This is a genomic window from Isoptericola sp. NPDC057653 (assembly GCF_042799955.1).
Lineage (GTDB): Bacteria > Actinomycetota > Actinomycetes > Actinomycetales > Cellulomonadaceae > Isoptericola.
On the sequence record NZ_JBHVHP010000001.1, the window covers coordinates 316,825 to 428,312 of the forward strand.

The 111,488-nt window shown below is 74.3% G+C and carries 107 protein-coding genes (2 of these 107 only partly in view); 45 read left to right on the top strand and 62 right to left on the bottom strand.

Annotation, left to right across the window (positions count from 1 at the left end):
- On the bottom strand, positions 1-698 hold the 5' portion of the coding sequence (locus ACFU9A_RS01395) for a S66 peptidase family protein (RefSeq protein WP_430573472.1). Its footprint begins 343 nt before the window's first position; only the first 698 of its 1,041 coding nucleotides appear in the window; its start codon is at positions 696-698; the stop codon falls past the left edge of the window.
- Positions 699-813: 115 nt separating this feature from the next.
- Here ACFU9A_RS01395 and ACFU9A_RS01400 point away from each other — a divergent pair, with 115 nt between their 5' ends.
- A complete protein-coding gene (locus tag ACFU9A_RS01400; RefSeq protein WP_430573473.1) occupies positions 814-1,245 on the top strand; it encodes a hypothetical protein in 432 nt (143 codons plus the stop codon).
- Positions 1,246-1,283: 38 nt separating this feature from the next.
- Here ACFU9A_RS01400 and ACFU9A_RS01405 read toward each other — a convergent pair whose 3' ends face one another.
- The 12 genes from ACFU9A_RS01405 to ACFU9A_RS01460 form a co-directional block, all read right to left on the bottom strand.
- Complete coding sequence (locus ACFU9A_RS01405) at positions 1,284-2,537, bottom strand: arginine deiminase (protein ID WP_430573474.1); 1,254 nt, start codon at positions 2,535-2,537, stop codon at positions 1,284-1,286.
- A 34-nt stretch (positions 2,538-2,571) separates the two neighbouring features.
- Positions 2,572-4,032: a basic amino acid/polyamine antiporter gene (locus ACFU9A_RS01410; protein WP_430573475.1), complete on the bottom strand. Its 1,461-nt coding sequence runs from the start codon at positions 4,030-4,032 to the stop codon at positions 2,572-2,574.
- A gap of 79 nt (positions 4,033-4,111) precedes the next feature.
- Complete coding sequence (locus ACFU9A_RS01415; protein ID WP_430573476.1) at positions 4,112-4,651, bottom strand: hypothetical protein; 540 nt, start codon at positions 4,649-4,651, stop codon at positions 4,112-4,114.
- A complete protein-coding gene (locus ACFU9A_RS01420; RefSeq protein WP_430573477.1) occupies positions 4,648-5,103 on the bottom strand; it encodes a DUF2255 family protein in 456 nt (151 codons plus the stop codon). Before ACFU9A_RS01420 ends, ACFU9A_RS01415 begins: the two co-directional genes overlap by 4 nt.
- A 71-nt stretch (positions 5,104-5,174) precedes the next feature.
- Positions 5,175-7,976 (bottom strand): HAD-IC family P-type ATPase, encoded by a 2,802-nt coding sequence (locus ACFU9A_RS01425; RefSeq protein ID WP_430573478.1) that lies wholly within the window; start codon positions 7,974-7,976, stop codon positions 5,175-5,177.
- Positions 7,977-8,027: 51 nt separating this feature from the next.
- Complete coding sequence (locus ACFU9A_RS01430) at positions 8,028-8,540, bottom strand: flavin reductase family protein (protein WP_430573479.1); 513 nt, start codon at positions 8,538-8,540, stop codon at positions 8,028-8,030.
- Complete coding sequence (locus tag ACFU9A_RS01435; RefSeq protein WP_430573480.1) at positions 8,537-9,964, bottom strand: LLM class flavin-dependent oxidoreductase; 1,428 nt, start codon at positions 9,962-9,964, stop codon at positions 8,537-8,539. The genes ACFU9A_RS01430 and ACFU9A_RS01435 overlap by 4 nt, the downstream gene beginning before the upstream one ends.
- Positions 9,965-10,018: 54 nt before the next feature.
- Entirely contained in the window at positions 10,019-10,900 is an 882-nt protein-coding gene (locus ACFU9A_RS01440; RefSeq protein ID WP_430573481.1) for an ABC transporter permease, read from the bottom strand.
- Positions 10,897-11,685, bottom strand: coding sequence for an ABC transporter ATP-binding protein (locus ACFU9A_RS01445; RefSeq protein WP_430575321.1), 789 nt, complete (start codon positions 11,683-11,685; stop codon positions 10,897-10,899). The genes ACFU9A_RS01440 and ACFU9A_RS01445 overlap by 4 nt, the downstream gene beginning before the upstream one ends.
- 95 nt (positions 11,686-11,780) lie before the next feature.
- Entirely contained in the window at positions 11,781-12,914 is a 1,134-nt protein-coding gene (locus tag ACFU9A_RS01450; protein WP_430573482.1) for an ABC transporter substrate-binding protein, read from the bottom strand.
- A 215-nt stretch (positions 12,915-13,129) separates the two neighbouring features.
- Positions 13,130-13,588: a nitroreductase family deazaflavin-dependent oxidoreductase gene (locus ACFU9A_RS01455; protein ID WP_430573483.1), complete on the bottom strand. Its 459-nt coding sequence runs from the start codon at positions 13,586-13,588 to the stop codon at positions 13,130-13,132.
- Positions 13,585-15,297, bottom strand: a complete 1,713-nt coding sequence (locus tag ACFU9A_RS01460) for an FAD-dependent oxidoreductase (RefSeq protein ID WP_430573484.1) — start codon at positions 15,295-15,297, stop codon at positions 13,585-13,587. The genes ACFU9A_RS01455 and ACFU9A_RS01460 overlap by 4 nt, the downstream gene beginning before the upstream one ends.
- A gap of 156 nt (positions 15,298-15,453) precedes the next feature.
- Between ACFU9A_RS01460 and ACFU9A_RS01465 the strand changes: the two genes are divergently transcribed.
- Complete coding sequence (locus ACFU9A_RS01465; protein WP_430573485.1) at positions 15,454-15,843, top strand: hypothetical protein; 390 nt, start codon at positions 15,454-15,456, stop codon at positions 15,841-15,843.
- Here ACFU9A_RS01465 and ACFU9A_RS01470 read toward each other — a convergent pair.
- Positions 15,819-16,628, bottom strand: a complete 810-nt coding sequence (locus ACFU9A_RS01470) for a response regulator (protein ID WP_430573486.1) — start codon at positions 16,626-16,628, stop codon at positions 15,819-15,821. The genes ACFU9A_RS01465 and ACFU9A_RS01470 overlap by 25 nt on opposite strands.
- Before the next feature lie 137 nt (positions 16,629-16,765).
- Between ACFU9A_RS01470 and ACFU9A_RS01475 the strand changes: the two genes are divergently transcribed.
- Complete coding sequence (locus tag ACFU9A_RS01475; protein WP_430573487.1) at positions 16,766-17,050, top strand: UBP-type zinc finger domain-containing protein; 285 nt, start codon at positions 16,766-16,768, stop codon at positions 17,048-17,050.
- A gap of 169 nt (positions 17,051-17,219) precedes the next feature.
- Positions 17,220-20,573, top strand: a complete 3,354-nt coding sequence (locus ACFU9A_RS01480; RefSeq protein WP_430573488.1) for a family 16 glycoside hydrolase — start codon at positions 17,220-17,222, stop codon at positions 20,571-20,573.
- Positions 20,574-20,675: 102 nt separating this feature from the next.
- Here ACFU9A_RS01480 and ACFU9A_RS01485 read toward each other — a convergent pair whose 3' ends face one another.
- Positions 20,676-22,406, bottom strand: coding sequence for a CotH kinase family protein (locus tag ACFU9A_RS01485; RefSeq protein WP_430573489.1), 1,731 nt, complete (start codon positions 22,404-22,406; stop codon positions 20,676-20,678).
- Positions 22,407-22,523: 117 nt separating this feature from the next.
- Positions 22,524-25,082 carry a family 78 glycoside hydrolase catalytic domain gene (locus ACFU9A_RS01490; protein WP_430573490.1) on the bottom strand — a complete coding sequence of 853 codons (2,559 nt, stop codon included), beginning with the start codon at positions 25,080-25,082 and terminating at the stop codon, positions 22,524-22,526.
- Between the two features lie 133 nt (positions 25,083-25,215).
- Between ACFU9A_RS01490 and ACFU9A_RS01495 the strand changes: the two genes are divergently transcribed.
- The gene (locus ACFU9A_RS01495; protein WP_430573491.1) at positions 25,216-26,334 is read left to right on the top strand and encodes a GntR family transcriptional regulator; all 1,119 of its coding nucleotides are present in this window, start codon (positions 25,216-25,218) and stop codon (positions 26,332-26,334) included.
- Between the two features lie 4 nt (positions 26,335-26,338).
- Here ACFU9A_RS01495 and ACFU9A_RS01500 read toward each other — a convergent pair whose 3' ends face one another.
- The 7 genes from ACFU9A_RS01500 to rpmG form a co-directional block, all read right to left on the bottom strand.
- Positions 26,339-27,490 carry a glycoside hydrolase family 76 protein gene (locus tag ACFU9A_RS01500; RefSeq protein WP_430573492.1) on the bottom strand — a complete coding sequence of 384 codons (1,152 nt, stop codon included), beginning with the start codon at positions 27,488-27,490 and terminating at the stop codon, positions 26,339-26,341.
- A complete protein-coding gene (locus ACFU9A_RS01505; RefSeq protein ID WP_430573493.1) occupies positions 27,487-28,752 on the bottom strand; it encodes an ABC transporter substrate-binding protein in 1,266 nt (421 codons plus the stop codon). The genes ACFU9A_RS01500 and ACFU9A_RS01505 overlap by 4 nt, the downstream gene beginning before the upstream one ends.
- Entirely contained in the window at positions 28,736-29,638 is a 903-nt protein-coding gene (locus ACFU9A_RS01510; protein ID WP_430573494.1) for a carbohydrate ABC transporter permease, read from the bottom strand. Before ACFU9A_RS01510 ends, ACFU9A_RS01505 begins: the two co-directional genes overlap by 17 nt.
- Positions 29,635-30,585 carry a carbohydrate ABC transporter permease gene (locus tag ACFU9A_RS01515; RefSeq protein ID WP_430573495.1) on the bottom strand — a complete coding sequence of 317 codons (951 nt, stop codon included), beginning with the start codon at positions 30,583-30,585 and terminating at the stop codon, positions 29,635-29,637. Before ACFU9A_RS01515 ends, ACFU9A_RS01510 begins: the two co-directional genes overlap by 4 nt.
- 37 nt (positions 30,586-30,622) lie before the next feature.
- Complete coding sequence (locus ACFU9A_RS01520) at positions 30,623-31,951, bottom strand: glycoside hydrolase family 125 protein (RefSeq protein WP_430573496.1); 1,329 nt, start codon at positions 31,949-31,951, stop codon at positions 30,623-30,625.
- Between the two features lie 130 nt (positions 31,952-32,081).
- On the bottom strand, positions 32,082-32,354 hold the full coding sequence (locus tag ACFU9A_RS01525; RefSeq protein ID WP_430573497.1) for a type B 50S ribosomal protein L31: 273 nt from the start codon (positions 32,352-32,354) through the stop codon (positions 32,082-32,084).
- The gene (gene rpmG / locus ACFU9A_RS01530) at positions 32,354-32,521 is read right to left on the bottom strand and encodes a 50S ribosomal protein L33 (RefSeq protein WP_430573498.1); all 168 of its coding nucleotides are present in this window, start codon (positions 32,519-32,521) and stop codon (positions 32,354-32,356) included. Before rpmG ends, ACFU9A_RS01525 begins: the two co-directional genes overlap by 1 nt.
- Before the next feature lie 218 nt (positions 32,522-32,739).
- On the opposite strand from rpmG, the gene nhaA reads away from it, so the two are divergent.
- The gene (gene nhaA, locus ACFU9A_RS01535) at positions 32,740-34,563 is read left to right on the top strand and encodes a Na+/H+ antiporter NhaA (protein WP_430573499.1); all 1,824 of its coding nucleotides are present in this window, start codon (positions 32,740-32,742) and stop codon (positions 34,561-34,563) included.
- Positions 34,564-34,583: 20 nt separating this feature from the next.
- Here the strand turns inward: nhaA and ACFU9A_RS01540 are convergent, their stop codons facing one another.
- On the bottom strand, positions 34,584-35,093 hold the full coding sequence (locus tag ACFU9A_RS01540) for a GNAT family N-acetyltransferase (RefSeq protein WP_430573500.1): 510 nt from the start codon (positions 35,091-35,093) through the stop codon (positions 34,584-34,586).
- 76 nt (positions 35,094-35,169) lie between these two features.
- On the opposite strand from ACFU9A_RS01540, the gene ACFU9A_RS01545 reads away from it, so the two are divergent.
- The 4 genes from ACFU9A_RS01545 (at position 35,170) to ACFU9A_RS01560 (ending at position 37,704) form a co-directional block, all read left to right on the top strand.
- Complete coding sequence (locus ACFU9A_RS01545; protein WP_430573501.1) at positions 35,170-35,769, top strand: TetR/AcrR family transcriptional regulator; 600 nt, start codon at positions 35,170-35,172, stop codon at positions 35,767-35,769.
- Positions 35,770-35,806: 37 nt separating this feature from the next.
- Positions 35,807-36,316 carry a nucleoside deaminase gene (locus ACFU9A_RS01550; RefSeq protein WP_430573502.1) on the top strand — a complete coding sequence of 170 codons (510 nt, stop codon included), beginning with the start codon at positions 35,807-35,809 and terminating at the stop codon, positions 36,314-36,316.
- A 19-nt stretch (positions 36,317-36,335) separates the two neighbouring features.
- Positions 36,336-37,199 (top strand): hypothetical protein, encoded by an 864-nt coding sequence (locus ACFU9A_RS01555; protein WP_430573503.1) that lies wholly within the window; start codon positions 36,336-36,338, stop codon positions 37,197-37,199.
- 70 nt (positions 37,200-37,269) lie between these two features.
- Complete coding sequence (locus tag ACFU9A_RS01560) at positions 37,270-37,704, top strand: arsenate reductase ArsC (protein WP_430573504.1); 435 nt, start codon at positions 37,270-37,272, stop codon at positions 37,702-37,704.
- Positions 37,705-37,718: 14 nt separating this feature from the next.
- On the opposite strand, the gene ACFU9A_RS01565 is transcribed toward ACFU9A_RS01560, so the two are convergent.
- Entirely contained in the window at positions 37,719-39,134 is a 1,416-nt protein-coding gene (locus ACFU9A_RS01565; protein WP_430573505.1) for an FAD-dependent oxidoreductase, read from the bottom strand.
- 100 nt (positions 39,135-39,234) lie between these two features.
- Between ACFU9A_RS01565 and ACFU9A_RS01570 the strand changes: the two genes are divergently transcribed.
- On the top strand, positions 39,235-39,624 hold the full coding sequence (locus tag ACFU9A_RS01570) for an ArsR/SmtB family transcription factor (RefSeq protein ID WP_430573506.1): 390 nt from the start codon (positions 39,235-39,237) through the stop codon (positions 39,622-39,624).
- On the opposite strand, the gene ACFU9A_RS01575 is transcribed toward ACFU9A_RS01570, so the two are convergent.
- Entirely contained in the window at positions 39,599-40,903 is a 1,305-nt protein-coding gene (locus ACFU9A_RS01575; RefSeq protein WP_430573507.1) for an MFS transporter, read from the bottom strand. The two genes, ACFU9A_RS01570 and ACFU9A_RS01575, sit on opposite strands and share 26 nt — an antisense overlap.
- A 116-nt stretch (positions 40,904-41,019) precedes the next feature.
- On the opposite strand from ACFU9A_RS01575, the gene ACFU9A_RS01580 reads away from it, so the two are divergent.
- Together ACFU9A_RS01580 and ACFU9A_RS01585 are read left to right on the top strand one after the other, a co-directional pair.
- Complete coding sequence (locus tag ACFU9A_RS01580; protein WP_430573508.1) at positions 41,020-42,090, top strand: hypothetical protein; 1,071 nt, start codon at positions 41,020-41,022, stop codon at positions 42,088-42,090.
- A gap of 124 nt (positions 42,091-42,214) precedes the next feature.
- On the top strand, positions 42,215-44,938 hold the full coding sequence (locus ACFU9A_RS01585) for a M4 family metallopeptidase (protein ID WP_430573509.1): 2,724 nt from the start codon (positions 42,215-42,217) through the stop codon (positions 44,936-44,938).
- 76 nt (positions 44,939-45,014) lie between these two features.
- On the opposite strand, the gene ACFU9A_RS01590 is transcribed toward ACFU9A_RS01585, so the two are convergent.
- Entirely contained in the window at positions 45,015-45,860 is an 846-nt protein-coding gene (locus ACFU9A_RS01590; protein ID WP_430573510.1) for a LysR family transcriptional regulator, read from the bottom strand.
- A gap of 89 nt (positions 45,861-45,949) precedes the next feature.
- Here ACFU9A_RS01590 and ACFU9A_RS01595 point away from each other — a divergent pair, with 89 nt between their 5' ends.
- Positions 45,950-47,224 carry an MFS transporter gene (locus ACFU9A_RS01595; RefSeq protein WP_430573511.1) on the top strand — a complete coding sequence of 425 codons (1,275 nt, stop codon included), beginning with the start codon at positions 45,950-45,952 and terminating at the stop codon, positions 47,222-47,224.
- Here the strand turns inward: ACFU9A_RS01595 and ACFU9A_RS01600 are convergent.
- Positions 47,197-48,684 carry an SH3 domain-containing protein gene (locus ACFU9A_RS01600; protein WP_430573512.1) on the bottom strand — a complete coding sequence of 496 codons (1,488 nt, stop codon included), beginning with the start codon at positions 48,682-48,684 and terminating at the stop codon, positions 47,197-47,199. The genes ACFU9A_RS01595 and ACFU9A_RS01600 overlap by 28 nt on opposite strands.
- Positions 48,685-48,809: 125 nt before the next feature.
- Between ACFU9A_RS01600 and ACFU9A_RS01605 the strand changes: the two genes are divergently transcribed.
- The 3 genes from ACFU9A_RS01605 to ACFU9A_RS01615 all read left to right on the top strand — a co-directional run bounded on the left by ACFU9A_RS01605 (position 48,810) and on the right by ACFU9A_RS01615 (position 50,871).
- The gene (locus ACFU9A_RS01605; RefSeq protein WP_430573513.1) at positions 48,810-49,595 is read left to right on the top strand and encodes an alpha/beta fold hydrolase; all 786 of its coding nucleotides are present in this window, start codon (positions 48,810-48,812) and stop codon (positions 49,593-49,595) included.
- A 125-nt stretch (positions 49,596-49,720) separates the two neighbouring features.
- A complete protein-coding gene (locus ACFU9A_RS01610; protein ID WP_430573514.1) occupies positions 49,721-50,305 on the top strand; it encodes a hypothetical protein in 585 nt (194 codons plus the stop codon).
- Between the two features lie 149 nt (positions 50,306-50,454).
- A complete protein-coding gene (locus ACFU9A_RS01615) occupies positions 50,455-50,871 on the top strand; it encodes a VOC family protein (RefSeq protein ID WP_430573515.1) in 417 nt (138 codons plus the stop codon).
- A gap of 24 nt (positions 50,872-50,895) precedes the next feature.
- On the opposite strand, the gene glmS is transcribed toward ACFU9A_RS01615, so the two are convergent.
- The 4 genes from glmS to ACFU9A_RS01635 all read right to left on the bottom strand — a co-directional run bounded on the left by glmS (position 50,896) and on the right by ACFU9A_RS01635 (position 53,929).
- Positions 50,896-52,734, bottom strand: a complete 1,839-nt coding sequence (gene glmS / locus ACFU9A_RS01620; protein ID WP_430573516.1) for a glutamine--fructose-6-phosphate transaminase (isomerizing) — start codon at positions 52,732-52,734, stop codon at positions 50,896-50,898.
- Positions 52,735-52,761: 27 nt separating this feature from the next.
- Positions 52,762-53,022 carry a hypothetical protein gene (locus ACFU9A_RS01625; RefSeq protein ID WP_430573517.1) on the bottom strand — a complete coding sequence of 87 codons (261 nt, stop codon included), beginning with the start codon at positions 53,020-53,022 and terminating at the stop codon, positions 52,762-52,764.
- A gap of 87 nt (positions 53,023-53,109) precedes the next feature.
- The gene (locus ACFU9A_RS01630) at positions 53,110-53,355 is read right to left on the bottom strand and encodes a DUF2180 family protein (RefSeq protein WP_430573518.1); all 246 of its coding nucleotides are present in this window, start codon (positions 53,353-53,355) and stop codon (positions 53,110-53,112) included.
- A 118-nt stretch (positions 53,356-53,473) separates the two neighbouring features.
- Positions 53,474-53,929, bottom strand: a complete 456-nt coding sequence (locus ACFU9A_RS01635; RefSeq protein ID WP_430573519.1) for a MarR family winged helix-turn-helix transcriptional regulator — start codon at positions 53,927-53,929, stop codon at positions 53,474-53,476.
- 150 nt (positions 53,930-54,079) lie between these two features.
- Here ACFU9A_RS01635 and ACFU9A_RS01640 point away from each other — a divergent pair, with 150 nt between their 5' ends.
- Positions 54,080-55,573 (top strand): MFS transporter, encoded by a 1,494-nt coding sequence (locus tag ACFU9A_RS01640; RefSeq protein ID WP_430573520.1) that lies wholly within the window; start codon positions 54,080-54,082, stop codon positions 55,571-55,573.
- Between the two features lie 25 nt (positions 55,574-55,598).
- On the opposite strand, the gene ACFU9A_RS01645 is transcribed toward ACFU9A_RS01640, so the two are convergent.
- Positions 55,599-56,651 carry a YdcF family protein gene (locus tag ACFU9A_RS01645; RefSeq protein WP_430573521.1) on the bottom strand — a complete coding sequence of 351 codons (1,053 nt, stop codon included), beginning with the start codon at positions 56,649-56,651 and terminating at the stop codon, positions 55,599-55,601.
- Positions 56,652-56,756: 105 nt separating this feature from the next.
- On the opposite strand from ACFU9A_RS01645, the gene ACFU9A_RS01650 reads away from it, so the two are divergent.
- Positions 56,757-57,176, top strand: coding sequence for a VOC family protein (locus ACFU9A_RS01650; protein ID WP_430573522.1), 420 nt, complete (start codon positions 56,757-56,759; stop codon positions 57,174-57,176).
- Between the two features lie 29 nt (positions 57,177-57,205).
- On the opposite strand, the gene ACFU9A_RS01655 is transcribed toward ACFU9A_RS01650, so the two are convergent.
- Positions 57,206-57,766: a TetR/AcrR family transcriptional regulator gene (locus ACFU9A_RS01655; protein ID WP_430573523.1), complete on the bottom strand. Its 561-nt coding sequence runs from the start codon at positions 57,764-57,766 to the stop codon at positions 57,206-57,208.
- Positions 57,759-58,367, bottom strand: a complete 609-nt coding sequence (locus ACFU9A_RS01660) for a sugar O-acetyltransferase (protein WP_430573524.1) — start codon at positions 58,365-58,367, stop codon at positions 57,759-57,761. The genes ACFU9A_RS01655 and ACFU9A_RS01660 overlap by 8 nt, the downstream gene beginning before the upstream one ends.
- A 156-nt stretch (positions 58,368-58,523) precedes the next feature.
- Between ACFU9A_RS01660 and ACFU9A_RS01665 the strand changes: the two genes are divergently transcribed.
- Together ACFU9A_RS01665 and ACFU9A_RS01670 are read left to right on the top strand one after the other, a co-directional pair.
- Complete coding sequence (locus tag ACFU9A_RS01665) at positions 58,524-59,384, top strand: CPBP family intramembrane glutamic endopeptidase (protein WP_430573525.1); 861 nt, start codon at positions 58,524-58,526, stop codon at positions 59,382-59,384.
- A 29-nt stretch (positions 59,385-59,413) separates the two neighbouring features.
- Complete coding sequence (locus ACFU9A_RS01670; RefSeq protein WP_430573526.1) at positions 59,414-60,262, top strand: alpha/beta hydrolase; 849 nt, start codon at positions 59,414-59,416, stop codon at positions 60,260-60,262.
- Here the strand turns inward: ACFU9A_RS01670 and ACFU9A_RS01675 are convergent.
- Positions 60,201-61,430, bottom strand: a complete 1,230-nt coding sequence (locus ACFU9A_RS01675) for a low temperature requirement protein A (protein WP_430573527.1) — start codon at positions 61,428-61,430, stop codon at positions 60,201-60,203. The genes ACFU9A_RS01670 and ACFU9A_RS01675 overlap by 62 nt on opposite strands.
- A 57-nt stretch (positions 61,431-61,487) precedes the next feature.
- Here ACFU9A_RS01675 and ACFU9A_RS01680 point away from each other — a divergent pair, with 57 nt between their 5' ends.
- The 5 genes from ACFU9A_RS01680 (at position 61,488) to ACFU9A_RS01700 (ending at position 64,799) form a co-directional block, all read left to right on the top strand.
- A complete protein-coding gene (locus ACFU9A_RS01680) occupies positions 61,488-62,153 on the top strand; it encodes a hypothetical protein (protein WP_430573528.1) in 666 nt (221 codons plus the stop codon).
- A gap of 84 nt (positions 62,154-62,237) precedes the next feature.
- The gene (locus ACFU9A_RS01685; protein WP_430573529.1) at positions 62,238-62,717 is read left to right on the top strand and encodes a DUF2975 domain-containing protein; all 480 of its coding nucleotides are present in this window, start codon (positions 62,238-62,240) and stop codon (positions 62,715-62,717) included.
- On the top strand, positions 62,717-62,980 hold the full coding sequence (locus ACFU9A_RS01690; RefSeq protein ID WP_430573530.1) for a helix-turn-helix domain-containing protein: 264 nt from the start codon (positions 62,717-62,719) through the stop codon (positions 62,978-62,980). The genes ACFU9A_RS01685 and ACFU9A_RS01690 overlap by 1 nt, the downstream gene beginning before the upstream one ends.
- A complete protein-coding gene (locus ACFU9A_RS01695) occupies positions 62,973-64,148 on the top strand; it encodes an NAD(P)/FAD-dependent oxidoreductase (RefSeq protein WP_430573531.1) in 1,176 nt (391 codons plus the stop codon). Before ACFU9A_RS01690 ends, ACFU9A_RS01695 begins: the two co-directional genes overlap by 8 nt.
- Before the next feature lie 9 nt (positions 64,149-64,157).
- Positions 64,158-64,799: a LysE family translocator gene (locus tag ACFU9A_RS01700; RefSeq protein ID WP_430573532.1), complete on the top strand. Its 642-nt coding sequence runs from the start codon at positions 64,158-64,160 to the stop codon at positions 64,797-64,799.
- Positions 64,800-64,801: 2 nt separating this feature from the next.
- On the opposite strand, the gene ACFU9A_RS01705 is transcribed toward ACFU9A_RS01700, so the two are convergent.
- Both ACFU9A_RS01705 and ACFU9A_RS01710 read right to left on the bottom strand, forming a co-directional pair.
- Positions 64,802-65,821 (bottom strand): zinc-dependent alcohol dehydrogenase family protein, encoded by a 1,020-nt coding sequence (locus ACFU9A_RS01705; RefSeq protein WP_430573533.1) that lies wholly within the window; start codon positions 65,819-65,821, stop codon positions 64,802-64,804.
- Positions 65,822-65,847: 26 nt separating this feature from the next.
- A complete protein-coding gene (locus ACFU9A_RS01710; RefSeq protein ID WP_430573534.1) occupies positions 65,848-67,110 on the bottom strand; it encodes a multidrug effflux MFS transporter in 1,263 nt (420 codons plus the stop codon).
- Positions 67,111-67,222: 112 nt separating this feature from the next.
- Here ACFU9A_RS01710 and ACFU9A_RS01715 point away from each other — a divergent pair, with 112 nt between their 5' ends.
- From ACFU9A_RS01715 to ACFU9A_RS01730, 4 genes are all read left to right on the top strand, one after another.
- On the top strand, positions 67,223-68,101 hold the full coding sequence (locus ACFU9A_RS01715; protein WP_430573535.1) for a helix-turn-helix transcriptional regulator: 879 nt from the start codon (positions 67,223-67,225) through the stop codon (positions 68,099-68,101).
- Positions 68,098-69,309 (top strand): winged helix DNA-binding domain-containing protein, encoded by a 1,212-nt coding sequence (locus ACFU9A_RS01720; protein WP_430573536.1) that lies wholly within the window; start codon positions 68,098-68,100, stop codon positions 69,307-69,309. The genes ACFU9A_RS01715 and ACFU9A_RS01720 overlap by 4 nt, the downstream gene beginning before the upstream one ends.
- A gap of 60 nt (positions 69,310-69,369) precedes the next feature.
- A complete protein-coding gene (locus tag ACFU9A_RS01725; protein WP_430573537.1) occupies positions 69,370-70,074 on the top strand; it encodes a hypothetical protein in 705 nt (234 codons plus the stop codon).
- A 62-nt stretch (positions 70,075-70,136) separates the two neighbouring features.
- Positions 70,137-70,913: a thioesterase family protein gene (locus ACFU9A_RS01730; protein WP_430573538.1), complete on the top strand. Its 777-nt coding sequence runs from the start codon at positions 70,137-70,139 to the stop codon at positions 70,911-70,913.
- A 216-nt stretch (positions 70,914-71,129) separates the two neighbouring features.
- On the opposite strand, the gene ACFU9A_RS01735 is transcribed toward ACFU9A_RS01730, so the two are convergent.
- The 9 genes from ACFU9A_RS01735 to ACFU9A_RS01775 form a co-directional block, all read right to left on the bottom strand.
- Complete coding sequence (locus tag ACFU9A_RS01735) at positions 71,130-71,498, bottom strand: DUF5808 domain-containing protein (protein ID WP_430573539.1); 369 nt, start codon at positions 71,496-71,498, stop codon at positions 71,130-71,132.
- Between the two features lie 92 nt (positions 71,499-71,590).
- Positions 71,591-72,787 (bottom strand): MFS transporter, encoded by a 1,197-nt coding sequence (locus ACFU9A_RS01740; RefSeq protein WP_430573540.1) that lies wholly within the window; start codon positions 72,785-72,787, stop codon positions 71,591-71,593.
- A gap of 26 nt (positions 72,788-72,813) precedes the next feature.
- Positions 72,814-73,806, bottom strand: a complete 993-nt coding sequence (locus ACFU9A_RS01745; RefSeq protein WP_430573541.1) for a DUF5937 family protein — start codon at positions 73,804-73,806, stop codon at positions 72,814-72,816.
- 15 nt (positions 73,807-73,821) lie between these two features.
- Complete coding sequence (locus ACFU9A_RS01750; protein WP_430573542.1) at positions 73,822-75,168, bottom strand: ABC transporter substrate-binding protein; 1,347 nt, start codon at positions 75,166-75,168, stop codon at positions 73,822-73,824.
- A gap of 11 nt (positions 75,169-75,179) precedes the next feature.
- Positions 75,180-76,139, bottom strand: coding sequence for a carbohydrate ABC transporter permease (locus tag ACFU9A_RS01755; protein WP_430573543.1), 960 nt, complete (start codon positions 76,137-76,139; stop codon positions 75,180-75,182).
- Between the two features lie 13 nt (positions 76,140-76,152).
- Complete coding sequence (locus tag ACFU9A_RS01760) at positions 76,153-77,067, bottom strand: carbohydrate ABC transporter permease (RefSeq protein ID WP_430573544.1); 915 nt, start codon at positions 77,065-77,067, stop codon at positions 76,153-76,155.
- Between the two features lie 82 nt (positions 77,068-77,149).
- Positions 77,150-78,397 carry a Gfo/Idh/MocA family protein gene (locus tag ACFU9A_RS01765; protein ID WP_430573545.1) on the bottom strand — a complete coding sequence of 416 codons (1,248 nt, stop codon included), beginning with the start codon at positions 78,395-78,397 and terminating at the stop codon, positions 77,150-77,152.
- Positions 78,398-78,420: 23 nt separating this feature from the next.
- Positions 78,421-79,599: an ROK family protein gene (locus ACFU9A_RS01770; protein WP_430573546.1), complete on the bottom strand. Its 1,179-nt coding sequence runs from the start codon at positions 79,597-79,599 to the stop codon at positions 78,421-78,423.
- A gap of 85 nt (positions 79,600-79,684) precedes the next feature.
- The gene (locus ACFU9A_RS01775; RefSeq protein WP_430573547.1) at positions 79,685-80,530 is read right to left on the bottom strand and encodes an alpha/beta fold hydrolase; all 846 of its coding nucleotides are present in this window, start codon (positions 80,528-80,530) and stop codon (positions 79,685-79,687) included.
- Between the two features lie 62 nt (positions 80,531-80,592).
- Here ACFU9A_RS01775 and ACFU9A_RS01780 point away from each other — a divergent pair, with 62 nt between their 5' ends.
- From ACFU9A_RS01780 to ACFU9A_RS01790, 3 genes are all read left to right on the top strand, one after another.
- Complete coding sequence (locus ACFU9A_RS01780; protein ID WP_430573548.1) at positions 80,593-81,237, top strand: TetR/AcrR family transcriptional regulator; 645 nt, start codon at positions 80,593-80,595, stop codon at positions 81,235-81,237.
- Positions 81,238-81,359: 122 nt separating this feature from the next.
- A complete protein-coding gene (locus ACFU9A_RS01785) occupies positions 81,360-81,731 on the top strand; it encodes a cupin domain-containing protein (protein ID WP_430573549.1) in 372 nt (123 codons plus the stop codon).
- The gene (locus ACFU9A_RS01790) at positions 81,731-82,024 is read left to right on the top strand and encodes a DUF4287 domain-containing protein (protein WP_430573550.1); all 294 of its coding nucleotides are present in this window, start codon (positions 81,731-81,733) and stop codon (positions 82,022-82,024) included. Before ACFU9A_RS01785 ends, ACFU9A_RS01790 begins: the two co-directional genes overlap by 1 nt.
- Positions 82,025-82,039: 15 nt before the next feature.
- Here the strand turns inward: ACFU9A_RS01790 and ACFU9A_RS01795 are convergent, their stop codons facing one another.
- Positions 82,040-82,357 (bottom strand): DUF4235 domain-containing protein, encoded by a 318-nt coding sequence (locus ACFU9A_RS01795; protein ID WP_430573551.1) that lies wholly within the window; start codon positions 82,355-82,357, stop codon positions 82,040-82,042.
- Between the two features lie 128 nt (positions 82,358-82,485).
- Between ACFU9A_RS01795 and ACFU9A_RS01800 the strand changes: the two genes are divergently transcribed.
- From ACFU9A_RS01800 to ACFU9A_RS01810, 3 genes are all read left to right on the top strand, one after another.
- Positions 82,486-82,944, top strand: coding sequence for a hypothetical protein (locus ACFU9A_RS01800; RefSeq protein WP_430573552.1), 459 nt, complete (start codon positions 82,486-82,488; stop codon positions 82,942-82,944).
- 89 nt (positions 82,945-83,033) lie between these two features.
- A complete protein-coding gene (locus ACFU9A_RS01805) occupies positions 83,034-83,669 on the top strand; it encodes a DUF305 domain-containing protein (RefSeq protein ID WP_430573553.1) in 636 nt (211 codons plus the stop codon).
- 222 nt (positions 83,670-83,891) lie between these two features.
- Positions 83,892-85,142, top strand: a complete 1,251-nt coding sequence (locus ACFU9A_RS01810; RefSeq protein ID WP_430573554.1) for a D-alanyl-D-alanine carboxypeptidase family protein — start codon at positions 83,892-83,894, stop codon at positions 85,140-85,142.
- Positions 85,143-85,236: 94 nt separating this feature from the next.
- Here the strand turns inward: ACFU9A_RS01810 and ACFU9A_RS01815 are convergent, their stop codons facing one another.
- Positions 85,237-86,019, bottom strand: coding sequence for a hypothetical protein (locus tag ACFU9A_RS01815; RefSeq protein ID WP_430573555.1), 783 nt, complete (start codon positions 86,017-86,019; stop codon positions 85,237-85,239).
- Positions 86,020-86,481: 462 nt separating this feature from the next.
- Here ACFU9A_RS01815 and ACFU9A_RS01820 point away from each other — a divergent pair, with 462 nt between their 5' ends.
- Together ACFU9A_RS01820 and ACFU9A_RS01825 are read left to right on the top strand one after the other, a co-directional pair.
- On the top strand, positions 86,482-87,480 hold the full coding sequence (locus ACFU9A_RS01820; RefSeq protein ID WP_430573556.1) for a phosphotransferase family protein: 999 nt from the start codon (positions 86,482-86,484) through the stop codon (positions 87,478-87,480).
- Complete coding sequence (locus ACFU9A_RS01825) at positions 87,477-88,856, top strand: MATE family efflux transporter (RefSeq protein WP_430573557.1); 1,380 nt, start codon at positions 87,477-87,479, stop codon at positions 88,854-88,856. Before ACFU9A_RS01820 ends, ACFU9A_RS01825 begins: the two co-directional genes overlap by 4 nt.
- A 33-nt stretch (positions 88,857-88,889) precedes the next feature.
- Here ACFU9A_RS01825 and ACFU9A_RS01830 read toward each other — a convergent pair whose 3' ends face one another.
- Positions 88,890-90,056, bottom strand: a complete 1,167-nt coding sequence (locus ACFU9A_RS01830; RefSeq protein WP_430573558.1) for a trans-sulfuration enzyme family protein — start codon at positions 90,054-90,056, stop codon at positions 88,890-88,892.
- Positions 90,053-91,918, bottom strand: coding sequence for a glycoside hydrolase family 2 protein (locus tag ACFU9A_RS01835; RefSeq protein WP_430573559.1), 1,866 nt, complete (start codon positions 91,916-91,918; stop codon positions 90,053-90,055). Before ACFU9A_RS01835 ends, ACFU9A_RS01830 begins: the two co-directional genes overlap by 4 nt.
- 54 nt (positions 91,919-91,972) lie before the next feature.
- Here ACFU9A_RS01835 and ACFU9A_RS01840 point away from each other — a divergent pair, with 54 nt between their 5' ends.
- Positions 91,973-93,004, top strand: coding sequence for a LacI family DNA-binding transcriptional regulator (locus ACFU9A_RS01840; RefSeq protein WP_430573560.1), 1,032 nt, complete (start codon positions 91,973-91,975; stop codon positions 93,002-93,004).
- Positions 93,005-93,038: 34 nt separating this feature from the next.
- Here the strand turns inward: ACFU9A_RS01840 and ACFU9A_RS01845 are convergent, their stop codons facing one another.
- Genes ACFU9A_RS01845 through ACFU9A_RS01860 form a run of 4 tightly spaced genes read right to left on the bottom strand, consistent with a single transcriptional unit; the run spans position 93,039 to position 98,677 of the window.
- A complete protein-coding gene (locus ACFU9A_RS01845) occupies positions 93,039-95,456 on the bottom strand; it encodes a TIM-barrel domain-containing protein (RefSeq protein WP_430573561.1) in 2,418 nt (805 codons plus the stop codon).
- Between the two features lie 44 nt (positions 95,457-95,500).
- Entirely contained in the window at positions 95,501-96,406 is a 906-nt protein-coding gene (locus ACFU9A_RS01850; protein ID WP_430573562.1) for a carbohydrate ABC transporter permease, read from the bottom strand.
- The gene (locus ACFU9A_RS01855) at positions 96,403-97,338 is read right to left on the bottom strand and encodes a carbohydrate ABC transporter permease (RefSeq protein WP_430573563.1); all 936 of its coding nucleotides are present in this window, start codon (positions 97,336-97,338) and stop codon (positions 96,403-96,405) included. Before ACFU9A_RS01855 ends, ACFU9A_RS01850 begins: the two co-directional genes overlap by 4 nt.
- A gap of 37 nt (positions 97,339-97,375) precedes the next feature.
- Positions 97,376-98,677 carry an extracellular solute-binding protein gene (locus ACFU9A_RS01860; protein WP_430573564.1) on the bottom strand — a complete coding sequence of 434 codons (1,302 nt, stop codon included), beginning with the start codon at positions 98,675-98,677 and terminating at the stop codon, positions 97,376-97,378.
- 222 nt (positions 98,678-98,899) lie between these two features.
- Between ACFU9A_RS01860 and ACFU9A_RS01865 the strand changes: the two genes are divergently transcribed.
- The 3 genes from ACFU9A_RS01865 (at position 98,900) to ACFU9A_RS01875 (ending at position 100,904) form a co-directional block, all read left to right on the top strand.
- On the top strand, positions 98,900-99,292 hold the full coding sequence (locus tag ACFU9A_RS01865) for an ArsR/SmtB family transcription factor (protein WP_430573565.1): 393 nt from the start codon (positions 98,900-98,902) through the stop codon (positions 99,290-99,292).
- The gene (locus ACFU9A_RS01870) at positions 99,292-100,230 is read left to right on the top strand and encodes a cation diffusion facilitator family transporter (RefSeq protein ID WP_430573566.1); all 939 of its coding nucleotides are present in this window, start codon (positions 99,292-99,294) and stop codon (positions 100,228-100,230) included. The genes ACFU9A_RS01865 and ACFU9A_RS01870 overlap by 1 nt, the downstream gene beginning before the upstream one ends.
- Positions 100,231-100,436: 206 nt before the next feature.
- Positions 100,437-100,904: a hypothetical protein gene (locus ACFU9A_RS01875; RefSeq protein WP_430573567.1), complete on the top strand. Its 468-nt coding sequence runs from the start codon at positions 100,437-100,439 to the stop codon at positions 100,902-100,904.
- Here the strand turns inward: ACFU9A_RS01875 and ACFU9A_RS01880 are convergent.
- Positions 100,901-101,647 (bottom strand): sulfite exporter TauE/SafE family protein, encoded by a 747-nt coding sequence (locus ACFU9A_RS01880; protein WP_430573568.1) that lies wholly within the window; start codon positions 101,645-101,647, stop codon positions 100,901-100,903. The genes ACFU9A_RS01875 and ACFU9A_RS01880 overlap by 4 nt on opposite strands.
- 37 nt (positions 101,648-101,684) lie before the next feature.
- Entirely contained in the window at positions 101,685-102,014 is a 330-nt protein-coding gene (locus tag ACFU9A_RS01885; protein ID WP_430573569.1) for a hypothetical protein, read from the bottom strand.
- A gap of 171 nt (positions 102,015-102,185) precedes the next feature.
- Here ACFU9A_RS01885 and ACFU9A_RS01890 point away from each other — a divergent pair, with 171 nt between their 5' ends.
- Positions 102,186-102,854, top strand: coding sequence for a Type 1 glutamine amidotransferase-like domain-containing protein (locus tag ACFU9A_RS01890; RefSeq protein WP_430573570.1), 669 nt, complete (start codon positions 102,186-102,188; stop codon positions 102,852-102,854).
- 24 nt (positions 102,855-102,878) lie between these two features.
- On the opposite strand, the gene ACFU9A_RS01895 is transcribed toward ACFU9A_RS01890, so the two are convergent.
- The gene (locus ACFU9A_RS01895; RefSeq protein WP_430573571.1) at positions 102,879-104,183 is read right to left on the bottom strand and encodes a threonine/serine exporter family protein; all 1,305 of its coding nucleotides are present in this window, start codon (positions 104,181-104,183) and stop codon (positions 102,879-102,881) included.
- A 180-nt stretch (positions 104,184-104,363) separates the two neighbouring features.
- On the opposite strand from ACFU9A_RS01895, the gene ACFU9A_RS01900 reads away from it, so the two are divergent.
- Positions 104,364-105,029: a TetR/AcrR family transcriptional regulator gene (locus ACFU9A_RS01900; RefSeq protein ID WP_430573572.1), complete on the top strand. Its 666-nt coding sequence runs from the start codon at positions 104,364-104,366 to the stop codon at positions 105,027-105,029.
- A 64-nt stretch (positions 105,030-105,093) separates the two neighbouring features.
- On the opposite strand, the gene ACFU9A_RS01905 is transcribed toward ACFU9A_RS01900, so the two are convergent.
- The 4 genes from ACFU9A_RS01905 to dnaB all read right to left on the bottom strand — a co-directional run bounded on the left by ACFU9A_RS01905 (position 105,094) and on the right by dnaB (position 110,189).
- The gene (locus ACFU9A_RS01905) at positions 105,094-107,439 is read right to left on the bottom strand and encodes a carboxypeptidase regulatory-like domain-containing protein (protein WP_430573573.1); all 2,346 of its coding nucleotides are present in this window, start codon (positions 107,437-107,439) and stop codon (positions 105,094-105,096) included.
- A 153-nt stretch (positions 107,440-107,592) separates the two neighbouring features.
- Entirely contained in the window at positions 107,593-108,339 is a 747-nt protein-coding gene (locus ACFU9A_RS01910) for a phosphotransferase family protein (protein ID WP_430573574.1), read from the bottom strand.
- A gap of 94 nt (positions 108,340-108,433) precedes the next feature.
- Positions 108,434-108,748, bottom strand: coding sequence for a hypothetical protein (locus ACFU9A_RS01915; RefSeq protein ID WP_430573575.1), 315 nt, complete (start codon positions 108,746-108,748; stop codon positions 108,434-108,436).
- A 70-nt stretch (positions 108,749-108,818) separates the two neighbouring features.
- Positions 108,819-110,189, bottom strand: coding sequence for a replicative DNA helicase (gene dnaB, locus ACFU9A_RS01920; RefSeq protein WP_430573576.1), 1,371 nt, complete (start codon positions 110,187-110,189; stop codon positions 108,819-108,821).
- 434 nt (positions 110,190-110,623) lie between these two features.
- Between dnaB and ACFU9A_RS01925 the strand changes: the two genes are divergently transcribed.
- Positions 110,624-111,488: the 5' portion of an MATE family efflux transporter gene (locus ACFU9A_RS01925; protein WP_430575322.1), read on the top strand. It continues 440 nt past the right edge of the window; the window shows 865 of its 1,305 coding nt (coding positions 1-865); its start codon is at positions 110,624-110,626; its stop codon lies off the right edge, out of view.

The following is a 111,488-nucleotide window of genomic DNA, read 5'->3' on the forward strand; positions in this document are numbered from 1 at the left end:
ACGTCGCCGTACGGGGTACCCGCGAGGAACGACACCGTCTCCATGCAGCCGCCGATCAGCCGTCCCGAGACGTCGACGGGCGCGGCCGGGTCCGCGGCGTCGAGCCGCAGCCACGGGCCCGCCGCGTCGAGCGTCCACGTCGAGACCTCGGGCTCCTTCTCGTAGTCGTCCCAGCCGCCGGAGCGGTGCCGGCGCGGCGAGCGCTGGAGCAGCTCCCCGCCGTCCTGCGCCGACGCGGCGACGTCCCACCAGCCGAGGATGCCGCCCGGGACGTCGTACGGGGTGTCCATGAGGTTCTGCCCGTGCAGCGTCGCGACCCCGGTGCGCAGCGTGAGCGGCAGCAGCAGCGTCGAGACGTCGGAGTACCCCACCAGCCACGTCGGGTCCGCGCCGAGGGCGTCCCAGTCGAGGCGGCCCAGCAGGTCGACGGCCAGCTCCCCGCCCCACGGCGGCACGACGGCGCGCACCCGAGGGTCCGTGAGCATCCCCGTCAGCTCCGCCGCCCGGACGTCCGCCGGAGCGCTGACCATCCCCTGGCCCGACGGCGTGGCGCCGACCCGCACGTCGAAACCCTTGGCCCGCACGACCTCGACGGCGTGGTCCAGCCGCCCGAGCAGCGGGGTGGGCACGCCCGACGACGGCGCGGTCACGCCGATCGTGTCGCCAGGGCGCAGGGGGCGGGGGTAGCGGATCGTCATGGCCGGACTCTGCCCGAGCCGCACGTCCCGATCAACGGGAATCCCGCTGACACCGCGCCCGCAGGCGCGGCACACTGGGCCCGTCGCACGCGCGACGCCACCACCAGGAGGAACGATGCGGTTCCCGCGCACGACGTCCGCGCTCGCCCTGCCCGCCGTCCTGACCGTCGCCCTGCTCGCCGCCGGGTGCGCCCCGACCGGCACGTCGGCGGGTGCGTCGTGCGCCGCTCCCGCCGTCGACGTCGAGGACGGTGCCCTCACCGCGGGCGGCGCCGTCCGGCTCTCCGGCACCGCCTTCGTCGAGGGCTGCGCGGACTTCCAGGGCGTCTCCGACGGAGAACCCCTCCCCGCCGAGTCGACCGCGCCGATGAGCGACCTGGCCGTGCGGTGGGTGCAGGGCACCCACGACGTCGAGCTGGCCACCGTCGACGCCGACGCGCACGGCGAGTGGTCCGCCGTCGTCGTGGTGCCGGACGACGCCGCGCCCGGCGACGCGGTGATCCGCGTCGCGCCCGCCGCCGACGTCGCGGTGACCGTCGCGCGCTGATACTCCTGCCGCCCTGTTGACCCGGCGGCTGCCCGGCGTCAGTCCACCGGGTCGCGGGAGATGGGGCAGGTCATGCAGTGCCCCCCGCCGCGGCCGCGGCCGAGCTCGGCGCCGACGATGGTGATGACCTCCACCCCGGCGCGGCGCAGGGCGGCGTTGGTGAGGGTGTTGCGGTCGTAGGTGAAGACGACTCCGGGCTCGAGGGCGACGGCGTTGTTGCCGGAGTCCCACTGCTGCCGCTCGGAGGCGTACGCGTCGCCCGCGGTCTCGACGACACGCAGCTTCGGCAGGCCGAGCGAGCGCGCCACGACGTCGACGAACGGGGTGTCGCCCTCGTCGGTGACCTCGACGCCGGGCGCCTTGTCGGACGGGCGCAGGGTGAAGGCGTGGATGCCGTCGACGATCGTCGGGTGCACGGTGACGAGGTCGCGGTCCGCGAACGTGAACACCGTGTCCAGGTGCATGGCCGCGCGCAGGCGCGGCATCCCGGCCACCACGACCTGCTGCACGTCCCCGCCGTCGAACAGCGCCTTCGCGAACTGCGTGATGCCCTGCCGCGACGTGCGCTCGCTCATCCCGACGAGCACGGTGCCGTTCCCGACGGGCATCACGTCGCCGCCCTCGATGGTGGCCTGCGCCCAGTCCTGCTCCGGGTCGCCCCACCAGACGGTCGAGTCCCGGTACTCCGGGTGGAAGGAGTAGATCGCCTTCATCAGGAGCGTCTCGTCCTTGCGCGCCGGCCAGTACAGCGGGTTGAGGGTGAGGCCGCCGTAGATCCAGCAGGTCGTGTCGCGCGTGTACAGCGTGTTGGGCAGCGGCGGCAGCAGGTACTCCGGCGTCCCCGTGGACTCGCGGGCGAGGTTCACGTAGTCGCTGCGGAAGTCCGCGGGCAGGTCGTGGGTGGACAGGCCGCCGACGAGGAACCGCGACAGCTCGCGGTCGGTCAGGGAGTCCAGGTACGCCCGGGTCCCCTCGACGAGGCCCAGCCCCACCTGGTTCGGCACCACCTTGCGGTCCAGCAGCCACGACCGCGCCTCGCCGATCGCCATCGTCTGCGCCAGCAGGTCGTGCAGCTCCACGACCTCCACGCCCCGGTTGGTCAGCTTGTTGACGAAGTCGAGGTGGTCCCGCTGCGCGGACTCCACCCACATGACGTCGTCGAACAGCAGGTCGTCCGAGTTGGTGGGGGTGAGCCGCTCGTGGGCGAGCCCGGGCGAGCAGACCAGCACCTTGCGCAGCCGGCCGACCTCCGAGTGGACGCCGTGGGCCGGGGCGGAGGGAGCGGAGGTCATGGGGAGAACCTTTCGGTCGGACGACGGACGTGCGTTAGATCGAGATCCAGCCCGCGACGAGGCCCACGACCGCGAGCACGGCGATCGCGACCACCGCGACGAACAGGGCGAGCTCGGGCGGGCTGAACACCCGGCGCCCCTGCTCGCGCCGCGTCATGACGAACAGGATCGTCGCGGGCGCGTAGAAGAGGAACGAGACCAGCACGAGGCTCAGGCCGGCGGCGAAGACGAGGAAGGCCGTGTAGACCGTCGCCAGGGCCGCGACCACCAGGTCCCCGCGCAGGGTGGACGGCGGCGCGCCGTCGTAGGTCTCGCGGGTGGCCCGCAGCTTCACCGCGTACAGCGCGGCGAGCAGGAACGGGATGAGCGTCATGACGGCGGTCATGTCGAGGGCGAAGTCGAACGCGTCCTCGGAGAAGTAGGTGAGGACCAGCACGACCGTCGACAGGGAGGTGCTGAGCAGCAGCGCGTTGACCGGCACGTCCCGGTCGGTCTGCCGCGAGAGGAAGCGCGGCATGTCGCGGTCCTTGGCGGCGACGAAGAGCACCTCGGCGGCCATGAGGGTCCACGCCAGGTAGGCGCCGAGCACGGAGATGATGAGGCCGACGCCGACGAAGACGCTGCCCCACTCCCCGACGGCCGCCTCGAGCACCCCCGCCATCGACGGCTGGCGCAGCTCGGCGATCTCGCCCATCGGCATGATCCCGTAGGACACGATCGTCACCGACGCGAAGATGGCGAAGACGCTCAGGAAGCCGAGGATCGTGGCCCGGCCGACGTCCTCGCGACGCTTCGCGTGCCGGGAGTAGACGCTGGCCCCCTCGACGCCGAGGAACACGAAGACCGTCACCAGCATGGTGCCGCGCACCTGCTCGAACAGGCTCCCCGCGTAGTCGGCGCCGCCCCAGTTCGCGGCGAACGCGCTCGGGTCGAACACGAACAGCGCCAGCAGGACGAAGACGATGATCGGGATGATCTTGGCGACGGTGACGATGCGGTTGATCGCCGTCGCCTCCTTGATGCCCCGCCGCACCAGCAGGAAGAACAGCCACAGGCCGACGGCGGAGAGCGCGAGCGCGAGCACCGTGTCCCCCGCGCCCAGGGCGGGGACCCACTGGCCCAGCGTCGACATGATGAGCACCCAGTAGGTGACGTTCCCGACGCATGCGCTGGCCCAGTAGCCCGCGGCGGCGAAGAAGCCCGTGTACTCGCCGAAGCCCGCCTTCGCGTAGGCGTAGACGCCCGCGTCGAGGTCGGGCTTGCGCATCGCGAGCCGCTGGAAGACGAACGCGAGCATCAGCATGCCCGCGCCCGCGACCACCCAGGCGATGAGGGCGCCCATGACGCCCGTCTCCTGCGCGAAGCGGCGCGGGAGCGAGAACACGCCGGCGCCGACCATCGACCCGACGACCATCGCGGTGAGGGTCAGCAGCGAGACCTTCGTGGTGGCGGAGGCGGTGCTCCCCGTGGTCGCCGTCGTGCCCTCGTGCGCCATCCTCGGTGTCCCCTCCTGGGTCGGGTGCCGCGACCGATCGTCGCACCGTCGTGGCAGGTCCGCGCGCCGAGGAGGCGGCTCAGCCGTGCGCCAGCACCTCGAGCCCGACGACGGCCAGGCCGAGCGCGACCTCGGTGAGCAGCAGCAGCCACTTCTGCCACCAGGGCAGGGCGACGACGCGCACGGCCACGTACCCGACGAGCCCCAGGCTGACGATCAGGGCGACCGTCGACGCGGTGAGCGCGCCGGCCACCGTCCACGCCCCGCGGCCGGCCAGCCAGAGGAACACCAGCGGCAGCACGACCACGCCCCCGGCGCTCGACACCACGCCGAGCATGTGGCGCCGCTCGGCCCGGGTGGGCAGGGCGCCGTGCACGACGACGTGCGACACGAAGTCGGCGAGGAAGACGGCGAGCAGCGTGCCCCCGACGGTGATGACCAGCGTGAGCGCCGCCCGGCCGGCCTCGAGCCCCTCGACGTGGCCGCGCAGGGCGAGCACCACGGCGAGCGCCGCGAAGGTGACGTAGACGCGCTCCTTGAGCCGGTCGGCGCGCTGGTCCGGGGTGAGCTGCTCGCGGCGGCGCCGACGACGCTCCCGGGCTTCGGACGCGCGGCTCATGGGGTGACGGTACGCGCCCCTTCGACGACGCGGCGCCGGGCGCGCACGGCGGACGCGACGGAGTACACCCGCTCGCCCCAGGACGCACGGCGGGCGCGGAGGCGGAACGTGGTCGCGGCGGCGGCGTCGGACACGACCTCGGCGACCCGGTCGGGGGCGCAGGCGCCGTACTTGGCGCGGTAGGCGTCGTCGAGCAGACCGTGCAGCTCGGGCTCCACCTCGGCGAGGACGACGGCGCGCTCGGCGCCGTCGACGCGCACCCGGCCGCGGCCGGCGGCGAGGCCGGCGGGCCAGCGGGCGCCGGGGGCGGAGCGGACGAAGAGGTCGCCGCCCACCTGCACGACCCAGGTCGGCAGGGCGGCCGCCCCGTCGACGACGAGCTTGACGGAGCGGGCGGCGGCGAGGGGCACGAGGTCCGGCAGGGCGGTGGCGGGGTGCGCGGCTGAGTTCACGGCGGGGGCTCCTCTCGGACCGGCGGGCCGGAGCAGCACGCCGCCGTGCACAACCGTGACCTGGGCCACGTCTATTCCCGCGGGCCGGCCGCCGCCCGGCGGCGCGACCGGGCCCGGCCGACGGCCTTGACGACCTCGACCAGGAGGAAGACGACGACGGCGAGCCCCACCGTCTTCGCCCACTGCAGCCCGCTGATCGGCGCGGAGTCGAACCAGGAGTGCATGAACGGCGCGTAGACGAACACGCACTGCAGGGCCACCAGCGCGACGGCCGAGATCCACACCACCCGGTTGCCGCGCAGCACGTCGACCGTGAGGCTCGAGCGGTCCAGGAAGCGGCAGTTGAAGAGGTAGGCGAGCTGCCCGAGGGCCAGCATCGTCACCGCCGCCGTCTGGGCCTCCGCGATCGGCGCGCCCTGCGCGCGCTCGGCGTAGAACACGAGCAGCGTGGCGCCGCCGATGAGCAGCGAGACGATGAGGATGCGGCGCACGAAGACGGCGTCGAGGATCGACGCCCTCGGGTCGCGCGGCGGCCGCGCCATGACGTCGGGCTCCGCCTTCTCGTAGGCGAGGCCCAGCGACAGGGTGACCGCCGTGATCATGTTGATCCACAGCACCTGCACGGGCGCGAGCGGCAGCGTGAGGCCGAACAGGACCGCGACGAGGATGACCAGCGACTGCGCGCCGTTGGTGGGCAGCAGGAAGAGCACGGACTTGCGGATGTTGTCGTAGATCCGCCGCCCCTCCTCCACCGCGCGCTCGATGGTGGCGAAGTTGTCGTCGGCGAGCACCACCTCGGCGGCCTCCTTGGTCGCCTCGGTGCCCTTGATGCCCATCGCGACGCCGACGTCCGCCTGCGTGAGCGCGGGGGCGTCGTTGACGCCGTCGCCCGTCATCGCGACCACCTCGCCGTGCGACTGCAGGGCCGACACGATGCGGATCTTGTGCTCCGGGCTGGTGCGGGCGTACACGGACACGTCGCGCACGACGGCGCGCAGCTGGTCGGTGCTCATCGCCTCCAGCTCGGCGCCGGTGAGCACCGGGGCCGCCTCACCGTCGCCGGCGGGCCGGTCGACGATCCCCATCTCCCGGCCGATCGCGACGGCCGTCCCGGCGTGGTCGCCGGTGATCATGGTGACCCGTACGCCCGCGGCGCGGCACTGGGCGATGGCGTCGATCGCCTCCGGTCGGGGCGGGTCGACGATGCCGACCAGCCCGCACAGCTCCAGCCCCTGGTCGACGTCGGCCGCCGCCAGGGTGGTGGTGCCCGCGACCCGCCGGGCCCGCGCGGCGGCGAGGACGCGCAGCCCGCGCCCGCCGATCTCGTCGATCTGCGCCTCCCAGAACGCGCGGTCGAGCGGCTGGGCGGACCCGTCCGCGGCCGTCTGCGTGGCGCAGCGGTCGAGCACCCGGTCCGGCGCGCCCTTCACGTGCACCAGCAGCGCGCCGTCCGGGGCCTGGTCGAGCGTCGCCATGTACTTGGTCTCCGACTCGAACGGCACGACGGCCAGCCGCCGCCAGCCCGCGGTGTCGAAGCCGGCCTTCATGCCCAGGCTCCGCAGCGCGCCCTCCGTGGGCTCGCCCACGAGCCGCCAGCCCTCGCCGTCGCCACCGTCGTCGCCCTCGCCGCCGGGCACCACGCGGGCGTCGTTGCACAGCATCATGGCGGCGACCACGCCGCCGAGGTCCTGGTCCGACGCGAGGTCCGCGTGCCGGGCGGCCGGGCCGCCCGCGCCGCCCGCGCCGTCGCCCGAGCCCAGCGTGACCTCGCCGTGCGGCGCGTACCCCGCGCCCGCGACGTCGTACGCGCGGTCGGCGGTGCGCACCAGGCGCGCCGTCATCTCGTTCTTGGTGAGCGTGCCCGTCTTGTCCGAGCAGATCGTCGTGACGGAGCCGAGCGTCTCGACGGCGGGCAGCTTGCGGGTGATCGCGCGACGCCGGGCCATCTGCTGCACGCCGAGCGCCAGCGTGATCGTCACCAGCGCCGGCAGCCCCTCCGGCACGGCCGCGACCGCGAAGCCGATCGACGCGGACACCAGGTCCGGGACGGAGAAGTCGTGCACCACCCGGCCGATGACGACCATCACCACGGCCATCGCGAGGATGAGCCCGGCGAGCAGCTTGCCGAACCGGTCGAGCTGCTTGGTCAGGGGCGTCTCCAGGCTCGCGACCTCGGAGATCATCGTCTGGATGCGCCCGATCTCCGTGCGCTCGCCGGTGGCCGTGACCACCCCGACGCCCTGGCCGGCGGCCACGAGGGTGCCGGAGAACAGCATGCTGGTGCGGTCCCCCACCCCGGCGTCCGGGTCCACCGCGTCGACCCGCTTGCTCGCCGCGACCGACTCCCCCGTGAGCGCCGACTCCTCGACGCGCAGGTTGACGGCCTCCAGCAGGCGCACGTCGGCGGGGACGCGGTCGCCGGAGCGCACGCGCACCACGTCGCCGGGCACGACGTCGTCGGCGTCGACCTTAGCCCAGGCCCCGTCGCGCCGGACCTCGGCGTGCACCGACAGCATCTTGCGGATGCCGTCGAGCGCGCTCTCCGCGCGGCCCTCCTGGACGAAGCCGATCGCCGCGTTCACCACCGCGACCAGCAGGATGACGGTGAAGTCCACCCAGTCGCCGAGGATCGCCTTGAGCACGGCCGCGACCAGCAGGATGTAGATGAGCACGTCGTCGAAGTGCACGAGGACCCGCTTCCACAGCGGGTCCCGCTGCGGCGGGGGGAGCCGGTTGGGGCCGACCTCCGCGAGGCGGGTCACCGCGTCGGCGGTGGTCAGGCCGCCGTCGTCGGCCCGCAGCCCGGCGAGCACCTCCTGCGGGGGCGAGGCCCACGGCGTCGGCGAGGCAATGACGTCCCGGACCTGATCCATGGCCCCCATTTCACCCGCGTTGCCCCGCCCCCGCGCGCCAGGCGCCGAGGGTCACACCCGGCTGCCGTCCCCCAGCCGGTGGTAGCCGCGGTCGTGGAACACCAGCGGGCTCGCGCCCTCGCGCACGTGGCGCTGCACCGCCTGCAGCGTCACGAGCCGGCTCGACCCGACGGCCGTGCGCTGCACCACCAGCGCGCGCACCCACGCGGCGGCGCCGTCCAGCACCGGCTCGCCCGAGTCGAGGGCGTGCCAGCCGCCGCCGGCGAACCGGTCGATCCCGCTGGTCGCGAAGCGGGCGGACAGGTCCGCCTGGTCGTGCGCGAGGAAGCTCACCGCCACCGTGGCCGCCCGCGACACCGCCGGCCAGGAGGAGGACGCCGTCGCGAGCGAGAACGCCAGCAGCGGCGGGTCCGCGGACACGGAGATCACCGACGTGGCGGTGAAGCCGACCGGCCGGCCGCCGTCGAGCAGCGCCACGACGGCGACGCCCGCCGGGTGGCCGCGGAACACGGACCGGAACTCGTCGGGGCTGATCGCGAGGGCCCCGCGCGCCACGGCGGTCACCGCGCGGCCTCCGCCACGCGCTCCACCTCGTCGACCCGGGGGCGGTCGGCGACGGGGGCGACGACCGGGCTGTCGGACGTGCGGGCGGTGGCCCGGGCCGCCGTGTACCGGTTGGCCGGGACGTCGAGGCCCAGGTGGTCGCGCAGCGTGCTGCCCGCGTACTCGGTGCGGAACAGGCCGCGCTGCTGCAGGATCGGCACGACCTGCTCGGTGAACGCCCCGAGCCCCGACGGGAGGGCGGGCGGCATGACGTTGAACCCGTCGGCGGCGCCCTGGGTGAACCACTCGGTGATGGTGTCGGCCACCTGCTCGGGCGTGCCGGCCACGACGCGGTGCCCGCGGGCGCCGGCGAGCCGGTGCAGCAGCTGCCGCAGGGTGGGGCGCTCGCGCTGCACGATCCCCGCGACCACCTGGAACCGCGACTGGGCGTTGTTCGTGACGTCGCCGGCGTCGGCGAAGATCTCGAGCGGCACGGGTTCGTCGAGCTCCAGGTCCGACAGGTCGACGCCCGCCTGGCCGCCCAGCTGCCGCAGGCCGTACTCGGGCACCGTGAGCTCGTTGAACTCGCGCTCCAGGGCGCGCGCCTCGGCCTCGGTGGAGCCGATGAACGGGCTGATCCCGGGGAGGACCTTCACCTGGCCGGGGTCGCGGCCGTACCGGCGCGCCCCGTCCTTGACGTCCGCGTAGAACGCCTGCGCGTCCTCGAGGCGCTGGTGGGCGGTGAAGATCGCCTCCGCCCAGCGGGCCGCGAAGTCGCGGCCGGCGTTGGACGCGCCCGCCTGCACCAGCACCGGCCGCCCCTGGGGCGAGCGCGCGAGGTTCAGCGGGCCCGCGACCCGCAGGTGCTCCCCCTCGAACGCGGCCGGGTGGATGCGCGTCGGGTCGGCGTACCGGCCCGCCTCGCGGTCGACCAGGACGGCGTCCGCCTCCCAGGAGTCCCAGAGCCGCGTGATCGCCTGGAGGAACTCCTCGGCCCGCGCGTACCGCACCGCGGGGTCCGGGTGGGCGTCGAGGCCGAAGTTCGCCGACGCCTGCGCGGACGACGTGGTCACGATGTTCCACCCGGCGCGGCCGCCGCTGACGTGGTCGAGCGTGCCGAACAGGCGCGCCAGGTTGTACGGCTCGTAGTAGGTGGTGGACGCCGTCGCGATCAGGCCGATCCGCTCGGTGCGGGCGGCGATGGTCGCGAGGGCCAGGATCGGCTCGAGGGTCCCGACCGCGTTGTGCTCGACGCCGCCGTGCAGCACCGGCCCGTCCGCGAAGAACACGGCGTCGAGCTTGGCGGCCTCGGCCTGCTGCGCCAGGCGCACGTAGTAGTCGGGCGTGAAGAGCCGGTCGGGCTGCGTGGACGGGTGCCGCCAGGCGGCCTCGTGGTGGCCCACGTGGTGCAGGAAGAGGTTCAGGGTCAGGGTGCGTGCGGGCATGGCTCCGCCTTTCGAGGGGCGTACGGGAGAGGAAGAAGGGGGGCGCGGGGCGCGTCAGGCGGCGCGCCAGCGCATGAGACGGCGCTCGAGCAGCACGAGGCCCGCGTTCACGGCCACCCCGACGAGCGCGATCGTCACGATCCCCGCGTACATCTCGGGGATCTGGAAGTTGAACTGGGTGTAGGTGATGAAGTAGCCGAGCCCGGCCTTCGCCCCGACCATCTCCGCGGCGATGAGGACGAGGATCGACGACGTGGCCGCCATCCGGACCCCGGTGAACACGGTCGGCACCGCGGACGGCAGCACCACCTTGACGAACAGCGCGGGGCTGCCGAGGCCCAGCGACCGGGCCGAGCGCACCAGCAGCGGGTCGACGGTGCGCACCCCCGTGATGGTGCTGAGCAGCAGGGGGAAGAAGCAGGCGTAGACCACGATGGCGACCTTCGACGTCTCCCCGATCCCCAGGACCAGGATGAACACCGGGAGCAACGCCAGGGCCGCGGTGTTGCGGAACAGCTCGAAGAACGGGCTGAGGTACTGCGCGGCGCGGGCGTACCAGCCCACGACGAGCCCCAGCGGGATCGCCACGAGCACCGCGATCGCGAACCCGGCGCCGGCGCGGGCGAGGCTCGTGCCCACCTGCGTGCCGATCGTGCCGTCGGCGACCAGCCCGAGGAAGGTCGCCGCCACGGTGCTGAACGGCGGCAGGAACACCGGGTCGGCCAGGCCGGCCCGCGGCGCGACCTCCCAGATCGCGAGGAAGGCCAGCAGGGCGACGGACGAGCGCAGCACCACGGCGGCCGCGCGCCCGGTGCGGGCCGCGGCCCGGCCCCGCTGCCGCGACGCCACCGCGACGGCGTTCCGCCGCCCGAGGGTCGGCGGGTCGGAGAACGCGGCCGCCTCGCGGGCGGGGCGCCTGACGTCGGTGGCGGTCATCGCGCGACCTCCCCGTCGGCGTGCCCGGGCGCGTGGTGCAGCGCGTCCCACACCCGGTGGCGCAGGGCGACGAACTCCGGGTCCGCGCGCACGTCCCGGCCGGGCTCGCCGCGACCCGGCAGGTCGACGTCGAGCACCTGGCGCACCCGCCCCGGCCGGGGCGTGAGGACCACGACCCGCTGCCCCAGGTAGACGGCCTCCTCGATCCCGTGCGTGATGAAGACGATCGTCTTGCCGGTGGCCCGCCAGATGCGCAGGAGCTCGTCCTGCAGCGTCTCGCGGGTCTGCGCGTCGAGGGCCGCGAACGGCTCGTCCATGAGGAGCACCTCGGGGTCGAACGCGAGGCTCCGGGCGATCGCCACCCGCTGCTTCATGCCCCCGGACAGCTCGTGCGGGTAGCGGTCCTCGAACCCGGACAGGCCCACCAGCTCCAGGTGCTCCCGCGCGATCCGGCGCCGCTCGGCCCTCGGCAGCCGCCGTGCCTCCAGCCCCAGCTCCACGTTGGCCTGCGCGGTGCGCCACGGCAGCAGCGCGTACTGCTGGAAGACGATCCCGCGGTCCAGGCCCGGGCCCGTGACGGGCCGGCCGTCCAGGAGGATCCGCCCCGACGTCGGCTCGGACAGCCCGGTCACGAGGTCCAGCAGCGTCGACTTCCCGCACCCGGACGGGCCCACGAGCGTCACCAGCTCCCCCGCGGCGACGTCGAGGGTGAGGTCCTCCAGCGCCACGAGCGTGCCGCCCGAGCCGCGCACGGCGAACTCCTTGCGCACCCCGTCGAAGCGCAGCCGCGGCGTGGCGCCGTCGGCCCCGGCGCCCGTGCCCGCGGCCCGCGCGGTGGGCACGGTGGGCACGGTGGGCACGGTCGGCACGGTGAGCGCGGTCACGACGCCGCCTCCTCGCCGTCGGGCCCGGCGTCCGGGGCGAAGGTGCCGTCGGCGTACGGGTTGAACTCGTTGGTGAACAGGTCGTCCACCTGCAGCGCGCCCTGGTCGAGCTGGCCGTCCTTCTCGAGCCAGTCGACCCAGACGGAGATCTCGTCGTCCTGGATCACGCCGCCCGGGGTCGGGACCGACGACGACTTCCAGTACGGCACCAGGTCCGTGGTCTCGCCCGTGCGGTGACGCTCCTCGATGATCGCCGTGAAGCGGTCGCGCACCTCGTCGACGGGCGTGGTCTGCGCCCAGCGGATCGCGCGCGCCGTGCCCTGCACGAAGTCCTGGACGGCGTCGCGGTGCCGGGCGATGAAGTCGTCGCGCAGGATGTACGTCCCGTAGGCGAACTCGCCGTAGAGCTCGTTCTCCCCCACCAGCAGCGTGAGGCCGCCGCGGTCGAGCGCCTTCTCCTTGATGACCCCGCCGAGCGACGCCACGTCGATCTGCCCCTCGCGCAGGGTCTGCTCCGCGTTCACGGGAGGGACGACGACGAGCTCGACCTTGTCGGCCTCCTCGGGGGTGAGGCCCTCGCGGGACAGCCACTCCCGCAGGAGCGTCTCGGACTGCGCGCCGAGGGTGTTGACGCCGACCTTCTTGCCGACGAGGTCGCGGGCCGAGGTGATCGGGCTGCCCTCGACGGTGTAGAAGCCGCCGAAGGTCTGCTCGTCCGCGCCGTAGTACGAGATCACGGACGTGACGGGGGCGCCGGTGGACTGCAGCTTGGCGATCGCGCCGTTGAACGCGCCCCCGAACTCCGTCTCGCCGGTGACGGCGGCCTGGATCGACGCCGGGCCGCCGGTGACGTCGCCGATCCAGTCGAGCTCGATGTCCTCGAAGTAGCCGAGGTCCTCCGCCAGCTCGGGGTAGGAGACGGTGCCGGTGCCGCCCTGGTAGCGGAAGACGGTCTTGCCGGACGCGGACTCCTGCGCGGCGGTGGCGCCGGCGCAGGCGGACAGGGTCAGCCCCAGGAGGGCCGCGGAGAGCGCGGCGGCCCCGCGGCGGGCGCCTCGGGCGCGGCGGGTGCGGGGTTCAGGGTCGCTCGGGCGTGGGTCGGTCAGGCGGGGGTAGGCGATGGTGCTCACGATGCTCCTCGGTGTGTCGGCTCGGGCGGGTGAGGGCGCCCGGGCGACACGGCTCGCCCGCGGGTCGCGGGGTGAGCCTGAGGAGTGCCGTCGTGGTCATGCCGGGGACAGTAGCGCATTCCCGACCACTCCGGTCGGATTTATCTCGAATACTGGGACCAGCATATGGACACAGCGGGGCGGAGGTCGTGCCCGGGGGTGCCGAGCACGAGGCCTCAGCGCTGCGCGTCGTACGGGACGAGCTCGAACACCGGGTGCCGGTCCGCCTCGGCGACGAAGTCCGCCACCGGGGAGTCGGGCGTCGCGGTGAAGTACGGCCGGGTGGGCCGCGACAGGCGCACGTACCGCTGCAGCACCGGCCCCGCCTCCTCGGCCGACGCCGCCCGCACGACGCACACCTGCCGCGCGAGCCCACGGCGCAGCAGCACCCGCGGGTCGGCGCCCACGTTGTGCACCCAGGAGACGACGCCGTACGGGGCCACCAGCCAGCGTCGCCCGTCGTGCTCGACGAGCGTCGCGGGGTTCGTGCGGGGCAGCCCGCTGCGGCGGCCCCGGGTGGTCAGCAGCCACGTCGAGGGCACCAGCCCGAGCCGGACGAACCGGCTGGTCACCGCGTCGCCGACGGCGCGGGCGCGGCTGCGCCGGAACGTGCGGGGCGTGGTCGGGCCGGTCATGACGGGTCCCCTCCGCCGAACTCCTGGGCGCGCACCCAGGCGAGGTGCGCGTGCACGAGCGGCAGCACGGACGCCCCCTCGCCGCTCGCGGACGCGACCCGTTTCATCGATCCCGCGCGCACGTCGCCGACGGCGAACACGCCGCGCAGGGTGGTCTCCAGGCTCGCGGGCGGGCGGCCGCCCAGCCAGTCCTCCTGCGGCACGTCGCGGCCGGTGAGCACGAAGCCGTGGTCGTCGCGGGCGAGGCCGTCGGGCAGCCAGCCGCAGTCCGGCTCGGCCCCGAGCAGGCAGAACAGGCCGTCGGCGTGCGTCTTCGACCGCTCGCCGGTGTCGAGGTCCTCGGTGATCAGCCACTGCAGGCGGCCGTCGCCGCCGCCGTCGGTCACGACCGTGCGCGGCCGCACCGCGATGGTCGGCGTCGCGGCGATCTCCCGCACCAGGTAGTCCGACATCGTCTCGGCGATGCTGCCGCGGCGCACGAGGATCGTCACCGACCCGGCGAACTTCGCGAGGTGCACGGCCGCCTGCCCCGCGGAGTTCCCGCCGCCGACCACGCACACGTCCCGGTCCGCCATCTCCCTTGCCATCGAGCTCGCCGCGCCGTAGTAGACGCCCGCGCCGACGAGGTCGTCGAGCCCCGGCACCCCCAGCCGGCGGTACGAGACGCCCGTCGCGAGGACCACCGTGCGCGCGCAGAGCTGCGCGCCGTCGACGTGCACGTGGTGGTGCTCGGGCTCGTCGGCCGGACCGGGCTCGATCCGCACGGCGGCGCGCCCGGTGTAGAACCGGGCGCCGAACCGGCCGGCCTGGATCCGCGACCGCTGCGCCAGCCGCATCCCGGAGATCCCGCGCGGGAAGCCGAGGTAGTTGCGGATCATCGAGCTCGACCCCGCCTGGCCGCCGATCGCGTCCCGCTCCAGCACCACCGTCGCGAGCCCCTCGGACGCCGCGTACACCGCCGCGGCCAGGCCGGCGGGACCGGCGCCGACGACCGCGACGTCGGCGATCTCGCCGGGCGGGATCGAGTCGTAGCCGCCGTACATCGCCTCCGCGACGGCGGCCGGCGTCGCGCCCGCCAGCACCCGCCCGGCGAAGGTGCGCACCACGGGCAGCGCGGCGTCCGGGTCGGCCTCCCCGAGGATGGCGCGCGCGTCCGGGTCGTCGGGCGCCAGCACGCGGTTCGGGACGCCGAGGCGCTCCAGCAGGTCCCGGACGGCCGCGGCGTCACGGTCGCCCGCCTCCGCGACAATCTCCGTGGACGTCACCGTGGGCCGCGCCACCGACCAGCCCCACTCCGAGAGCAGCTCCACCAGCGCGGTGTGGAACTCCTCGTCGCGCGCGCCGCGCGGGATCCCGACGAACGTGTCCATGTCCCGGCGCAGCAGCGCCGCCCGCATCTCGTCGAGGGCGTCCGCGTACTCGTCGCCCGAGATCAGGGCCACCCGCCGCGCGGTCGACACCACGGCCGGCACCTGGTGCAGCAGCTCGAGGCCCGTCGCGTCCGGCAGGCGGCGCTCCGCCGCGATCATCGCCACCGGCTCCCGCGCCGCGACCAGCGCGCGCAGCCGCTCGAGGGCCGCGTCGGCGGTCCGCACCAGCTCGATCCGGTAGTCGCGGTCGTAGCGCGCGCGGAACTCGTCCTCGACCTGCGGCGCGTGCTCGTCGGCGACGAGCAGGACGACGGGACGGTCCGCGGGGGTGTCGGGCATGCGGCCAGGGTAGGGGCGCCCGTGCGTCGGGGCACGGGGGCGCCCGACAGTAGGCCCGGGACATCTTGATCCGATCCTGAGGCGAACTGCAGGGCAGCCGGAGGCCTGACCCGCAGGATCGTGGCGTCGGTACCGAACCACCTCGGAGAGCGCACCATGACCGTCCCGCCGGACGAGCCCCCACGCCTGGGGCCCGAGGCCGCCTGGGAGCAGCTCGCCGCCGACCTGCACGGCGACCGTGCCGCCCTGGTCGGGTTCGCGACGTCATGGATCCGCCTCGTCCCGCGCCGCACCGAGGGTCTGGCGGCCGCGCTGCGCGAGGGGGACGCCGACGCCGCCCGCGGCCTGCTGCTCACGTTGCGCAGCACGGCGACGATGCTCGGCGTGGGCGACCTCGTGGACGCGGCCACCCACGCCCTCGCGGCCCTCGGCGCGGGCGGCACGGACGGCGCCTGGGACCACCTGGAGGCCGTCGCGTCGGCGGCGGACACGGGCGCGATCGTGATCGCGGGGATGATCGCTCAGGAAGGGTGGTCGAACCGGTAGCCGACGCCGCGCACCGTGCGGATCCACCGGGGCTCGGACGGGTCGTCGCCGAGCTTGCGGCGCAGGTTGGCCATGTGCACCTCGACGCTGCGCCGGTCCGGGTCGGCCACCCTCGTGCCGGTGTCGTACTCGTCGCCCCACAGGACCCGCACCAGGGCGTCCTTCGACAGCACGCGGCCCGGCGTGCCGCCCAGCGCGGCCAGGAGGTCGAACTCGCTGCGCGTGAGGTGCACGGCCCGGCCCTCCACGACCACCGTGCGCCCCGCGACGTCGACGACGAGACCGTCCGAGACGATGGTGTCCGACAGCGCCGCGGCCGCCAGGCCGACGACCGGGGCCGGCGCCGGCGCCGGCAGCGGGGCCGCGGGCAGGACGGGCCGCCGCGGCCGGCGCAGCATCGCCTCGATGCGCGCCCGCAGCTCCCGCGGCCGGAACGGCTTGGTCTGGTAGTCGTCGGCGCCCGCGTCGAGGCCCATCAGCGCGTCGATCTCGTCCGTGCGCGCGGTGAGCATCACGACGTACGTGTCCGACACCGTGCGGATGCGACGGCACACCTCGAACCCGTCGATGTCGGGAAGGCTCACGTCGAGCGTCGTCACCAGCGGGTCGGTACGGCGCACCAGCTCCACGCCCTCGAGCCCGGACCCGGCGGTCGCCGTCGCGAAGCCGGCCTGGGTGAGGACCACGTCGAGAAGGTCCCGGACGTCCGGATCGTCCTCCACGATCACCGCGGTGCGTTCGACGGTGACCCTCACGTCGCTCGGCTGCGCGGATCCAGCGGACATGGCGACACCGTAGTCGCGAGGCGCGAGGGCCGCAGCGTGCCTCGCCGTGCTGCCTCTTGCCCCGGGCGCCCGCCCGGCGCACCCTGGTCGGTGCCCGGGAGCCCCCGGGCCCACCGGCCGAGGGCGAGGACCGCGACATGACCAGCACCTGCGAGCACCTGGACCAGATCGTCCCCGTGGCTCCCGAGACCGCCGGCGAGTGCCCCGAGTGCGTGGCCGCGGGCGGCACGTGGGTGCACCTGCGCACCTGCCTGCAGTGCGGGCACGTGGGGTGCTGCGACTCGTCGCCCGCCCGCCACGCGACGGCCCACTTCCACGCGACCGAGCACCCCGTGATGCGGTCCATCGAGCCCGGGGAGCACTGGGGCTACTGCTTCGTGGAGGAGCTGCTCATCCCCGGGCGCGAGATGCCGGCGAGCTAGCCGGCCCGTCGGAGCCATGCGCTCCGACCCGCTCGCGCGGCTTATGCCAAACACGCGACAGAAGTTGTAGACAGAGCGTCAGAAGGCTCGGTACCGTCAAGTCTTCTCATCGGCGGGGACGTCAAGGGGAGCTTCGCCGACCCGATGAACGGCTGACGAAGGAGCAACGATGCTCGAACGCACCAGCCTGCCGGCGGCCCGCCGGTCCAGGTACCGACGCGGCGCGGCCGCGCTCACCCTCGGCGCGCTCGTCGCCGCGGGCTGGGCCGCACCCGCCGCGGCCGACCTCCCCGAGCAGGAGCCGGGCCTCACGCTGCGGACCTTCCAGCTCGCCCAGAAGCCGGACGGGATCTGCACCCTGAAGTCGGGCCAGACGCCGAACGTCGACAAGCTCATGCCCACGATCGACTGGTCGACCGCCGAGCAGTTCGGGGCGGAGGACAACTTCATCTCGCAGGCGACCGCGAACCTCACCGTGCCGACCGACGGCGAGTACACGTTCCGGCTCACGAGCGACGACGGCTCCAGGCTCTCCCTCGACGACGAGCTGGTCGTCGACCACGACGGGCTGCACGAGGCGACGCCCAAGGAGGGGACCACGACGCTCACCGGCGGGGTCCACTCCCTGCTGGTGGAGTTCGTCGAGGCGGGCGGCGGCCAGGAGCTGCACCTCGAGTGGAAGACGCCGGGCAGCTCGGCCTTCGAGCTGGTCCCGACGTCGGCGCTCAGCACCGAGGCCGGCGTCGTGCGCGTGACCGCCCCCGGCTACAAGTACTGCGAGGGCGCGACCGACACGGCCGGCGACGGCCTGCGGCTGGACGCCGTCAACCCGAACTACGAGCTGGTCGACCTGCGCCCGGAGGGCTTCGAGCCCAAGGTCTCGGGCCTCGCCTTCACGCCCGACGAGCAGCTCGCGGTCGTGACCACCGGCGAGGTCAGCTCCGGGGGCTGGGAGCCCGACCCGGTGTCCGGCGAGGTGTACTTCCTCGACGGCGTCGTCGACGCGGAGGGCCCGGAGGACGTCACGACGACGCGGGTCGCGGACGAGCTGCTCAACCCGATGGGCATCGAGGTCGTCGACGACTCGATCTTCGTCTCCGAGCGCTACCAGCTCACCCAGCTCACCGACCCCGACGGCGACGGCTTCTACGACAAGCACACGAAGATCGCGGAGTGGCCCGACGGCGGGAACTTCCACGAGTTCGCGTTCGGCCTGATCCACGACGAGGACTACTTCTACGTCAACCTCTCGGTCGCCATCGACAACGGCGGCGCCACCACCAACCCCCAGCCCGGGAAGAACCGCGGCACGTCGCTCAAGATCGACCGCGAGACGGGCGAGGTCACGTACGTGGCGGGCGGGCTGCGCACGCCGAACGGCATCGGCTTCGGCCCCGAGGGCGCGATCTTCGCGACCGACAACCAGGGCGCCTGGCTCCCGGCGAACAAGCTCATCCACGTCCAGAAGGACCACTTCTACAACCACTACACGAACCCGGCCGGCCCGTTCGACTCGCAGCCGGTGTCCCCGCCCGCCGTGTGGCTCCCGCAGAACGAGATCTCCAACTCCCCCGGCAACCCGATCCTCGTCAAGGACGGCGAGTTCGCGGGGCAGATGCTCGTCGGCGACGTCACGTACGGCGGCATCCAGCGCGCGTTCCTCGAGAAGGTCGACGGCGAGTTCCAGGGTGCGGTCTTCCGCCACACCGCGGGCCTCGAGGTCGGCGTGAACCGCGTCGTCTACGGCCCCGACGGCGCGCTGTACGCCGGTGGTACCGGCGAGGGAGGCAACTGGGGCGAGCCCGGCAAGCTCCGGTACGGCCTCCAGAAGCTCGTCCCCGTGAACGAGGACTCCTTCGACATGAAGGAGATGCGCGTCGTCGAGGGCGGCTTCGAGATCGAGTACACCGACCCCGTCTCCGACGACGTCGTCGCGAAGCTGGCCGACGCCTACAAGATCCGGCAGTGGCGCTACGTCCCGACGCAGCAGTACGGCGGCCCGAACGTCGACGAGGAGCCCCTCTTCGTCGACAGGGCGACCGTCTCCGCGGACCGCAAGACCGTCACGCTGAAGATCGACGGCCTCCTGCCCGGTCACGTCGTGCACGTCCGCTCGCCGCGCCCGTTCGCCTCGGCGAGCGGCGCCGAGCTGCTCAGCACGGAGGCCTGGTACACGCTGAACTCGCTGCCCGGCTACGTCGCCCCGGGTGACCGCGGCTGGTACGAGGCGGAGCTGGCGCAGCCGCTCGGCGGGTCGAGCATCGCGACCGACCACAGCAACTGGTCCGGCTCCGGCTTCGCGGCCGGCATGTCGTCCGTCGGCTCGGGCCGCACGTTCTCCGTGACCGTCCCCGAGGCGGGCGCCTACCCGGTCAACGTGCGCTACGCCAACGGCACGAACCCGTACCCCGACCTGCGCTCCAAGCGGGTCTCGCTCCACGTCAACGGCGAGGACCTGGGCCAGTGGACGTTCCCGACCACGGGGAGCTGGAAGGACTGGGGGGTGCAGACGCGCGACCTCGACCTCCGGGCCGGCGCCAACACCATCAAGCTCGTGTACGAGGACGGCGACGAGGGCAACATCAACATGGACGTGCTGTCCGTCGGCAAGGACAACCTGGACATATGCACGCCCGGCAAGGTCGAGGCCGGGTACACGGCGATCTACGACGGCACCCTCAAGAGCCTGCAGGACGGCTGGCGCATGGCCGGCCCGGGCGGCTTCGGCCGGCAGGACGACTGCTCGATCAAGGCCTCCGGCGGGATGGGCCTGCTCTGGTACCAGAAGGAGCTCGGGGACAGCTACAGCCTCCGGCTCGACTGGAAGCTCTCGAAGGACGAGAACGGCGGCGTGTTCGTCGGCTTCCCGAACCCGGGCGACGACCCGTGGGTGGCCGTCAACAAGGGCCAGGAGATCCAGATCGACGCCACCGACGCCCCGGACCGCACCACCGGCGCGGTCTACACCTTCCAGGGCGCCGACCCGGAGGCCGTCAAGGAGTCGCTCCAGCCGGTCGGGAAGTGGAACGCCTACGACCTCCGCGTCGAGGGCGACCGCATCCGCGTGTACCTCAACGGCAGGCTCGTCAACGACTACACCGACGTGGACCCCGAGCGGCTCGTCAACAGCTTCGTCGGGATCCAGAACCACGGCAGCGCCGACGCGGTCAAGTACCGCAACATCCGCTTCATGAAGCTGTCGCCCGACGGCGACGTGCCCAGCGCCGTGCAGGTGCAGGTGCGCCCGGCGTCCGTCGTGGCGGGCACCGACGCCCGGGTCGACGTGCGGGTCGGGGCCAAGGACGACCGCGGTTCTTCGCCGAAGGCGACCGGTGCGGTGACGGTGAAGGTCGGCGGGCGGGAGATCGTGGCGCCCCTCGTCGACGGCGCCGCCACGGTGGCCATGCCGACGACGGGTGTCGACCCCGGCGTGCAGAAGGTCGTCGTGAAGTTCGACGGCGACGCCCGGTACACGCCGAGCGAGAAGACGGCGACCCTGAACGTCCGGGCCGCCCAGCAGTAGGTCGACCAGCAGGAGGAGGTCCGCCCCGGGCGCCACGGCGCCCGGGGTGGGTCCCCGCCCACGACGGCGACGTCGGACCCGACGGCCGGGGCGGGCAGCGGACTAGCTGCTCGCACCGGCCGTCGTGCCGTCCGTGGCACCGTCCGTGGCACTGTCGTCGGCGTCGTCCTTCGACGCACCGCCGGCGGCGCCGAGGCCGCCCTGGCCCTGGCCGCTCTGCACGGCGTCCGCGGTGAGCATGTCGGAGACCGCCTTCGACTCGCTCGTGAGGGTGTCGGCGTCCAGCAGGTCGGACGCGTCGTCGGACAGCGTCGACACCAGCGAGTCCAGGTAGTCCTGCGCGTCGCCGCTCTCGTAGACCGACGCCGTGAGGTCCTCGACGGCGGAGTCGTACGCCGCCTTGAAGTCGTCGTCCGCCAGGAACCGCGTCACCAGGGCGTTCTCCTTGCCGCCGAAGCCGTCGCCCCCGCCGCCCCCGCCGGGGCCGCCCTGCGCGCCGTCAGGGAGGTCCGCGCCGTCAGGAAGGTCCGCGCCGTCGGGCGGCGTCGCGCCGTCGGGGAGGTCCGCGCCGTCCGGGGGCTCCATGCCCTCCGGCGCGCCGTCCGGCCTTTGCCCGCCCTGACCGTCCTGACCGTCCTGCCCGCCCTGACCCCCGCCCATGCCGCCGCCGAGGCCGCCGTACGACAGGTTCTGGTCCCACGCGACGACCTCGAAGAGGCCCGTCTCCGGGTCGTAGTGCAGGTAGGCGTTGTTCCCGGGGCCGTCGATGTCGTCGGAGTTCGCCACCAGGTCCTGCACCGCGAGGTACCGGGCGAACGAGTCGACGTCGAGGTAGTCGCCCAGGTTCGCCGCGAAGTCCGCGTCCGACGAGTCGTTCACGAACTCGAGGAACGTCGCCAGCGGCTGGTACGCCGCGTCGTCGTCCGTCGAGCCCTCGCTGTCGTACTTGGCCTCGAACGCGTCGGCGTAGTCCGCGAGCTTGTCGCGCACCGACCAGTCGCCGTCCGCGTCCGCCTTGTACGTGATGCCGCCGTCCGGGTAGGTCTCCTCGTTCCACAGGTCGTCGTCCGGCAGGTCGATGATCAGGCGGAGCGCCTCGTCGCTGCCGTTGACGCTGAACCGCGTGTACGTCGCCTGCTCCGCCGGCACGTCCGCCAGCTCCAGCACCTTCAGCGCCACCGCCTCGTTGAGCGACGACTCCGTGTTGTTGCCGCGCACCACGAAGTCCGCGCGGCCGTCGTGCTCCTGGCCGTCCACGTACTTGTCCAGGCGGATCAGCCACGGCAGGCCCGCCGGGTCGTCCGCCGACGCCGTGCCGTCGCCCTCGCCGAACCCGCCCGGCACCTGTCCGCCGTCCTGCTGGTCGCCGGTGGCCGTGTCGTCGGCCGTGTCGTCGGCCGTGTCGTCGGCCGTGTCGTCGGCCGTGTCGTCGGCCGTGTCGTCGGTGGTCGTGTCGTTCGTCGTGTCGTCGGCCTTGCCGCCGCCCTGGCCACCGAGGCCGCGGAGGCTGGAGTTGCCCTTGAGCCGCAGCCCGACGTCGTCGTACTCCTGGCCGTCGATGGTGACGGAGGCCTTGATCCAGTCCTTGTCGCCGGAGTCGGCGAAGGTGTCGAGCATCTCCTGGTAGTCGTCCTCGTCGTACTCCACGGAGACGGTGTGCACGGTGCTCGTGTCGAAGAAGTCGCCCGCCTCGTCGGCCGAGGCGGACGTGTCGCACGCGGCGAGCGTGCCGGCGAGCGCCACGACGCCGGCACCGGCGGCGAGCGGGCGGGTGATGAGGGGGAAGCGGCCGGAGGCCCGGCCGTACGGGGAGGTGAGGTGTCGACGCATCATGCCGCTCACGTCATCATCCCGGCCTGGGAGGGTGCTCGGCGGGCGGTGGGAGGTCCATGACGTCGCGGTTCGTCGTCGTCCTGCGCGCGGACGACGACGAACCGCGACGTCGACCGGTCAGGACCGCGGCACCCAGTCGCCGGCCACGTGGTGCGTGCCGGGCCCGACGGTACGGACGGGGCCGTCGAGCGGCAGGTCGAGGTGGGCGACCGTCCCGGGCGGCACGTCGAGGTCCAGCTCGAACCGGCCGCCGTCCAGCCGCCACGCGACCCGGACCGGCCCGTACGGGCTGTCCAGCCGGGCCGACGCACTGGTGAGGTGGCCGGTCACCAGCGGCCGCACCCGGATCTCCCGGTAGCCGGGCGCGGCGGGGGCGATGCCGGCGACGCTGCGGTGCAGCCAGTCCGCCACCGCGCCGTACGCGTAGTGGTTGAACGACGTCATGGTGCTGGGGTTGATGGTCCCGTCGGGCAGCATCGAGTCCCAGCGCTCCCAGATCGTCGTGGCGCCCATGGTGACGGGGTACAGCCACGAGGGCACGGTGCGCGTGAGGAGCATCTCGTGCGCGAGGTCGGGGTGGCCGGCCACGCACAGCGCGTCGAGGACCACCGGCGTGCCGAGGAACCCGGTGCTCACGTGGAAGCCGGCCTCCCGGACCAGGGTCGCCAGCCGCTCGCCGGCGCCGCGCCGCCGCGCGTCGGTGTCGAGCAGGTCCCAGGCGAGCGCGAGGGCGTACACGGTCTGGCAGTCGCTGCGGACCGTGCCGTCGGCGTCCACGTACGCCGCGCGGAAGGCCCGCCCGACGTCGTCGGACAGCCGCGCGTACCGCTCCGCGTCGGCCTCGCGGCCGAGCACCTCCGCCGCGCGCGCCAGGAGGTGGGAGCTGCGCGCGAGGTACGCCGTGGCGACGACGGCGGGGTCGGCCTTCACCGCGGCCGAGTCGTCCGGCGGGGCGTCCGGGTCCAGCCAGTCGCCGAACTGGAACCCCGTGTCCCACAGCAGGGACTCGCCCGCGAGCGCGCGCTCCTTCTCCACCCACGCCCGCATGGAGTCGTACTGGCGCTCCAGCACGCCCACGTCGCCGTAGCGCTCGTACAGCGTCCACGGCACGTGCACGGCGGCGTCCGCCCAGCCGGCGGCCGGCGTCTGCACGCCGCCGTCCGGGCCGGGTCCGCGCAGCTCGCCCACGACGTCCGGCACGACGTAGGGCACGCCGCCGTCGGGGCGCTGCTCCGCCGCGAGGTCCTGCAACCAGGAGCCGAGGAACCCGCCCACGTCGAACAAGAAGGACGCGGTCGGGGCGAAGACCTGGATGTCGCCGGTCCAGCCGAGGCGCTCGTCGCGCTGCGGGCAGTCCGTGGGCACGTCGAGGAAGTTGCCGCGCATGCCCCGGACGACGTTCTCGTGCAGCCGGTTGACGTCCGGCTCGGAGCACTCGAACCAGCCGGTGCGGCGCAGGTCGGAGCTCACGACCACCGCGTCCGCGTCCGCCGGTGTCACCTCGGCGCCGGTGACCTCGGCGTACCGGAAGCCGTGGAACGTGTACCGCGGCTCGAGCACCTGCTCCCCGCCGGCGAGCACGTAGGTGTCCGTGGCCGTCGCCGCACGCAGCGGGCGCACGCCCAGCTCGCCGCGCTCCAGCACCTCGGCGTGCCGCACGGTGACGACGTCGCCGCGCGCTCCGTCCACGCGCAGGCGCGTCCACCCGACCACGTTCTGTCCGAAGTCGACGAGCTGGGCGCCGCTCGGCGAGGCGAGCACCGCGCGCGCGGGGACGGTCTCGACCTCGCGCACCGGCGGGCCGGTGGGCGCGACCAGCCGGCCGGGGTCCGTGTCGAGCACGTCCACCGGGCCGTCGGCCGCGGCGTCGGGCACGAGGGGCAGCCGCAGGTCGGTGGACTGGCCCGCGTACAGGTCGTCGGCGAGGACGCCGGTGGTCCCGGCGCGCCAGGACCCGTCGGTGGCGACGGTCGCCCGGCGGCCGTCGGCGTAGGTGATCTCGAGCTGGGCGAGCAGCGCGAGCCGGTCGCCGTACGAGTCGCGCTGCAGCGTCCACGTGAGCTGCCCGCGGTACCAGCCGTTGCCCAGCCCCACCGCGAGCCGGGTCGAGCGGCGCCCCCGCAGGTGCTCGGTGACGTCGAAGGTCTGGTAGCGCAGCCGCGCGTCGTAGGCCGTCCACCCCGGGTCGAGGTGGTGGTCGCCGACGCGACGGCCGCCGACCCACGCGTCGTACACGCCGTGCGCGGTGACGTACAGGCGGGCGTCGACGACGTCGCCGTCGAGCTCGAGGTCGCGCGCCAGCACGACCGCCCCGCCGTCGAGCCCACCGACGTCGCGCGGGCTGACGAGGCGTGCCACGACGTCGTCGGGCGCGAGCAGGCCCGCCTCGACCGCGAGGGGGTCGCTCCAGGGGGACCAGGCGCCGCCCGCCTCGACGCGCACCTGGACCTGCACGCGCTCCCGCGAGCGCAGCGGCCGGAACGGCCACGCCACGAGCACCTGCTCGGGGCCGCCCAGGCGGGCCGTCCCGGTGGCGCCGTCGGAGGTCCGGAGCCGCAGCTCGACGGCGGTCTGCTCCCCCGCGCCGCCCGAGCGCGTCCAGGACAGCCGCGGGGTGGCCGTGCCGATCCCCGCCTCGGGAGCGCCGTACTCGGTCACGAACCGTTCGATGCGCATCGTCGCGCCTCCTCGCGGGGCCGACCCGCCGTCGGGAAGTTCGGGTTCCTGCGTCCTGCGGTGCCCCACAATGGACCAGGATCAGAGATCATATTCATTCTGCTGTTCGACCGGTCCGATGACGGGAGCTGGCTTGACCGAGGCGCTGTATGCCCAGGTGCACGACGCGCTGCGCGCCCGCATCCTCGACGGCGAGCTCGGCGTGGGCGACCGCCTCCCGACGCAGGCCGAGCTCGTCGAGCAGTTCTCGGTCAGCGCGATCACCATCAAGCGCGCGCTCGACATCCTCCGGGACGAGGGCTTCGTGACCCGACGCCCGCGCATCGGCACGATCGTCGTCTCGACGACCCCGACGGGCGGGCCGGCCCACGCCGCCGCCGACCACCTGCCGCTGGTCGGCTACATCGTGCCGGGGTTCGACGACGCCTTCGGCTCGCACCTGCTCGGCGGGCTCCTCGACGCGTCGAGCGAGCGCGCGCACGTCGTGGTGGCGATGTCGCGCGGGGACTCCGACCTGGAGGAGCGCCTCATCCAGGAGCAGCTGGACCGCGGCATCGACGGGCTCGTCCTGCTGCCGACGTCGTCCCAGGCCATCCCGCAGAGCGTCGCGACGCTCGTCGGCCGCGGCTTCCCCATCGTCATCGTCGACCGCACCCTCACCGGTGTGCCGGTGAGCACGGTGACCTCCGACAACGTCGCCGGCGGGCGGCTGGCGGCGGAGTACCTGTTCGGGCTCGGCCACACCCGGATCGCCCTCGTCCAGTCCCCCAACGCGGTGTCGACCCTCGACGAACGACGGCGCGGGGTGGTGGCCGCGCACGCCGCGCACCAGGTGCGGCTGGAGGAGTCCCAGGTGTACTCCGGCGTCCGGTCGGTGGTGCCGGGCTCCGCCGTCACGCCCGAGGACGACGTCGCCGGTCTGGTCGCGTTCCTCGGGGCGCGGCCCGACCTCACCGGGTGCGTCGTGACCGAGTACCACTCGGCGCGCCTGGTCCTGCAGGCCGCCGAGCGCCTCGGCAGGGCCGTGCCGGACGACCTCTCCGTGATCTGCTTCGACGCCCCGCCGGAGTACGTGGACGCCGCGGTCCCGCTCACGCACGTGGAGCAGGACCAGGCCGCGATCGGCGCGCGCGCCTTCGAGCTGGTCGGGCGGCAGCTCGCCGAGCGGGGCGACGTCTCGCAGGACACGGTGCCCGTGCGGATCCTGCCGGGCGGGTCGACCGCCGACGCCCCCCGCCCGGCGGGCTCGTAGCCGGTCAGGCACGCCGGGCGCGCATCTCCAGCGCCATGACGGCGCTCAGCAGGGTCGAGTAGCCGACCTGGGACGGCGCCGGGCGCGCCCAGTCGTCGCCGGGCCGGAGCACGACGCCCGCTCCCCGCAGGGCCTCGACGGCGGCCGGCGGGGCCCCGTCGGCCGCCCGGACGTCGTCGACGGGCACCGTGCCGTGCGCCCACAGCGCCTGGGCGCTCGACGCGAGCAGGTCGTCGACCGCGGGGACGGCGCGCTCCTCGAGCAGCGCCGCCGCGTAGCGGTACCAGACCCCCTTGAAGAGGCCGACGTCGCCGCCCGCCGTGTCCCGCACGTCGTCGTCGACCAGCTCCCCCTCCCGGCGGAACACCCCGCCCGTGGCGAGCTCGCGCACCGACGTCAGCGCCGTCCGCTCCGCCTTGTCGAGCCACGCCGCGTCCCCCGTGGACCTGTACAGCTCGGTGCAGGCACCGATGTACAAGCCCTGGTTGTAGGTGAAGCGCCAGTGCGTGTCGACGTCCGTGCCGCCCTCGCGCCCGAGCCCGTCCTCGACGAAGCCGTCCGGCCCGACCAGGTGCTCCTCGAGCCACGCGACCGTCGCCAGGGCGCGGTCCAGGTAGCGCCCGTCGCCCGTGCGCCGCGCCAGCCTCGCGCCGAGGATCGCCAACGGCCCGTTGGCGGGGGTGTTCTTGTAGTCCGGCTGCTGCTTGCGCCACGACAGCGACGGGCCGTGCGTGTCGTTCCACCCGAGCTCCACGACGTGCTCCCACAGCGCCAGCACGTCCGACTCGACGGCGGCCTGCTCGGCCTCGTCGGAGGTCGCCTCGACCAGCCGCAGCAGGGCCAGCGCGTACCAGAGCATGTCGTCGAAGTAGTCGTTGAACAGGCTGCCGCCGTTGCGCTCACGGATGTTGGCCGCCGTCGCGCGCGCGGCGTCCAGCCAGGCGTCGTCGCCCGTGCGGGCGAAGGCGTCCAGCCGGCAGTCGACCACGTGCGCGAGCCACCAGTAGTTGAACGTGTCGTCGGTGGGCTCGGGGTGCGCGTTGTGCAGCAGCTGCGGCGACGGCGCCCCGTAGAGCAGGTCGACGCTGTGCTGGGCGACGTCGGCGCGCCGCGCCCAGGTGCGCACCGCCGTGTCGCCGGTGGTCGTGGTCGTCATCGGTTGGCCTCCAGGATGCGGTCGCCCTGGGCGGCGGCGTCGGCGAGGGCGGCGCTGCCGCCCAGGTCGCCGGACATCACCTGCTGCAGGGCGGGGATGAGGGCGAGCGTCTCGACGTCCGAGTAGCCGGGGACCGGCGGACGGACCTTCGCGACCTCGATGGTCTTCACCATCGGGCGGAACCGGTCGTCCACCGCGTCCACCGCGCGCCTCGACGCCTCGACGTTCGCGGGGATGTTCTTGCTGATCTTCGAGAACGCGAGGCTGTTCTCCTGGTCCACGGCCCACCACTTCATGAGCTCCCACGCCCCCTCGGGGCAGGGCGCGTCGGTGGGGACGACGAGCCCGAAGCCGCCCATGGACGCGCCGGTGTCGCCCTGGGGCCCGACGACGGCGGGCACGACGCCGTACTCGAGCCCGTCGACGGCGTCCCACGTCGGGAAGTTCCACGGGCCGTCGTACTTCATCGACACGGCGCCCTGCGCGAAGGCGTCGATGCCGTCGGAGAAGCCGAGCTCGTAGACGCGGCGCTCGTGCAGCAGGTCGTCCCAGAAGTCCAGGACCTCGAGCCCCTGCGGGGAGTCGAACGCGGTGTAGCGCTCCGTGGGGTCGAGCAGCCGCCCGCCGGCCTGGCCCAGCCACATCGAGAACAGGCCCACGTCCTGGATCTCGAACCCGGCGCGCTCGAGCCGCCCGCCCTTGCGGACCGTCAGGGCCTCCGCGGCGTCGGCCAGCTCGGCCCAGGTCGTCGGCGGCGCGATGCCGGCCTCGTCCAGGTGCGCCTTGTTGTAGAAGATCGCGCGGGTGTCGACGATCAGGGGCAGGCCGAAGGCCTGCTCCCCCACGCTCATCTCGCGCACCGCCTCGGCGTAGAAGTCACCGAGGTCCACGCCGTCGCGCGCGGCCCACGCGTCGATCTGCTGCAGCGCCCCGCGGCGCCCGTACTTGGCGGTCTGCCACCGGTCCCACAGCACGAGGTCGGGCACGTTCCCCGACGCGATGCCCGTGAGCATCTTCTCCTCGAGCGCGCCCTGCGGCACGTAGTGGAAGGCGAAGTCCTGCTGGGCGGCGTTGAACGCGTCGAGCTGGGTCTGGATCTGCGTGGCCTGGTCGCCGGACCAGCTGCCCCACATGGTGAGGCGGCGCGCCCCGTCCGCCGTGTACCGCGGCCGGTTCGGCGCGGCGCAGGAGGCCAGGGCGGCGGCGCCGGCACCCAGGCCGAGCGCCCGCAGCACGGCGCGGCGGCTAACGAGCGTTGACATGGGAGACCCCCTCGATGATGTAGCGCTGGGCGAAGACGAACAGGAGCAGCACCGGCAGGCTCGTGATCACGGTGCCGGCCATGAGCGGGCCGTAGTCGGTCGCGTAGTCCGTGACGAACGACGCGAGCCCCACCTGGACCGTCCACATCTCCTGGACGTTGAGCACGATGAGCGGCCACATGAAGGCGTTCCAGCCGGCCTGGAAGGTGAGGATGGCCAGGACGGCGGCGCCCGCCTTCGCCAGCGGGAGGTACACCTGGGCGAAGATCCGGAACTCCGACGCGCCGTCGATCCGTGCGGCCTCGCCGAGCTCGTCGGGGATCGACGAGAAGAACTGCCGCATGAAGAACACCGCGAACGCGCCCGCGGCGCCCGGCAGGATGATCGCCCAGTACGTGTTGAGGAGGCCGACGCCGCCCTGGCCGAGGACGTTGTTCCCGCCGGCGAACGGGATGGCCCGCAGCACCAGGAACGAGGGCACCATCGTCACGATGCCGGGCACCATGAGGGACCCCAGCAGCGTGACGAACAGCGCCCGGCGCCCACGGAACTTCAGCTTGGCGAACGCGTACCCGGCGAGGGAGCCGAAGAACAGGTTGAGCACCACGCCGCCGACGGCGAGGACCATCGAGTTGAGGAAGTACCGCCCGAACGGCACCTCCGTGACCACCCGCTGGTAGTTCTCGAGGGTCACGGTCCGCGGGATCAGGTCCAGCGCCCCGGAGAGGATGTCCCCGGCGGGCTTGAGCGACGTGACGAGCGTCCACAGGAGCGGGAAGACCGTGAGGATCGCGACGACCACCACGGCCACCCACCACAGGGCGACGGACACGTGCTGGGCGGGGGTGCGGCGGCTGTGCTGGAGGGGGACGGCCTGGGCGCTCACGTGTTGTCCTTCCCCGTGACGCGGGCGTTGATCACCGCGAAGACGGCGATGATCAGGAACAGCACGAAGGAGATGGCGGACGCGTAGCCCATCTCGAGGTTCCCGAAGCCCTGCGTATAGATGTAGTAGACGAGCGTGATCGTCGAGTTGCCGGGGCCGCCCTTGGTGAGCACGTAGGCCTGGTCGAAGACCTGGAACGCCCCGATGACCAGCAGCGTCGAGACCAGGAACGTGGTGCGGGACAGGCTCGGCATCACGACGTACCGCAGCTGCTGCCACCACCCGGCGCCGTCGATGCGCGCCGCCTCGTAGAGCTGCGGGGGGATGCCCTGGAGCCCGCCGAGATAGATCATCATGTTGGTGCCGAAGCCGGCCCAGACGCTCATCATGACGATCGCCGGCATGGCCCACGCCGAGTCGTACAGCCAGGCGGGCCCGTCGATGCCGAACCAGCCGAGGGCCACGTTGATCATCCCGAACTGCGGGTTGAGCATCCAGTACCAGATCGTCGCCGTCGCGACCGTCGAGGAGACGACCGGCACGTAGAAGAACGTGCGGAACAGGGACGCGACCCGCACGTTCCGGTTGAGCAGCAGCGCGGTGGCGAGCGCGACGACGATGCCGAGCGGCACGAACAGCAGGGTGTAGTAGGCCGTGTTCCGCAGCGCGATGGCGAAGTACGGGTCGAGGAGGAGCCGCCGGTAGTTGTCGAGCCCGAGCCACTGCGAGTCACCGATGACCGAGTAGCTCGTGAAGCTCATGACGAGCGCCATGCCCGCCGGGACGAGCACGAAGACGGCGAACAGGAGCATGGGCAGGGCGACGAACAGCCACCCCCACCGCTCCTGGATCCGCCATTGCCGCGAGGGTCCTCGCGATGCCTGGGGCGGGGGCGCGGACGCCTCCCGGTTCCCCGGCGGCGCCGTTGCCGCCGTCGTCACCGTCATGGTTCAGATCGCCTCCTTCGCCGATCCGCACGTCCGCCTATGCGGCGTGCCTGAACACTTCCGCCCCGGGTGCCCCGGGGACGTGGTACCCGATGACGTCGAGCACGAGCTCGCAGAACATCGAGTCCGCCCAGCTGAACCACTCCCGGGTGAACTGCTCGGGACGGTCCACGTGGTACGACTCGCACATCCGCCCGCGCTCCGCGTTCACGGCGAGCAGGTCCGCGACGACGGCGCGCTTCCGGGCGGGGTCCGTCGAGGTGAGCCCGCGGACGGCGGCCGCGAGGGGCCACACGTAGCGGTCGGGGGTGTGCGGGCTGGCCAGACCGTCGCCGGTCGTGCCGCGGGTGTAGGTCGGGTTGTCCTCGCTGAGGACGAAGCGCCGCGTCGCGACGTAGAGCGGGTCGTCGAGGGCGATCCCGCCGGTGAGCGGCAGCGAGAGCAGGCTCGGCATGTTGGCGTCGTCCATCAGCAGGTGGTGCCCGAGGCCGTCCACCTCGTAGGCGAGCACCGGCCCGTGCCGGGGGTGGTCCACGACCCCGTGCCGCCGGGTCGCGTCGTCGAGCTCGGCCGCGAGGGCGTCGGCGTCGGCCGCGAGGTCCGGGTCCGGGAGGGGGCCGCGGGCGAGCTCGGCGAGGTCGCGCAGCGACGCGGCGGCGAAGAGGTTCCCGGGCACGTTGTAGTGGTGGACGCACGCGTCGTCGCTGGGCCGGAACGCGCTCCACGTCATCCCGGTGACGCCGACCGGCGACCCGTGGCCGCCGTGCGTGAGCGTGTCCGTGGGAGCGCCGTCGAACCGTTGGAACCGGTACGACGAGCGGGCGGCGTGGTCCTGCTCGGTCCGCAGGGTCGCGACGACCAGCGCGGCGGCGTCGCGGAACGCGCCGTCGAGGTGGTCGGTGCGCCCGGTGGCCTGCCACAGCTGGTGCGCGAGCTGCAGCGGGTAGGCCAGCGAGTCGACCTCGTACTTGCGCTCCCAGACCTCCGGCGCCATGTCGGTGTCGTCGCTCTGGTGGCCGGCGCCGTCGGGGCCGCGGTTGAACGCGTTGGCGTACGGGTCCTGGAGGATCTGGTGGCTCTGCCGTCGCACCAGGGCCGCGACGACGTCCCCCAGCCGGGGGTCCAGGCCGAGCAGCGCCAGGTAGGGGCGCATCTGGGCCGCGGAGTCTCGGAGCCACATCGCCGGGATGTCCCCGGTGAGCACGAACCCGGTGCCGTCGGGCTCGAGGAGCACCGCGTCGTCGAGCGTCCGTCGCATCGCGTCGGCGAAGACGACGCCCGTGCGGTGGTCGAACGCCGCGGCGACGCGGGCGGTCACCTCCTCCAGGACGCCGTCGTCCAGCATCGGTGGGCCTGCGTGGTCCATGCACTCCCGCTTCCTCGTTTATATATATCTAATAGATGGAACATATCAGCGACGCGGTGCGGTGACCAGACCCGCGCACACGACAGGGCCCGCGGCACGTGTCGTGCCGCGGGCCCTGCAGGTCGTGCGGTCAGCGCTGCCCGTAGCGGCGGCGGAACTTCTCCACGCGGCCGGCGGTGTCGACCACGCGCGCGGCGCCCGTCCAGAACGGGTGGCTGGCGCTCGAGATCTCGACGTCGACCACGGGGTAGGTGCGGCCGTCCTCCCACTCGATCGTGCGGGCGGGGCGGCCGGGGCCGGAGGCGGCGTCGCCCGCCAGCGTCGAGCGCGTGAGGAACGCGGTGCCGGCGCTGGTGTCGCGGAAGACGACGGGTCCGTAGGTGGGGTGGATGGTGCTCTTCATCAGCGTGCCTCCCTGAAGTCGACGTGGCGGCGGGCCACGGGGTCGTACTTGCGCAGCACGACACGGTCGGGGTCGTTGCGCCGGTTCTTGCGGGTCACGTACGTGAAGCCCGTCCCCGCCGTCGAGCGGAGGGTGATGATCGGGCGCAGGTCCGTGCGGGATGCCATCCGGCTGCTCCTCGTGCCTGGTCGGGATGAGAACGATTCTCAACTTCCGTGGTCCACAACCCGGGCGGGGGGTCGAACATTCCCGGTTCCCCTCCGCGCACTCGCGCCTCGCCCCCGGGAACACCCGCGGCCCGCACGGATGTTCCCCCAGCGGCCGGCGGGCCGGGAGCGTCGTACGCTCCTCGCGGACCCGCACCCACCACGGACGGGAGACACGCATGGCGGTACGCGCGCTGGCCGAACGGCTGCGCACCGAGTCGGGCGCCGCCCTGCTGCTGGTGGGCGTCACGCTGCTCGCCCTGGTGTGGGCGAACTCGCCGCTGTCGGGCGCGTACGAGCAGCTCTGGGCGCTGCCGATCCACGTCGACATCGGCGACCTGCGCTTCGACATGGACCTGCACCACTGGGTCAACGACGGCCTCATGGTGCTGTTCTTCTTCGTCGTCGGCCTCGAGGTGCGCCAGGAGCTCGCGATCGGCTCCTTGCGGCAGCGCAGCCAGCGCCTCGTGCCGCTCGTCGCGGGCACCCTCGGCGTGATCGTGCCGGCGCTGATCTTCCTCGCCGTCGCCGGCAACGCCGACCCGCACGGCTGGGGGGTCGTGGTCGGCACCGACACCGCGTTCCTGCTGGGGGCGCTCGCGCTCGTCGGGCCGGCGATGTCGAGCCAGCTGCGCGTCTTCCTGCTCACCCTGTCCGTGGTGGACGACTTCCTCGCCGTCGGCATCATCGGCGTCGTCTACTCCGAGGACGTGCGCGTCGCCCCGCTCGTCGTCGCGGCGCTCAGCCTGGGAGCCCTGTGGCTGCTGGGCCGGATGCGCGAGTGGCGCAGCTCGCCCTACGTGCTGGTCGTCGTCGTGCTGTGGGGCGCCACCGTCCAGGCCGGCGTCCACCCCTCGATCGCGGGCATGCTCGCGGGCCTCCTCGTGCCCGCCGTCGCGACGCGGCGCGACGACGTGCTCCAGGCCAAGAGCCTGTTCCGCGACTACTGGCAGTCGCCCAGCGCCGCCGTCGCCCGCAACGCCCGCGCGGGCCTCGCCCGGTCCATCTCGGTCAACCACCGCCTGCACGACGTGCTGCGCGGCCCCGTGTCCCTCGTCGTCGTGCCGCTGTTCGCCCTCGCCAACGCGGGCATCGACCTGCGCGGCGGCGCCCTGGGCGCCGCGCTCGGCTCGGTGATCACGTGGGGTGTGGTGGCCGGCCTCGTCGTGGGCAAGCTGGTGGGCATCGGCATCGGCACCTGGGGCGCGATCCGCGCCGGCCTCGGCCGGCTGCCCGACGGCGTCGGCCCGGGCAGCGTGCTGGGCGGCGCGGCCCTGTCCGGCATCGGCTTCACCGTGTCGCTGCTGGTCGTGGACCTCGCGTTCGACGGCACGCCCGCCGGGCAGGCCGCGACCGTCGGCATCCTCATCGCGATGGTGCTGTCCACCCTGCTCGGGTGGGCGATCTTCACCGTCGCGCGCGTCCGGTACGGCGAGGCGAGCGCGGACCTGCCCGTCGCCCTCACCCCCGTCGTCGACCCCGAGCGCGACCACGCGAAGGGCGACGCCGACGCCGCGCACACCGTCGTCGAATACCTCGACTTCGAGTGCCCGTTCTGCGCCCGCGCCACCGGCATGGGCGCCGAGCTGCGCGCGCACTTCGGCGACCGGGTGCGGTACGTCGTGCGGCACCTGCCGCTGGAGGACGTGCACCCGCACGCCTACCTCGCCGCCGTCGCGGCCGAGGCCGCCGAGCGGCAGGGGCGGTTCTGGGAGATGCACGACCAGCTGTTCACGCACCAGTCGCGCCTGGAGCCCGGCGACCTGCGCGAGCACGCGGCGGAGCTCGGCCTCGACCTCGAGCGGTTCGACGCCGACATGATCGACGAGACCCTGCACGCCCGCGTCCGGGCGGACGAGGCGAGCGCGATCGCGTCCGGCGCGCGCGGCACCCCGACGTTCTACCTGGACGGCGTCCGGCACCGCGGACCGCACGACGCGCGCACCCTGATCGCCGCGCTCGAGGCGCACGAGGACGACCCCGCGCTCCGTCGGCGGTCGTGACCCGGCCCAGGCCGGTCGGCTCAGGTCAGAGGGAGCGACCAGGTCTGGCCGACGAGGTCATGGCCGAAGCTGTGGTGCGGCTGCTCGTCCACCAGCGCGAACCCGGCAGCCGCGTAGATGCGGCGCGCGGAGGCAAGCACGTCGTTGGTCCACAGGTCCACGCGCTCGTAGCCGGCGTCGCGCGCGAAGCGCAGGCACTCGGCCACGAGCCGGGTGCCCACGCCGAGGCCCCGTGCCTCCGGGGTGACCAGCAGGATGCGCAGCCGCGCCACCCGGGGTTCGGGATCGGCGACGAGGAAGACGCAGCCCACCCGCTCGCCGTCGGCCTCCGCGATCCACCCGGCCTCGCGGCGCGGGTCGTGCGACCCCGCGAAGTCGGCCACGATCCGCGCGACGAGCGCCTCGAACCCGGTGTCCCAGCCGAGCTGGCGGTGGTACACCTCGCCGTGCGTCTGCACCACCCACCCAAGGTCGCCCGGCCGGTCCGCGCTCCGCACGACCACGTCTCTCGCGATGGCTGCCCCGGTCATGCGCCCCTCCGTCCACCGTGTCGGCAGGCTGCCGCCGACTGAAACGACTGTTTCACTGCCGACTAGGATAGCCCGCATGACCCGCCAGGCACCACCCCCCTCCCCCCGCCGGGCCGAGCTGCTCGAGGCCTCCTACCGCTACACCCTGGAGCACGGCCTGGCCGACATCTCGCTGCGCCCGCTCGCGGCCGCCGTGGGGTCCAGCCCTCGGGTGCTGATCCTGCTGTTCGGCTCCAAGGACGGGCTGGTGCGCGCGCTGCTCGCCCGCGCCCGCGAGGACGAGATGGGGATCCTGGGGCGGCTCGGCGCGGCGGGCGACGGTGCGGACGCCCGCGGACTGACCGACGCGGCGGGGCACGTGTGGGACTGGCTGGCGGACCCGGCGCACCGGCCGCTGCTGCGGCTCTGGGCGGAGTCGTACGCCCGGTCCCTGGTCGCCACGGAGGGGGCGGACGGGCCCTGGCACGGTTTCGCGCGAGCCACGGTCGAGGACTGGCTCGGCGTCCTCGCCGGCCACCAGCCGCCGGCCGAGCGCGGCTCGGCCGGCGGGCTGGCCCGGCGCACCGCCGTCCTCGCGTTGCTGAGGGGCGCGCTGCTCGACCTGCTCGCCACGGGTGACGACGCTCGGGTCACCGCCGCCGTCCGGAGCCAGCTGGCGGCATCGCCCGCCGCCTGACCTCCCGGACGGGCGGGCCGTGGGCGATGATGGCCACATGGGATACCAGAGCTCTCCGGCACCGACCGCCGACGACCTGCCGCACCTGCGCCGGTGCGTGGACCTCGCCCGCGAGGCGCTGGAGGACGGGGACGAGCCGTTCGGCTCGCTCCTCGTCGACGCGAGCGGCGTCGTGCGGTTCGAGGACCGCAACCGCGTCAAGGACGGCGACCAGACCCGCCACCCGGAGTTCGAGATCGCCCGCTGGGCGGCCGAGCACCTGACGCCGCAGGAGCGGCGCGAGGCCACCGTGTACACGTCCGGCGAGCACTGCCCCATGTGCAGCGCGGCGCACGCGTGGGTAGGGCTCGGCCCGATCGTCTACGCCACCGGCACCGCACAGCTCGGCGCATGGCTGCAGGAGTGGGGCGTCCCCGCCGGCCCGGTCGCCCCGCTGCCCGTGGGCGAGGTCGCGCCCGGGGTGCCGACCCGCGGCCCCGCCCCGGAGCTCGCGGACGAGGTCCGCGCCCTGCACGCACGCCTCCACGGGGTGCACGACCCCGCCTGACGGTGATTGCCTGGGGAACATGAGCACCTCCCCCGAGCCCACCTCCCCCGCCCGCAGCCCGTGGACCTGGCGGGTGGTCGTCGTCGTGGCGGTCGTGGCGGTCGCCGTCGTCGCATGGCTGGTCGTGCGCGGCAGCGGCGGCGGGGCGCCCGCCGCCGCGCCGAGCCCCACGGCCACGACGTCCGCCGACGACCCGGCCACCGGCGCCACGGACCCCACGCCCGACGGGACGGGCACCCCGGACGCCTCGACCGACCCCACGGGCGCGGCGGGCTGTCCCGCCACCGACGACGGCACGCCGTCCGGCGCGGACACCCACGAGGTGGTGGACGTCGACGGTGACGGCGAGGCGGACACCGCCTGGCTCACCGGCGGCCCGGACCGCCGGTTCGGCATCACCACGGCGTCCGGCGCCACGTTCTCCGTCGCCGTCGACTCCGCGAGCCCGCAGCGCGCGTCCGCCGTGGTGAACGTGGTCGCGGCGGGCGACGGCACGGCGCCGGTCGCCCTGGTCGACACCGGCCGCGAGGTCCAGCTGTACTCCGCGGCGGACTGCGACCTCGCCGCCACGCAGAACCTCGCCGGCGACGCCTACACGTTCGACAAGGGCTTCACGGGCCACGGCACCGGCGTCGGCTGCACAGAGGTCGACGGCGCTCTGCGCCTCGCAGGCCTGAACGCCACGACCGGCAAGGGCGAGACGTTCACCGTGACGCGCACGTTCGTGGACCTGGACGACGACGCGCTCGCGGCCACGAACGGCGAGGAGTCCACCGTGGCGCGCGGCGCCGGCCCCGACGAGCCGGTGGTCGTCACGGCGCAGGAGACCAGCTGCGGCGAGCTGGTGGCCGGTGAGGACGGGCCGGTCGAGCCGCAGTCCTGACCGGCACCCCCGGACCCGCGCGTCCGCGCAGGCCTTGCGCCCGCAGATCGACATCGATCAATATGAGGGCATGCCCGACCGTCCCGACGCCGCCGACCGGCCGTCCGCCCTGTTCGTCTGCGTGCACAACGCCGGCCGCTCCCAGATGGCTGCGGGCTTCCTGCGCAGCCTGTCCGGCGGGGCCGTGGAGGTCCGCTCCGCGGGCTCGATGCCCGCCGACCGCATCAACCCCGTCGCCGTCGAGGCGATGACCGAGGCCGGCATCGACATCACCGCCGAGCAGCCCAAGATCCTCACCACCGACGCCGTCCAGGCCTCCGACGTCGTCATCACCATGGGCTGCGGCGACGCCTGCCCGATCTTCCCCGGCAAGCGGTACGAGGACTGGGAGCTCGACGACCCCGCCGGGCAGGGCATCGAGGCCGTGCGCCCCATCCGCGACGAGATCAGGCGCCGGGTGCTCGAGCTGCTCGCGTCGCTCGGCGTCGACCCGGTCGCCCACTGACCCCGTCGCCGCCTTCAGGCGTCCTCGCCGTCGCCCGCACGGCCGTGCGCGACGCCCGAGGCGAAGCCGACCCCGGCGGGGGCGCCCACGCCGAGCGTGACGAGCTGCGGCTCGCTCGGGGCGGTGCCGCAGCACGAGCCGCCGGCCTCGTCGTCGGCCGTCAGGGCAAGGTCGGAGGAGCACACCCCGGTGGCGGGGAGGTCCAGCTCGACGGCGTCGGCGGCCGCCCGGTCCCCGGCGAGCGCCGCGGCGACGGAGCGCACCTGCTCGTACCCGGTGGCCAGCAGGAACGTCGGCGCGCGGCCGTAGGACTTCATGCCCACGAGGTAGAAGCCGTCGTCCGGGTGGGACAGCACCGCCTCGCCGTGCGGCGGCACGGTGCCGCAGGAGTGCTGGTTGGGGTCGATGAGCGGCGCCAGCGCGCTCGGGGCCTCGACGACGGGGTCGAGGCCGAGGCGCACCTCGCGCAGCATGCCCAGGTCGGGGCGGAAGCCGGTGGCGTTGACGATCGCGTGGACGTCCAGGGCCAGGGGCTCCTGCTTGGCCGTCCCGAGCACCTGCACCGACTCGGGGCCGGGGACCAGCCGCTCGATCGACACCCGGGTCAGCAGGCGCAGCCGCCCGGCGTCGACGGCCTCGCGCAGGCGGGTGCCGAGGAGCCCGCGGGCGGGCAGCTCGTCGTCGACCCCGCCCCCGAACAGACGGCGCGCCGAGCCGCCGCGTATCGCCCACGTGATCGTGGTGCCCGGCGCGGCCTCCGACAGCTCGACCAGGCTCAGCAGGGTGTTCGCCGCGGAGTGCCCCATCCCCACGACCAGCGTGTGCCGCCCGGCGAACCGCTCACGGTCCGCGCCGAGGACGTCGGGCAGCGGGCCCGTGACGAACGGCGCGGCCTCGCCCTCGCCCGCGGCGGGCAGGCCGCTCACCCCGAGCGGGTTCGACGTCGAGAACGTCCCCGAGGCGTCGACGACGGCGCGCGCGAGCACGTCGGCCACGCGGCCGTCGGCGCCCACCGTGCGCACCCGGTAGCCGCGCCGCTCGCGGCCGAGCGAGCGCGTCTTGTCCGCGCCTTCCCGCGCCACGGCGAGCACCCGCACGCCGGTACGGATCCGCGGCGCGAGCTGCGGCGTCGCGGCCAGCGGCGCGAGGTAGGCGTCCACGAGCTCGCGGCCCGTCGGGAGCGCGTCGGGGTCCGGCGCGTCCCAGCCCGTCGGCTCGAGCAGGCGCCGCGCCGCGGCGTCGACGTCGTACCGCCACGGCGAGAAGAGCCGCACATGGCCCCAGGACGCGATCGCTGCGCCCGCCCGCTCCCCCGCCTCCAGCACCAGCGGTTCCAGCCCGCGCTCCAGGAGGTGCGCCGCCGCCGCCAGGCCCACCGGGCCCGCACCGATCACGACCACCGGCAGCTCGTTCCGCACGATCTCGCTCATCACCGCTCCTGACATCTCCGTCGGCATGCATCGACGTCCGTCGATGGGTCGATGGTGATGCACCTATCGACGGTTGTCAATATGTGCGAGGATGGCGGGCATGACGACGATCGAGCTCCCTCTGGCGGACCGGCCGGACCCCGGCGCCGTGGCAGGCTGCTGCGCCCCGTCCGTGGGAGACGTCATCGACCCCGGGACCGCCCGGGACCTGGCCCGGCAGCTCAAGGCCCTGGCCGACCCCACCCGAGTGCAGCTCGTCTCGATCGTGGCGGCGCACGACGGGCACGAGGCGTGCGTCTGCGACCTCACCGAGCCCGTGGGCCTCTCGCAGCCGACCGTCAGCCACCACCTCAAGATCCTCGTCGAGGCGGGCCTGCTCGAGCGCGAGCAGCGCGGCCGCTGGGCGTACTACCGCGCGGTGCCCGGCGCTGTCGACGGCCTCGTCCGGTCCCTGTCCGCGGCGCTCACGCCCGCGCCGTCCCGCGGGTGAGGAACAGCACCGGGATCAGCAGCAGCGACAGGATGCCGCCGCCGAGGGCCAGGGTGGCGTAGCTCGACCCGGCCATGACGACGCCGGACATCGCGCCGCCGCCCGCGCCCGCGAGGGCGATGAGCACGTCGACGGTGCCCTGCGTGCGGGCGCGCGTCGCGGGGGTGGTCGCGTCCACGATGAGCGCGGTGCCCGAGATGAGGCCGAAGTTCCAGCCGAGGCCGAGCAGCGCGAGCGACAGGATCAGGAGGCCCATCGAGTCGCCCGGCGCCACGGCGCCCGTGACGCCCGCGAGCAGCAGCGTCACGCCGGCGGCCACGGCCATCGGCACCCGCCCCACCCGGTCCACGAGGGCGCCCGTGACGAGCGAGGGCAGGAACATCGCGGCCACGTGGATGCCGATGACGAGGCCGACGTCGCTCAGGTCGTGGCCGTGGCCGCGCATGTGCACGGGGGTCATCGTCATGATCGCGACCATCGCGACCTGCGTCAGCACCATCACGGTCGCGCCGACGACGACGCCCGCGGGCACCCTCCGACCGCGCCCGTCACCGTCGGGCACCGCGGCGACGGGCGCGCCGTCGGACCGCGCGAGCTCCTGGGCGACGAGGAACGGGTCGGGCCGCAGGAACGCGAACAGGGTGGCCCCGGCGGCGAGGAACGCGACCGCCGCGAGCAGGAACGGCCCGGCCAGGGCGGGGAGGCCCAGCGACGTCGCGAGGCCGCCCAGCGGCTCCACGAGGTTGGGGCCGGCGACCGCGCCGAGCGTCGTCGAGACCATGGCGACGCTCGCCGCCGTCGCCCGCCGGTCGGGCGCCGCGAGGTCGGTGCCCGCGTACCGGGCCTGCAGGTTGGTCGACGTGCCCGCGCCATAGACGAACAGCGACACCAGCAGCAGCGGCACGACGTCGAGCGCCGCCGCGGTGACCACGCCGACGGCGCCCAGGCCGCCCGCCGCGAAGCCCAGCCCGAGGCCGACCCGTCGCCCGGCGCGCTGCGTGATCCGCCCGACGAGGAAGGCCGCGAGCGCCGACCCGAGGGTGAACAGGGCCGTCGGCAGCCCGGCGAGGCCCTCCCCGCCCAGCATCTCCTGCGCGAGCAGCGCGCCCACGGTGACGCCCGCCGCGAGCCCCGCGCCGCCCAGCACCTGGCTCGCGACGACGACGGTGAGCGTGCGGCGCTGGAGCCGGCGGCGGAGGTCGTCGTCGGTCGCGACGCGCGCGGCGGCCTCCACGACCCCGGCTCGGCCGGGGCGCGGGACGGGCTGGGGGGACGCCATCGCAGGCCTCTCGTTCGTGGTCGCCGGGCTGCGGTCGCCGAGCTGCGGTTGCCGGGCTCGGGCAGCGTAGCCCGCCCGACACGCCGCCGTGACGTGCACGCGGTACGTTCTGGCCGATGCTGACAGAGCGTGACGCCCCCGACGACGCGGGCGCGGTCCCGGGCCCGCCGATCGCGGCCCTGACCGGCTTCGACGCGGGTCAGGACGCCGTCTACCGACAGCTCGTGGACCAGCCGGGCAGCACGGTCGCCGACCTGCTCCCGCCGGGCGCCGGGCCGGCGCTGCCGGCGGCCGTCACCGCGATGCTGGAGCGACTCGTCGCGCTGGGGCTCGCCGTCGCCGAGCGGGACGACGTCGTCGTCCGCTACCGGGCGACGTCCCCGACCCTGGCGCTCGCTCCCCTGCTGGACGCCCGCCGCGCCGCGCTGCGGGAGGTGGAGGAGGCCGTCGCGGAGCTCACCGACCGGCACCGGGCCGCGCAGTCGCGCACCGGGGGCGGGCCGGTCGAGGTGGTCGTGGGGCAGGCGGCGATCCGCCGCCGGCTGCTGACGATGCAGCACGAGGCGCGCCACCAGGTCCGCACGATGATGCCGACCCCGAGCCGCACCGTGGTCATCACGTTCGCGGACAACTTCGACGAGGCCGAGCGCGGCGCGATGGAGCGCGGGGTCGCGATCCGCACCGTGATGGACGTCCGCTGGCTCGACGAGCCGGCCTCGCTGCGCGCCCTCGGCGGCTTCGTCGAGCTGGGCCAGCACATCCGGGTGTCGGAGGACGTGCCGATCAAGCTCGTGCTCGCCGACGACGACGTGGCACTCCTCCCCCTCGACCCGGTGCGCGACCAGACGGAGGAGCCGGTGTCGCTGGTGGTGCACCGCAGCGGCCTGCTCACCGCCCTGAGCACCCTGTTCGAGCAGTCGTTCCGCGGGGGCTGGCCGCTCGGGCTGCCCCGCGACGACGGCGAGGACGAGGGGGACGCCCGCCCCGACGTGGTGGACCGACGCATCCTCGCGCTGCTGCGTGTCGGGCTGACGGACGCCTCGATCGCGCACCGGCTGGGCATGGGGCACCGCACGGTGCAGCGCCGCCTGCAGACCCTCATGTCGGCGGTGGGAGCGGCGACCCGGTTCCAGCTCGGCTGGCGGGCCGCGGACGCGGGCTGGCTGGACGACCTCCCGCAGCCGTGACGGCGGCTTTGCGCCGTGGCGCCTTTGCGCCCGGCGCAGGTCCTTGCCCGGGGCTCCGGCCCCGGAGAGCCTTCTCGGCATCGAGCGCGAGGGCACGCCTCGCGCACGGGACGGGAGGGTACTGGTGACGACACGACGAGCACGACGCATCCTCGCTGCGGGCCTCGCCACGGCGACGACCGGCGCCGTGGTGCTGGCCGCGCCCGCGTGGGGCGACGAGACCCCGGCACCGACGACGGCGGCGCCCGCCGGGGTGGCGGTGGCCCCGGCGACGACGCAGGGGCTGGACGACGCACCGCGCGCGGGGACGCCGCGGCAGGCGGCACTGGCCTACATGGCCGACCACGAGGACCTGTACGACGTCCCCGCGGCGGACCTGCAGGTCGTCCGCACCACCACCGACGGCGCGCAGACCGCGGTGCGCCTCCAGCAGCGGCACGACGGCGTGCCGGTGTTCGGCGCGCAGTACGCGGTGCAGACGGAGCGGTCCGCGACGGCGCGGTCCGCGGCGCCCGCCCAGGAGGTCACCTCCGCCACGGGCACCCTGTACACCGACCTCACGGTGGCGACGACGCCGACCGTGAGCGAGGCGACCGCCCAGGGTCGCCTCACGACCCTCGACCCCACGCTGCGCCGCGTCGTCGGCGCGGAGGTGGGGCGCGGCGGGCTCGTCGTGCTGCCCGACGCGGCCGGCGGCTCCCTGACCTGGCACTTCACGGTCCGCGGCGCGCTGCCCGACGGCAGCCCGGTGCGCCAGGAGGTGTACGTCGACGCGCACGTGGGCGGCATCGTCCTGTCGTACAACAACGTGGACGCCGTCGACGCCGACCCGGTCGAGGCGACCGGCACCCGCATGGACGGCAGCGCGGTGACCCTGCAGGCGAACCGCGAGGCCGACGGCTCGTTCACCCTCGTCGACTCGTCGCGGTCGATGTTCGACGCCACCGGCGGCCAGCTGCGCACGTACGACGCGGAGCGCGCCCCGTACCTCGACCTCGTCGGCGGGCCGGTGCCGGAGCAGGTGCCGCTCGTGTCGTCCGCCACGGACGTCTTCGACGGCGCGAGCACGACGTCCGGCGCCGTCGACGCGCACGTCAACGCGGGCAAGGTGTACGAGTTCCTCGCCGACGAGCTCGGGCGCGACGGCGTGGACGGCGAGGGCGGCACGATGTACTCCGTCGTCAACGTGTCGAGCAACGGCAAGGACTACGCCAACGCGTTCTGGGACGGCTCCAAGATGGTCTACGGCCACATGGACGGTGTGCCCTTGTCGGTGGGCCTGGACGTCGTCGGGCACGAGATGACGCACGGCGTCACCGAGCACTCGGCCGGCCTCGTCTACCTCAACCAGTCGGGCGCGCTCAACGAGGCGATCTCGGACTACTTCGGCAACGCGATGGAGACCGCCGACAAGGGCATCGCCATGGACGACCCGACGTCCGGCTACGTGGGCGAGTACCTGTGCAACGGCGAGGGCACGCTCGAGGACTGCGCCCTGCGCGACCTGAACGACGGGCGCACCACCCAGGACGACTACGAGATGATCACCCTCGACATCGACAACGGCGGCGTGCACTACAACTCGACCATCGTGGGCGGGGCCCTGTGGGACCTGCGCAAGGAGATCGACCCGCGGCTCGCCGACCAGATCGTCTACCGGGCGGCCCAGAACTACCTCACGCCGCTGTCGGGGTACACCGCGATGCGCGACGCCGTGACGCTGGCGGCACAGTCGCTCGACGTCTCCGACGACGTGCTCGACGCCGTCGACGCCGCGTTCGACGCGCACGGCATCTCCGAGGGCTGGGAGCAGCGCGCCGGCACCCAGGACGGCACCGTCCTGGCGACGCAGGTGATCCCCGCCTACGAGCTGTACGGCGGCGTCGACCAGGAGGCCGCGCAGGTCTCCGGCGACACGTACGTCATCAGCCACGGCGACGCGATCGCCTGGGACCAGGGCGCGAACAGGTTCGGGCTTACGGTGGGACGGTTCAGCAAGCCGCACGGCAGCAGCGGGCACGAGGTCGCCGAGGAGGGCGCCTTCCTGCTCGACCCGTCCGTCGACTCGCGGCGCGTGGTCTTCACCCGGGTCACGGCGGACGGCGTCGGCATCTACGGCGTCGGCGACAAGGGCCAGGGCGCGATCAAGCGGGTCGTGGACGAGCCCGGCGTGGACGAGACCGAGCCCGTGACCGCGAACGGCACGCTCGCGTGGCTGCGCACCACGCCCGACGGCGAGACCGACGTGATGGTCCGCACCGACGACGGCACCACGACCAACCTCACCCCCGAGGCGGGCACCGTCGCGAGCACGCTGACCATGCGGCAGGGCACGGTCGCCTGGGCGGGCGACGACGGCACCTGGGTCTACGTGCACGACCTCGCGTCGGGCGAGACGCAGAAGAAGCGCATCAGCGGCTTCCTCTTCGGGCTGGTCTCGGACATCCAGCTCACGTCCGACCGCGTCTTCTACAGCGACGACCAGCACTTCCTCCTGCCGTCCACGTCGCTCTCGTCGGCGCCGCTGGCCGACCTGTCGCAGGCGGCCAAGGTCAGGACCGCGGCGTCGCTCTACCTGGCGCAGTTCTCCGTGACGGACTCGTACCTCGCGTACTCGACGTACGACATCTGGGGCGCGCTCGGGTCGTGGCAGGGACCGCCGAAGGTGAAGGTCGCGCCGACGGCCGACGTCGTCGCCGGCTCCGCCGTGTGGGGCGCCGTGACCTGCTCGACCGGCGCGCAGCTGGCGCCGGCCCTCGGCGACGGGCAGCGAGCCGTGTGGCTCGACACGTCCGCCGCGGACACGGACGTCGTCACGCGCGCGACCTTCGCGGGCACCTGCGCCTGACGAGGGGCCGACGACGGCGCGACGCCGGGGTGGGACCGTCCGGGGGGCGGGCCGCCCCGGCGTCGTGTCGCGAGGATCAGGAGAGCAGCCCGACCACCGCGGGCTGGCGCGCCCGGTCGGGCCAGGCCACGCCGAGCCGGCGGGTGGTGCGGGGGCGCAGGGGCACGTAGACGGGGTCGGCGGCGTCGGGCCGCTCGGGGCGGGGCAGCACGGCGACGCCGAGGCCGGCGGCGACCAGCCCGCGGATGGTGTCGACCTCGCTGGACTCGAAGGCGATCTCCACCTCCACGTCGTGCGCGCCGAGCATCCCCTCGACGACTCCGCGCAGCTCGGTGGTGCGGGAGAACGCGACGAACCGCTCCCCCTGCAGGTCGCCCACGCCGACCCCGGCCCGGCCCGCGAGCCGGTGCCCGGGCGGGACGGCGACGCACAGCACCTGCTCGTGCAGCAGCCGCCAGCCCGTGGGGCGGGTCGTCGGCGGCGGGGTGACGAGGGCGAGGTCGAGGACGTCGTCGTCGAGCCAGCCGAACAGGTCCTGGGCGAAGCCCTGGCGCAGCTCGAAGCGTCGCGCCGGGTCGTCGCGGCGCAGGTCGGCCACGACGCGCGGCACCAGCCAGCGCGCGACGGACTGCAGGAAGCCGAGCCGCACCGTCCGCGCGCCGAGGGCCTCCTGCCGCACGTGCCGGCGGGCCACCTCGATCTCGTCGAGGACGCGCGCGGCGTCCGCCCGGAACCCGAGGCCCGCGCGGTTGAGGGCGATGCGGCGGCCGTGCCGGCGGAACAGCTCGACGCCGAGCCCCGCCTCCAGCCGCGCCAGCGTGCGCGACACGGTCGACTGGTCCACCCGCAGCAGCGCCGCCGTGTCGCGGGTGCTCTCCGTCTCGCACAGCGACAGGAACACCCGCAGCGTCTGCTCGTCCATCCGGCCTCCTCGACTCAGATGCGATTCTGGCATCAGGCGACGCGTCCGGATCATTTTGCGCATCGACGCGCCGGGGGCACCGTGGACCGGTGACCGCCGCCCCCGAGCTCTCCGGCTCCCCGCGCTCCGCCGTCGCGCCCCTGGAGGGCCACCGCCCCGGGTCGCGGGCGTACCGCCGCACGCTGCTGGGCCTGATGGCCGGCGGGCTCGCGAACTTCTCCCTGCTCTACTACGTGCAGCCGCTGCTGCCGCAGGTCGCGGCGCACTACGACGTGTCGGCGGGCGCGTCCGCGCAGGTCCTGTCGGTGACGACGGCGGCGATGGCGGTCGCGCTGCTCGCCGTGGGCCCGGTCGCGGACCGGTTCGGCCGGGTCGAGGTCATGCGCTGGTCGCTGCTGGCGTCCGGCGTGCTGGGACTCGCGAGCGCCTTCGCCCCGACGTGGGGCAGCCTCCTCGTGCTGCGCGGCCTGGCCGGCGTCGCGCTGGCCGGCCTGCCCGCCGTCGCGCTCGCCTACCTGCGCGAGGAGATGCACCCCGGCGCCCACGCGCGCGCGAACGCCGCGTACATCGCGGGGACGGCGGTGGGCGGCGCCGTCGGCCGCCTCGTGCCCGGCCCGCTCGCGGCGATCGGCGGCTGGCCGCTGGCCACCGAGGTGCTCGGCGTCACGACGCTGCTGGCCGCCGGCGCCCTGTGGGTGCTGGTGCCGAGGCCGGCCCGGTTCACGCCGCGACCGCTGCGCCTCGCGAGCGTGGTCACGGGCACGGCGTCGGCCCTGCGCGACCCCGTCGTCGCGCTCCTGTGCGCGGTGGGCTTCGCCAGCATGGGCACGTTCGTCGGGGTGTACAACGCCGTCGCGTTCCGGCTCGAGGCCCCGCCGTTCTCCCTCGGCAGCGCCGTCACCCTCGTGTACCTGGCGTACCCGGTGGGGATCGTCACCCCGTCCGTCGCGCAGCTGCTGGCGCGACGGCGCGGGCGCGGCACCGCCGTGGTCGTCGGGCTGCTGCTCCTCGCCGCGGGCGTGGCCCTCACGGCGCCGCCGTCCGTGACGACCGTCGTCCTGGGCCTCGGCGTCCTCACCGTCGGGTTCTTCTGCGCGCACTCGCTGGTCAGCGGCTGGGCGGTGGACCGCGCGCACCGGCAGGGCCGCGGCACCGCGCAGGCGTCCAGCGCCTACCTCTTCGCCTACTACGTCGGCAGCGCCGTCATGGGTGCCGTCACGACGCACGTCTGGGAGGGCGCCGGGTGGGGCGGCGTGGTCGCCGTGTCGACGGCCACCACCGCCGGCGCCGTCGCCGCGGCGGCCGGCGCGGCCCGCCTGGACCGGAGGCCCGCGGCTCAGCGCGGCTTGGTCGCCGACAGGTAGGCGGTCGAGACGAAGCCGGTGCGCTTGCCGACGGTCACCTTCTGCCACCCCTTCGACGCCGCGCCGACGTGCGTCACCTTGGTGCCCTTCGCCAGCCGGGCGAGCACGGACGACGACGTCGACGCCTTGGCCCGCAGGTTGAGCGACGCGACGGTCACGTAGGAGACCTTGGCGGCGGGCGTCGTCGTGCCGGGCTTGGTCGCCGGCGCCTTGGTGGTCAGGTAGGACGTCGCGACGTACCCGGTGCGGGTGCCGGCCTTGACCTTGACCCAGCCCTTGGACGGCGCGGCCACCTGCGTCACCTTGGTGCCCTTCGCCAGGCGGGCCACGACGGCCGACGCCGTCGACGGCTTCGCGCGCAGGTTCAGCGACGCCGCGTTCACGTACGCCACGGTCGCCGTCGGCGCGGTGGGCGTGGTGGGCGTGGTCGGCTTCGCCGGGGCCGTGGAGGTCAGGTACGCCGCCCACACGTAGCCGGTGCGCCCGCCCGTCGTGATCTTCACCCAGCCCTTCGACGGCGCGGCCACCCGCGTCACCTTCGTGCCCTTCGCCAGGTGCGCCACCACCCCGGACGACGTCGAGGCGCCCGTGCGCAGGTTGAGCGACGCGACGTTCACGTACGCCGTCTTCGCCGTCGGCGCGGCCGGCGCGGTGGTCGTCGGCGGGGCGGTCGCGGGCCGGCGCGGGGTCACGTAGGAGGCGGAGACCCAGCCGGTGCGCGCGCCGTACGTCACCTGCCGCCAGGTGCCCGACGCGGCGCCCGGCTTCGCGGTGAGCGTCGCGGCCCGCGGCACGACGGCGAGCACGGGCGACGTGGTCGACGGCCCGGAGCGCAGGTTGACCTGGCTGCTCGCGTAGTACGTGCACGACGTGGGCGTGCTGCGCACGGCGACCCGCGTCGCGGTGGCGCGCAGGTCGACCCCGCGGCCGCGGAGGTAGGTGAGCGGGTCGGTGTGCGTCGCGCCCGCGCCGTAGACGCCGTTCCACACCTCGAGGTGCAGGTGCGGGCCGGTGGAGTTGCCGCTGGAGCCGACGTCGGCGATGCGCTGCCCCGCGGAGACCTTCTGGCCCGCGCGCACGTACCGGTCGCCGTCGACCACGTGCCCGTACACGGACGAGACGGTGCGCCCGCCGATGGTGTGCCGCACCACCACGACCTGGCCGAAGCCGGGGGTCGCGCCCGCCTTCAGCACGACGCCGTCGGCGATGGCGCCCACGCGGACGCCGCGCGCGGCGCCCATGTCCTGCCCGAGGTGCCACGTCGACGCGCCCGCGACGGGCATGCAGCGGGGCCCGTAGTACGACGAGAGGGAGTACGTCTTCGCAGGCAGCGGCGCCACGACGCCGGAGGACGCGCCGGCCGGCGGGGCGACGAGCACGGAGGCCACCCCGACGCCGAGGGCGAGGGCGGCGGCCCCCAGGACCGCGCCGAGGCGCTGCTGAACCGACGATGTCTTCACTGCGCCCCCTGGCACCAGTCCGGTCACGATCGACGTGTCGGGTTGACACCGTCAGCAGGACGGTAGGTCGAAACGCTTCGTTGCGCGCGGCGAACGTCGACCCGGGCCCCTCTAGGGTGGTCCCCGTGCCGTTCGCGATCGCCGAGGACTCCGCCACGATCGCCTACCAGGTGCACGGCGAGGGCCCGCCGCTCGTGCTGCTCGCCGGCCAGGCCAACTCGCACCGCTGGTGGGACCCGGTCCGCGCCGGCCTGGGCGACGGCCGCCGCACGATCACGCTCGACTGGCGCGGCACCGGCGCCTCCGGCCCCACGGACCGGGAGCTCACCACCCGCCGGCTCGCGGGCGACGTGGCCGCCGTCCTCGACGACCTGCGGCTGGAGCGCGCGGACGTCTACGGCACCTCGATGGGCGGGCGCGTGGCGCAGTGGTTCGCCGTCGACCACCCGCACCGGCTCGACCGGCTGGTGCTGGGCTGCACGACGCCGGGGGGCGCGCACGCCGTCGAGCGCACGCGGGAGGTGCGGCGCGCGATGGTGCAGCCCGGCCGGCGCGCGGCGCGGCGCGCGCTGCTCGACCTCATGTACACGCCCGCCTGGCTCGAGGCCCACCCGGGCCCGACGACGGTCGAGGGCGACCCGTCGATGACGCCGGAGGCCCGGCGCGCCCACCTGCGCGCCAGCGACGGGCACGACGCCTGGGAGCACCTGCCGCGGGTGCTGGCGCCCACGCTGGTGCTGCACGGCGCGGACGACGTCCTCGCCCCCGCGGTCAACGCGACGCTGCTCGGCGACCGGGTGCCCGGCGCCCGCGTCGAGGTGCTGCCGGGGCTGCGGCACGCCTACTTCCACGAGGGCGCGGCGGTGGCGACGCCGCTGGTGCGGGGGTTCCTGGCGCCCGCCGCGCGGTGACCCCTCGGGGTGACCCCCTGAGCCGCCCCTGAGCCCGGCGTCCTCCCCCGGTCGTACGCGCGGCCCCGCAGGTTCCGCTCCCGGGCCGACGACGGCGCCCCCTGCCCGTTCGTAGCGTCGTGGACATGACGCACCACGAGCCCCGCCACGGCGCCCCGACCGACCTCTCCACCGTCACGACCTCCGCCTCCCGGCGCTACCGCGGCGTCGGCGTGCTGGCCCTCGCCTCCGTCGTCGCCGTCACGACCACCGCCTGCGGCGCGATCACCGAGGCGCTGCAGGACCGGAGCTCGGGCCACACCCGGGCGTTCTCGTACGACAGCGGCGCGAGCGGCAAGGCCGCCGACGTCCTGCCGTCGTGGGTGCCCGACGGCGCCGCCGACGTCCGCGGCGTCTTCCGCACCACGGGCGACGAGGTCATCCTCACGATGGACGCCGCCCTGGCCGACCTCCCCGCGGAGTGCGCGGCCGTCGACGCCGACCACCCGCTGGTCGCGAAGCCGGCCCGCGACGGCCTCACCGTCGACGACTACCGCGTGGACGCCACGCTCAAGGCGGCCTGGTGGCCGTCCGGCCAGGAGCTGGACTCCACCCGCGTCTGCGGCGGCTGGTGGGTGGGCGCCCAGGACGGCGCGCTGTTCGCGTTCACGCCCGAGCTCAAGGCCGTGAAGGTCGAGGAGCAGCCCGACCCGTCGGACGCCCCGGCCTGACGCGCCCGCGGCGAGGGCGACGTTTTCACCCGGCGCTCCCCCGGCGGGAGCGGCGTGCGCGCCCAGCCGGACGGATCCTAGAGGGGTCCGGCACCCTCGTGGCGGCTCCCCACGCGCGGGGACCGGCGGCACGAAGGAGTGGAACGGCGATGGTCACGACTCGGCGCGGGTTCTCCAGCTTCTCGGTGGACGACCTCGACGCGGCACGCAGCTTCTACACGGACACCCTCGGGCTCCGCGTCACCACCCTCGACGAGGGCATGGGCCTGGTGCTCCACCTCGGCGCGGGCGCCCCGGTGTTCGTCTACCCGAAGGAGGACCACACCCCCGCGGCGTTCACCGTCTTCCACCTGGCGGTCGACGACGTCGACCCGGTGGTGGACGACCTGGTCGCCAAGGGCCTCACCCTGGAGCGGTACGACGGCTTCGACCAGGACGAGAAGGGTGTCGCGCGCGGCTTCATGGAGGGCGGCGACGGCGCCTGGTTCACCGACCCGGCCGGCAACGTCATCGGCCTGATGGACGGCGAGGGGGTGCGGCAGCTCCTCGACGAGATCGGCGGCTGAGCCGCACCACCCCCGCCGCCGCCGTCACTCGACGGTGACGGACTTGGCCAGGTTGCGCGGCCGGTCCACGTCCTCCCCGAGGGCGACCGCCGCGTGGTAGCCGAGCAGCTGGGTGGGGATCGTCAGCAGGATCGGGTCGAGCTCCACCTCGTTGCGCGGCACCTCGATGCGGCGCGTGGCCGCGTCCCCGAGCTCGACGCCCGGGTGGGTGATCGCGACGACGGCGCCCCCGCGGGCGCGGATCTCCTGCGCCGCGGTGATGTTGCGCTCCAGCAGGTCGTCCGCCGGCATGATCGCGACCGTCGGCAGCTCGGGGCTGATGAGCGCGAGCGGGCCGTGCTTGAGCTCGCTGGTGGGGTACGCCTCCGCGTGGCGGTAGGTGATCTCCTTGAACTTCTGCGCGCCCTCGCGCGCCACCGGGTAGCCCCGGACGCGCCCGATGAAGAACAGGCTGGGCGCCTCGGACAGCTCCTTCGCGGCCCCGGCGAGGTCCTCCTCGCCGCCCAGGATCTCGGCGATCTGGCCGGGGACCGCCCGCAGGCCCGCGATGATCCGCTTGCCGTCCGCGAAGGACAGGTCGCGCACACGGCCCAGCGCGAGCGCGAGCAGCGCGAACCCGACGCCCATGTGCGTGAGCGCCTTCGTCGACGCGACGGCCACCTCCGGGCCGGCGTGCAGGTAGATGCCGCCGTCCACCTCGCGGGCGATCGACGACCCGACGGCGTTGACGAGCCCGACGACGGTGCCACCCTTGCGCTGCACCTCGCGGACGGCGAACAGGGTGTCCGCGGTCTCGCCGGACTGGCTGACCACCACGTACAGGGTGCTCGGCTCGATGATCGGGTTGCGGTAGCGGAACTCGCTGGCGGGCTCGGCGTCGGCGGGGATGCGCGCCAGGTCCTCGATCATCGACGCCCCGAGCTGGCCCACGTAGTACGCGGAGCCGCAGCCGAGGATCTTCACGCGCGCGAAGCGGCGCAGCTGGCGCGGGTCCAGGTTGAGGCCGTCCAGCTTGGCGGTGCCGAAGCGGTCGTCGAGGCGGCCGGAGAGCATCCGCTCCACGGACTCGGGCTGCTCGTGGATCTCCTTGTGCATGAAGTGGGCGTGGCCGCCCAGCTCCAGCTCCTCGACGGTGAGGTCGATCGTCACGGCGTCGCGGGCCGTGTGCTCCTCGTCGGCCGTGAACGTGCGGAACCCGTCGGCGGAGACGGAGGCGAAGTCGCCGTCGTCGAGCAGCACCACCTGGCTGGTGTGGCGCACGATCGCGGCGGCGTCGGAGGCCACGAACATCTCGCCGTCGCCGACGCCGAGCAGCAGCGGCGAGCCGTTGCGCGCCACGACCACGCGGTCGGGGGCCTGCACGTCCACCACCGCGAGGGCGTAGGTGCCGTCGATCTGCGCGACCGCCGCCCGCACGGCGTCCTCGAAGCCGAGGCCGGCCGCGAGCTCGCGGGCCACGAGGTGCGCCACGACCTCCGTGTCGGTGTCCGAGGTGAGCTCGACGCCGTCGGCCGCGAGCCGCGAGCGCAGCACGTGGAAGTTGTCGATGATGCCGTTGTGCACCACGTGCACGCGGCCGTCGTACGAGGTGTGCGGGTGCGCGTTGCGCTCGCTGGGCTCGCCGTGGGTGGCCCAGCGCGTGTGCCCGATCCCGACGGTGCCGGTGAGGCGCGCCGGGAGCGCGGCCTCGAGGTCGCGCACACGGCCCTTGGCGCGCACCACGCGCGACGGGTGCGCCGTCGAGCGCGGGTTGAGCACGGCGATGCCCGCCGAGTCGTAGCCGCGGTACTCCAGGCGCGTGAGGCCCTCGACGAGGACGGGTGCTGCCTGCTGGGGGCCGACGTAGCCGACGATTCCGCACATGGGACGGTTGCTCCTAGCCGTAGGTGTCTAGCCGTAGATGGCGCGCCGGACCTGGCGCTCCGTGAGCTCCGGCGCCGCCACGAGGCGGTCGCGGAGCTCGGCGGCGATCTGCGTGTAGATCTCCTCGTTGCGGCGCCCGTAGGTGCGCAACGTCGCGTGCCGCCGGCGCACGTAGTCCTCGACCGGTTCGCGGTACCAGGCGAGGACGTCCTCGACGACGCGCGCTGCCTCGGACGGGGAGAGCCCCGTGGAGGTCGCGATGCGGGCGACGAGATCGGCGTCGGTCACCGGGACATCATGCGCGCGTCGCCCGCGACATGCCAGATCCTGCCCGAAATCGGGCAGGATCCGGATCGAGCTGCGGCGACGCGGCCGTCAGACGCTCGGCTTCTCGCCGGCGGCGACCTCCTGCCAGGTCACCGATCCCGGCGGGGCGCACGTCACGTCGTACAACCGTCGCCCCGGCAGCCGGTACAGGGTGGGGTTGCCCGGCGTGTGCTCGTGCACGACGGCCGCCCCGACCCGCACGTGCTCCAGGCAGGCCCCGGCGCCGCACGTGGAGCAGGTCGCCACCGCCGGCGTCACGCGGTCGAACCCGGTGGCGCACTCGTAACAGTTCATCGCTCGCTCCTTCCGACGGGCCGTCGGCGGCCCCGCGGTCGATCTGTCGATGCCTTTCACGGTACGACCGGACACCGGCGCTCGCCGGTGGTCGACCGGGCCCGCCGGGGAGCCTCGGCTAGGCGTCGCGGACGGCCTCGCCGTAGGCCTGCGTGAACCGTTCGAGGAGGTCGAGGAACGCTCCCGCCTCGTCGCCGAGGACGGCCAGCCCGTCGGCGTAGGCGCCGAGCGCGCGGGTCGTGGCCCGCTCGAAGGCGGTGAGCCCCTCGGCCGTGGGCTCGATCAGTCGGGCGGGCCGGCCGGCCTCGGTGAAGCGGCGCAGGAACCCCGCGGCGAGCGCCGCGTTGACCTGGCGGTTCACCGTCGACTGCTCGAGCCGCAGGGCGTCGGCGATCTCCCGCAGCGTGCGGGGGCGACCGCCGGAGAGGAGCCACAGCAGCCGCCCGTCGGCCGTGCCGAGCTCGCTGTGGTGCTCCGCGATCCGGCGGTTGACGTCGAGGCGCACGAGGAGCGACGCCACGCGGCGGTCGGCGGGCAGGTCGGGGCCCGTGCCGAACGGCGCGGACGCGGTCACGGGACGGGTCGCGGCGGGGCCGCGGGCTGATGTCGACGACGCGGACGACGGTGTCTCGGACGGCATCGGGATCCCTCCAGGGTTGACGCGGGGAGATATGTAGGTAGCATACACATGGTCTTATGTAACTTACACATCCCGAGGTGTGCCGTGAGCTCGTCCCCCTCCCCCGACGCCCCGCCGGCGTCACGGTCGTCCGCCCGCGCGGTCGCCGTCATCGTCGTCCTCGCGTTCAGCAGCCTGTGCGCGGCCCTCATGCAGTCCCTGGTGATCCCGATCCAGAGCGAGCTGCCCGACCTGCTCGGCACCACCGCCAGCAACACGTCGTGGGTCGTCACGGCCACGCTCCTCGGCGGCGGCGTCGCCATGCCGGTCACCGGCCGCCTCGCCGACCTGTACGGCAAGAAGCCGGTCCTCGTCGTGTCGGCCGCGATCCTCGTGGTCGGCTCCGTCGTCTGCGCCCTGTCCGACTCCGTGGGCCCGATGATCGTGGGCCGCGTGCTGCAGGGCGTCGCCATGGGCTACATCCCCGTCGCGATCAGCATGGTCCGCGAGACCGCCCCCGCGCACCTGCGCAACACCGCCGTCGCCGGCATCAGCGCCACGCTCGGCGTCGGCGGCGCGCTCGGCCTCCCCCTGGCCGCGTGGATCGCCCAGGACTTCGACTGGCACGTCCTGTTCTGGGTCTCGGCCGGCCTCGCCGCCGTCATGACGGTGGCCACCCTCGTCGTCGTGCCGCACGTGCGCGACGCCCACCCCGGCCGGCTCGACGTCGTCGGCGCCATCGGCCTGGCGATCGGCCTCGTCGGCGTGCTGGTCGGCGTGTCCAAGGGCAACGACTGGGGCTGGGACCAGGCCAGCACGCTCGGCATGATCGTGGGAGGCGTCCTCGTGCTGCTCCTGTGGGGCTGGTACGAGCTGCGCCACCACGACCCGCTGGTCGACCTGCGCACCACGGCCCGCCGGCCGGTGCTGCTCACCAACATCGCCGCCGTGCTCATCGGCTTCGGCATGATGGCGCAGTCCATCGTCGTGCCGCAGCTCCTGCAGATGCCGGAGGCCACGGGCTACGGCCTGGGCCAGACGATCCTCGAGGCCGGGCTGTGGATGGCCCCGGCCGGGCTGATGATGATGGCGTTCACGCCGGTCTCGTCCCACCTCCTGACCCGCCTCGGCGGGCGCAGCACGATGGCGATCGGCGCGACCGTCCTGGCCCTCGGCTACGTGGTGGCCGTGTTCCTCATGGACGCGCCCTGGCAGCTCATGCTCGCGTCCTGCGTGGCGTCGGCCGGCGTCGGCATCGGGTACGCCGCGATGCCCACGCTGATCCTCACCAACGTGCCGGCCACGGAGTCCGCCGCGAGCGTCGGCCTCAACAGCCTCATGCGCTCCATCGGCACCACGGTGGCCGGCGCTGTCATGGCGATCGTCCTGACCAGCCAGACCACCGTCCTGGCCCCGGGCACCCCCGCCATCCCGACGGGCGGGGCGTTCCAGCTCTGCTTCGTCATCGGCGCCGTCGCAGCGGCCGTCGGCGCGGTGATCGTGCTGTTCATCCCGCGGCCGCGCGGCAGCCGGCCCGACGAGGGCCGGCACCTCCAGGCCGTGCCCGACGCCGAGGGCGACGCCGTCCTGGTCGGCTGAGGCCCCTTCCTCGCCGTCCCCGGGCCTACCGTCCGGTGACGGCGAGGAACGTCACCAGCGCCGTGACGAGGACGACGCCGACGGCCGCCACGACGTGAACCGTCGGGCGGCGCCGCAGCACCGCGACGAACTCGCGCAGGTACGCGCTGGGGAAGAAGTAGCCCGCCGTCGGTGCGCCCACCGCGTGCACGTCGAGGCCCAGGTCCATCGCCTCGAGCGCGGCGCGGGGGGCGTGGAAGTTGTTCGTCGCGACGAGGTACGGCCCCGGGGCGCCGTGCTCGCGCAGCAGCGCGACGCCGAGCGTGAGGTTCTCCCGGGTGGTGCGCGCGCGGTCCTCGACGAGCACACGGTCGGCGGGCACGCCGTGGTCGGTGAGCCACTCCCCCATGGCGACGCCCTCGGGCCGGTCCTCGTCCGCGCCCTGCCCGCCCGACGGCACGATCGGCACGGGCCCGCCGTCGGCCCCCAGCCGCTCGGCCGCCTCGACGCCGGCCCGGAGCCGCGCCGCCAGCAGCGGCGGCACCCGGCCGCCGACCACCTTGGAGCCCAGCACGATCACGCCGTGCGCGGGCACCCGCGCCGCGAAGCGCCGGTAGAGCAGCGTCTGCGCCACGAAGCCCAGGAAGACGAACCCGAGCCAGGCCGTGCCCAGCATCAGCCCGACCACCAGCCCGAGGGTCCAGGGGACGTCGAGCACGAACGGCGCGACGACGACGAACGGCGCCGCCAGCATCGCCAGCCCCAGCAGCAGCGACATCAGGTTGCCCAGGCTGCGGCGCTCCCTGCGCACCATCGTCAGCCCGTTGACCACGAGGAACACCGGCAGCACCAGGACGCCCAGCGCGAGGAGGCCGAGCACCAGGAACGAGGCCACCCCCATGACGGTCTCGCCGCCCGGTGCCAGGGCCACCAGCTGCCCGACCAGCGCCGTCGCCGTGTACCCGACGGCGAGCGCGAGGAAGCCGTTGCGCAGCCGGCGCGGGTCGACGCGCACGGAGTGCGCGAGCCACACCGCCCAGAACGCGCAGGCCGCCACCGACAGGGCGACCGACCAGAGGGTGGCTTCGACGTCGGCCATGCCGGAGGACTCCAGGGGTGAGGTGCGGGGACTGAACGCAGGATAGGGGGACGCGCGGCGATATGGCCTGGGGAGCCGGGGCGATGACGTGCTCTGATACCCCGCATGACCTCACGCATCTCGCACACGACCTTCGACGCCCGCGACGCCTACGCCCAGTCCCAGTGGTGGAACCAGGTGCTCGGCTACACGGACGTGCCGGGCGACCCCAACCTGCCCGGCCACGAGGAGTGCATGATCGTGCCGCCCGCCGACCACGACGCCCCGGCGGAGAGCCACGGCCACGTCCTCTTCATCGAGGTCCCGGAGCCCAAGGAGATCAAGAACCGCCTGCACCTCGACCTGCGCGCCACCGACCGCACGCGCGACGAGGAGCTGGAGCGCCTGCTCTCCCTCGGCGCGACGGTCGTCGCCGACCGCCGCACGCCCGACGGCGGCGGCTGGGTGGTGCTGGCCGACCCCGAGGGCAACGAGTTCTGCATCCTGCGCAGCGCCGCCGAGCTGCAGGCCGCCGGCCTGGCCTGACGCCCCGGGGGGTCCCGGTCCGGCCCGGCTCAGGCCCGGGTGATCCGCGCGACGGCGTCGGCGAGGAGGGCCGCGTCGTACGGGCCCTGGCCCTCCGGCCGGTCGAGCGTCCGGTGCACGGCCAGGCCCTCGATCAGCGCGTCGAGCATGCGCGCCGTCGCCGGGTCGAAGTGCCGCTCCAGCGCGCGGCGTGAGCGCGCCATCCACGCGGTGGTGAGGTCGCGGAACGCGGGCTCCCGCGCGGCCAGCGTGTAGAGCTCGTGCGTGAGGACGAGGTCGCGCCGGGTGCCGGCCACGTCGGACACGAGGCCGACGACGGCCGCGCGGGCGTCGTCGGCGTCGGCCGCGGCGCCGAGGCGGCGCTCGAACTCGTCGCTCACGGTGCGAGCGAACCGCCCGAACGCCTCGCGCAGCAGCTCGTCCATGCCGGCGAAGTGGTAGGTCATCGACCCGAGCGGCACGTCCGCCGCCTCGGCGACGCGGCGGTGCGACGTGCCGGCGACGCCGTGCGCGACGACGACGTCGAGGCACGCGTCGACGATGCGGTCGCGCCGCCCCGGGTCGGTACGGCGAGGGCGGCGGTCAGGCACCGGCGCCGCCGTCGTCCTCCGCGATGCCGCGCACGACGCGCGCGGGGTTGCCCACCGCGACGACGTTCGCCGGGACGTCGCGCGTGACGACCGCGCCGGCCCCGATCACCGAGTTGTCCCCGATGGTCACGCCGGGGCACACGATCACGCCGCCGCCGAGCCACACGTTGTCGCCGAGGGTGATGGGCCGCGCCGCCTCGAGCTTGTCCCGGCGCGGGGTGGGCTCCACGGGGTGCGTCGGGGTGAGCAGCTGCACGTTCGGGCCGATCTGGCAGTCCTCGCCGATGACGATCGGCGCGACGTCGAGCGCGGTGAGGTGGTAGTTGACGAAGGTCCGCGCGCCCACGTGGAGGTTCTCGCCGTAGTCGACGTACAGCGGCGGCCGCACCACGGCGTCCTCCCCCAGCGTGCCGAGCAGCTCGGCGAGCACCGGGCGGGCGCCGTCGGGGTCGGCGGGGGCGGTCCGCGCGTACTCGTCCTGGAGGCGGGCGGCGCGCCGGGCGCGGCGCTCGATCTCCGGGTCGTCCGCGACGTAGAGGTCGCCGGCGAGCATGCGGTCGTGGTTGCTGCGGGGGTCGCCGGCGAAGTGGTCGGTCGTCATGCGCGGCAGCCTACCCGCGATATGTACGACCGTACATATCGTGGACGGGGGTCGGCGGGGCGGGCACCGCGCCCTCCGGGCGCGGCGGGGCCGCGCCGCGTCTACCGTGCCCGCAGGGGCGACCGCCCCGGTCGGCGCGAGCGGCACGGAGGCGGCATGGTCGACGGGACGGGAGACACCTCGCCGTGGCAGGGCTTCTGGGAGCGCGGCGGGCTGTGGCGCGCCCTCCTCGCCGCCGCCGCGTACCTCGCGCTCTACCTCGGCGCGGGCCGCGTGATCGGCGTGTGGTTCGCCCACTCGGTGGACCCCGACGACCTCTTCGCGACCCCCACGGGCGTCTTCGTCGCCCTCGCCCTCCCGCTGCTCGTCGGGGCCGTGGTGCTCGTCCTCTTCGTCGCGTCGCTGCGCTGGTTCCCCGTGCTGTTCGGGCCCCAGCCCGCGGGCCGCGGCTGGATGTGGGTGGCGCCCGCCATCGCGCTCGTGCCCGTGCTGCTGCGCGCGGCCGGCGTGGACTACGGCTCGTACGCGGCCGGTGTCGTCGTGACCACGCTGTTCGCCGGGCTGCTCGTCGGGTTCGTCGAGGAGGTGCTGTGCCGCGGCGTCGTCGTGACGCTGCTGCGCCGCGGCGGCTCCACGGAGTGGGTCGTCATGGTGGTGTCGTCGCTCGTGTTCGCGCTGCTGCACTCGGCGAACGCCCTGTCCGGGATGGCGCCCGCCACCGTCGCGCTCACGGTGGTCTACACGTTCGGCTTCGGCGTCGCCATGTACCTGACGCTGCGCGTCACCGGGAACCTCGTCTGGCCGATCCTGCTGCACGGCGCCTTCGACCCGATGCTGTTCCTCGCCACCGGCGGTATCGACGAGACGACGACCCTCGCGCCCGTCAGCCCCCTGCTCGCCCTCGCCACCCCCACGAACTTCCTGTTCATCGCGCTCGGCCTGGTCTCGCTGTTCCTCGCGCGCGCCGTGAACGGTCGCGCCAAGGGGCACGACACGCCCCGCCCGGCCGCGGCCTGACGCCCCTCGCCTCCGCTAGGTTCGCCGGCATGTCCCCCACGTTCGTGCTGGTCCACGGCGCTTTCGCCAACTCGTTCTCGTTCGCGCCGCTGCAGGCCGAGCTGGCCCTGCGCGGCCTCCGCTCGCTCGCCGTCGACCTGCCCGGGCACGGCTTCGAGGCCACCTTCCCGGCCGCCTACCAGGCGCCGCAGGACCCGGCCGCGCTCGCGACGGCGCCCGGCGCGATCCAGGGCGTCACCCTCGCGGACAACGCCGCCCACGTCGTCGGCGTCCTGGAGCGGGTGCGAGAGCACGGGCCCGTGGTCCTCGTCGGGCACAGCCGCGGCGGCGCCACCGTGACCGCGGTCGCGAACGCGCGACCCGACCTCGTCGACCGCCTCGTGTACGTCTCCGCGTGGGCGCCCGTGGACCTCGACGCCGCCGCGTACAACGCCGAGCCGGAGATGGCGACGGTGGACGCCGCGGCGCTCGCGGGCGCGCTCGCCGCTCACCCGGCCGACGTCGGGCTGCTGCGCTGCAACTTCCGCACCGCCGACCCGGACGTGCTCTCCGGCCTCAAGGCCCTCTTCCTCGCCGACGGCACCGACGACGAGTTCCGCACCTTCCTCACCACGTTCCAGCCCGACGAGAACCTCGACGTCGGCACCTCCGACGACCGCGCCCAGGCCGCGACGTGGGGCACCGTGCCGCGCACCTTCGTGCGCCTCAGCGAGGACGCCAGCATGCCGCTCGCGATGCAGGACCGGCTGATCCGCGAGGCCGACGCGCTCACCCCGGACAACCCCTACGACGTGCGGACGCTGCGCGCCAGCCACCTCAGCTGGCTGGTGCACCCCGCTCCGGCCGCCGACCTGCTCGCGGAGCTCGCGGCTCGCTGAGCGGGGGGTGCAGCACCAGCACCACGACGATCAGCACCATGATCACGGCGGTGAGGGTGACGGGCACCGGGATCACCGGGTCCAGCAGCACCAGGACGGCGCCCACCGGCACCACCGCGTTGACGACGCGGTCGGCGTTGTCGCGGATCGCGATCCACCAGATGCCCAGCACGAACACGGCGATGGGGATCGTCACCGTGAACGACGCGGCCACGTCGGACAGCGCGGTGTGCCCGGTGAGCGCGTCGATCTCCACCTCGATGCCCGCGGAGAACGCGCCGGCCGCGGCGAACACGAAGTAGTGCACGTAGCCGTAGCGCAGCGACCGCGACAGCCGGGCCTCGCCGAGGGCGCGGTGGTGCGGCGGCCAGAAGTAGATCCACCACAGCGCGGCGGTGACCACCACCGTCAGCACGGCGATCGAGACCAGCGAGGCCAGGTCCTGCTCGTCGTGCAGCGCCTCGATGATGGCGTTCGACGACGCCAGCAGGCTCTCGCCGAGCAGGATGAGCGTGAACAGGCCGTACCGCTCGGTGATGTGGTGCGGGTGCCACGGCGTCCGGCCGCGGGTCTCCGCGACCACCGGCACCGCGACCTCCGCGACGATCAGGAGGAGCACCACGGGCGTCTGCGCCGCCTCCGGCAGCAGGAGCATGCCGAGCCAGCAGACCTGCACCACCGCGATGCCCAGGGCGTACGCCCGCGTCGCCCCGCGGGTGGGTCCCGCCGTCCGCGACGCCCGCAGCCACTGCGCGATCATCGCCGCGCGCATGACCACGTAGGCGAGCACGACGACGGTGAGGTCGCCGTCGACGAAGACCGGCTCGATCCCCGCGGCGAGCACCAGCACGCCCGACATCTGCACGATCGTGAGCACGCGGTAGAGCCAGTCGTCCGTGTCGAACGACGTCGCGAACCACGTGAAGTTCATCCACGCCCACCAGATGCCGAAGAAGACGATGCCGTAGGACGCCAGGCCGCCCGCGACGTCGCCGTCCGTGAGCGCGTGGTGCAGCTGTACCGACGCCACGCTCACCGCGACCACGAACACGAGGTCGAAGAAGAGCTCGAGCGTGCTCGCGGTGCGGCCCGGCTCGTGCGGGTCGCGTGCGCCCATCCGCACCAGGCGGGAGCGGGCGGGGGTCTCTGGCGTGCTCACGCGAGACATCGTGCACCCGGCGGGGGCGACGGGCCACGCGCCCGGCCCGCGGTTACGCTGCCGGGGATGTTCTCGGACCGCAGGCGCCGGCGCGCAGCCCGGCGGGTGAAGCCCGGCGACGGGCACGCCCTGCAGCGGTTCCGCTGGTGGCAGCCGCTGTCCCGCGCGCTGTTCCACCTGCGCGTCGCGGGCCCCGAGGGTCGGCCCGAGACCTGGTCGGTGGACGTGCGGCTCTGGGGCGACTCCGACGACGGCGAGGTGCGGTCCCGGCTCTACCTCGACGGCGCGCACCAGGCGACGTCGAAGCTCCCCGCCGAGTTCCCGGTCACCGGCGGCACCGTGCAGGTCGAGACGAGCGGCTACGGGCTGCGCCGCTGCCACTACGTGACGCCCGACGGGCGCGAGCGGCAGCTGGTGCCCGACCCCGCCTCCGCCGAGGGCCGCCGGGCCCGCCTCGACCGCGAGCGCCCGGGCCTGAGCCGCGGCATCGGGGCCCTCACGTGGGTCGTCCTCGCGGTCGCCCTCGTGCTCGGCGTCCCGCAGCTCGTCGAGGAGATCTCGCAGATCCCGCCCGTCGCCGAGCGGTTCGGCACGTTCACCTCGCCGGTCCGGCTCCCCGGGAGCCTCAACGTCGCGCTCCTGGTCGCCACCCTCCTGGCCAGCACCGAGCGCGCGCTGCGCCTGCGCTATCACTGGCTGCTGGACGGCGGGCTGTTCGACGGCGACGGCTAGCCGTCGGAGGAGATGCTGCGAAGAACCTGCAAAGCGATCGATATCTATTGACTTTCGATAGGTATGGACGCCAGGCTCGGCCGCATGTCACGCACCCAGCGCCTCGTCGGGCCCCTGCGCGCCCTGCTCGTCGCGGTCTTCGCCGCCCTCCTCGCCGCCCAGGTCGCCGTGCTGCCCGCGGCCTTCGCGCGGATGGCCGTCGAGTCACCCGACCTGGCCCCCCTGCGCTGGCCGCTGCTGGTGCTCGCCGTCGTGGGCCTCGCGTGCGTGCAGGCCGTCATCGTGTGCACGTGGCGGCTGCTGACGATGGTCCGCGACGACCGGATCTTCTCCGACCACGCCCTCGTCTGGGTGAACGGCATCGTCACGGCGGCGGCTTTCGCGTGGGTGCTGGTGCTGGCCGCGTTCGCCCTCCTCGTGGCCGCCGAGGGGCTGGCCGGTCTCGCCGCCCTGCTCCTGCTGGTGCTCCTCGTGGGCGCCGCCGTCGGGCTGCTCATGGTGGTGCTGCGGGCGCTGCTGCGGCAGGCCACGGAGCTGCGCACCGACCTCGACGGGGTGATCTGATGGCGATCGTCGTCCGCCTCGACGTGGAGCTCGCGCGCCGCAAGATGAGCGTCGGCGAGTTCGCCGAGCGCGTCGGCCTCACGCCCGCCAACGTCGCCGTCCTCAAGAACGGGCGGGCCAAGGCGGTGCGGTTCGCGACGCTCGACGCCATGTGCCGGGTGCTCGGCTGCCAGCCGGGCGACCTCCTGGAGCGGGTCGACGACGACGAGACCATCGACGAGACCGTCGACGGGACCGTCGACGAGGGCGGCGACGATGCCTGACGTCCTCGTGGTCGGCGCCGGCCTGGCGGGGCTGTGGACGGCCACCGAGCTCGCCCGGCGGGGGCACGACGTCGTCCTCGCCGACCGGCGCACCAGGCTCGACGCCTCCGTGCGCACCACCGGCATCTTCGTGCGCCGCACGCTGGAGGACTTCGACCTCCCGCCGGAGCACCTCGGCCCGGCGGTGCGGCGCATGGTGCTCTACCCGCCGTCGCACCGGCGGCCCGTCACCCTCGACAGCGCCCACGACGAGTTCCGCGTGGGCGACATGGCCGCCCTCTACCTGACGCTCGCGGAGCGGGCGGTCGCGGCGGGCGTGCGGCTCGAGCTCGGCACCCGGTACCTCGGGCGGCGCGGGGACGCCCACCTGCTGCACGGCCCGCGCGGCCCGCAGGAGGTGTCCGCGACGTTCGTCGTGGGGGCCGACGGGGCGCGCTCCGCCGTCGCGCGGGAGCTCGGCCTCGACCGCAACCGCGAGCTGCTGGTCGGCGCGGAGGAGGTGTACGCCCTGCCGCCCCGCGACGCCCGGCCCGGCGTCGTGCCCGCCTTCCACTGCGTGCTCGACCCGCGCCTCGCTCCCGGGTACCTCGCGTGGGTGCTGGACGACGGCCGGCACGCGCACGTGGGCGTCGCCGGGTACGCCGACCGGTACCCGCACGGGCTGCGCGACGCGCTGCGGCGCTTCGCCGCGAGCGCGCCGGGCCTCGCGGGCACGGGCCGGCCGGAGGCGGTCGAGCGGCGGGCCGGGCCGATCCCCGTCGGAGGGTTGCTGCGCCGTATCGCCGGGCCGCACGGGCTCCTGGTCGGCGACGCGGCGGGCGCCGTCTCGCCGCTCACGGCGGGCGGTCTCGACCCGTGCCTGCGGCTGTCCGAGCATGCGGCCGACGTCCTCGACCGGGCCCTGCGCACCGGCGACCGGCGGGAGCTGGCGCGGTACGACGGCGCCGCGCTGCGCGCCCGCTTCCGCGGGCGGCTCACCCTGCGCCGCGGGCTGTCCCTGGTGCGCACGCCCGCGGCGGCGGGGGCCGGGGTCGCGCTGCTGCGCACGCCCCCGGGCCGTGCCGCCGCGCGCCGCATCCTCTTCGGGCACGGGTCGTTCCCCGACCCCCGGCCGGCGCCCGCCGTCCCGCGCGAGATCGCCCTCGCCATGCCGGGCGCGCGGGGCTAGATTCCCCCTGTGCCGCCCGTCGAGTCGCTCCTCGCCTTCGCGCTGGCCTCGGTCGTGCTCATCGCGATCCCGGGGCCCAGCGTGCTCTTCGTGGTCGGCCGCTCGCTGTCGCTCGGCCGGCGCAGCGGCATGGTGAGCGTGCTCGGCAACGAGCTCGGAGCGCTCGTCCCGGTCACCGCGGTGGCGCTGGGGGTGGGCACCCTGGTCGCGCAGTCGATCGCGCTGTTCACGGTGCTCAAGCTGCTCGGCGCCGCCTACCTGGCGTACCTCGGCGTCCAGGCGATCCGGCACCGGCGGGAGGGCACCGACGTCGGGGCGGACCCGCGCGCGCGGCCCGCGTCGTCGTGGACGGTGCTGCGCCAGGGGTTCGTGGTCGGGGCGACCAACCCCAAGACGATCGTGTTCTTCGTGGCCGCGCTCCCCCAGTTCGTCGACTTCCACGGCGAGGCCGTGCCCCTGCAGATGCTGGTGCTGGGCCTCGAGTTCACGCTGATCGCGCTCGTGCTCGACGGCACGTGGGCGTTCCTCGCCGGCACGGCCCGCGCCTGGTTCGCCCGGTCGCCGCGGCGCCTCGCGGCGATCCGCGGCACCGGCGGCGGGATGATGCTGGGCCTCGCCGGCGCGCTGGCGCTCACGCCGGCGAAGTCCTGACCTCAGACGGTCAGCAGCACCTTCGTCGCCCGGCGCTCGTCCATCGCGGCGTACCCCTCGGCCGCCCGCTCGAGGGGCAGCGCGAGGTCGAAGACCTGTCCCGGGTCGATCACCCGGTCCCAGATCAGCCGGACCAGCTCGGGCAGGAACCGGCGCACCGGCGCAGGGCCGCCGTGCAGGTGGATGCCGGCCATGAACATGTCGTCCCCGGGCAGCGCGACGTCGTGCGAGACGCCGACGAAGCCCATGTGGCCGCCGGGGCGGGTGGAGTGCACGGCCTGCATCATCGACTCCTGCGTGCCGACGGCCTCGATCACCGAGTGCGCGCCGAGCCCGTCCGTCAGCTCCTTGACGCGAGCCACGCCCGCGTCCCCGCGCTCGGTCACGATGTCCGTGGCCCCGAACCGGCGGGCCAGGGCCTGCCGGTCGGCGTGCCGGGACATGGCGATGACGCGCTCGGCGCCGAGCTGCTTCGCGGCGAGCACGCCGAGCAGCCCGACCGCGCCGTCGCCCACCACGGCGACGGTCTTGCCGGGGCCCGCCTCGGCGGCCACGGCGGCGAACCAGCCGGTGCCGAGCACGTCGGAGGCGGCGAGCAGCGAGGGCACGAGGTCGTCGTCGGGCATCCCTGGCGTCGCGACGAGAGTGCCGTCCGCCAGGGGGATGCGCGCCCGCTCGGACTGCGTGCCGAGGGTTCCCATGAGCACCCGGTGCACGCAGTAGGCCTGGTAGCCGGAGCGGCAGATCTCGCACGTGTTGTCGGACGCCCAGAACGAGCCGACGACGAAGTCGCCGACCTTGACGGTCCGCACGTCGTCGCCGACCTCCTCGACGACGCCGACGTACTCGTGGCCCATCACGGCGTCGTGCACGTCGTCCGCACCGCGGTAGGGCCACAGGTCGGACCCGCAGATGCAGGTGGCGGTGACGCGGATGACCGCGTCGGTGGGCTCGAGGATCCTCGGGTCGTCACGCTCGACGACGCGCACGTCGCCGGGGGCGTGCAGGATGACTCCGCGCATGGTGGTGCTCCGTTCTGAGGGGTTGTTCAGGAGTGGACGGTGTCCGCGTCGAGGGCGACGCGGTGGACGGAGGGCGCGCCCGCGCCGGCGCGGGCGCCGAGCGCCAGCAGGGCGACGGTGGCGAGCGAGACGGCGGTGACGGTGACGAGGCCGAGCGGCAGGATCGCCGCCGCCCCGCCGAGGCCGACCAGCGGCGCGGCCACCCCGCCGAAGCCGAACCGCACCATGCCCAGCAGGGACGACGCCGTGCCGGCGAGCCGCGGGTAGCCGACCAGCGCGAGCGTCGTCGCGGGGGGTGAGGTCGTGGCGACACCGCTCGCGAGCGCCAGCAGCGCCACGACCACCACCCACACGGGCATCGTGGTGGTCCCAGCCAGCAGCAGCCCGAGGGCGCCGAGTCCCGCGAGGCCGGTGCCGACGGCGAGCGTGCCCGGGACGCTCCGGCGCTCCGCGGCGCGACCCGCGAGGAACCCGCAGGTCATGAACCCGGCGGAGTTGAGGCCGAAGGCGAGCGCGTACCCCTGAGGGGACAGCCCGTAGACCCCTTGCAGCACGAAGGTCGCACCGGCCAGGTAGGCGAACAGCGCGGCGTACGCGAAGCCTTGGTGCAGCACCGCGGCCACGAAGACCCGGTCGGACAGCAGCACGCGGAAGTCGCGCCCGGTCCGGCCGAAGCCGCCGGCGATGCGCCGGTCGGCGGGCAGCGTCTCCGGGAAGGCGACGACCACCGCACCGAGGACGACGACACCGACGGCCGCGAGGAAGACGAACAGACCGCGCCAGTCGGTGACCGTGGTCAGCTGCCCGCCGAGCAGCGGCCCGACGACCGCCGCCAGGCCGCCCGCCACCGTGAGGCGGCCGTAGAAGCGGATCAGCGCGCCGCCGTCGTAGACGTCGCGACCCGCGGCCTGCGCGACGACGATGCCGACGCCGCCGGCCAGCCCCTGCACGAGCCTCGCGACGACCAGCAGCTCCACGGTGGGGCTGGCCGCGCAGAGCGCGGAGGTGACGACGTACGCGACCACGCCGACGAGCAGCACCCCGCGCCGCCCGAGCCGGTCGGAGAGCGGCCCCGCCACGAGCTGTCCGGCGGCGAGGCCCACGAGGCAGGCGGTCACCGTGAGCTGCGCGACCGAGGTCGTCGCACCGAGGTCCGCCGTCAGGGCCGGGAGGGCCGGGAGGTACAGGTCCATGGAGATCGGCCCGAACACGGTGAGCAGGAGCAGCAGCGCGGGCAGCGTCCGGGCGAACCGGTGCTGCGGCGCGGCGGGCTGGACGGGTGCGGGCATGTCCACCAGCGTGCGTCGTCCGACCGGCGCGCGGGAGTCACTGACGAGACGTGTACCGCCAGGGCACCCCTCGCGCCCGTCGCCGTCGACGGTCCGCACCTAGCCTGGCGACATGGACAACCGGGCCGAGGTGCGCGAGTTCCTCATGTCGCGCCGCGCCAAGGTGACTCCCGAGGAGGCGGGCCTGCCGGCGGGTTCGCACCGCCGGGTGCCGGGCCTGCGGCGCGGCGAGGTCGCCATGCTGGCCGGCGTGAGTGTCGAGTACTACGCACGGCTCGAGCGCGGCGCGGTGGCCGGCGCCTCGGCGTCGGTCCTCGACGCCGTGGCTCGAGCCCTCCGGCTGGACGACGCCGAGCACGCCCACCTGCTCGATCTCGCGCGCGCCGCGGACGGCGTCCCGACGTCGGGGCGTGCCCGGGGTCGCGCGACCCGGCCCGGCGTTCCGCGGCCGAGCCTGCAGTGGGCCCTGGACGCCATCACCGACGCGGTCGCGTTCGTCCGCGACCCGCGGCAGAACCTGCTCGCGACCAACTCCTTGGGCCGCGCGTTCTACTCCCCCGTCATCGGCGACGGCGGCCGGGTGCCCAACCTGGCGCGGTTCCAGTTCCTCGACCCGGCGGCGCCCGACTTCTACCCCGACTGGGACGTCATGGCCGAGATGTGCGTGGCGGTCATGCGCGCGGAGGCCGGCCGGAACCCGCACGACCGGGCCCTCCAGGACCTGGTCGGCGAGCTCTCCACGCGGAGCGAGGTCTTTCGTACCCTCTGGGCCGCACACGACGTCCGCATCCACGGCGCAGGCACCAAGCGGTTCCGGCACCCCGTCGTCGGCGACCTCACGCTCGCCTACGAGGAGCTGGGGGTGACGGCCGAGCCCGGCCAGGTGCTCCTCGTCTACACGGCCGAGCCCGGATCGCCGTCCGCCGAGCGTCTCCGGCTGCTCGCGTCGTGGGGCGCCGACGCCCGCGGCGCCGTCGGGCGGGCCGGATGACGGCCCGCGTCACCCGGGACGACGTCGTCGCGTTCCGCCTCGCCGCGCACGGCCTGGCCGCGCGGGCTCCGGCCGGCGACCTCGCCGTCGTCGCGGGCCGCTGCGGGGTGCAGGACAGCCCGCCCGGGTCGGCGCTGCTCGCGCTGCACGCGCGGGCGGAGGGGGTCACGCGCGAGGGCGTCGACGCCGCGCTCGGCGAGGAGAGGTCGCTGCTGCGCACGTGGGCGATGCGCGGGGCGCCGTGCGTCGTGCCGACCGCCGACGCCGCCGCCTTCACGGCCGGGGTGCTGCCGCCCGCCGAGGAGGCCCGCCGGCATCTGCTGCTGGGCGTCGGGCCGTCGCTGGACAGGCTCGGGCTGAGCCTGACCGATGCGGTCGACCTCACACGCGCGGAGCTCCGGGGCGTGCTGGCCGGTCGTCGGCTCGCGATCGGCGAGCTCGGCGCGGAGCTGGCCGCGCGCATCGCCCCCGGCCTGCCGTCCGCCCGCCGGGCCGTGTGGGAGGCGGAGGGCCCGTACGCCGCCGGCCAGCCCCTCGGGGAGGGCGTCGTGCACTTCTGCCTGCGCGTCCTCACGCTCGAGGGCGTGCTCTGCTTCGCCCCTCGCGACGGCAACCAGGCCCCGTTCGTGCTGGTCGACGAGTGGCTCGGCCACCCGCTCCCCGAGGTCGACCCGGCCGCGGCGCGGGCGGATCTGCTGCGGCGCTACCTGCACTGCTACGGCCCGACCACCCGGGCGGCCTTCGCCACGTGGGCCGGCGTCCGCGCGGGCGACGTCGGCCCCTGGTGGGACGAGGTCGCCGACGAGCTCGCTCCGGTCGAGGTGGCGCCCGCCGCCGGCGGGCGAGCCTCCCGGGGGTGGCTCCTCGCCGACGACGTCGACGCCCTGGCCTCCGCCGCGATGCCGACAGGCGTGCGCCTCCTGCCGCCCCGCGACCCGTACACCCAGCTCCGCGACCGCGCGACGATCGTCGCGAAGGAGCACCACCGCGCCGTGTGGGCGCCCGTCGGCGACCCCGGCACCGTGCTGGTCGACGGCGAGGTCGCCGGCACCTGGCGGCCCCGCGCGAAGGGGTCCCGGCTGACCCTCGCCGTGACGACGTTCGGACGGCTCCCTGACCGCGCGACCGCCCTGCTGAACGACGAAGCCGTGCAGGTCGCGGCGCTGCGCGGCTCGTCCACCGTGGACGTCGAGCTCACGACAGCCTGACGACGACCCACACCCCCTTTTCACCCGGGCCGCCACGACGCTGCGGGGTACTTTCCCGGCATGCGCATGAACGACCTCTCGGCGGAGCCCGTGCTGATCCCGGTGCGCGGGCGCGCCGTGGGCCCCGTGGCGTGGACGCTGGCCTGGTCGTTCGCCCCGGCGCGCGGCCGGCGGGCGTGGGCGGCGGTGACCTGGCCGGTGTGGGTCGCGCTCGTCGTGGTGCTCGGCGGGTTCGCCCACCGGGACGCCGAGGTCGTGGCGCGGGTGACGTACCGGCGGTCGTGGCCCTCCCTCCGCGCCGTCGGGAGCGTGCTGGCGATCTCGGTCTCGACCGGCGCGGCGCTGGGCATCGTCTCCGGCCTGGCGGCGGGGATCGGCCCGGCCGCCGACGCTCTCGTCACCGCGGCGGTCCTTGCCTGGCCGGCGACCGCGCTGCTCCTCCTGGTCGTGGCGGCAGGCCGCGCGGGCGTGGCGATCGCGAGGGCCCAGCGCCCTGCGCGGCTCGCCGCCTCGCGGGAGCAGCGCCGCGCCGACGTCGCGGCGATCCGTGCGGCGGACTGGACGGTCGACTACGCCGCGTCCCGGGGACCTGGCGGCGGGATCGCCCTGATCGCCCGCCACGTCGGCGAGGTGGTCCCGCCGGGCGAGACGGTGCGGACGCTCGCCGCCTCGGCCCGGCACGCCGCCGTCTACCGGCGCTTCGGCCTCGAGCCGCTGCCCAGCCGGCCCCTGCTGCTGGTGGGGACGGTGCCGTCCACGCACTGAGGCGAAGGACGCCGCCGCGCCCTGGCAGGATGGCCGTCACTCCCCACGAAGGACGGACACCCATGGCCTACTTCCGCCGCACCGGCGCGACGACGTTCCAGCCCACCGAGCACGTCGGAGGGGCGTGGAGGACGGACGAGCAGCACGTGGCGCCGACGCTCGGGCTGCTCGCGCACCTGGTGGAGGCCGACCGGGAGAAGCGTGGCCGCGACGACCTGGCCGCCACGCGGCTGACGTTCGACATCCTCGGCCCGTACCGCCTCGAGGAGATGACCACGGACGTGCGGGTGCTGCGCCCGGGCCGCGGCGTCGAGCTGGTGCAGGCCGACGTGGCGTGCGGCGGCCGCCCGGTCGTGACGCTGCGCGCGTGGCTCACCGCCGTCGGCGACACGCGGGACCTCGCGGCCGGCGCGCCCGCGCCGCTCCCCCGACCCGACGACACCCCGGTGTGGGACCCGACCACGGACTGGCCCGGCGCGTTCGTCGCGTCGATCGACGTGCGCCGCACGCTCGCCGAGCCCGGGCGCGGCACGGTGTGGGTGCGCACCGACCACGACCTCGTCGAGGCCGAGGAGGTGGGCACGCTCGCCCGCACCGTCGGCCTGTTCGACGTCGCCAACGGGATGTCCGTGCGCGCCGACCCCCGGAAGGTCGCCTTCCCCAACGTCGACCTCTCGGCGCACCTGCACCGCGCCCCCGCGGGCGGGTGGCTCGGGTTCGACACGTCCGTGGTCTTCGGAGCCGGCGGCGCGGGCCTCACGTCCAGCGTGCTGCACGACGAGCACGGGGCGTTCGGCACCCTCGCGCAGGGCCTGGTGGTCCGCGCGCTCGACGCGTGACCGCCCGGGCGCGTCGGCGACCCGAGGACGTTGTCGTTTTCTGCTCGGTCGGCAGGGCGGGAGCCGTTCCCGCTCAGCAGGCGCCACTCCAGGCGAGCGGGAAGACCCCGCTGAGCCGCAAGGGGTGCGGCCCAGCGGGCGCCCCTCCTGTTCTCCCGACGGAGCAAAGAACGACACCGTGCTCCGAGCGACGACTCGCCGTGCGGCGCGCGGCCGTCAGGCCGAGGCTTCGGCCTCGCGCGCGTCCTCGACCTTGCGGCGCACCAGCTCGACGATGCGGCCGAGGTTGAGCGTCCACCCGACGCCGAAGACGTGCGGGCTGAGCAGGTGCTCGCCCTCCGGGTCCCAGACCCGCTCACGGACGCGCGCGAGGGTGGGGACGCGGAACTCGTAGGGGACGAACCCGGCGACGGTGCCGTGCCAGGTGCGGTCCTCCTTGTCCTTCTGCAGCTCCTTGGTGATCGCCGCGACCACCAGCGCGACCATGATGAGCTGGAACAGGTTGGGGCCGCCCCGCTTCCTGCCGTGCTGCGCGTGCTTGTCGAGGTGCTGCTTGCCGTGCTGGATCTCCTGCTTCTTGCCCATCTCGGCCTCCGCTCGTCGTGGCGCTCGTCGTGGCGCTCGTCGTGCTGCTCGTCGTGGTCCTCTCCCATCGTGCACCAGGAGGACGCGCCTGGTCAGCGCGGGGGGCGGGTGAGCACGACGGCGACGGCCGCGACGACGCACACCGCCGCCGTGGTCAGCAGGCCCACGGAGAAGCTGGCGCCCGCCGCGATGAAGCCGACGACCAGCGAGCCGAGCCCCGTGCCGGCGTCGAACCCGATGTTCCACACGGCGCTGGCGGTGCTGTGCTGCCGCGCCGGCACGGCGGCGAAGGCGGCGACGAGCGTGAGGTTCTGCAGGCTGCCGTAGGAGACGCCCACCACCGTCATGCCGAGCAGGAGCAGCGCCGGGCGGGCGCCGCCGTCCGCGATCGCGGCGGCGCACAGCGCGAGTCCGCCCGCGCAGACGAGGAGCAGCGGCGCGAGGAAGACGCGCGGCCCGAAGCGGTCGGCGAACCCGCCCACGCCCCAGCGCGCGAGGGCCGTCGCGGCCGTGAAGCCGAGCAGCCCCGCCACCGCCGCGCCCGCGCCGCCCGCGAACTGCGGGGCGAACGTCAGCAGCGCGCCGCCCGGCGTCGTCACCGCGAGGAGCACCAGCGACGGCATCAGCAGGGCGAGCAGCGTGCGGCCCCGGCCCGTCGCGGCGACCGTGTCGGGCGCGGCGCCGGTCGTCGCGTCCGCCGCCGCGGCGTCGAGCCGCCGGCCGAGCCGCGCCGCGAACGGCGCCGCGAGCACCGGCAGCGCCCCGAGGGCGAAGACGACACGGAAGTCGAGGGTCTCCGCCACCCACGCCGAGCTCGGCACCAGCACCAGCTGCGGGAACGCGATCGACAGCCCGTACAGGCCGATCGCGCGGCCGTGCCGCGGCCCGTCCACGAGGGCGGCGACCGCCGTCGACCCGCACACCGTCAGCACCGCGAACCCGGTGCCACGGACGGCCGACAGGGCGAGCAGCCAGCCGAGCTGGTCGGTGGCCATGAACAGCAGCGACGGCGCGCCCAGCAGCACGACGCCCACCACCATCGTCAGGCGCCACCCCACCCGGTGCAGCAGCCACGGCACGGTGGTCTGCGTGAGCACCGTGGCCAGCATGAGCACCGCGTTGACGAGGCCGGCGCCGCCCTCGGTCGCGCCGCCGCGCACCGCCCACAGGGGCGCAGCCGGCAGCAGCAGCGCGTACCCCGAGAAGCCCAGCGCCGACATCGCCAGCAGCGGCCGGAACCCGGGGACGCGGGCGACGGACGACGACGAGCGGGGGGCGGGACGGCGCATCGGGCGAACCTACCGCGGGCCGGGTGTCACGCCCCGACGAGCGCCTCCCCGAGCGGGGTGCGCACGTGCAGCACCCGCGGCCCCTCCCGGCGCGAGTCGACCAGGCGGGCGGCGCGCAGCAGCGTGAGGTGGTGCGACGCCGTCGAGACGGCGAGGCCGCCGGCGGCCGCCACCTCGGTCGTCGACAGCGGGCCCGTGAGGGCGAGCAGGACGCCCGCGCGGCCGGCGCCGAGCAGGTCGGCGAGCGCCCCGGACGTGTCGGGGGCGTCGTCGGCCCAGCGCTCGGAGATCCCCAGCGCGGGGTAGAACAGCGTGGGCTGCGCGGGCGGCTCCGTGACCACCGAGCACCGCGGCGCCATGACCGACGGCACCAGCACCAGGCCGCTGCCCGCGCAGTCGAGCACCTCGCCGTGCATCCGCAGCCGCACCTGCACGGCGTCGGGCGCCCAGGTCACCGCCTCGTGCAGCGTGTCGACCATGGCGCCGAGGCCGAGGGTGGTCACGCGGCGCGACCGCGCGCCGATGTCGGCACGCAGCAGGCGCTCGAGCTGCGGCCACGTCGGCGCGAGGACGGCGTCCCACACCTGCACCCAGGCGTCCGCCGCCAGCGCGCGGGCCCGCTCCGGGTCGTCGGCGAGGGCCCGCAGCACGCGCTGCTCGGCGCCCTCGGTGCGGTCCACCCGCTTGAGGAGGTCGACCCGCACCGACGCGAGGTCCGCCTCCCGCATCCTCGCCACCTCCTCGTCGGGGCCGAGGTCCCAGCCGGGCGTGGAGGTGAGGAAGTCCGGCAGGTACCCGTCCGGGCCCACGAGCAGGCGCAGCAGGTCGAACGCGCGGGCGGGGGCCCGGCCGCGAGCCCGCCGCAGCCACCCCCACTGCAGCGGGTGGTACTGCGGCCGCCCCAGCACGCGCACCGCGTGCGCGAGCTCGTGGCCGGGCGAGACGCCGAACCGGATCGCCGAGACGTCGTCGGGGGCGAGGCGGAGCTCCACGACGTTCCGGCGCTGCTGGCTGGGCACGGCGTCACCGTAGCCTCACTTCAGCAGGCCGTTGATCCGGTCGTTCACCTCCGTGAGCGTGGAGACGTCGCGGTCGCCGATGTAGATCTCGTCCATGATCGGCGTCATCATCGAGTCGATCGCGCCGAACTGCTCGGTCACCGGGAAGAAGAGCGTCTGCTTCTTCTCCACCAGGTCCGTGAACACCGAGACGTCCAGGCCGCGGTCCGCGAACGCGTCGATCGCGGCCGCGGTGCCGGCGGGCCGGGCCGGGAACACCACCCCGGCCTCCCCCACGAGGCGCTGGCAGTCGTCCGAGCCGAGGAACTCCACCCAGCGGGCGGCCTCCTCGGGGTTCGGGGACTGGGCGCTGATCGAGTCGGCGAGGCCGTTGTACATGGAGACCGGGTGGCCGACCGGGCCGCTCGGCAGGCTCGCGATGCCCAGGTCGACGCCGTCGAGGTTGGCGTACGTGCCGAGCATCCACGACCCGTTCGCGGAGATCACGGCGCGCCCCGAGCCGAGGGCCTGCTGCGGGTTGGGCTCCGTGCCGACCTCCTCGTACGGCGCCATGAACCCCTTGTCGACCAGGCCGAACAGCCACTTCAGCGAGGACTGCACGCGCGGGTCGTCGAAGTGGTACTCCGTGCCCCACACGTCCGCGTCGGTGAACTTCCAGCCCGTCGCCCCGGCCAGCCACGACCACGTCGTCTGACCGGAGGTGCCGCCCGACCCGTTCGAGGCCATGCCGTACACGGCGACGTTCTTCGGGTCGAAGCCCTCCTCGTCGCCGCGCACCCCGTTCTCGTCGACGCTGAGGTGGGCGAGGACCTTCTCGAAGCTGCCGCCGTCCTCAGGGTTCCAGTCGAGGCCCTCGAGGTCCGCCGGGCCCAGACCGGCGTCGGACAGGACCTTCGTGTCGTAGAACAGCGCGACCGTGTCGAAGTCCTTCGGCATGCCGTACTGGGCGCCGTCCTGCCCCACCCACAGGTCCGCGAGGCCCTCCTGGAACCCGCCGTAGTCGACGTCGCGCGTCGCCCCGAGGGTGTTGAGGTCCAGCAGCAGCCCCTTCTGCGCGAAGCCGGGGTACTGGGTGAGGTGGTCGGTGAAGACGTCCGGGCCGGCCCCCGCCACGAAGCCGGCGGTGAGCTTGCGCCAGTAGTCGCCCCAGCCGTACTGGCTGATCCGGACCTCGAGGTCCGGGTTCTGCTCCTCGAAGGCGTCCGCGCAGCGCTGGTAGGCGGGCAGCTGGTTGGCGTCCCACAGCCAGTAGTCGACGACGACGGAGTCGTCCGCCGCGCCGGGTGCCGCGCACCCCGCGAGGGCCAGGGTGCCGGCGGTCAGTGCCGCGGCCAGGGACGCCGCGGTTCGACGTGTACGCACGATGGGCCGCCTCACTTGATCCCGTTGAAGCCGATGGAGTTGACGATCCGTCTCGCGAACGCGAGGAAGAGCAGGATCATCGGCAGCGCGGCCACCAGGGTCGCGGCCATCAGCCCGGCCCAGTCCGGCCCCGTCTGCGGGGTCTGCGCGTTGAAGTTGCCGAGCGCCACGGTGAGCACCCGGGAGTCGTCGGTGTAGGAGACCATCAGCGGCCAGAAGTAGTCGTTCCACGACCCGATGTAGGTGAGGATCGCGATGGTCGCGATCGGCCCCACGGACATCGGGATGATGATCGCGAAGAAGACCCGGACCTTGCTGGCGCCGTCGATCAGCGCCGCCTCCTCCACCTCCGTGGAGACGTTCATGAAGAACTGCCGCAGGAAGAAGATCGCGAACGGGGTCATGAACAGCCCCGGCAACATGATGCCGAGCAGCGTGTCGATCAGCCCCAGCTCCCGGACCAGGATGAAGTTCGGCAGCAGCGTGAAGATCACCGGCACCATCAGCGACAGCAGGAACACGGCGAACACCGCGTTGCGGCCCCGCCAGTGCAGGCGGGAGAACGCGTACGCCGCCATCGCGGAGAAGAACACCTGGCAGACGGTGACCACGGTGGCCACCACCACCGAGTTGCGCAGGTAGAGCCAGAAGTCGATGGACGCCCCGGAGCCGCCCTGCGCGATGGCCTCCTCCGTGGACTGCAGCCCGAAGACGCGCTCGAAGCCGCCCCAGCTGAAGTCGACCGGCAGCAACGAGGTCGCGTTGGCGTACAGGGCCCCGTTGCTGGACAGCGCCGTGCGCAGCATCCAGTAGAAGGGGAACAGGGTGATGAGCAGCAGCAGGCCCATCACCACCCAGGCCACCACCTTGCCGATGCTGGGCGGGCGGCGGCGGCGCGGGGCCGGCACGTCCTGCGAGGTGGGTGCCGCGGTGGTCGCGGGTGCGGCCGGAGCCGTCGTGGTCTCGGTCATGGTCGCCCGCTCCCTAGTTCAGGTCCGTCTGGCCGGCCCGCGTCATGCGGTACTGGAAGAAGGTGACGACCACCAGGATCAGCAGCATGGCCACGCTCAGCGCCGACGCGTAGCCGAAGTCGAACTGCGCGAACGCCTTGTCGTAGATGTAGAGCTGCAGCACCCGGCTGGCGTCCACGGGGCCGCCGTTGGTCGTGACCGCCACGGTGTCGAACACCTGGAACGAGCCGATCACCGAGATGATCAGGACGAGGCCGAGGATCGGCCGCAGCAGGGGCAGGGTGATGCCGAAGAAGGTGCGCGTCTCCGAGGCACCGTCCACGCGGGCCGCCTCGTACGTGGTGTGCGGAATGGTCTGCAGGCCGGCGAAGATCAGCAGCGCCGTGTAGCCCATGTGCCGCCAGACGTTCACCACGGCGATGGTCGGGATGGCCCACTCCTCCGAGGTGAAGAAGCCGATGCGGTCCAGGCCCATCCACTCCAGCACCTGGTTCCCGATGCCGAGCTGGTAGTCGAGGATCCACAGGAACACCAGCGCGGCGACCACGTTCGAGACGAGGTAGGGGGCCAGCACCAGCGAGCGCAGCAGCGTGGAGCGGCTCAGGCGCTGCATCAGCATCGCGAGCAGCAGGGCCACCGCGGTCTGGAGCACGATGTTGATCACGACGTACTCGAGCGTGACCCGGACGGCGTTCCAGAACACCGGGTCCGCGACCATCTCCCGGTAGTTGTCCAGGCCCACGAACCGGGCCGGGCTGAGCAGGTCCCAGGACGTGAAGCTCAGCCAGATCCCGCGGACCAGCGGCCAGAAGTAGAAGACCACCAGGCCGATGGTGGCCGGCAGGATGAACGCGAGGGCGAGCCGGGTGTCGTCCCGGCGGCGCCCCACCCGTTCTCCTCGGACGGTCGGTGCGGACGGTGCAGCCATCGATGTACCTCCTTGCGTCGTTGCAGGCGGTGCTCGGGGAACGGCCCGGCGTCGCCGATGACGCCGGGCCGGTGGTGCGCGCTCAGTCGCGGGCGGGGCGGCCCCCGAAGTCGGGGATGGGCAGCCGGTGGCCGCCCGCGAGGGCGGACTCGTGCGCCACGATGCCGGGCGCGGTGAACGCCGCGGACCGCCAGGCGTCGACCGGCGGGTGCTCCCCGGTGACCACGCCGCGCACGAAGTCGTCGGCGAGGAAGTGGTGCGAGCCCTCGTGCCCGTTGGGGGCCTCGGCGTACGCGGCGGGCAGCCGGGTGCGGTCGTGCACGGGCGCGGACCCGGACGTGAACGCCTCCCGCAGCGCCGGGTCCACGTCGGCGAGGTCGGCGTCGTCGCCGTTCCCGCGGACCGGGACGAAGTCGGCCGAGACGTCCGTGGACGTCTCCTTGTCGTTCCACACGCTCTGGTGCGCGAGCTGCTCGAAGCTCGCCTCCGTGCCGAAGAAGCGGAACCGCGACTCGCGGATGTGCGACGGGTAGCCCACGCGGCGCATCTCGTTGGTGCGCATCGCGCCGCCGTCGGACAGCTCGAAGAGCGCCGTCGCGTTGGAGAAGCTGTTGCCGAACTGGCTGACCTCCCGGTCGAAGACGCCGTCCCCGCGCTGGTCCTCCACGCCGATGCAGCTCACGCTGACGGCGCGCGTCGGCAGGGCGCCGAGGACGCCGCCGATCGCGTGGGTCGGGTAGAGCATGGGCGGGTAGCTGGCGGTGGCCTTCCAGTTCTCCCCGCCGCTGTACTGGTAGGCGGCGTAGAACCCGAGGTCCATGTCGTGGACGTAGTCTCCCTCGGCGTAGAAGACCCGGCCGAGCGCGCCCTCCCGCACCTTCTCCCGGACGAAGACCGTGGCCGGGTTGTAGTAGCTCGTCTCGCCCATCATGTAGGTGAGGCCGGTGCGCTCGACGGCGTCGATGATCGCCTCGATGTCGGTGAGCTCGGTGGCCATCGGCACGGCCGAGTACACGTGCTTGCCCGCCTCCAGCGCGGCCAGCACCAGCGGCGCGTGCGTCCACCGCTGCGTGAAGATCGCGACGGCGTCGACGTCGGAGTCGAGCATCTCCTCGAAGCTGTCGACGACGGTCGCCCGGTCGTAACGGTCGGCCAGCGCCTTGGCGCGCTCGGGGACGAGGTCGGTGATGGTGAGCCGGTCGACGTTCGGGTGCAGGTCCCAGAGCGTCGCGAAGCTCCGGGAGAACTGCCCGGCGCCGACGATGCCGATGCTGATCGAGCCGGCGTCCTCGGCGAGCGGGACGGTCGGGTCGAGGGGAAGTGCGGACAACGGTGCCTCCTGCGTGGGTCGGGTCATGCCGGTGCGGTGTGGTGGAGCGGGGGGTCGACGAGCATCCACTGGCAGGCCACGACGGCGGCGCCGCGGGCCCACTCGTCGAAGCCGGAGGAGAAGGCGACCACGGTCGGCGCGGTCGCGTTCGGGTCGAGGTGGTCGGCGATCGCGGCGTCCATGCGCCGCCGGGCGTGGGCGATCATGCCCAGCCCGTCGCCGGCGAGGATCACCGCGGGCAGCCCGAGCATGTTCGCGAGCTCCGCGACGAGGACGCCCAGGGCGTGACCGGCGTCCTCGAAGACGCGCAGGGCGGCGGCGTCGCCCGCCTCGGCGAGCCCGAGCGCCTCCTCCAGCCCGAGGTCGGCGCGGCCGTGCGGCACGCCGATGCCCCGGGTGATGGAGGCGGTGGTGAGGAAGGCCGAGGCGCAGCCGCGGTGCCCGTGCGTGCAGACCGGGCCGGAATCGGCGACGCGGGTGTGCCCGATCCGGCCGACCTTGCCCGTCGGGCCCGCGAGCACGCGGTCCTCGATGACGATGCCCAGCCCGACGCCGACGCCGACGGTCAGGACGGCGAAGTCGCTCATCCCGCGGCCGGGCCCGGACCAGTGGACGCCGGCGGTCAGCGCGCGGGCGTCCTCGCTGAGGACGGTGGGGATGCCGGTGGCCTCCTCCAGGATCCGCGCCAGGGGGACCTGGTCCCAGCCGAGGAAGGCGTTGGCGCGCACGGTGTCGTCGAACCGGGACATCTGGCCGGCGAGGCCGACCCCGAGCGCCTGGATCTCCCCCGGGCCCGCGAGTTCGTTCACCAGTTCAATGATCTCGGCCACGACGGTGGCCTGCTCGACGTCGGCCAGGGGGCGGTGGGCGAAGGCCTGCACGCTCCCGGCGGCGTCCGTCCGGACCGCGTACGCCTCGTCCGCGGTCACCTTGACGCCGAGGAACCGGTGGTGGTCCGCCCGCAGCGCCAGCGGCGCGCCCGGGCGCCCCGGGCTCTCGGCGGCCGTCAGGGCCGTGACCTCGCCGATCAGGCCGGCGGCGAGGAGGGGCTGCGTGATCTTCGTGATGCTCGCCGGCGACCGCTCGAGGCGCCGCGCGAGCTCCGCCCGCGAGAGCGGCCCGGCCAGCAGCAGGGCGCGCACCACCGCCCGGGCGGAGGGCCCGAGCGAGCCGAGGCGAGGAAGGTCTGCGCGGCGCTGCACCCCCACACCCTGGCGCCTATTCCTTCACCGTGTCAATGAATTGGTCCGGATCCGTGTCCCGGGCGCCGTCCCACGCGCGTCGGGCTCACGACGCGCGGACGTCCGGCCGGGCCGCGAACTCCGCCAGCAGCCGCGCGAACAGCTCCGGCTGGTCCTCCCCGAGCAGCGTCGACGAGCCCTCCACCACCTCGAGCCGCGCGTCCGGGTAGAGCGCCGCGAGCCGCGGCCCGTGGTCGGCCGGCATGAGCCGGTCCTGCGCCGCCCACACCACGAGCACCGGCCGGGTGAACGCGCCCCACCCGGCGGCGAGACGCAGCAGCTGGTCGCGGGGCGGGGCGCCCCGCGCGAACCTGGCGAAGTCGCGCCGCACGCGCCGGTCGCGGGTCGCCGGGCGGAACCAGTCCACGAGGAGGTCGTCGGGGATGCCGGCGACCGACATCCCGCCGTACCCGCCGGGCATCCGGCGGAACGCCCGTACGCGGAACAGCTGGAGCAGGAGCCACATGCCGCCGGGCATCCGCGCGACGACCCCGAGCGCCTTCGCCGGCCCGGGCGGGAAGTTGTCGAACGCCTCGCAGGCCGCCAGCACGAGGCGCCCGACCCGCTCCGTGCGGCCCTCGTTGATGAGGAACTGGCCCCCGCCCCAGTCGTTGAGGACCAGGGTCACGTCGGTGAGGTCGAGCGCGTCGAGGAAGTCGCCGAGCAGGCGCGCGGTGCCCCGCTGGGTGAGGTCCGCGTCCGGCCGCAGGGGCATGCGGTGCCCGCCGAGCGGCAGGGTCGGGGTGATGACCCGGAAGCCCGGGAGCAGCGGCACCACCTTGCGCCAGACCCGCGAGTCCATCGGCGGCCCGTGCCCCAGCACGACCACCGGGCCCGGGCCTCCCGTGTCCTCGTACGCGACGGGTCCCGCCGCCAGCTCCACGACCGCCATGTCGCGCCTCCCGGCCTCGATTTGATAGATCGTTCTAGTCATCGCCACCGTAGGCTGGTGCCATGACCGCGGCAACCCCCACGCCCCCGATCCCGCTCCTCGGGCCCGCACCCGACGGCGCCGGGACGCGCACCCGGATCCGGCACGCGGCGGCGCGGCTCTTCGCCCGCCAGGGCTACGCCGGCACCGGCCTGAAGCAGGTCGCCACCGAGGCCACCGCGCCCTTCGGCTCGATCTACCACTTCTTCCCGGGCGGCAAGGACGCGCTGGCGGAGGACATGATCCGCACCACCGGGCCCGAGTTCATGGCGCTCGTGCTCGGGCTCCTCGACGAGCGGGACGACCCGGTCGACGCCGTCCTGCACGCCTTCGACTCCGCCGCCCGCGACCTCGTGGCGGGCGACTACGCCGACGGCTGCCCGGTCGCCACCATGGCCCTCGACGTCGTCGACACCCGCCCCGCGCTGCGGGCCGCCGCCGCCGACGTGTTCGCGGACTGGCTGGCGGGCGGCACCGCCTGGTTCGCCCGGCACGTCGACGCCGACCGGGCGCGCGACCTCGCGCTCGCCATGGTCATGCTCACCGAGGGGGCGTTCCTGCTGGCCCGCACGACACGCGACCCCGAGCCGCTGCGCGCGGCCGGCCGCAGCACCGCTGCCCTGCTCGAGGCCGCGCGGGCGGCGTCCGGGCGGCCGTCCGGGAGCTGACCGGGGAGCGACCTTTCGACCGACGTCGAAACGCTCGTGCGGCGCTGCGGTCGTCACGAGGCTGGGGACACGTCGCGGGCACCGGCCCGACGACGGCCCGCCCTCGCGAAGGAGGACACACCATGACCTCGGTGGTCACCGCCGACACGGTCCGCATCCCCGGCTCGCGCACGCTGCGCTTCGAGGGTCGCGACCACGGCTCGGGCGTCTCGTTCTTCCTCGTGACGAACGACCCGGGCCAGGGCCCGGACCTGCACCGCCACCCGTACACGGAGACGTGGTCGGTGCTGGAGGGCGAGGCGACGATCCGCATCGGCGACGCGAGCGTCGTCGCCCACGCCGGCGACACCGCCGTCGTGGGGCCGGACGTGTGGCACGGCTTCACCAACACCGGCACCGGCGTGCTGCGCATGATGTGCATCCACGCGTCGGCGACGATGATCCAGCAGTTCCGGCAGGACGAGACCCAGGACGACACCAAGGAGACCGACTGATGTCCTTCCAGGCGTACCTCGACAACGTCGAGACCACGACCGGCCTCACCCCGCGGGAGCTGGTGGCCGCCGCCGCCGAGCAGGGGTTCGGCCCGGACAGCAGGACCACCCCCGTCGTCGCCTGGCTCAAGGAGACGTACGGGATCGGGCACGGCCACGCCCAGGCCGTCGCGCACGTCATCGTCAAGGGCGACCGCATCAGCTCCAAGCACGTCGGGTCGGAGGGGTCGCACCGCGACGCGAGCGACCGGCTCTGGCTCGACGGCAAGGACTCCCGGCCGGCGGACTGGTGACGGCCGGGCGACGCGTCAGTCGCCCGGCCACTCCCCCGTCCACCGCTCGAACGCGCGCGCCCCGCCGCGGTCGATGACCGCCTTCACGACGGCGAAGATCGCGCCCTGCAGCAGCGAGGCCAGCAGGATCTCCCGCAGGCGGTACTCGGACTGCAGCGGGGTGGGCGCGTCGTCGGGATGGCCGGGCGCGACCCGCTTGTAGACCTGCTTGAAAACCTGTGCGGCCACGATCCCGCCGACGATCGAGCTCACGATGCCGACGGGCCGGTACAGGATCTTCGCGGCCTTGCCGCCGCTCTTCTCGGTGCGGACGTCGTCGATGTCCTCGCTCATGCCTCGACGCTAGGCCCGGCACGCCCGTCCCGCACGGGACGCCGGCCGCCGTCGACGTTCGTTACAGTGCCAGGGTCGCCGCGGCCCCGCCCGCGGCCGACCCCAGGACCGACCGCCGAGGAGGACGCATGATCCGCACCGTGCGTCCCCTGCTGACCGGGCGGCACGGCCGGCTCGCCGGCGTCCTCCTCGTGCTCACGCTGATCGCCGGCGTCGTCGTCATGCACGCCATGAGCGGCTCCGCGACGCGGCACGGCGCCCCCCACACGGTCGCCGTCGCCGCGGAGCAGCACGTCGCCGCGCAGGCCGGTGCGTCGCCCGGGACCACCGTGACGCCCGCCGCCCCGACCGTCGCCGGCGACTCCGAGCGCCCCGCCGGGTGCGGCGACGGCGGCTGCGGCAGCCACGACATGGTCACGGCGATGTGCCTCATGATCCTGGCCGTGCTGCTGGTGCTCGTCGGCCCCGGCGCCCGCTCCCTGCTGCGCGCGGAGGGGCCTCGGACGGGGTCCTGGCACGCGCTCGCCGCCGCCTCCCGGCCGGTGGCCGGCCCCTCGCTGCACGCCCTCGGGATCTCTCGGACGTAGGCCCGCCCGTCCGCGGCGCCGTCGCGCCCGGACACCGGGGCCCGCACGGGCCCGGCAAGCGGAAGCCCACCGAGAGAGGTACCACCCCCATGAAGCACACCTTCCTGGCGCGCGCCCGCGTGCCCGCGCTCGCGCTCGTCGTCGCCGTCTCCCTCGCCGCGTGCACCGGCGGCGGCAGCGACGACGGGAGCGGCCACGACATGGCCGGGATGTCCGGCGCGTCGCCGTCGACGGAGGACCCGTCCGGCTCGGCGTCCGAGGCCGGCGCGGCCGACGTGATGTTCGCGCAGATGATGGTCCCCCACCACGAGCAGGCGATCGAGATGGCCGACGCCCTGCTCGCCAAGGACGGGACCAGCCCGGAGCTCGTCGACCTGGCGGAGCGGATCAAGGCCGCCCAGGGCCCCGAGATCGAGACCCTGACCGGCTGGCTCGAGGCCTGGGGCGCCGAGCCCGCGGCCGACGGACACGCCGGCATGGGCGACGGGACGGGCGACGGGATGATGACGGCCGACGACATGCAGGCGCTCGACGACGCGCAGGGCGCCGACGCGGAGCGGCTCTTCCTCGAGCAGATGGTGGTGCACCACGAGGGAGCGGTCGAGATGGCGCAGGCCGAGGTCTCCGACGGCGAGGACGCGGACGCGGTCGCGATGGCGCAGGCCATCGTCGACACGCAGACCGACGAGATCCAGCAGATGAAGGAGCTCCTCGGGTCCCGGTGACCGCCGGCGGTGCGTCGGCCCTCGGGTCGGCGCACCGCCCGCGGTCGCCCCGGCGGCGAGCACCCCCTGCCGTGATCGTTTCGTGACTTTTGGCCGGCCGGTGCGATACCTTCTGCCCGGCGGTCCAGGCACTGAGAGAGGTCGCATGACACCCCACGTTCTTCGGGACACCGCACGACGCGGCGCCCCCGGCTCCACCTGCGCTGCCGCACGGTCCGCGCGATGACGACCACAGAGGCCGCCCCGGCCCCCGCACGGGCGTACCCGAGCCGGCGCGACCCCGGCCGCGGTGGCCGCCCCCGCCCCGTCGCCGCCGAGCGGCCGCACACCCCGGCACCCCTCGTCGTCGAGCCGGTCCGCGTCGCCGAGCCCGTCCGCGTCGCCGAGCCGGTCCGCGTCGCCGAGCCCGTCCGCGTCGCCGCATCCCTCCGGGAGGCCGCATCGCTCCGGGAGGCCGCGCCGGTCCGCGAGGCCCGCATCCCGCGGCCCGTGCAGACCGCGGCACCCGCCCGCGCCGCCGAGCCGGTCCGCGCCGCCGAGCCGGTCCGCGCCGCCGAGCCGGCTCCCGAACCGCCGCGCGCGTTCCCCCACACCCACGTCTTCGGCCCGACGCACGTCTCCACGCCCGGGCGGGCCCCGGCGCACGTGCCGACCCGCGTGCCGGCCCGCAAGCCGCGCAAGGGCCGGGGGCCGAGCCGCTGGACGAGCCTCGGCGTCGGGCTCACGGTCGCCGTCGCCACCACGACGACGCTCACCGCCATCGCGCCGCAGGCCATGGCGCCCGAGGGCGACGACCAGCCCACGACCGGCGCGCTGGAGTCGATCACCGCCGCGGCCGCGGCGGCGGTGGACGACCGCGACGGCGCCGCCTCCCGCAGCGGGGCGCGCGCCGACGCCAAGGCCGGGGCCAAGGCCGCCGCGAAGGCCAGCACCGTGCGCACCACCGCGGGGGGCGCCGCGCAGATCACGGTGTCGGACCAGGCGACGATGTCGGTCGAGACGCTCGACGGCGGCGAGATCGAGGCGGCCCCGCCCGTGCTGCCGGGCTGCGGCGGGTTCGCGGCCGGCACGGGCACCAACGGGCAGATCCCGACCACCGAGCTCTGCACGCTGTGGGACGGCCGCTCCCAGATCCGGGCCGACGCGGCGGTCGCCCTCGCCAACCTCAACGAGGCGTACCAGGCCGCGTGGGGCGAGCCGATGTGCATCACCGACGGCTTCCGCAGCTACGCGCAGCAGGTCGCGACGAAGGCGGCCAAGGGCTACCTCGCCGCGCCGCCCGGCACGTCCAACCACGGCTGGGGCCTCGCCGTCGACATCTGCCCCGAGACGTACGCGGGCGCGCGGTGGGCCTGGCTCGCCGCGAACGCCCCCGCCTTCGGGTGGGACAACCCCGACTGGGCCCGCCCCGGCGGCTCCAAGTACGAGCCGTGGCACTGGGAGTTCACGGACGCCGTCGCGCGGATGGGCTGAGCCCCTGTCGGGCTCCTGACAGGCGAGAGGGCCTCCGGCCCGGGGACGTGGGACGTCCCCGGGCCGGAGGCCCTCTCGCGCGTGGTACGAGGCGTCAGATCTTCGGGGTCGCCGTGGTCGTGCCCCCGGCGATCTTCGTCGTCGGCGCGATCGAGATGCGGTACTTGTACTTGTGCGAGGCCGTGAACTTGTAGGTCCGCAGGCCCGACTTGTCCAGCGTGATCGTCTTGCGCGTGTGCCAGCCGGTGGAGTTCTTGTACTGGACCTTCACCTTGGCGTACGAGTACGAGTGCCAGCCGGAGGTCGTGAACTTCTTCAGGCCGACCTTCACGGTCTTGTGGCTGCCGCTCGAGGTCACCCGGATGACGTTGCCGTACTTGAGCTTGCCGTCGATGTCCGAGCGCATCTTGAACGTGCCGCCCGAGTACTTCCCGTCCTTGAGCGTGATGCTCGGGGTCGACGTGTCGTAGTCGTGGTCGATCACGACGCGGACGTTCTTGAGCTTGAAGTCGCCGCGCCCCCACCAGTTCTTCGCCTCGAGGTACTGGTCGAGGCTCTTGTAGTTCTGCGAGGCGACGACCCCGAGCTTCGCCTTGGACGCCACGCGCTGCGAGCCCTTGTAGACGTCGGCGTAGATGTCCGCCCACCAGTACTTGCCGAAGCCGCTGAGGTCACCGACCTTGACCGTGGTGCGGACGTCGTAGCCCTTGGTCTTGTAGTTGATCGCGTACCGGCCGTTGGACGGCGTGACCTTCACGGAGGTCACGTCGATCGCGGGGCCGGTCGCGGCGGTCGCGGGCGCGGGCGCGACGGCGGTGCCGAGCAGGAGCGACGCCGCCGCCACCGTGGTGACCGCGAGCTTGGACAGGATGCGCATGGGGACCCTTTCGAGGGGAGAGGTGAGCCGCGCGGATCTTATTCAGGCGCCCGTGATATGTGCCTGCTGAAACCGCCTCCCGGACCGCCCGGGACCGGCGGTACCGGGAACCGGCGCCCGGCGTCGTCGCCGGGGGCGTCGGGGGCGCGGAAGCCCGGGATGCCGGGGCTCGCGGGGCCCGCCCGGTCGCCGTCGAGCCCCCGACCCGCCGTCCCGCGGTGCGCGGCGTCGGCGTCCGGCGCGCGAAAACTTCACCCGCTCAGCAGTCTCTCAGCCGCTTCCCGGGCCCACGCGCACCCTGCGCAAGGCCGTCCGATCTTTCCTTACCGATCGGTAGGCATAGCGTGCGGGCTCGTCTATGCTCGCGGGGTACCCCCTCGCCGACGAGGGACCGGGCGCGCCTCTGGAAGCGCTCCCATCCCTGGTCGCGCGACGCCGCCGCACCCCCGAGGACGAGGACCGATGGAGAGCGTCACCAAGAACCGCCAGCCCACGGCGACCCTGCGCGCGATGATCGAGCGCGCCTACGGAGCCGACCTCGTGCCCGAGGGCGACGACTTCGCCACCGAGCTGACGTACGGCTTCTTCAACGCCCTGTACCGGCTGGAGCTGCGCGACGGGCGCCTCGTCGTGCTGAAGATCGCCCCGCCCGCGCACGTCGAGGTGCTCACCCACGAGCGCGGCATGATGCGCAACGAGCTCGCGGCGATGGCGCTGGTCGAGCGGGAGTCCGCCGTGCCCGTGCCGCGCGTCGACCACGCCGACCTCTCGCACGACCTCGTCGACGCGGACTGGTTCGTCATGGAGCACGTGGACGCCCTGTGCCTCGGCATCGCCGCCGAGACCGGCGAGCTCACGCCCGCGGAGGTCGAGGTCGGCTTCGAGCGCCTCGGCGAGGCCAACCGGGCGCTCAACGCGATCGTCGGACCGCACTTCGGGCCGCTCCAGGGTCCCGGCTTCACGACCTGGCGCGAGGCGTCGACCGCCACGTTCCACGGCGTGCTCGCGGACGGCGAGCGCGCCGGCGTCGAGCTGGGCTGGGACCCGGACGTCGTGCGCGCGACGTGGGCCGCGCACGCCGACGTACTCGACGAGGTGACGGAGCCCCGGCTCGTCGAGATCGACCTGTGGATGAAGAACTCGATGATCCGGGACGGCCGCATCGTCGCCGTCATCGACCACGAGCGCGCCATGTTCGGCGACCCGCTCATCGAGGCAGGGCTGACCGGCCTCGACCTGCCCGTCTTCCCCGACCCGGCGCCGTTCCAGCGCGGGTTCGGGCTCACCGAGCTCACCGACGGGCAGCGCACGCGGCGCCGCCTGTACACGCTGTGGCTGGCCGTCGTGATGCTCGTGGAGACCACCTACCGGCAGCAGACCCCCGAGCAGTACCGCTGGGCCCGCGAGCAGCTCGACGTCGCGATGGCCCTTCTCGGGCGCGCCCGGTCGCAGGCGGCGTGACCACCGCGGCCGCCGCCGACACCCTCGGCACCCGCCCGGTCGGGCGGCTGCTGTGGCACGCGTGCACCCAGACCACCCTGTCCGTGGGGGTCTACGGCGTCTACGCGCTCACCAACGCGTGGTTCGTCGCCCGCGGCGTCGGCCCGACGGCGATGGCGGCCGTCAACCTGGTCGCGCCCGTCCTGCTCGCGCTGGGCGCGGTCTCCACGACGGTCGGGATCGGCGGCGCGTCCCTCGTCTCGCGCAGCCTCGGCGCGGGCGACCCGGCCCGCGCCGCCCGTGCCGCGGGGAACGCGTTCGTCGTGTTCTGGGGCGCGGCGGTCGTGACCACGGTGGCCGGCCTGGCGCTGCTCGGACCGCTGCTCACCGGCCTCGGCGCGACCGGCGCCACGCGCGACTACGCGCGCGACTACGCGGTGGTCATCCTGGCGGGCGCGATCGTGTCCACCGGCTTCTCCGCCCTCGTCCGCGCCGAGGGTCGGATGCTGTTCTCCACGCTGCTCTGGCTGGTGCCGGTGCTGGTCCAGATCGCCCTGGACCCGCTGCTGATCTTCGGCCTCGACATGGGCGTGCGCGGTGCGGCGCTCGGCACGGTCGGCGGCCAGGCGGTGTCCGCGGGGATGAGCGTCTGGTTCTTCTTCCTCCAGCGGCGCCGGCCGTACCGGGTCCGGTGGCGCGACCTGCGCCCGCACGGCCCCACCCTGCGCGCCGTCCTCGGGGTCGGCGCGCCGTCGTTCCTCGCCGGCCTCGGCACCACGCTGCTCACCGTGCTCGTCAACCTCTCGCTCGCGCGCGACGGCGCGGCGGGCGGCGCGGTCGCGCTGGCCGCGTTCGCGCTGTGCGCCCGCATCCAGACGTTCGTCACCATGCCGCAGACCGGCATCAGCCAGGGCCTGCAGCCGATCGTCGGGTACAACGCCGGGGCGCGGCTCGGCGCGCGCGTCGCCCGCGCCCGCAGGCTCGCGCTGCGCGCGACCGTGATCTACGGCGCCGGCGCGGCGGTCGCCGTCGCGCTGCTGGCCGAGCCGCTCGTGCGGCTGTTCGTCGACGAGCAGGACGTCGTGGACGTCGCGACCGGCGCGCTGCGCACCCTCGCCGTCGGGTTCGCCGTGGCCGGGGTGACGCCGCTGGTCTCCGCCTACTTCCAGGCGCTCGGCCGCGCCCGCCCCTCCTACGTCCTGTCGATCGGCACCCTGCTGGTGGTGCGGATCCCGCTGGTGCTGGTGCTCGGCGGCCACGGCCCGGCCGCCACCTGGGCGGCCCTCGCCGCCGGCGAGGTGCTGTCCGCGGCCTGCGCGTGGGTGGTCCTGCGGCGCGTCCGCGGCGCGGACCGGACGGCCCACGAGCTGCCCGTCGTCGACCTCCCGCGGCGCTGACCGCGGCGCGCGCCCCCCCGACCGCGCGGGATCTCAGAGCAGCGCGAGCGCCCGGTCGAGGTCGTCGAGCTGCGCGTCGGCGCCCTCGAGCCCGACGGACAGCCGGACGAGGCCGGTCGAGAGCCCGTCGGCCCGCAGCCGGTCGGCGTTGTCCGCCCGCACCGGCGAGCTGACCAGGCTCTCGTAGCCGCCCCAGCTCACGCCGATGCGGAACACCCGCAGGGCGTCGACGAAGCGTTCGACCGTCGCGAACGTGCCGTCACCCAGCTCGAGGCTGAGCAGCCCGGAGAAGCCCGTGAGCTGCGACCGGACCAGGGCGTCGCCCGGCCCGGGGTCGGCGTACGGGTGGTGGACGGCGGCCACCGCGTCCTGCCGCTGCAGGTGCTCGACGACGCGCAGCGCGTTCGCCTGGTGCCGCTCCATCCGCACCGGCAGCGTGCGCAGCCCGCGCAGCACCAGCGACGCCTCCATCGCCGACATCACGGCGCCGAAGAGCTGGTGCCCGCGGTAGAAGACCTCGCGGAGCAGCTCGGCCGAGCCGATGACCGCGCCGCCGGTCACGTCGCTGTGCCCGCCCACGTACTTGGTGAGCGAGTGGATCACGAGGTCCACGCCCAGCTCGAGCGGCTTCTGGAACAGCGGCGTCGACCACGTGTTGTCGATCGCGGTGCGGATCCCCCGGCCGCGGGCGAGCGCCGTCAGCGCGCGGAGGTCCACGACCCGCATGAGCATCGTGCCCGGGCTCTCCACGTACACCAGGGCGGTGTTGTCGCGGAGGTGCTCCTCGAGGTCGGCGTGCGGGTCGGTCACGACCGTGTGCTCGACGCCGAACCGCTCCAGGTGGCGGGCGAGCTCCAGGGTGGGCCCGTAGACGTTGTTGACGAACAGCACGTGGTCGCCGCTGCGCAGCAGCCCGCCCAGCACGGCCCCGATCGCGCCCATGCCCGAGCCGAAGCACTTCGCCGCCTCCCCCCGCTCCAGGAGGGCGAGCTGCCGCTCGAGGAACGCGACGGTCGGGTTGGTGCCCCGGCTGTAGACGAAGTTCTCGTGCTCGGCCGCCTGCTGCCTGACGAACTCGCCGAACGTGGGCTTGGTGAAGAGGCTCGTCTGGAAGACCGGCGGCGCGACGGCGCCGGGCTCGCCGCCGGGGCCGACCCACGGCCCGGCGCAGATCTCCCGATCGAGCTCGCCGACCGTCACCGCTCGCCCGTCACGGCGCGGCGGATCCGCTCCACCGGCACCTTGGGCTCGCGGTCGGCGGTGAGCAGGCCGTTGGTCTCCTGCATGGTGTCCGTGAGCTGCGTCCAGCAGGAGCCGGCGAGGAAGCCGCTCGCGCGCACGGCGTCGTACAGCGCCGTGACCCGCGCGACCCAGTCGTCGCCGTCCTGCGCGGCCGTGTACCCCCAGCCGTCGGCGCGCTGGTCCCCGGGCTGGTAGTTCACCCCGCCGAACTCGGTGAGCATGACCGGCTGCCCGGCGTCGGACCACCCGCCCACCAGCTGCCGGCGGCCCGACGGCGCGATGCCCCCGACGACGCGCGCCCGGGCGTCGTCGTCGGCGTACCGCCGGGCGAGCACGGCGCCGTCGCCCTCGTAGTCGTGCACGGTGAGGATGTCGGTGTTCTGCTGCTCCCACCCGTCGTTGGAGATCACCGGCCGCGACGGGTCGAGCGCGCGCGTCAGGTCGGTCAGCGCGCGCGAGTACGCCTGCTGGGCCGGGTCGTCCGCGACGTGCTGGATGCCCCACGACTCGTTGAACGGCACCCAGGTGACGATCGACGGGTGCGAGACGTCGCGGTCGACCGCCTCCATCCACTCCCGGGTCAGGCGCTGCACCGCGACGGGCGAGAACTCGTACGCGCCCGGGGTCTCGCCCCACACGAGGATGCCGAGGCGGTCCGCCCAGTACAGGAAGCGCGGGTCCTCGATCTTCTGGTGGATGCGGCACGCGTTGAACCCGAGCTCCTTGATCAGCTCGGCCTCGCGGCGCAGGGCCGCGGCGGACGGCGCCGCGAGGTGGCTCTCGGGCCAGTAGCCCTGGTTGAGCACGGACCGCACGTCGTACGGGTACCCGTTGAGCAGGAAGGCGCCGTCGCCCACCCCGAGGCTCCGCACGCCCAGGTAGGACGAGACGGCGTCGAGCGTCGCGCCGTCCGCGTCGTGCAGCGACACGACGGCGTCCACCAGGCGGGGCCTCTCGGGCGACCAGGTCAGCTCGTCCTCCGCCTGGCCGTTGCGCTGCCGGGCGAGCGGCACGCTGACGTCCACGGCGGACGTCGTGCGGACGGTCGTGACCTCGACGGTGCCGAGGTCCTCGTCGCGCTCGTCGAACCGGAGCGCGACGCGCACCCGCGTCCCCGCGGCCACGGGCCCGCGCAGCCGGACGGTCAGGTCGACGGCGGCCGGGCCGGCGGGCAGCCAGCGCAGGTGCTCGACGCTCGTGGCGGGCACGGCCTCCAGCCAGACCGTCTGCCAGATGCCGGTGGTGCGGCGGTACCAGATGGCGTGCGCGTCCTCGTGCCAGTCCTGCTTGCCGCGCGGCTGGGTGAGGTCGTGCGGGTCGTCCTCGGCCCGCACCACGAGCAGGTGCTCGGCGTCGTCGGCGAGGTGCGCGGTGACGTCGAGGGTGAAGGGCGTGTGGCCGCCCTCGTGCTCGCCGACGAACGCCCCGTCGACCCACACGGACGCGCGGTGGTCGACCGCCCCGAGGTGGAGGAGGACGCGCGGGGCCGCGGCGGACCGGCCGGCCGCCTCGAGGTCGGCCTGGCGGATCGTGCGCGCGTACCAGACCACCGGGTGGAACCCGGGCTCGGCGACGCCCGACGCGGCCGACTCCGGCGGGAACGGCACGGTGATGTCGCGGCTCTCGCCGAGGCCCGACGCCCAGCCCGCGGTGAGGCCCGCGTCGGCGTCGTCGTGGCGGAAGGCCCACGTGCCGTCGAGCGAGGCCCACCCGGCCCGCATCAGCTGCGGCCGCGGATACGTGCCGTCCTGGCGGGAGGCGAGCGGGAGGTGGTCGAGCGCGTGGCCGGCAGTCGTCGCCGGGGTGGTCGTCGTCGTCACGACCGCGACTATACAGCGCTGTAAACCAGTCGTGCCGACGCTACGGTGAACCCCGTGAAGAGAGTCACGCTCCAGGACGTCGCGACGCACGCGGGCGTGTCGATGAAGACCGTCTCCAACGTCGTCCGCGACTACCAGCACGTCAGCCCGGCGATGCGCGAGCGGGTGCGGGCCGCGATCGACGAGCTCGGCTACCGGCCCGACGTCCGCGGGCGCAGCCTCGCCACCGGCCGCTCGAACATGCTCGCGCTCGCCTTCCCCGACCTGCGCTGGCCGTACTTCGCCGAGCTCGCGCACCTGTTCGCCCGCGCGTGCGCCCAGCGCGGGTACCGGCTGCTGCTCGAGGAGACCGGGGGCAGCCGCGACGGCGAGCTGGCCGTGCTGCGCGACCGCGACGCCGGAATCGTCGACGGCATCGTGCTGCACCCCCAGGCGCTGTCCGCCGGGGAGCTGGCGGAGCACGGCCGGGGCACCCCGATGGTCCTGCTCGGCGAGGCCCCGCGGGCCGCGGGGGTCGACCAGGTCACCATCGACAACGTCGCCGCCGCGGGCGAGGCGGTCGCGCACCTCGTCCGCTCGGGGTGCCGCAGGATCGGCTTCCTCGGCCACGAGACCGGCGAGCTGTCGCACACCTCCCGCCTCCGGATCGAGGGCTACCGCCGGGGCCTCGAGCAGGCCGGGCTCGCCGTCGACGACGCGCTCCTCGTCCCCCGGCCCGCCGGCGACGCGCTGGGCGCGGAGGACGCCCTCGGGGCCGCCCTCGACCGCGGCCTGCCGGTGGACGCCCTGCTGTGCCGCGACGACCACGCCGCCATCGGCGCGCTGCGCGCGCTGCACCTGCGGGGCCGCGACGTGCCCGGCGACGTCGCGATCGTCGGCTGGGACGCCACGGTCCTCACCGCGAGCACCACCCCCAGCATCACGAGCATCGCCCCGGACACGACCGCGCTCGCCGCGCGGACGCTCGACCTGCTCCTGGAGCGCGTCGACGGCACCGACGCGCCCGGCCGGCACGTGACCGTCGGGCACAGCCTGCTCGTGCGCGAGAGCGCCCCGGGGCCGGGCGCCGCGCCCGGCCCTCGCTGAGGCGTACCCCCTCCGCGAAGGCCGGGCCGTCAGGTCACGCCGGGGCGTCCACCACGGTCGCGAGGAGCTCGACGACGGCGGTGCGGACGTCGTCGGGCAGGCCCACGCCCTCGAGCTCCGCGACCCGCTCGACCGTCGGCCTGCCGCTGGCCACGACCTCCCAGGCCGCGAGCTTCTCCGGGTTGCCCGTCTGGGCGCGCTCCAGCACCGCGCGCACGGCCTCGGCGGGGTCGGCCCCCACCCGGAGCGGCGCGCCCACCCGGACCACCGCGCCGGCACCGGCCGCGGCGGTGAACGTGACGCTCCAGCGGCCGTCCTCGCCCGTCACCGGCACCACGGCGCCGTCCACGGTCACCTCGCCGGCGGGCAGCAGCGCGAGGAACGTGACCGTCCACTCGCGCTCGGCGGGCACCACGTCGCCGCGCCCGGTGACGGCGCCGATGGTCAGCTCGCGCCGGTCGCGGTCCCAGGCGAGCGGCGTCCTGGCCGCAGGGCCGGCGCCGTCGCCCGGGCCCGCGGCGTCGTCCTCGGCGTCCTCGGCCAGGTCCAGGTGCCCGGAGGCGCCCGGGGCGACCAGCACCTCGAGGGCCGCGGGGTTGCGGGTCGCGTCCCGCTCGGACGGCGCCGCCAGCGGCAGGATCCCGCCGTCGCGCAGCAGCACCGGCACGGACTCGATCGGCCGGTGCAGGTCGACGTGGCGGTCGCCCCCGTAGACGGCGCCCGTGACGACGTCCGTCCAGCGGCCGGCCGGCAGCCAGGCCCGCGTGCGGCTCAGCAGCGACTCCCGGCTGCGCGGCGTCACCACCGGCGCGACCAGCAGCTCGGAGCCGAAGGCGTACTCGTTCGGCACGCCGTACGCCTCCTGCCGGTGCGGCTCGAGGTGGTACATCGGCCGCACCAGGGGCGTGCCCGCGGCCGCGCGGTGGTTCATGGTGTGCAGGTACGGCACGAGGCGGTGCCGCAGGCGCAGCGCGTCGCCCATCGCCCGGCGGTGCTCGGCGGGGAACGCCCACGGCTCCTTGCGGATGAAGGGGTTGTTCGCCGAGTGCAGCCGCAGGACCGGCGAGAACACGCCGTACTGCACCCACCGCGTCGCCAGCTCGTCGTCGCGCACGCCGCGGGTGTGGCCGCCGATGTCGTGGCTCCACCAGCAGTACCCGATGTTCGACGCCGTGGCCGTGAACTCCGGCTGGAACGCGAGCGACTCCCAGGACACGACCGCGTCGCCGGAGAACCCGACCGCGTACCGGTGGCTGCCCGGCCCCGCGTACCGCGAGAACGTCATCCCCGGGCCGCCGTGGCGCGCGGCGTCGAGGTGGTGGAAGTGGTTGAGCAGCCACAGCGGGTCGACGCCCGGCAGGGAGGACGTGCCGCCCTGCTGCCAGTCGATCCACCAGAAGTCCACGCCCTGCTCCTCGAGCGGGTGGTGCAGCAGCTCGAAGTAGGCGCGCAGGAACGTCGGGTCGGTGAGGTCGTGGGGCACGGGCGTCTCGGACGCCGGGTCGATCCCCACCGCCTCGGCCACCGCGGGGTAGGCGTCCTCGAACGCGCGGACGCCGTCGGCGGGGTGCAGGTTGAGCGTGGTGCGCATGCCCCGGGCGTGCAGCGCCCCGAGGAACGCCTCCGGGTCGGGGAACAGCGTGGGCTCCCACGAATACCCGGTCCAGCCGTTGCCGAACCGCTCCGGCACCGACCCCACGCGGTGCCAGTCCATGTCGATGACCGCGACGGAGAAGGGGACGCCCTCCTCGTCGAACCGGTCCATCAGCTCCAGGTACGACTCGGCGGAGTACGGGTGGTACCGGCTCCACCAGTTGCCCAGCGCCCAGCGCGGCAGGCGGGTCGGCGCGCCGGACACGGCGTACAGCTCGCGGACCGCGCGGGCGTAGTCGCGGCCGTGGGCGAAGACGTAGAGGTCCCGGCCGCCCTCGGGCCGCGTGCCGATCCAGCCGTCGTCGGTGAACAGGAACGACGCGGAGTCGTCGACGACGCCGATCCCGTTCGGCGACACCACGCCGGGCTCGAGCGGGAGGCGACCGTCCGCGTCGTCGAGCGTGCGCGCCGTGCCCCCCAGGTCGTGGGTCGGCTCGCCGAAGCGCCAGCGGCCCGAGTCCGCGCCGCGGAGCTCGACGACGAGACCGTGGGCGGAGGGCTCCCGGCCGTCGTAGCGGAGCCACGCCCGCGCGGTCGTGATCTCGACGCCGTCCCCGACGGGCCGCGCGGAGAACTCCGCCGCCCCGAGGTCGCGCCGCACGGCGAAGGTCGAGGCGCGGTCCTCGACGGCGCCGTCGGGCGACCACTCGACGCGGAACAGGCTGTCGGTCAGGACGGTGACGCGCCAGCCGTCGCCGCGCACCTCCTGGTCCGCGCGGCCCCGCGGGGCGGACCCGGGCAGCGGGCGGACGGTGGGCAGGGCCGGCGTGGTGTCGAGGGTGTCGACGGTGTCGGTCACGGGAGCTCCTCGGGTGGTGCGTGCTGGTGGTCGTGCCGGTCCGGTCAGCTCTTGACCGCGCCCTGGGTGATGCCGCTGATCACCCAGCGCTGGGCGAACAGGTACACGACGATCGTCGGCGCCATCGCCATGAGGTACGACGCGAACGCCACGTTGTAGTTGGTGCCGAACTGGCTCTGGAAGATGTTCTGCACCACGGGCAGCACCTGCATCGTCGGGTCGGAGACGATCATCGACGGCAGCATGAAGTCGTTCCACGAGGCGAGGAAGGCGAAGATGCCGACCGTGGCGATCATCGGGCCCAGCAGCGGCAGGACGATGCGCCAGAAGACCTGCCACGTCGTCGCGCCGTCGATGCGGGCGCTCTCCTCCAGCTCGACCGGGATCGAGCGCAGGTACGCCGAGAACAGCAGCACGCTGAAGGCGAGCTGGAACATGGCGTGCAGGATGGCGACGCCGAGCGGGTTGTCGAGGCCGGTGAGCGCGGTGAGCTTGATCTCCGTCAGCGCGATCACGGGGAACGGCAGGAACATCGACGCCAGCAGGTACACGAACGACCACCGGAAGAAGCGGTGCGACCAGTACCGGACGATCGCGTAGGACGCCAGGGAGCTCAGCAGCAGCGTCAGGGCGACCGTGAGCGCCGCGACGCCGACCGAGATGCCGAACGACACCGGGAACCGGGTCAGCTGCCACGCCTCGGCGAAGCTCTGCGGGTTGAACGGCGCCGGCAGGGCGAACGCGTTCCCGTCCACCGACTGGCCGCTGGTCTTGAACGCCATCGTGACGGTGACGTACAGGGGCGCGAGCACGGTGAGGGAGCACAGCGCGAGCGCGACGGTCAGGGGCCAGCTCGTGCGCCGGGACCGGGCGGAGGCGGGGCGGCGGCGCGGCGGGCGGCCGGGCGACGCCGGGGAGCGGCGCTCGCTCGTCGTGGCGATGGCGGTCACAGGCGGATGTTCCTTCCACGGGAGACGACGAGCTGCAGCACGGAGATGAGCACCGTGATCACGAAGAAGACCGTCGCGTTGGCCATCTGGTAGGCGTAGTCGCCGCCGGTGAAGCCGCCGAAGATCGTCATCGCGACGCTGCTCGTCGCGTTGCCCGGCCCGCCGCCGGTGAGGCCGACGATGACGTCGTAGACGCCGAGGTATCCCTTGATCCCCAGGATCGTGTTGATGAGGACGAACCCGGCGATGAGCGGGAGCGTGATGGAGCGGAACTGCCGCCAGGGGCCCGCGCCGTCCAGCGAGCTGGCCTCGTACAGGTCGCCCGGGATCGACGTGAGCCCGGCCGTGTAGACGAGCAGCGCGCCCGGGATCGTCTGCCAGGCGGAGACGACGACGATCGCGAGCCAGGCCAGGTCGGGGTTGCCGAGGATGCTGTCGGTCAGCGGGTCGAGGCCCACCGCCGTGGCGAACGCGGGCAGCGTGTTAGAGAACAGGTAGTTGAAGACGTAGGCGACGACGATCCCGGAGACGACCATCGGGATGACGAAGATCGCCCGCAGCCCCGCCGCGAACCGGATCCGCTTGGACAGGCCGATGGCGAGGACGAGCGCGATCACCTGCGCCAGGACCACCGTCACGAGCGCGAAGCCCAGGGTGAACCCGTACGCGCTGCGGATGCCCGGGTCCCCGAGCAGCGCCACGTAGTTGCGCACGCCGAGGAACGACCAGCCCCCGAAGCCGACGTAGTCGGTGAAGCTGTAGAAGATGCCGACCAGCGCGGGCCCCACCACGAAGACGGTGAACACCACCAGCGCGGGGACGAGGAACAGGTAGGCGATCGGCTCGGGCCGCCCGCGGCGCCGGCGGACGCGGCCGCGCGGGGCGCTCGGTGCCGGCGCGGCGACGCGCGCCGCCGTGGTCTGGGTGGTCACGCTCGGTCCTCTCGGTCGCGGGGGTGGGCGGGGCGGGTCATACCGTCGCCGCCCGTCCGGCCAGGCGGCGCCAGTCGGCGTCGAGCTGCGCGAGCATCGCGTCGAAGTTGCCCGTGCGGATCGCCGTCTGCAGGTAGTTGCCCAGCGGGATCGACGTCGGGACGAAGGTGCCGGCGCCCTGGTAGAACGCGGCGTCGTCGACGTAGGACTGGAGCCCGGCGAGGCGGTCGTCCTGCTGCGTCGGGGCGTCCGTCAGCGTCGAGTACGCGAGGTTGTCCGCGTTGTACGCGTTGATGATCTCGGGCTGCATGAGGAACTCGACGAGCTGCTCCGCCTCGGCCCGGTGCGGCGTGGCGGCGGGGATGTACAGGCCGAGGTCGATGTTGACACGCACCTGGCGCTCGTCGGGGTCGTCGCTCACCGGGAGCGCGAAGGTGCCGACGTCGAGGGAGTCGTCCACCATCGCGATCTGGCTCAGCGCCCACGGGCCCTGGAGGTACATCGCCGCCTGACCCTTGCCGAACGCGAGGTTGCCGTCGGCGTACGAGCGCACGGCGTGGTCGGGGTTGAAGAACGTCGAGATCGTCCTGGCCCGCTCCATCGGCACGGCCAGGGTCGTCGAGAACGACACGTCGGAGTCCGGCCCGACGTCGGTGCCGAGCTCGTTCATCCGGCCGAAGAACGCACCGGTGTCGACCAGGCTGCCCACCGAGTAGTCGAACAGGCCCTGCCAGAGGGTCCAGGTGTCCCGGTCGGTGGCGTAGACCGGCGTGATCCCCGCCTTCTGCAGCGCGGTGCAGACCTCCACGAACTCGGTCCACGTCGTGGGGACCGGCAGCTCGTGCTTCGCGAAGATCGCCTTGTTGTAGATGACGCCGGCGGCGGCCAGCGAGTACGGCAGCACGCTGGTGCGGCCGGGGTACGTCGCGTACTGGTCGGTGAGCCCGCTGATGTCCGTGCGCACGCGGGCCGCGGAGGGCAGCCCGGAGAGGTCGCCCATCTGCCCGCGGGAGATGTACCGGGCGAGCTCCAGGTTGTCGTTGAAGCAGCCGACGTCGCCCGGCTCGCCGCGCACGAACTGCGGCGCGATGGCGGTGGTCGAGTCGTGCACGACCCGGATCCCCGGGTGCTCACCCTGGAAGCGCCGCAGCAGGTCGTCGAAGTAGGCGATGACCTCCTGCTTCTGCTCGTAGAAGGTGATCTCCGTGCGCGTCGCCCCGCTGCCTCCGGGCGCGGCGCACGCCGCCAGCGGGACGGCCGCCAGCACCCCGGCGGCCCCCGCCAGGAACGAGCGCCGGCTCACCCTCGGCGGAGGGCCGGCAGTCGTCTTCGATCCCACGTGACGTCTCCTTCGACCACGGTCATACCCGTCTCGGCGACGGGCCGGAGCGAACATACAGCGCTGTAAATTTGAGAGTCAAACGTGACCGGGACAACCACCGCGCCGCCGCAGGTCGGGGGACCGGAGGGCTCGCGCGGGTCACGGAGGAGGCGCCGCCGGGCTCACCGCACGGCGGGTCGGCCGATGGACGGGATAGCCGAGCGGCGATAGCATCGCCGTATGACGATGCAGATTCCGGGGGCGAGGCCAGCGATCGACCGGGTGGCCACCGGCGCGTTCGCCGACCTCTTCCACGCGCTGTCCGACTCGACCAGGCTCGCGCTGCTGCAGCACCTCGCCTTCGGGGAGCACCGCGTGCGCGACCTGGTCGAGCACCTCGACCTCGCGCAGTCCACCGTGAGCAAGCACCTCGCCTGCCTGCGGGAGTGCGGCCTGGTCACGGTGCGCACGGAAGGCCGCGCGTCGTGGTTCTCGCTCGCCGAGCCCGACCTGCTGGCCGGGCTCCTGGCGGGCGCCGAGCGCCTGCTCGACGCCACCGGCGACCAGGTGACCCTCTGCTCGCACCTCATGCACCCGCACGAGCACGAGCACACCTCGGTGGAGGCCTCCTGATGGGTGCCGGGCACAGCCACGGCCCCGCGGGCGACGCCGCCGTCGCGCCCGCGCACCGCCGCTGGCTCGCGATCGCGTTCGGCATCACCGCGACGATCGTCGTCGCGCAGGCCGTCGGCGCGGCGGTCACCGGCAGCCTCGCCCTGCTCACCGACACCGCGCACGCGCTCACCGACGCGGTGGGGCTGCTGGTGGCCCTCGTCGCCGCGACGCTCATGCAGCGGCCCGCCGACAAGCGGCGCACGTGGGGCTTCCGGCGCATCGAGGTCATCGCCGCGCTCGGCCAGGCGACGCTGCTCGTTGCGGTCGGCACCTACGCCGCGGTCGAGGGCGTGCGCCGGCTCGTCGCGCCGCCCGACGTGCCGTCCACGGAGCTGCTCGTCTTCGGCGTCGTGGGCCTCGTCGCGAACGTCGTGGGGATCGCGATCCTGTCGTCGAGCCGCGGCGCGAACCTCAACATGCGGGCCGCGTTCCTCGAGGTCCTCAACGACACGCTCGGCTCGCTGGGCGTCATCGTCGCCGCCGTCGTCATCGCGACCACCGGCTACCAGCGGGCCGACGCCATCGCCGGCCTGTTCATCGCGCTGCTCATCGTGCCGCGGGCGTTCGCGATCATGCGCCAGACGTTCCGGGTGCTCATGGAGTACACCCCCGAGGGGCTGGACCTCGACGAGGTCCGCGCGCACATGCTGTCGCTCGACCACGTGCGCGACGTGCACGACGTGCACGCCTCGACCGTCGCCACCGGGCTGCCCGTCATCTCCGCGCACGTGGTGGTCGACGACGCGTGCTTCGCCGACGGGCACGCACCCGCCATCCTGCAGCGCATCCGCACCTGCGTCGCCGAGCACTTCCCCGTGTCCGTCGAGCACTCCACGATCCAGCTGGAGACGGCCGCCCTGCGCGAGCGCGAGCACGCCACCGCCGGCCACGCCTGACCGCCGCCCCCCGGGACCCCATCGAGCGTGCTGGATTGCTCCTCATACGGGATGTGTGAGGAGCAATCCAGCACGCTCGATCCGTCCGGACGGTCTGCGGGTGCCGGTCAGTCCGCGAACCGGCCGACGACGTTTCACCCCGTCGGGGCTCGTTCCCTCCCGCGCGTTCCGCCAGGATGTGACGGCGTCGCGCGAGAGGAGGGGCCGTGGGTCACGGAGTGGTGCTGCCGGCCCGGCGCGCGGTCTGCCTCCGCCTTGTCGTCCGCGGGGCGCTCCTGTGGCTGCTCGTCGCCGCTCTCGTGGTGCCGGGGCTGTGGCCCGGCGCCTGGGCGGCGCTCCAGCTGCTCCTGCTGGGTTCTGTGGACGGCGTGTCGCGCGGCCTCTCGGGGGTGCTGGTCCCGCTGCGGCCGGTGCGGGTCGTCGTCGGCGCCGGGGGCGCCCCCGCGACGGTCGTGGTGACGGGACGCGGGGCGTCGTCGCGCGCTCTGCACCGCTACCTGAGGGACCGTGGCGTCGCCCGCGCGGTGCGCGGCACGCTCCGGCTGGCCGGGTTCGAGCTGGACGTGGAGCCGCACCGGGTCGCGCCGCTCGTCCGGAAGCTCAGCCTTCTCGGCTGCGAGCCGAGCCGCAGACCGCTCGCCCGCGACGGCCCCTCGACGGACCGACCCGGCTAGAGCAGGAGCAGGATCAGGGCCGCGACCGCCACGAGCACGGTGACGAGGCGCTCGAAGAGGCGCTGGTCCACGCGCCCGATGACCTTGCGCCCGGCCCACGTGCCCACCAGCACGAGCGGCACGAGCACCGCCCACAGGGCCACCGTCTCGGCGCGCACGATCCCGACCCCGACGGCGACGGGCAGCTTGATGACGTTGACCGTGAAGAAGTACCACGCCGACGTGCCGAGGAAGCGCCACTTCTCGTACCCGGCGGCGAGGAGGTAGAGGCTCATCGGCGGGCCGCCGGCGTTGGCCACCATCGTGGTGAACCCGGCGAGGCCGCCGTACCCGACGGTGGCGGCGCGGGACTCGACGGACAGCCGGTCGCGCCACAAGGAGAGCACCAGGAGGCCGAGCAGGATCGCACCGATCGTGCGGCGCATGACCTCGTCGTCGACCAGCCGCAGGAAGACGGCGCCCAGGGCCACGCCGACGAGCACCGGCGCGAGGAGGCGCCCGATGACACGGAAGTCGGCGTGGCGGCGGTACGCCCAGATGGCGACGACGTCGCCGGTCACCAGCAGCAGGAGCACGGCGCCCGTCGAGTCCTTGGCGGGGATCACCAGGGCCATGAGCGCCGCGGCGATCATCCCCAGTCCGCCCAGCGCCGTCTTCGAGAAGCCGACCAGGAGGGCGACCAGGGCGGCGACGGCCCACCCGGTCCACGGGAGCCCGGCGATCAGCGGGGCGGGTTCGAGCACCGGGGCAGCGTAGGCGCGGGCGGGCCGTCGTGGGGCGTCAGCTCGAGGCGCGGAAGCTGCGGCCGTCGAACCCGGCGAAGCTGTGGATGTCGGTGGTCGGGAAGTGCAGCGCGGGGCCGCTGCAGTCCGTCGTCGCGTACACGTCGATCCCGGACGCGCTCTCGTTGAGCTCCGCGTGAGCGACGAACGGCAGCGCCGTGCAGCCGTCGGCCGCCGGGAGCGTGACCGAGGTGCCGGTGAACGACGCGCTCGCCCAGAAGGTGACGCCGCCCTGGGCCGCGGCGGCGGCCGACGTCGCCGTGGCGACGAGCCCCGCGCCGAGTCCCAGCCCGACGACGGCGGTGAGGATCTTCCTGGTGACGACCATGTGCGGTGCTCCCCCTCGAGTCCTGGGCACGGCGGACGGTTGCGTCGGGCACCGTGTGCGGCGAACCTACCTCAGCGGGACACCGAGCACCCCTCGCCCGCGGCCGCGACGATGAGTCCGCCCGTCCGCCGGGGTCTACGGTGCGTCCACCTCGACCCCCCGGGAGGCATCGTGCGGCTCCTGCTCACCTCCGCCGGCGTGCGGAACGCGACCATCCACGACGCACTGCTCCGGCTCCTGGGACGACCCGTCGCCGACTGCACCGCGCTGTGCATCCCGACCGCCCTGTACGGGCACCCGGCCGTCGGCCCGGGCCCGAACGTGTGGGGCTTCGTCTCCGGCGCCACCGACCACATGACCGGGCTGGGGTGGAGGTCGGTCGGCGTGCTCGAGCTGACCGCGCTGCCCTCCATCGACGAGGACCTGTGGGTGCCGCGCGTCCGGGACGCCGACGTCCTCCTCGTGTCGGGCGGCGACTCCCTCTACCTGCACCACTGGATGCGGGAGTCCGGGTTCGCGGACCTCCTGCCCTCACTGACGGACACGGTCTACGTGGGGATGAGCGCGGGCAGCATGGTGACGACCCCGCGCATCGGGCAGTACTTCGTCGAGTGGACCCCGCCGTCGGGCGACGACGCCACGCTGGGCCTGGTCGACTTCTCGCTCTTCCCGCACCTCGACCACCCGATGCTGCCGGCCAACACCCTCCCCGCGGCCGAGCGGTGGGCGGCGGGCCTCGGCAACCCCGCGTACGCCATCGACGACGAGACCGCGATCGCCGTCGTCGACGGCGACGTGGAGGTCGTCTCCGAGGGGCGCTGGACGTCCCTCGGCGGCTGACCCGCCGGACGGCTCGCCGTCACGTCACGTGGTCTCCCCGGCCGGGCGGCCGCGCACCGTCGCGTCGGCGAGCAGGGCGCCGATCTTCACGCCCAGGCAGAGGCTGACGAACGTCATCAGCGACGACTCCAGCGAACCCAGGTCCGTGGACGCCAGCGCGACCAGGCCCACCGTGCCCGGGACCAGCAGCAGGAACGCCGGCTGGAACGTGGCCGCGCTGGGCAGGGCGACCATCCCCTGCTCGATGAGCCGGGCCGCGACGAAGAGCAGCGCCGCGGTCACGCCCGCCGCGACCTCCGGCCCGATCCACGGCGACAGGACGGACAGGAGACCGAAGGTGCAGGTCATGACGCCCACGTTGAGCACGGTGAGGCGCCGGCCCGACCCGAACGCGAGGCCGACCCCGATCGCGAGCACCACCACCCCCGCCCAGGACGCCCACTGCGGCGGGATCGCCAGCCACCCGCCGGCGTCCGCCGTCGTCGACCGGACGTCCCCGACCAGCGCGGCCGACGACGGGTCGAGCGTGAGCCCCGTGAGCGCGGAGCCGGCGGAGATCCCGACCGCCATCATGCCGAGCACGATGACGCCGTAGGCGAGGCGCCCCGCGCCCGTCACGATGTCGGACGCCGTGAGCTCCAGGAGCGCGTTCGTCACCAGCGCCCCCGGGACGAGGACGGCGACCGGGGCGCACACCGCGAACAGCGGGACCGGCCCGAGGTCCAGCGCGGACGCCACCGCGCCCACCGCCGTCGTCGACACGAGCGCCACGAGGAACGGGACGACGGCGGTCGCGCCGTCGAGCCGCCGCAGCAGCAGCGAGAGGATCCCGACGAGGGCGCCCGCGAGCACGCTGACCACCACGGCCCACCAGGGGCACCGGAACACGATGGCGAGCCCGGCCGCCACGGCGGCGCTGCCGAGCACCCACCCGGCCGACGCGTGCGGGCGCGCGAGCCGCCGGATCGCTTCGATCCGGTGGGCTGCCGCGGCGACGGGCACCGCGCCCGACTCGACCTCGCGCGCGAGGCGCCCGGCGTGCGCCGCCTGCCGGAACGACAGGTCGTCGCCCTTCGCCCCCACGAGCGTCACCTCGCCCGTGGCGTCCCGGCTGACGAGGACGACGTCGGGCAGGACGTCGAACCGCAGCCGCTCGTGGGTCGCGCCTGCCGGCTCGCGGGCGGACCGCGCCATGCCGTGCCGCAAGGACCGTTCCAGGGAGAGGCGCACGTCGGTGACCGAGAGCCCCGCGTCGAGCAGGAGCGCACCCAGCTGCCCGAACGCGTGCGCGCCCCCGGCGTCCCGAGTGCCCTGACCTTCAGAGTGCAAGGAGCCGTCCACTTCCTCGTCCCGCCACGTTGCGTGCCCTTCCTACCCGGTCCGGCCGAGCGTGTCTCGCCGAGTCCGGGCACCCCGGAAGGTACCCGACCGTGCGAGCTCCGACGAGCGGCCCGGCGCGGCCACTGGGAGCGGTCCCGGCGACGGGCGCGGCGTCGCTAGGCTCGGAGGATGTCCCGCGCCGACCTCCGCGCAGTGCTCGACCCGTCGCCGCCCCAGCTCGCCCTCATGACCGCCACGGAGCGGCTCGTCGCACGGTACGGGCTCGAGGGCGCCAGCTCGCGGGCGATCGTCCGCGAGGCGGGGCACCGGAACAACTCCGCGGTGACGTACCACTTCGGCTCGCGCCAGACGATGCTCGACGCGATCTTCCACTGGCGCACGAAGCCGATCAACGAGCACCGGGCGCGGCTGGTCGCCGAGCTGGTCGCGGCCGGGGACGAGCGCGACGCCGAGGCGCTGGTCCGCGCGTACGTGATCCCGTTCGTCGACGCCGTGGACGGCATGCGACCCAGCGCGTGGGCGCGGTACCTCGCCGCCGTGCTGCAGCAGCGGCCGCTGATCTACATGGACTGGGTGCGGCGCGACGTGAAGCGGTACGAGGGCGTGGAGGTCCCGCTCGTCACGACGCTCGACCTCACCGACCTGATGCGTGCGGTGGCGTGCGACGGCATCGAGCCGCTGGCGGGGCTCCGCGTAGCGATGGTGTCCCGCATGGTGGTCGCCACCCTCGCGTCGTGGGAGGCCGACGACGAGCACGGCGACCTCGACACCCCGCCGCTCGGTGTGCTCAAGGAGCAGCTGGTGCGTACGGCGACGGGGATGCTCACCGCCTGACCACGCGGCCGGGAGACCGCGTCGTGGCCAGGCGGCGAACGGTGACGCCGCCCCCCGGACGGCGTCAGCCCTCGGCCCGCGCCCGTCGCCGTGACGCGCGCAGCGCCAGCCCGCCCGCGGTGACGAGGAGCAGCGCGCCCAGCGCGGCGCCGCCCACCGCGGCGCCCGTCACCGGCAGGGCACCGAGGCCGCCGGGACCGCCCGCGGTGCCACCGCCCGGGTCCACCGGCGTGGCCGACGACGGGGTGGGAGCGGGCGACGACGGGTCCGGCGACGGCGTCGGGCTCGCCTCCTCCGCGGCGAGCACGAAGTCCAGCCCGGTCACGCCCGCGTCGTCGACCGTGAACTCCACCGCGGCGTCGCCGTCGACCACGTACCCCTCGGGCGGCGTCACGGTGGCGGTGTACTCACCGGCGGGCAGCTCGGCGCTCCAGCTCCCCTCGTCGTCGGTGGTGGCACTCGCGGCCTCCTGACCGTCGGCGTCCGTCACGACCACCTCCGCGCCCGCGACGGGTTCCCCGTCGGAGTCCGACACGGCACCGCTCACCGGGTGCACGGTGGGCTCGACGGGCTCCGCCACGAGCCCGAAGTCCTCCGCCAGGAAGCTCTCCCCCGCCGCCGTGACGGTGACCCGGCGCTCGGTCACGTCCGCCGTGTAGCCGTCGGGCACCGTGAGGGTGATCGTGTGGTCGCCCGGCGGGAGGTCGTCCAGGAAGTAGTCGCCCGCCCCGTCCGTGGTCAGGGTGACGGGGCCGTCGGGCCCCTCGACCGTGACGGTGGCCCCCGCCACCGGGTCGCCGGCGTCGTCCGTCACCGTGCCGCCGACCGCCCCGGGCCTCGCCAGGGCGAAGTCGACCCCCGCGACGTCGTCGGTGCCCACGGTCACGGCGCGCTCGTCGGGGCCGTCCGGCGCGTAGCCGTCGGGGGCCTCGACGCTCACGGTGCGCGCCCCGGCGGTGACGCCCGCGAACGCGTACGTGCCGTCCGCCGCCGTGGTGGTGCGCACGGGCCCGTCCGGGCCGTCGATCGTCACGACCACCCCCGCGACGGGCTCGCCGCCCGCCGTCACCGTGCCGGTCACGGACGCCGGGCCCTGCAGCACGACGTCGTTGCCCGTGCTCGGGGTCGTGTCGTCCACCCCGACCGTGATCGGGTCGGGCGTGCCGGTCACCGTGTACCCGGCGGGCACGTCGGTCACGGCGAAGGTGTACTCCAGCGGCTGGTCGTCGTCGGGGTCCGCCGGGTCGCCCACGTCCCACGGCACGTCGTCCACGAGGTAGCGGCCCTCCGAGTTCGTCACGGCGGTGAAGGGGGTGCCGCCGCCGGCCGGGGTGAGCGTGACGGTCACCCCGGGCACGGGGTTGCCGTCGTCGTCGAGCACCCGGCCGCTGACGGCGATCGGCTCGATGTCGCGAGCCGTGAAGTCCACCCCGGTGGCGTCGTCGGAGCCGAGGTCGAGGTCGCCGATCGTCGTCGGGCCCTGCGCGACGAGCCCGAAGGGATGGTCGTCGGACGCCTCGGGAAGCGTGGTCAGCTCCACGCGGTATCCGGGCGCGGCCGCGTAGCCCGCGAAGCCGTAGCCGCCGTCGGCGCCCGAGGTCGTGGTGGCCAGGGCCGTGCCGTCCGGGCCGAAGAGGGTGAGCGTCGCGCCCGCGAGGGGACCGCCGTCGTCGAGGACGACCGTGCCCGCGACGTCACGGGCGAGCGAGGCGAACCACGTCTGGTAGACGGGGAAGCCCGACCGCCAGGAGAACGCGATCGTGAGGCTCGTGACCGGCACGGTGGGCCGGAACCAGCCGCTCGCGCCGTTCGTGTCCGTCGCCGTCGCGTTCCCGGTGAGGGTCGCGGTGGCCGGGTTCCAGGTGGGCACCTCGGTGTCGGTGCACGACGGCGTCCCCGCACCCTGGCAGTAGTTGAACGCGCCCTGCCAGCCGAGCTCCTCGCTCGTGAGCGGCTCGCCGTCCGCACCGAGCGCGCGGACCGTGGCGCTGTCGGCGTCGATGTCCCCGAGCACGAACGCCCAGCCGCCGCCGGGCGTCGGTCGCTCGAAGGTGTAGGTGGTGACGGACGGCGACCCCGTGCGGTCCGCCTGCGGCCGCAGGTTGACGTACGCCTGGTCGCGGCTCGAGCCGAAGACCGCACCCGGCGGGGTCGTCCCGGCCAACCACGTCGACGCCCCGGAGACCACGCCGACGCCCCCGCGCGAGTCCGACGTCATGGCGGCCGCCGGGAAGCCGGCCGCCGGCAGCTGCATCGTGGTCGACCAGCCCCCGGCCGAGCCGGTGAGCGGGTCCCACGCCCCCCAGCCGGCCGTGGTCGCCGCGGCCCCGGACGACGCCGGCGCCACGACGGCGGCGCCCGCGAGCGCCGTCGCCGCCAGAACGTGCAGGATCCCCCTGGCTCGCTTCACGAGGAAAAGAGTATGAGGCAGCTGCCTTAACCGCGCGGGATGCTGCGCACCCCAGGGAACTCGTCCCAGCAGGCGGCACCGCCCCCCGTCGGCTGCGAGCGGTCCACCTCGCTGGGCGCGACGAGCGGCGGTCTCGGTGGTGCGCCGGTCGTCCTAGGAGTCCCGCATCCGCGCTCGGAGCACGTCGAGCTCACAGCCCGGTGCGTCCGGGTCGAAGCCGTGCTCGATCAGCCACCGCGACGCGACCAGGCTGCGCAGCGACCACCAGGCGCGGATCACGGCCCGGTCCGCGCCGGCGCCGTAGCCGGCCAGGACGTCGTCCAGGCGTTCCTCGTGCCCGAGCGTCAGGATCGCGAGGTCGAACATGGCGTCGCCGGGGGCGGCCTCGGACCAGTCGATGATGCCGGTGACCTCGTCGCCGTCGACGAACACGTGGGTGATCTGCAGGTCACCGTGGATGAACGCCGGCGTCCACGGCCGGAGCGCGACCTCCGCGATCGCGCGGTTCTTCCGGACCACCTCGGCGGGCACGACGCCGCTGGCGAGCAACCACGCGCACTCGCGGTCGAGCTCCGCCGCCACGTCGTCGAGCCTGCGTCCCGTCCACGGCGGCAACGGCGCGTCGTGCAGCGTCCGGACGGCGGCACCCGCCGCCGCCCACGCCGCCGGGGACGCCGCCGACGGCTCGCCGAGGACACCGAGCGCCGTGCCCGGCACGGCGGCGATCGCGAGCACGGGCGGCTCCCGCCAGAGGACCTCCGGCGTCGGGACCGGCGCCATGGCCATCGCGCGCGCCTCGACCTCGGAGTGCGCCGGGTCGCCGTCGACCTTCAGGAACACGTCGCCGACGCGCAGCGTCGCGCGCTGGCTGTGGGCCACGACGACCTCGACCTCGTCCATACCGACCATCTTGGCGAGAACTGCCGCGATGTCGCCTGGATTTTGGCACCGGGGCGCCGCGGGCGGTGCCGGCGGAAGGAGGTCGCCCGCAGGATCACAGGGCCAGAGTCGGCTCCACGGAGCTGACGAGCTTGCCCCGCTCCCGTGCGTACGCGATCTCGCGGCGCGTCGAGGCCCCCACGTAGCCGCCCTCGCTCACCACGCGGACCTCGTCCGCCAGGTCGATCCGCCTCAGGTGCAGCTCACCCAGAGCCGCACGCCTGGAGGGCGTCAGCTCCTCGTCGGTCGCCTCGGGACCGAGCACGATCACGCCCCGGGAGGTCAGGCGGCGCCGCTCCGACGCGAAGAGGTCCTGAAAGCGCAGCGAGCCGCACAGGCACACCACCCGGGGTCGTTCGACGGCGCCCACCTCGCGTCGCTGCGACTCGTCGTTCATCAGGTCGCCGGATGGAAACGGACGAGCACGGGACGACCGACGATCACGACTGCATGTCGACGAACCGCGAGTAGTGGCCCTGGAACGCGACGGTGATGGTGTCGGTGGGGCCGTTACGGTGCTTGGCGACGATCAGGTCCGCCTCGCCGGCGCGGGGTGACTCCTTCTCGTAGGCGTCCTCGCGGTGCAGCAGGATCACCATGTCGGCGTCCTGCTCGATCGACCCGGACTCGCGAAGGTCGGACATCGCCGGCTTCTTGTCCTGGCGCTGCTCGGGACCACGGTTCAGCTGCGACAGCGCGATGACCGGGACGCCGATCTCCTTCGCCAGCAGCTTGAGCGCGCGGGAGAACTCGGAGACCTCCTGCTGTCGTGACTCGACCTTCTTGCCGGAGGTCATGAGCTGCAGGTAGTCGATGACGACGAGCTTGAGGTCGTGCTTCTGCTTCAGCCGGCGGCACTTGGCGCGGATCTCGGTGAGGGACATGTTCGGCGAGTCGTCGATGAACATCGGCGCCTCGGAGACCCGGCCCATCACCTTGGCGACCTTCTGCCAGTCGTCCTCGCCCATGGAACCGTTGCGGAGCTTCTGCAGGTGGACGCGTGCCTCCGCGGACAGCAGACGCATCGTGATCTCGTTGCGGCTCATCTCCAGCGAGAAGACGACGGACGACTGCCCGTGCTTGATCGACGCCGCCCGCGCGATGTCGATGGCGAGCGTCGACTTGCCCATGGCGGGACGCGCGGCGATGACGATCATCTGCCCGGGGTGCAGGCCGTTGGTCAGCCGGTCGAGGTCGGCGAAGCCGGTGGGGACGCCCACCATGCCCTCGCCGCGGTTCCCGGCGGCCTCGATCTCGTCCATGGTGCCGCCGATGATCTCGGCGAGCGGCAGGTAGTCCTCGGAGGTCTTGCGCTCGGTGACCGCGTAGATCTCGGCCTGCGCGGTGTTGACGATGCCCTCGACGTCGCCGCCGTCCGTGGCGTAGCCGAGCTGCACGATCTTGGTGCCGGCCTCGACGAGGCGGCGCAGCACGGCGCGCTCCTGCACGATGCGCGCGTAGTAGCCGGCGTTGGCGGCGGTGGGGACGCCGGCCATGAGGTCGTGGATGTACGGGGCGCCGCCGACGCGGGTGAGCTCGCCCCGCTTGGTGAGCTCGGCGACGACGGTGATGGCGTCGGCGGGCTCGCCGCGCCCGTACAGGTCGATGATGGCGTCGTAGATCGCCTCGTGGGCCGGGCGGTAGAAGTCGTTGCCGCGGATCTGCTCGACGACGTCGGCGATGGCGTCCTTGGAGAGCAGCATGCCGCCGAGGACGCTCATCTCGGCGGCGACGTCCTGAGGAGGTGTGCGGTCGAAGGTGGCGCCGGAGGACGCCCCCTGATATCCCGCCTCGAGCTCCTCGATCGACATGCTCACCCTGCTCCCCCGCCGTCGCCGGCGTCCGGTCCGTCACCGGACTCCGACTCCCTGCTGTCAGGTCCACGTTCTACCGTGGGGCACTGACACCGCGGACGACGCTAGGCGCGCCCGCGACCCTGCGCAACGGCCGTTGTGGACACAGGTGTGGACCGGCCTGTGGACAGGGTGGTCGAGCCTGTGCACGGGCGGTGGAAAGCCCTGTGCACAACTGGGGATATCGGCTGTGTACAACTTCTGGCGGGCCGCTGACCTGCGGCGTCGTTACCCTCAGGCTGTGGAGGAGAAGAAAGTTGGGTGACGTGCACCGCACTCCCGATCCGGACGCCGGACACCCCGGCGACACCCCTCCTTCACCGACGCCTCCCGACGGTCACACGCCGGACGCCGCGCCCCGCACGGTTGTCCACAGGGACGACCGACGGCGCATCGACCGCGACATCCTCGCCCTCGCCCTGCCCGCGCTCGGCGCCCTCGTCGCCGAGCCGCTGTTCGTCCTCGTCGACAGCGCGGTCGTCGGACACCTCGGCACCGACCAGCTCGCCGGCCTGTCCGTCGCCTCGACGCTCCTCGTCACGCTCGTCGGGCTGTGCGTGTTCCTCGCCTACGCCACCACCGCCGCCGTGGCCCGGCTGGTCGGCGCGGGCCGCACCCGCGACGCGCTCCAGTCGGGCGTCGACGGCATGTGGCTCGCCCTCGGCCTGGGTGTCGTGCTCGCCGCGCTCCTCGCCGTCGGGGCGCACTGGGCCGTCGGGGCGATGGGCGCCGGCCAGGACATCGCGGGGTACGCGGCCACCTACCTGCGCTGGTCCGTGATCGGGCTGCCCGGGATGCTCGTCGTCCTGGCGTCGACGGGCGTGCTGCGCGGCCTGCAGGACACCCGGACGCCCCTGTGGGTCGCGTCCACGGGCGCGGTCGTCAACGCCGTCCTGTCCGTCACCCTCGTGTACGGCGCGGGCCTCGGCATCGCCGGCTCGGCGATCGGCACGGCGGCCACGCAGCTCGGCATGGCCGCCGTGCTCACGGTCGTCGTGGTCCGCGGCGCCCGCCGCCACCACGCGTCGCTGCGCCCGCACCACGCGGGCATCTGGGCGAACGCCCGGGCGGGCGCGCCGCTCTTCGTCCGCACGGCGTCCCTGCGGCTGGCGATCCTCGTGACGGTGGCGGTGGCGGCGAGCCTCGGCGCCACCGCCCTCGCCGGCTACCAGGTCGTCAACAGCCTGTGGGGGCTCGCGGCGTTCGCGCTCGACGCCCTCGCGATCGCCGGGCAGGCGCTGGTGGGCCACGGGCTCG

Bases quoted from the DNA above. Each gene is read 5' to 3' on its own strand.
- ACFU9A_RS01735 (WP_430573539.1), bottom strand. From the start codon at position 71,498: ATGGGCAAGAAGCAGGAGATCCAGCACGGCAAGCAGCACCTCGACAAG.
- ACFU9A_RS01725 (WP_430573537.1), top strand. From the start codon at position 69,370: ATGCGCATGAACGACCTCTCGGCGGAGCCCGTGCTGATCCCGGTGCGC.
- ACFU9A_RS01580 (WP_430573508.1), top strand. From the start codon at position 41,020: ATGCTGACAGAGCGTGACGCCCCCGACGACGCGGGCGCGGTCCCGGGC.
- ACFU9A_RS01560 (WP_430573504.1), top strand. From the start codon at position 37,270: ATGCCCGACCGTCCCGACGCCGCCGACCGGCCGTCCGCCCTGTTCGTC.
- ACFU9A_RS01515 (WP_430573495.1), bottom strand. From the start codon at position 30,585: ATGACGGTGACGACGGCGGCAACGGCGCCGCCGGGGAACCGGGAGGCG.
- ACFU9A_RS01645 (WP_430573521.1), bottom strand. From the start codon at position 56,651: ATGGCCGACGTCGAAGCCACCCTCTGGTCGGTCGCCCTGTCGGTGGCG.
- ACFU9A_RS01460 (WP_430573484.1), bottom strand. From the start codon at position 15,297: ATGCCCGACACCCCCGCGGACCGTCCCGTCGTCCTGCTCGTCGCCGAC.
- ACFU9A_RS01820 (WP_430573556.1), top strand. From the start codon at position 86,482: ATGGAGAGCGTCACCAAGAACCGCCAGCCCACGGCGACCCTGCGCGCG.
- ACFU9A_RS01610 (WP_430573514.1), top strand. From the start codon at position 49,721: ATGACGCACCACGAGCCCCGCCACGGCGCCCCGACCGACCTCTCCACC.
- ACFU9A_RS01705 (WP_430573533.1), bottom strand. From the start codon at position 65,821: ATGCGCGGAGTCATCCTGCACGCCCCCGGCGACGTGCGCGTCGTCGAG.
- ACFU9A_RS01865 (WP_430573565.1), top strand. From the start codon at position 98,900: ATGACGATGCAGATTCCGGGGGCGAGGCCAGCGATCGACCGGGTGGCC.
- ACFU9A_RS01720 (WP_430573536.1), top strand. From the start codon at position 68,098: ATGACGGCCCGCGTCACCCGGGACGACGTCGTCGCGTTCCGCCTCGCC.
- ACFU9A_RS01455 (WP_430573483.1), bottom strand. From the start codon at position 13,588: ATGACCGGCCCGACCACGCCCCGCACGTTCCGGCGCAGCCGCGCCCGC.
- ACFU9A_RS01760 (WP_430573544.1), bottom strand. From the start codon at position 77,067: ATGGCTGCACCGTCCGCACCGACCGTCCGAGGAGAACGGGTGGGGCGC.
- ACFU9A_RS01480 (WP_430573488.1), top strand. From the start codon at position 17,220: ATGCTCGAACGCACCAGCCTGCCGGCGGCCCGCCGGTCCAGGTACCGA.
- ACFU9A_RS01665 (WP_430573525.1), top strand. From the start codon at position 58,524: ATGGTCGACGGGACGGGAGACACCTCGCCGTGGCAGGGCTTCTGGGAG.
- ACFU9A_RS01670 (WP_430573526.1), top strand. From the start codon at position 59,414: ATGTCCCCCACGTTCGTGCTGGTCCACGGCGCTTTCGCCAACTCGTTC.
- ACFU9A_RS01900 (WP_430573572.1), top strand. From the start codon at position 104,364: ATGTCCCGCGCCGACCTCCGCGCAGTGCTCGACCCGTCGCCGCCCCAG.
- nhaA (WP_430573499.1), top strand. From the start codon at position 32,740: ATGGCGGTACGCGCGCTGGCCGAACGGCTGCGCACCGAGTCGGGCGCC.
- ACFU9A_RS01475 (WP_430573487.1), top strand. From the start codon at position 16,766: ATGACCAGCACCTGCGAGCACCTGGACCAGATCGTCCCCGTGGCTCCC.
- ACFU9A_RS01675 (WP_430573527.1), bottom strand. From the start codon at position 61,430: ATGTCTCGCGTGAGCACGCCAGAGACCCCCGCCCGCTCCCGCCTGGTG.
- ACFU9A_RS01805 (WP_430573553.1), top strand. From the start codon at position 83,034: ATGAAGCACACCTTCCTGGCGCGCGCCCGCGTGCCCGCGCTCGCGCTC.
- ACFU9A_RS01685 (WP_430573529.1), top strand. From the start codon at position 62,238: ATGTCACGCACCCAGCGCCTCGTCGGGCCCCTGCGCGCCCTGCTCGTC.
- ACFU9A_RS01810 (WP_430573554.1), top strand. From the start codon at position 83,892: ATGACGACCACAGAGGCCGCCCCGGCCCCCGCACGGGCGTACCCGAGC.
- ACFU9A_RS01775 (WP_430573547.1), bottom strand. From the start codon at position 80,530: ATGGCGGTCGTGGAGCTGGCGGCGGGACCCGTCGCGTACGAGGACACG.
- ACFU9A_RS01780 (WP_430573548.1), top strand. From the start codon at position 80,593: ATGACCGCGGCAACCCCCACGCCCCCGATCCCGCTCCTCGGGCCCGCA.
- ACFU9A_RS01715 (WP_430573535.1), top strand. From the start codon at position 67,223: ATGGACAACCGGGCCGAGGTGCGCGAGTTCCTCATGTCGCGCCGCGCC.
- ACFU9A_RS01440 (WP_430573481.1), bottom strand. From the start codon at position 10,900: ATGACCGCCACCGACGTCAGGCGCCCCGCCCGCGAGGCGGCCGCGTTC.
- ACFU9A_RS01465 (WP_430573485.1), top strand. From the start codon at position 15,454: ATGACCGTCCCGCCGGACGAGCCCCCACGCCTGGGGCCCGAGGCCGCC.
- ACFU9A_RS01500 (WP_430573492.1), bottom strand. From the start codon at position 27,490: ATGACGACCACGACCACCGGCGACACGGCGGTGCGCACCTGGGCGCGG.
- ACFU9A_RS01690 (WP_430573530.1), top strand. From the start codon at position 62,717: ATGGCGATCGTCGTCCGCCTCGACGTGGAGCTCGCGCGCCGCAAGATG.
- ACFU9A_RS01800 (WP_430573552.1), top strand. From the start codon at position 82,486: ATGATCCGCACCGTGCGTCCCCTGCTGACCGGGCGGCACGGCCGGCTC.
- ACFU9A_RS01525 (WP_430573497.1), bottom strand. From the start codon at position 32,354: ATGAAGAGCACCATCCACCCCACCTACGGACCCGTCGTCTTCCGCGAC.
- ACFU9A_RS01660 (WP_430573524.1), bottom strand. From the start codon at position 58,367: ATGACGACCGACCACTTCGCCGGCGACCCCCGCAGCAACCACGACCGC.
- ACFU9A_RS01650 (WP_430573522.1), top strand. From the start codon at position 56,757: ATGACCTCACGCATCTCGCACACGACCTTCGACGCCCGCGACGCCTAC.
- ACFU9A_RS01400 (WP_430573473.1), top strand. From the start codon at position 814: ATGCGGTTCCCGCGCACGACGTCCGCGCTCGCCCTGCCCGCCGTCCTG.
- dnaB (WP_430573576.1), bottom strand. From the start codon at position 110,189: ATGTCGATCGAGGAGCTCGAGGCGGGATATCAGGGGGCGTCCTCCGGC.
- ACFU9A_RS01885 (WP_430573569.1), bottom strand. From the start codon at position 102,014: ATGGTCGTCACCAGGAAGATCCTCACCGCCGTCGTCGGGCTGGGACTC.
- ACFU9A_RS01505 (WP_430573493.1), bottom strand. From the start codon at position 28,752: ATGTCAACGCTCGTTAGCCGCCGCGCCGTGCTGCGGGCGCTCGGCCTG.
- ACFU9A_RS01425 (WP_430573478.1), bottom strand. From the start codon at position 7,976: ATGGATCAGGTCCGGGACGTCATTGCCTCGCCGACGCCGTGGGCCTCG.
- glmS (WP_430573516.1), bottom strand. From the start codon at position 52,734: ATGTGCGGAATCGTCGGCTACGTCGGCCCCCAGCAGGCAGCACCCGTC.
- ACFU9A_RS01815 (WP_430573555.1), bottom strand. From the start codon at position 86,019: ATGCGCATCCTGTCCAAGCTCGCGGTCACCACGGTGGCGGCGGCGTCG.
- ACFU9A_RS01565 (WP_430573505.1), bottom strand. From the start codon at position 39,134: ATGAGCGAGATCGTGCGGAACGAGCTGCCGGTGGTCGTGATCGGTGCG.
- ACFU9A_RS01520 (WP_430573496.1), bottom strand. From the start codon at position 31,951: ATGGACCACGCAGGCCCACCGATGCTGGACGACGGCGTCCTGGAGGAG.
- ACFU9A_RS01470 (WP_430573486.1), bottom strand. From the start codon at position 16,628: ATGTCCGCTGGATCCGCGCAGCCGAGCGACGTGAGGGTCACCGTCGAA.
- ACFU9A_RS01490 (WP_430573490.1), bottom strand. From the start codon at position 25,082: ATGCGCATCGAACGGTTCGTGACCGAGTACGGCGCTCCCGAGGCGGGG.
- ACFU9A_RS01575 (WP_430573507.1), bottom strand. From the start codon at position 40,903: ATGGCGTCCCCCCAGCCCGTCCCGCGCCCCGGCCGAGCCGGGGTCGTG.
- ACFU9A_RS01405 (WP_430573474.1), bottom strand. From the start codon at position 2,537: ATGACCTCCGCTCCCTCCGCCCCGGCCCACGGCGTCCACTCGGAGGTC.
- ACFU9A_RS01550 (WP_430573502.1), top strand. From the start codon at position 35,807: ATGGGATACCAGAGCTCTCCGGCACCGACCGCCGACGACCTGCCGCAC.
- ACFU9A_RS01545 (WP_430573501.1), top strand. From the start codon at position 35,170: ATGACCCGCCAGGCACCACCCCCCTCCCCCCGCCGGGCCGAGCTGCTC.
- ACFU9A_RS01555 (WP_430573503.1), top strand. From the start codon at position 36,336: ATGAGCACCTCCCCCGAGCCCACCTCCCCCGCCCGCAGCCCGTGGACC.
- ACFU9A_RS01755 (WP_430573543.1), bottom strand. From the start codon at position 76,139: ATGACCGAGACCACGACGGCTCCGGCCGCACCCGCGACCACCGCGGCA.
- ACFU9A_RS01695 (WP_430573531.1), top strand. From the start codon at position 62,973: ATGCCTGACGTCCTCGTGGTCGGCGCCGGCCTGGCGGGGCTGTGGACG.
- ACFU9A_RS01415 (WP_430573476.1), bottom strand. From the start codon at position 4,651: ATGAGCCGCGCGTCCGAAGCCCGGGAGCGTCGTCGGCGCCGCCGCGAG.
- ACFU9A_RS01795 (WP_430573551.1), bottom strand. From the start codon at position 82,357: ATGAGCGAGGACATCGACGACGTCCGCACCGAGAAGAGCGGCGGCAAG.
- ACFU9A_RS01410 (WP_430573475.1), bottom strand. From the start codon at position 4,032: ATGGCGCACGAGGGCACGACGGCGACCACGGGGAGCACCGCCTCCGCC.
- ACFU9A_RS01785 (WP_430573549.1), top strand. From the start codon at position 81,360: ATGACCTCGGTGGTCACCGCCGACACGGTCCGCATCCCCGGCTCGCGC.
- ACFU9A_RS01485 (WP_430573489.1), bottom strand. From the start codon at position 22,406: ATGATGCGTCGACACCTCACCTCCCCGTACGGCCGGGCCTCCGGCCGC.
- ACFU9A_RS01790 (WP_430573550.1), top strand. From the start codon at position 81,731: ATGTCCTTCCAGGCGTACCTCGACAACGTCGAGACCACGACCGGCCTC.
- ACFU9A_RS01615 (WP_430573515.1), top strand. From the start codon at position 50,455: ATGGTCACGACTCGGCGCGGGTTCTCCAGCTTCTCGGTGGACGACCTC.
- ACFU9A_RS01540 (WP_430573500.1), bottom strand. From the start codon at position 35,093: ATGACCGGGGCAGCCATCGCGAGAGACGTGGTCGTGCGGAGCGCGGAC.
- ACFU9A_RS01710 (WP_430573534.1), bottom strand. From the start codon at position 67,110: ATGCCCGCACCCGTCCAGCCCGCCGCGCCGCAGCACCGGTTCGCCCGG.
- rpmG (WP_430573498.1), bottom strand. From the start codon at position 32,521: ATGGCATCCCGCACGGACCTGCGCCCGATCATCACCCTCCGCTCGACG.
- ACFU9A_RS01730 (WP_430573538.1), top strand. From the start codon at position 70,137: ATGGCCTACTTCCGCCGCACCGGCGCGACGACGTTCCAGCCCACCGAG.
- ACFU9A_RS01630 (WP_430573518.1), bottom strand. From the start codon at position 53,355: ATGAACTGTTACGAGTGCGCCACCGGGTTCGACCGCGTGACGCCGGCG.
- ACFU9A_RS01740 (WP_430573540.1), bottom strand. From the start codon at position 72,787: ATGCGCCGTCCCGCCCCCCGCTCGTCGTCGTCCGTCGCCCGCGTCCCC.
- ACFU9A_RS01680 (WP_430573528.1), top strand. From the start codon at position 61,488: ATGTTCTCGGACCGCAGGCGCCGGCGCGCAGCCCGGCGGGTGAAGCCC.
- ACFU9A_RS01435 (WP_430573480.1), bottom strand. From the start codon at position 9,964: ATGCCCGCACGCACCCTGACCCTGAACCTCTTCCTGCACCACGTGGGC.
- ACFU9A_RS01590 (WP_430573510.1), bottom strand. From the start codon at position 45,860: ATGGACGAGCAGACGCTGCGGGTGTTCCTGTCGCTGTGCGAGACGGAG.
- ACFU9A_RS01570 (WP_430573506.1), top strand. From the start codon at position 39,235: ATGACGACGATCGAGCTCCCTCTGGCGGACCGGCCGGACCCCGGCGCC.
- ACFU9A_RS01870 (WP_430573566.1), top strand. From the start codon at position 99,292: ATGGGTGCCGGGCACAGCCACGGCCCCGCGGGCGACGCCGCCGTCGCG.
- ACFU9A_RS01910 (WP_430573574.1), bottom strand. From the start codon at position 108,339: ATGGACGAGGTCGAGGTCGTCGTGGCCCACAGCCAGCGCGCGACGCTG.